Below are 115,088 nucleotides of genomic sequence, written 5' to 3'. Positions count from 1 at the left end.
TATTTCCCGTCGTAGCCGTATTCATCGCGCAGCCGTTCATATATCCGCTGCGCGGTGTGGCGCTCCTTCTTGATCTTCTCCAGATCGTTCTTGGGAATCTGATCTATGAACCCGGTGAACGGCCCCAGTTTGGGCAATCTGACCGGCTTGCTCCGCTGGTAGCCTGGCGGCTCAGGGTTCTCCATCATTTTGCGCACCGTGCGCGGATCCAGCTCAAAAGTCTCCGCCGCCTTGCGCTTGCTCATCCCGCCTCTGGTTACCGCCAAACGCACTTCTCTGTACATGCTCACTGAATACATCCTCCCACCCCCTGACCCGGAAACTCTATGACTGAGTTTTCTGAGTTAGAGAGCTTTTTCTGGTGTGGGATTTTTGGACCGCCATTTTTGGACGATCCAAGCTGTTTCAGTGATGCATTTTTGTTTCGGTTCAGTTGGAAAATGACAAACAAGCCGTTTATAATGTGTAGATAATAAGCGGAGGTTTGTATGGAACGGAAGAAGCGGAGATTTACGGCTGAGCAGAAGGTAGGCTATGTGCGCCGTCACCTGGTCGAGAAGGTGGTTCTCTCGGATCTGTGTGACGAGGCGGGCATTCAGCCCAGCCAGTACTATCGCTGGCAAAAGGCTTTGTTTGAGAACGGCGAAGCGGCCTTGTCTGACAAACGCGGCCAAAAGGCTTGTGACCGACAGATTGCCGAACTAGAAGCGAAGTTGGCAACCAAAAATGAAGTTATGTCCGAGCTTCTTGAGGCGCATGTTGCGCTAAAAAAAAGTCTTGGGGTGAGCTGAACGGCTGCTGGGTGGAGCCGGACATACGGGATTCGGTGGTGGATTTCGTGGCGTTTTGGTCAGACAAGAGCGAAATCGACACGAGCCGAATTATCAACTGGATAGGCGTGCAAAGGGGCAAGTTCTATTCATGGCGCAAGCGCTATGGAATGGTTAACGACCACAATGGCCGTATTCCCCGAGATTTTTGGCTGGACGATTGGGAAAGGGAAGCGATTGTCGCCTTTTTCCATGAACATCCGTCAGAGGGCTATCGGCGCCTGACCTACATGATGCTGGATGCAGGCGTGGTGGCGGTCAGCCCCTCTTCAGTGCTGCGTGTGCTCAGAACTGCCGGGCTGATGCGTCGTTGGAGCCCACCGCCCTCGCAGAAGGGCACAGGGTTCAAACAGCCTTCGGAGCCGCATAAACACTGGCATGTGGACATCTCCTATCTGAATATCCAGGGGACGTTCTACTATCTGTGCAGTGTCCTGGATGGATGTAGCAGGTTTATCCTCCACTGGGAGATTCGTGAGTCGATGAAGGAAGATGAGGTTGAAGTGGTCCTGCTCCGAGCTCAGGAGGCCTATCCGGAAGCTAAGCCGCGGCTGATCTCAGACAATGGGCCGCAGTTCGTTGCCAACGATTTTAAGGCGTTCATCCGGGAATCCGGCATGACGCATGTGAGGACTTCGCCTTACTATCCGCAGAGCAACGGAAAGCTGGAGCGTTTTCACGGTAGTTTGAAGCGTGAGTGCATTCGGCCTCAGACGCCATTATCGCTGGAAGATGCCCAGCGGGTTGTGGGAAAGTACGTCGAGCATTACAACACCCGGCGGCTCCATAGCGCCATCGACTACGTCACCCCACAGGATCGCCTGGAAGGGCGGCATGTGCAGATCCTGGCCGAACGAGATCAAAAGCTTGAGGCGGCCAGAGAACGGCGTCGGACGACGCACCAAAAGCAGTCTTTTCAGCCATCCCAAAAAATGGCTGAAAAGGCGAACAGCTAACTGATATTTTGGTTTAGACGGTTGTCATGTTTCCGCTGAACCAGCACAGGGGAACCCTGCGGTTTACGTGGCGCTTACGAAACAAAAGCTTCCTGCTCAAATAGCAAAACCGACCCTTCCTGAAACTGGCGATCCTGCCCACTTGCGGCTCCGGGAGAGGCGGACGCTCCGCTATCCCTGTGGAAAACGAAAACACGTTTCCCACAGGTCTGCCGCCTCTCCCTCATTCTGAATCTCAAGTGTGTTGAAAAGATGTTTTTGTTCGTTTTTTTAAAGACAAAGGAAAACGGCAAACCCCGTTGTGCGCTACGCGCCCAACCAATGCCCAAGTGATGCATTATTGCGGCGCCATGGTGCTGCATTTTTCGGGCGCCATTGACATCTGGTGTTGCAACAGGGGCAGCTTCAGCTTGATGAGCCGTTTGACCTCATCTTTTGCCGCAACGTGATCATCTATTTCGATCAACAGACGCAGCAGAACGTGATCAACTTCCTGACCTCGGCTTTGCGCCCCCATGGCGCGCTCTATCTTGGCCACTCCGAAACGCTGGGCCGCATGGCCGCGCCGCTGCGATTGGTTGGCAAAACCGCCTACGTCAAAACGTGACCCCGTTGACGCGGACGTCGCGTCGGCCCCTGCGCGACGGCTTGCGCGACCTGGGGGCAAGCGCGTCGCACCGGGTTGATGGCCAGACCAATGAAGACGGCGCCGATAACAAAAGTGACGCTGTGCATAATGTCCGCCTCTTTGCGTAGTGCGATCACCTCTCTAAAGTCGCTCAGTGGCCGGTGCTTTTTTGCAGCGCTGCGGGGTAGCGTGCGCCCACCACAGTGATGGCGTGCGCCGCCTGATCAATGGCTTGCAACTCCATGGCGCTTAAATTGACCTGCGTGGCGGCCAGATTCTCTGCCAATCGATGCAATTTGGTCGTGCCGGGGATGGGAACGATCCACGGCTTCTGCGCCAACAGCCACGCCAACGCAATCTGCGCCGCCGTCGCCTGCTTCTGTTTGGCTAACGCTTCTAACAGGTGGACCAGGGCCAGATTGGCTTTGCGCGCCTGGGGCGTGAAGCGGGGCACGCTGTTGCGGAAGTCGCCCGGGGCGAATGGGGTGTTCTCATCGATCTTGCCGGTGAGAAAACCTCTGCCCAGCGGGCTGAAGGGAACCAGGCCAATGCCCAACTCGTCCAGCGTCGGCAGCAACGTCTCCTCGGGCTCACGCCACCACAGCGAGTATTCGCTCTGGATCGCAGTGACCGGACATTCGGCATGCGCGCGGCGGATGGTCTCAATGCCCGGCTCGGAGAGGCCAAAATATTTCACTTTGCCCTCGTGGATCAGTTCGCCCACGCTTCCGGCAACCTCCTCGATGGGGACATTGGGGTCGACCCGGTGTTGATAGTAGAGGTCGATCGCCTCCACCCCGAGCCGCTTCAATGAGCCCTCCACGCTGCGGCGGATGTTGGCGGGCCTGCTGTCGAGGGTTGGCTGGAAATTGGCGTCCAGTTGAATGCCGAACTTGGTGGCGATGGCCACTTGCCCCTTGAAGGGGGCAAGGGCTTCGCCCACCACAGCTTCGTTGGTCAGTGGGCCATAGACCTCGGCGGTGTCGAACAGGGTGACGCCCTGTTCCACGGCGGCGCGGATCAGCGCAATGGCCTGGCTCTTCTCGGTGGCGGGACCGTAGCCAAAGCTCAGACCCATGCACCCCAGCCCCAAAGCTGAAACCTCCAGTCCGCGACTGCCCAATTGTCGTGTGTTCATGGTTTCCGCTCCGTTCACGGTGTGGCGGCAAACTGCGCATCGGTGACGTGCTCCATCCAACTGGCCGCCTCCTCATCAAGCTCCTCTTGCAGGGCGATATGGGTCATGGCAGTGACGTCAGACGCGCCGTGCCAGTGCTTGCTGTTGGGCGGAATCCGCACCACATCGCCGGGATGGATCTCTTGCACCGGCTCGCCCCACTGCTGCACCCGTCCGCGCCCTGCGGTGACGATCAAGGTCTGCCCCAGCGGGTGGGCGTGCCAAGCGGTGCGCGCGCCGGGTTCGAAGGTGACGTTGGCGGCGGTGAGCCGGGAAGGGGCGTCGGCTTTGAGAAACAGCGGGTCGATGCGCGCATGGCCGGTAAACCACTGCTCAGGTCCTTGTATGGCGGCCTGAGCGCCATTGCGAAGAGTGTGCATGGTTGCCTCCATTTGGTCGGGTTGTGCATTGACGGGTATGGCGGCGCAAGCGAGCAGTCCCGCCATGAGCAGCGCCAGCGGTTGGCGTGGTGATATCATCTCACTCTCCTTATGCTTGAGCGCGTGTTACAGCGCCGCGCGCAAAACAGTGACGATATCCTCATGGGCCATGGGCGGACGGCCCCCCAGCTTGCCTTGGTAGGCGACGATGCCGGTGAGAGTGTCGGCGGCGTAGCGGTCGAGCAGTTCGGCGCCGATGCCCACTTCCGACAGGCGGGTGGGACAGCCAATCTCACGCAGGAACGCCTCAAACCGGTCGATTCCCGCCAACGCGCAATCCAGATCATCCGGGCCGTTTGAACTCAGGCCAAAAATCCGCTCGGCGAACTGCACGAATTTGGGCGTATTGTGACGGGCGGCAAAGCGCATCCAGGCGGGATTGACCACCGCCAACCCGGCGCCATGGGTGATGTTGTGGTGGGCCGACAGGGTGTGTTCGATCATATGCACCGGGAAGCCCGCCGGATTGGCCCCGGCCTGCACCCAGCCGTTGAGCGCCGCCACCGAGGCCCACTGCACCTGGGCGCGGGCCTCGATGTCGTCGCCATTGGCCACCGCTTTGGGGCCATGGGTCATGGCGGTGAGAATCACCCCTTCGGCGAAGCGATCCTGCAGCGGGGTGGCGTCGGCGCCGTTGAAGTAGCCTTCGGTGACGTGGGTGATCAGGTCGCACACGCCGTATGCGGTCTGGTCTGTGGGCACGCTCACGGTCAATTCCGGGTCCACAATGGCGCTGTGAGGGTAGAGACACGCCGCCTGCACGAAGGTTTTGACTTTGGCCTCCGGGTCAGAGATCACCGCGCCGTTGTTCATCTCCGAGCCGGTGGCGGCCAGGGTCGGAACCGTGATGATGGGCAGCGCTTGGGCAGGGGGGCGATAGCCCGCCGGATTGTGCGCCATCATCTCCCAGGGGTCGCGCTGTTCCAACGCAGCGGCGGCCATCACTTTGGCGGCGTCCATGGCGCTGCCGCCGCCCAGGGCGATGACCAGATCGCACTGCGCTTCACGCGCCGTCTGCACGCCGCGACGCACGGTGGCGATGTGGGGGTTGGGCTCCACCCCCGCGCACTCGGTCACCGTCACGCCCGCCGCTTGCAGGCTCGCCACGGCGCGATCAAACACGCCGCTGCGCTTGACGCTGCCGCCGCCGGTGACCAGCAGAGCGCGCTTGCCAACGCCTTGGGCGACGGCGCCGAGGCGGGAGAGGGAGCCTGCGCCAAAGATCAGGTGGGTCGGATTGAAGAATTCAAAGTTCATGATCATCTCCTGATTCGTGAAAGGGAGAGGGAGCGTGTTGTGATAGGAAAAACCGCGCACAACGTCTGCGATGGTTCTGGTATAGCGGGAATCGGTAACTCAGTTGTAGACAGATACTCCGGAATTCTTGCCCAATAATCCGCAGGCGCAAAGAATCTGTGGAATTGGCCGTAAGCTTGATGCACGCTGAAGATGCAGGCTAATGTCACAGGATCAGGAGGAGAGGCTATGAAAACCGATGACAGCGCAGGCAATCCGCCGCAACCGGGAATAGAGGGCGCGTGTGCGGAATTGGCATCAAAGATTGCCCAAAAGAGCGTTGGCGCGGAGGTGGTTGATACGCCGGTTGTAGGCTTGACCCTCTATCGGCGCGAGCAACCGAGCGATCCGGTCAGCGGCTTATATGAACCCAGCGTGTGTCTGGTTGTGCAGGGCGCCAAGCGGGTGGAGCTGGGCAGTGAGACCATCGTGTATGACCCACACCGTTACCTGATCACCTCGGTGCGTCTGCCCACCCGGGTGCAGGTGATTGAAGCGTCGCCGCAGAGGCCCTATTTGGGGCTGCGTCTGTTGTTGGATCAGCAGGAGCTGTCGCGCTTGATGGTGGATAGCCAACTGCCGCCGCCCAAGGAGCAGAAGTCAACCCGCGCCATGGCGGTCGGTGACGCCACCACAGCGCTGATGTCGGCCTTCTCACGGCTGATTGATCTTATGGACGCGCCCCAGGATATCCCGATTTTGGCGCCCACCATCCAGCGCGAAATCATCTATCGTCTGCTGGTGGGGGATCAGGGGGGGCGGCTGCGCCAAATCGCCTCGACGGGAAGCCAAAGCAATCAGATCGCCCGTGTGCTCGATTGGCTGCAGGATCACTTTATGCAGCCGTTGCGCATCGAGGATCTGGCTGGGCGCGCGGGTATGAGCGCCTCCACTTTCCATCAACACTTTCGCGCCATGACCGCCATGAGTCCGCTGCAGTATCAGAAGCAGTTGCGCCTGCGTGAGGCGCAGCGCTTGATGCTCACCGGCCAGCACGACGCCGCCTCGGCTTCATTCGAAGTGGGGTATGAGAGCCCGTCACAATTCAGCCGGGAATACAGCCGCTTGTTCGGCGCGCCGCCGCTGCGCGACATCAATCGGCTGAAACAGCAGATGGCGCTCGAAGCGGGATAATATTCGGCGACGCAGTGGGCGATCTATTAAATAAGTTGCGCGGCAACTATCGGAGCCGCGGCGAGCATGACGCATAGGCGAAAATTGCGCGGCGCTTTCGTCCATGGACAAATCGGCGCCGTGGCGATACAGTCTGCGCGGCGCACCCAATATCTACAGATGCTAATATTCGGGGCGACAACTCTTCGCCAGCATGAGCCTGGGTCCGGATTGATTGGGCTTTGAACACCACTCGTCGGTCGTGCGTTGATCTGTCGCCAGCTCAGGGCGATTTGGATGCGCGGCGCGGGCGCCCACCAGCATGTGTGGGCCCAAGTCTGTGTTTTTGTCAGGGGGGGCGCAGCGGTCAGAAGCGGCGCTTCGCCTGGGTTTTCTGACGTCACAATTTCAGCCGACAAATCGGGGAAAAAACGCGCCTTAGCGCGTGTGGCTGTGAGGGGAATATCGCTCAAGGGCCCTTTTCCACCTGTGTTTGCAGGTGGTTATGAAAAAGTTCTTGTCACGATTAATTTTTCTTTGCAGCTGGATATCGACCCCTTATAATCAGTCGGATCGTAGCCAAATCAACTCCCGGAGGACAGCATCCATGATTGGCAGTAATCCCTTTACCGAACTCACGACGCTCATATCCCCTGAAGTTATGCAGGGTTATGTTGTCGTGATGTTCATCCTGGTCGTTGGCGGCACTATTCTGGACATGATCCACAAGAAGAGCGCCAAATATTTCTTCGCGAACGCTGAAAAAGCTCAGAAACAGCGTGTTCGCGACGTCGGCGCCGGAGAGAAGATCTCCATCGCCGTGCAAACCGTTGCCGTGGATGTGCTCACCTCCGCCGAATTCCAGAATCCCAACCGCCGCATCGCCCACATCTTCAAGATGTACGGCTTTGTCAGCTTCATCATCACCACCGCGCTGCTGATCTTCAAGTACCCCACCGCGGGCGCCAACACCCCGGCCGTCGTCACCGGTCTGTGGCACCTGGGCGCCGCCAGCATCTGCGTGGGCGGCTACTGGTTCTTCTTCAGCCTGCGCGTTGACGTCGGCTCCGAAGGCCGCCGCTGGCACCAGTTCGTCCCGGCTGACATGTTCATCGTCTCCCTGCTGGGCACCGCCACCTTCGCTCTGCTGTGGTCCTTCACCATGGGCTCCGGCGCGTTGAACTGGCTCTTCTTCGTTCTGTTCATCCTCTCCGCCACCGCGCTGTTCGCCGGCGTGCGCTGGTCCAAGTTCGCGCACATGTTCTTCAAGCCCGCCGCCGCTTTCCAGAAGCGCGTGACCAAGGCTGACGGCTCCCGTGAGAACCTGCCCGAGGTGGGTGATCTGTCCGATCCCGAGCTGCAGAAGAAGTTCCCCGACATCCCCGAGTACATGGGCAACAACCCGGGTTACATGGGTCAAGGGATCAAGCGCGAAGCGCCCCGTCACTTCTAAGAATCGAGAGGGAGGAATCAGAATATGCCTACATTTGTTTATATGACGCGCTGTGACGGGTGTGGTCACTGTGTCGATATTTGTCCTTCGGACATCATGCACATCGACACCACCTACCGTCGCGCTTACAACCTCGAGCCCAACATGTGCTGGGAGTGCTACTCCTGCGTGAAGGCTTGCCCCCACCAGGCCATCGACGTGCGCGGCTATGCCGACTTCGCGCCTCTGGGCCACAGCGTGCGGGCCATTCGCGACGAAGAGAAGGGTGTCATCGCCTGGCGCATCAAGTTCCGCAACGGCAAGAAAGACCTGAATCTGCTCGCCCCCATCACCACCAAGCCTTGGGGTAAAGAGATTCCGCAGCTGGCCAGCGTCTCCGGTCCCACCAAAGAGCAGCGCGACAGCCAACTGCTGTACAATGAGCCCAAGTACATCCGCATGGATGAGGGCGGTCTCCATACCCTGGAGTCCAATGGTCTCGTCATTAAAGAAGGGGTGTACTACTAATGGCTTACGATACAATCATTGAAGACGGCATCGATATTCTGGTTGCTGGCGCGGGCCTCGGCGGCACCGGCGCCGCCTGGGAAGCCCGCTTCTGGGGTCAGGACAAGAAGATCGTCATCGCGGAAAAGGCCAACATCGATCGCTCCGGCGCCGTTGCTCAAGGCCTCTACGCCATCAACTGCTACATGGGCACCCGCTGGGGCGAGAACAACCCCGAGGACCACGTCCGCTACGCCCGCATTGACTTGATGGGCATGGTGCGCGAAGACCTGCTGTTCGACATGGCGCGTCACGTGGACTCCGCGGTGCACCAGTTCGAAGATTGGGGTCTGCCTCTGATGCGCGATCCCAAGAAAGGCTCCTTCCTGCGTGAAGGTCGCTGGCAGATCATGATTCACGGCGAATCCTACAAGCCCATCGTGGCCGAGGCCGCCAAGAAGTCCGCCGACAAGGTCTACAACCGCATCTGCGTGACCCATCTGCTGATGGACGAATCCAAGCCCAACCGCGTCGCTGGCGCCGTGGGTTTCAACGTCCGCACTGGCAACTATCACGTGTTCAAGTCCAAGACCGTGATCGTCGGCGCTGGCGGCGCGTCCAACATCTACAAGCCCCGCTCCGTGGGTGAAGGCGCTGGTCGCGTGTGGTACGCTCCCTGGTCCTCCGGCTCCGCTTACGGTCTGATGATCGGCGCGGGCGCCAAAATGACCCAGATGGAGAACAAGATCGTGCTGGCCCGCTTCAAGGACGGCTACGGTCCTGTGGGCGCCTACTTCCTGCACCTCAAAACCTACACCTGCAACGGTTTGGGAGAGGAGTACGAGTCGAAGTGGTTCCCGCAGCTCCAGGAGATGGTGGGCAAGGAGTACCTGGATGTGGAAGCGTCCCATAAGACGCATCGCCCCATTCCCACCTGTCTGCGCAACCATGCTTTCATCAGCGAAGTGAATGCGGGCCGCGGCCCCATCCACATGGTGACCATGGAAGCGTTCCAGGATCCGCACCTGGAAGAGATCGGCTGGCACAACTTCCTGGGCATGACCGTGGGTCAGGCCGTTCTGTGGGCCTCCACCGACGTGGATCCCAAGAACCAGAACCCCGAGCTGACCACCTCCGAGCCTTACGTGATGGGCTCCCACGCCACCGGTTGTGGCGCCTGGTGCTCGGGTCCCGAAGATCTGTCGCCCCCCGAGTACTTCTGGGGCTACAACCGCATGACCTCCGTTGAAGGTCTGTTCGGCGCTGGCGACGCGGTGGGCGGCACGCCCCACGCGTTCTCCTCCGGCTCCTTCACCGAAGGTCGTCTGGCCGCCAAAGCCGCTTGCAAGTACATCGACGACGGCAAAGCGGCTGGCATCGTGGTCTCCGACAAGCAGATCAATGATCGCAAGGAAGAGATCTACAAGCCTCTGGAACACTACACCATCAACCGCAACGAAGTGGTTGCCGGTACGGTGAACCCCAACTACATCAGCCCCCGTCAAGGGCTGGATCGTCTGCAAAAACTGATGGACGAGTACTGCGGCGGCGTGACGGTCAACTACATGACCAACGAAAAGCTGCTGAACATCGGTCTGCAGAAGATGAAATTGTTGGAAGAGGACCTGGAGAAAGTGGCCGCTCAGGACATCCATGAGCTGCTGCGCGCCTGGGAACTGAAGCATCGTCACCTGGCGGCGGAATCGGTGTTCCATCACACCCTGTTCCGGAAAGAGACCCGCTGGCCTGGTTACTACTACCGTGGCGACTACATGAAGGTGAACGACGATGATTGGCACGTGTTGACCGTGTCGCGTCGTGATCCCGAGACCGGTGAGTACACCATGGAAAAAGCGCCTCTCTACCACATCGTGGAGAAGGATGCCTAAGCAGTAGATTGTCCCGAGCGGAGGGCTGTACCGGCCCTCCGCTCGGTCTATACAAAAGGATCAACCCGCAATCGCGTTGGTCTTTTTTTATAGACCGAGCCGCTCCAGCGCTCACTTCAGAACCGAAGAGTTGTGAATGAATATTATTGATCAAACCGACGAAGAGATCTTGGCTGTTGCGCACCCGTTTTGGGCGGATCTGGTCAAGTACTCCAATGAAGGCAACTACGGTAAATTCATCCGCAATTTCTCCTACGATCTGCTGCTGGGCCTCAATGAGGTCGAGGTGGGCAATCAGTTCGCCAAGAGCGAACTGACCCGTAGTCTCTCTGAGGAGTATGACTATCTGGGGATCATCCGCCGCGGCGAGCATGTGACCGTGCTCTATCGTATGCGCAGCACCAAGAAGCCGGGCGAGTGGTTGGGGCGTCTGGTGATTGGCTATGAACGGGGCGAGATTAAAATCTTCGCTGCGTCGATCTTCTGATAGGCAAGGCAGTTCAGGCGATGCAGGATACGATTCAAGACAACAAGTACGTCGAAGTGACCTACACCATCACCGATCAGAAAAGCGGCCAGGAGATCACGGCGGTCGAGTTTCCCATCGGCTATGTGCATGGAGTGGGCGACGCCCTGGTTCCGGCGGTGACGGATCAGCTGGTCGGCAAATCGGTTGGGGATGAGATCGTGATCCCCATCGACTGTAATGAGATCTATGGGCCGCGCGACGAAGGCTTGGTGTTTACCGACTATATCGAGAATGTCCCGCACGACTTTCGCGAACTCGGCGCCACCATCACCATGGAGAACGCCCAAGGTCAGACGCGCGACTTTATCGTCACCCGCATCGATGAGAAGACCCTGACCGTGGATGGCAATAATCCGCTCTGTGGGCGCAAGGTTCTGTTTACGCTAAAGATAGTGACTGTGCGTGACGCCACTGAAGAGGAGCTTGAAGCCGGTGGCCCGGTTCAAGCCGATGCGCCGGACGTGGACAGTATTCTGATGCAGCCGCTGAACTGACAAGCCGCCGCATCGCACTGAATCAATCTCGGATGCTCAATGCATTTTAGATTGTTCCTTTCATCCGAGAGGGTGAAGCCGATTGCCAGGGCATGGCCACTGTTGCGATCGTGAAGAATAAGCAAGCAGTCTTAACCGTTACGATATGGTGTCGTAGCATTCTCTTCTTTTGAGTAAAAGGTGACTTATGAGCGCACCCGCTGGACGTCCCAAAGTGCCCGACGGAACCACCCCCTACTTCACCACGCGTCAACTGCCGCCCACCGATAAGGGCTTTGTCGGCTATGAGACCGAGTGGAAGCCGTGGCAGAAGGAAGTCAAATACGAGACCCCCAAGCGTCCGTAAGACTTCAAGCCAGCCTAGATTTGAAAACAGCGCGATCCTTTGGATCGCGCTGTTTTTTTATGCCCATGAAATATGGTGGGGGGTGGTATTGATATTGTCAGTTATAGTCATCGCAATCCAGAATTGTACAGAGTACAAAATGTTTGCGTGACGCTGATTGATCTTGCACTGACTATTGGCCGCCGACTGGTCGGCGGCGGGGTCTGGGGGCTGTGCCCCCAGCGGGGTTTGGGGCAGCGCCCCAAGGTTTGGTCGTTGGGGAGTTCGAGGGCGGAGCCCTCGACATCTTCTGATTTCAAATGTCTTTTTTTGGTTTGCGGTGACTATAAAATCAGAATCGGACAGTTTGGGTATTGTTAATGAAAGATATCGAGGGCTACGCCCTCGAGCTCCCAAGACCAACAACCACACCGTGGGCTCCGCCCACACCCGCTGGGGGCGCGGCCCCCAGACCCCGCCGCCGACTGGTCGGCGGCCAATAGTCAGCGCAAGCTCTATCTACGTCACGCAAATATTGGCCGTTGTGTGCAGTTTTGGTTTCAACTCACCATAATTGCACACAGCGCCGCACGTATAGACGCTTGGCGTGTCTCATTTTACGTATGCCCATTTTCACTTGGTTGTGTGCTGGTTCAGCGGAAACATGACAACCGTCTAAACCAAAATATCAGTTAGCTGTTCGCCTTTTCAGCCATTTTTTGGGATGGCTGAAAAGACTGCTTTTGGTGCGTCGTCCGACGCCGTTCTCTGGCCGCCTCAAGCTTTTCATCTCGTTCGGCCAGGATCTGCACATGCCGCCCTTCCAGGCGATCCTGTGGGGTGACGTAGTCGATGGCGCTATGGAGCCGCCGGGTGTTGTAATGCTCGACGTACTTTCCCACAACCCGTTGGGCATCTTCCAGCGATAATGGCGTCTGAGGCCGAATGCACTCACGCTTCAAACTACCGTGAAAACGCTCCAGTTTTCCGTTGCTCTGCGGATAGTAAGGCGAAGTCCTCACATGCGTCATGCCGGATTCCCGGATGAACGCCTTAAAATCGTTGGCAACGAACTGCGGCCCATTGTCTGAGATCAGCCGCGGCTTAGCTTCCGGATAGGCCTCCTGAGCTCGGAGCAGGACCACTTCAACCTCATCTTCCTTCATCGACTCACGAATCTCCCAGTGGAGGATATGTGCTGGTTCAGCGGAAACATGACAACCGCCTAAGCCAAAATATCAGTTAGCCGTTCGCCTTTTCAGCCATTTTTTGGGATGGCTGAAAAGACTGCTTTTGGTACGTCGTCCGACGCCGTTCTCTGGCCGCCTCAAGCTTTTGATCTCGTTCGGCCAGGATCTGCACATGCCGCCCTTCCAGGCGATCCTGTGGGGTGACGTAGTCGATGGCGCTATGGAGCCGCCGGGTGTTGTAATGCTCGACGTACTTTCCCACAACCCGCTGGGCATCTTCCAGCGATAATGGCGTCTGAGGCCGAATGCACTCACGCTTCAAACTACCGTGAAAACGCTCCAGCTTTCCGTTGCTCTGCGGATAGTAAGGCGAAGTCCTCACATGCGTCATGCCGGATTCCCGGATGAACGCCTTAAAATCGTTGGCAACGAACTGCGGCCCATTGTCTGAGATCAGCCGCGGCTTAGCTTCCGGATAGGCCTCCTGAGCTCGGAGCAGGACCACTTCAACCTCATCTTCCTTCATCGACTCACGAATCTCCCAGTGGAGGATAAACCTGCTACATCCATCCAGGACACTGCACAGATAGTAGAACGTCCCCTGGATATTCAGATAGGAGATGTCCACATGCCAGTGTTTATGCGGCTCCGAAGGCTGTTTGAACCCTGTGCCCTTCTGCGAGGGCGATGGGCTCCAACGACGCATCAGCCCGGCAGTTCTGAGCACACGCAGCACTGAAGAGGGGCTGACCGCCACCACGCCTGCATCCAGCATCATGTAGGTCAGGCGCCGATAGCCCTCTGACGGATGTTCATAGGAAAAGGCGACAATCGCTTCCCTTCCCAATCGTCCAGACCAAAATCTCGGGGAATACGGCCATTGTGGTCATTAACCATTCCATAGCGCTTGCGCCATGAATAGAACTTGCCCCTTTGCACGCCTATCCAGTTGATAATTCGGCTCGTGTCGATTTCGCTCTTGTCTGACCAAAACGCCACGAAATCCACCACCGAATCCCGTATGTCCGGCTCCACCCAGCAGCCGTTCAGCTCACCCCAAGACTTTTTTTAGCGCAACATGCGCCTCAAGAAGCTCGGACATAACTTCATTTTGGTTGCCAACTTCGCTTCTAGTTCGGCAATCTGTCGATCACAAGCCTTTTGGCCGCGTTTGTCAGACAAGGCCGCTTCGCCGTTCTCAAACAAAGCCTTTTGCCAGCGATAGTACTGGCTGGGCTGAATGCCCGCCTCGTCGCACAGATCCGAGAGAACCACCTTCTCGACCAGGTGACGGCGCACATAGCCTACCTTCTGCTCAGCCGTAAATCTCCGCTTCTTCCGTTCCATACAAACCTCCGCTCAATATCTCTACATTATGAACGATTGGTTTGTCATTTTCCATCTGAACCGAAACAGATAAACCTGCTACATCCATCCAGGACACTGCACAGATAGTAGAACGTCCCCTGGATATTCAGATAGGAGATGTCCACATGCCAGTGTTTATGCGGCTCCGAAGGCTGTTTGAACCCTGTGCCCTTCTGCGAGGGCGATGGGCTCCAACGACGCATCAGCCCGGCAGTTCTGAGCACACGCAGCACTGAAGAGGGGCTGACCGCCACCACGCCTGCATCCAGCATCATGTAGGTCAGGCGCCGATAGCCCTCTGACGGATGTTCATGGAAAAAGGCGACAATCGCTTCCCTTTCCCAATCGTCCAGCCAAAAATCTCGGGGAATACGGCCATTGTGGTCGTTAACCATTCCATAGCGCTTGCGCCATGAATAGAACTTGCCCCTTTGCACGCCTATCCAGTTGATAATTCGGCTCGTGTCGATTTCGCTCTTGTCTGACCAAAACGCCACGAAATCCACCACCGAATCCCGTATGTCCGGCTCCACCCAGCAGCCGTTCAGCTCACCCCAAGACTTTTTTTTAGCGCAACATGCGCCTCAAGAAGCTCAGACATAACTTCATTTTTGGTTGCCAACTTCGCTTCTAGTTCGGCAATCTGTCGGTCACAAGCCTTTTGGCCGCGTTTGTCAGACAAGGCCGCTTCGCCGTTCTCAAACAAAGCCTTTTGCCAGCGATAGTACTGGCTGGGCTGAATGCCCGCCTCGTCGCACAGATCCGAGAGAACCACCTTCTCGACCAGGTGACGGCGCACATAGCCTACCTTCTGCTCAGCCGTAAATCTCCGCTTCTTCCGTTCCATACAAACCTCCGCTTATTATCTACACATTATAAACGGCTTGTTTGTCATTTTCCAACTGAACCGAAACAGTTGATGTTTGTCCATGACACCCAGCGAGGATCCAACCATGTCTTCATTATTCGATTCATTACAGATGGGCGCGCTGAATCTGCCCAATCGCATCCTCATGGCGCCGCTGACCCGCTGTCGCGCCGACGCCGATCACGTCCCCACAGCGCTGATGGCGGAATACTATGCGCAGCGCGCCAGCGCCGGTCTGATCATTGCCGAAGCCACCATGGCGATGCCGGAGTGCTCGGCGTTCTGGCGCGAGCCGGGCATTCATTCGCCTGCGCAAATTGATGGTTGGCGGCGGGTGACCGACGCGGTTCACGCACAGGACGGACGCATTTTCCTGCAGATCTGGCATGGGGGGCGCGCCTGTCATCCAGCGCTGAATGGCGGACGGGAGTGCGTCTCCGCCAGCCCGCTGCCCATCCGCAACGATGAGGTGCATACGCCGGAGGGTAAGCTGCCCTATCCCACGCCCCGGGCGCTGGGAGATGAGGAGTTGCCTGCGATTGTCGACGGTTTTGCCCAAGCCGCCAACAATGCGCGCTTGGCTGGGTTTGATGGGGTGGAAGTGCATAGCGCCAACGGCTATCTGCTGGATCAATTTCTGCGTGATGGGGTGAACCAGCGCACGGGGCCTTACGGCGGCGCAATGGAAAATCGCGCGCGTCTGCTTTTGGAAGTGTTGGATGCTGTGACGCACAGCTGGAGCAGCGATCGGGTGGGGGTGCGCATCTCACCGCTCAACAGCTTTAACGATATGCGCGATAGCGACCCGGTGGCGCTCACGGCCTGGTTGGCCAAGCAACTCAATCGCTTCAACCTCGCCTATCTGCATGTGATGCGCAGCGATATGTTCGACCAGCAGCATGGTGATGTGCTGACAGTGGCGCGGGAGAAGTATCATGGGGTGTTGATTGGCAATATGGGCTATAGCGGAGAGGAGGCCGACGCCGCAATCGTCGCGGGAGAGGTGGATGCGGTGGCGTTTGGCGTGCCGTTTTTGGCCAATCCCGACCTGCCTGCACGCTTGCAGCGTCAGGCGGCGCTCAATGCGGCGGATCCTGCGACTTTTTACACTCAGGACGCTCAAGGCTATACCGATTACCCGCCGTTGCCCGCGTAGGACAGTACAGCTCCTGCTGATGAGGAGCTTCTGGAATTTGTCACAATAGCGCGAGGCGGGGCCTCGCGCTATTGTGGTATTGAGGAGAGACTCACACCGTAAAGCGCGAGAGGATCTCCTTGAGTTTGGCGGCGATCTGCTTCATCTCGCCCGCTTGGCCTTTGACGGTCTCACTGAGGGTGGACATTCCCTCCGCCGAGTTGTTCACAGAGCCCATGGCCTCAGCCACTGCTCGGGACGCGTCACTGGCTTCGGACACCGAGCGTGAGATCTCACCGCTGTCCTTGGACGCCTTGGTCACGTTGCGGGTCATATCGGAGACTCCCGCCGAGGCCTCCACCACGTTGCGGGTCACCTCGGAGATGCCCACCGAGATCTCATGCACGCTGCGGGAGACCTCCTGCATGCCGTTGGAGGCCTCCCCCACGCGACGGGTCACCTCCTCGGTCTCCTCGGAAACGTTGTCCATGGAGTTGGAGACCTGTTTGACCGAGTGATTCTGCTCATCCACGGAGAGGAGAATCTCGTTGTTGGAGCGGCTCAGGTTGCGAATGGTCTCGGTGACGCGATGGATGGCGTGGGCGGCCTCTTGGGTGTTGTCCTGAATCTCCAGAATCTTGCCGTTGACCATGGCGGTGGCTTCACTGGTCTGGTTGGCCAGATTTTTCACTTCATTGGCCACCACCGCAAAGCCTTTGCCCGCCTCGCCGGCTCCAGCGGCTTCAATGGAGGCATTGAGGGCCAGCATGTTGGTCTGCTCGGCGATGGTGTTGATCACATCCACCACTTTGCCAATCTCTTCGGCGGAGTCGGAGAGGCGTCGCATTACCGCCACATTGGCCTCGGAGTCGGTGGCGGCCTTTTTCGACTGCTTGTCGGCGGATTCGCACAAGCTGCGGGAGTCCGACAGCGCCTCATCCATCGCTTCGGCGGCGCGGGCCACTTTCTGTACGTTGCCGCTGGTGCGCTCGGCGGCCTCCTGAACAAAGCTCATGCCGGAGGTGGCGGTTTCCGCCGCGTCGGAAACTGCGCTCAAGTTGGTGTTGGCCTCTTCGGCGGCGCCGGAGATGCTCACCATATTGCTCTCCATGGCGCTGGCGGCGTCGGCGGCGGAGGCCATTCTGCTCTTCATCTCATCGGCTGAACCGGCGATGGTCTTCATCATCTGGCTCATATGTTTGGTGGAGTCGGCCACGCCATGGGCGCTTTCGCGCATCTGCCCGGCGGAGTCCGACATCTGCGCCGAGACCGTAGAGAGTTCACCCGCGCTCTGATCCAGACTGCGCGCATTTTCCGAGATGGTGCGCACCATCTCGCGCAGACTCCCCTTCATCTTGGCGAAGGACTCTGAAACGGTTTGAATCTCTTCAAAGCTGGTGGCCAGAGCCGTGTTGCCCGCCAGATCCAGTTCGCTGATGCGCGACGCCTCCGCCGCCAGGGCGTTAAGCGGTTTGGAGATGCGGCGGCTGATCAAAACGCCCACCAGAATCGCGCCGGCCACGGCGATGGCGGAGATGAGCAGGGTCCACAGGATGTTGGTGGTGACCTGGCCCATGAAGTCGTTGGCGGGGACCACCACGCCAATCACCCAGTTGAGATTGCTGCTGGGTTGGAACGGCTTCAAATAGCCATAGTAGCCTTCGCCATCGGCGTTGAAGTGAAATTTGGCCTGTTCGCCCAAGCGCAGAGGTTGATTTTCACCGCCGCTTTTGCGCTGGGCGGCGCGGAACAGCTCCGCCATGGCGGCGTCGTTGACTTGCGTTATGTGGTTCTGCTCCACGCCGCCTTCGGGCTTCGTGCGCACCACCTGGTCGTAGTCGGGCAGACCGACCACCTTGCCGTCGGCGTCGATGATGAAGGCGCGGCCATTTTTGCTTACCACCAACTCCTTAAGGAAGTTGGAGATCTCTTTGAGCACGATGTCGATTGCCATCACCCCCTGCAACTGACCGTTGCGGATCACCGGCTCGGCGGCGGTGATGCCCACTTGGGTGCTGGGTTTGCCCTGGTAGTTATCCGCCCAGGTGTAAACGTTGGTCCAGGCCAGTCCACCCGCCTTTTGCGCGCCGATGTACCAGGGGCGCTGGCGCGGGTCGTAGGCGAAATCGGGATACTCCTCCTGAAACTCCAGCTTGCCTTGGGCGTTCTGGGTGAACCATTGGGTTTTCAGATAGGGGGCGATCATCTGCGCAACCTTGGCTTTGCCCTGGGGCGTGGCCTTGGAGATTTTACGCGCATCGGTTACCGCCTGTTTGCTGGCGGCGCTATCGTCCAGCCGTTGCAGCACGCGGTTGCGCACCACCCCGTCCAGTTCGCGTTTAGTCAGCCAATGGTTGCCATTTACGTCGCCAAAGTAGATCAGGCCAAAGTGGGGGTGCAGCGCCAGTTGTCGCCGCGCCAGCGCGTTGAAGCGCGGCAGAAAATGCTCCTTATCCTCCGGGTGCATCCCCACCACGTTCATATTCACCACCCGCGCGGCGGAGTCGAGATAGGTGGTGGCGTTCTCCACTGTGCGCTGCCCAGTCTGCTCCATGATGGCGGTGGCCATCTCTTCGATGGAGATGGTGGTGGTCACATAGTTGAGCGCCAGAATCATCAGCGCGGTGCCGCCAATCAAGATGAAAAAAGCGGATGGGAGAAAGGTTTTCAGACGCATGGAGGAAAGCGAAAACAGAGACATAAGAGGTTAGCCTGTCGTTGGAATGAATCGGCGGGTGAAAATTGGTTTGTGCAACATAAATAACGGTGGAGCATTGTTTCTCCAGCGGTAGGTCGATTTTATCGTGTAATGAGCGCTTCCGCCAGCGCACAACGGATGACGCCGTTGCGCCATCAGAGCATGAGAGCCGGAACGAATGGGCCTGCGCATTCGCAAACAATCGTTTCTGTCTCAGTCGCGACGACCTTTGTGGACGGGCTCAGAGTCGAAATTGAGGTGAAAATTACACCGCAAATGGACGCTGTGCTCCTGTCCTATAATCAATCAATACCAAAACGGCACAGAACGACCTATGTTGTGTGACATAGGTCCGGCTTGCGCTGACTATTGGCCGCTGAGTGGTCGGCGGTGGGTCTGGGGGCTGCGCCCCCAGCGCCAATGCTGTGCAATCCAGGGCAGAGCCCACGATTCAGCAGGATTGCCGCATCGAACTCGCGCAGCGAGCCCGAAGGGTGAGGGCCATGGATGGCCCGCATCACGGTGTGGCTGTTGATCTTGGGAGCCCTCGATATCTTCCATTCCCACAATCGCCAATGTCCAATTTTGAAATCGACTGACTATAGCAGGCGGCAAGAGTCACACTGAGATATGAATGGTTGGATGTAAGTTATTTCTGATCGGCGTGGTTGCAAGAAGAGAGCGCAGAAATAACTTGGCGTTAGCTAAGCCAGAGATGCGGATAAGCGCTTATGCAGGACATCAGTTTTGAACTTAGCCCTGGCCAACGGAGTCTAGGCGGTATAGTGTTGATGAATGCATGTCATTACAATTATGTGATGTAAATTATCAGTTCCTGACTATTCCTCATGGGGGGGCAATCAGTTGCGGCGCGAGTCGCCATAACCTCCCGTTTGATTGTTGGCAATGGTCGGCGCCATTCAAGGCGTCTGTCCAACACCCATCCAATTACGCAGTCCTGGTATGGTCCGAGCGATCCGTCCAAGCCAGAGGGAGACCTCCAGCGGAGTGATCGCGGCGCCTAGCGCCTGGACCCTGTTCACAGCGTGCATTGTGTGGGTGGCGACATGCCGAATCGTCCAATCCTGGTCGTCGATGACGAACCGATCAATCTCGCCGCTCTGCGCGGGATTCTCTCCCCCAACTACCCCTTGATCTGCGTAGAGACCGGCGCAGCTGCGCTGCACTGCGCCCGAGAGAGCGCGCCATCGCTGATTCTGTTGGATATCCAGTTGCCGGATCGCGATGGCTACGCGGTGTGCGCGGAACTCAAGCAGGACGCCGACACCGAATCCATCCCAGTGATTTTCGTCTCCAGCCTCAAGGATGTGGGCGATGAGTCCAAGGGCTTCGCCGTGGGCGGAGTCGACTACATCGTCAAGCCGCTGTCGCCGGAGATTGTGCTGGCGCGGGTGGCCACGCATCTCTCCCTGGTGCGCTCTCAGGCGTTGCAGAAGAGCTGTCAGGAGGCGATCACCATGCTGGCCCAGGCTGGCCACTACAACGACACCGATACCGGCGCGCACATCTGGCGCATGGCGGGCTTCTCGGAAGCCCTGGCCAAGGCGGCGGGGTGGAGCGCCGAACAGGCGGAACAGTTGCGCCTGGCCGCGCCGATGCACGACATGGGCAAAATCGGCATTCCCGACGCCATTCTCAAAGCGCCGCGTAAATTGACCGCCGAGGAGTGGGTGGTGATGCGCACCCACTCGCAGATTGGGCATCAGATTCTCAGTGAAAGCAGTTCGGGGGTGTTCAAATTGGCAGCGGAGATTGCGCTCAATCACCATGAGAAGTGGGACGGATCCGGCTACCCTAACGGGCTGGCGGGCGAGGCGATCCCCCAGAGCGCGCGGATTGTGGCCATCGCCGATGTGTTCGATGCGCTGACCATGGCGCGACCCTATAAAAATGCGTGGCCCATCGAGCAGGTGGTGCAGCAGATCCGGTCCGAGGCCGGGACGCACTTTGATCCGGATCTGGCGGCGCGCTTTTTAGAGATTGTTCCACAACTGCTCAGCATCAAGGCGTTTTGGGATGCCCGTGAGCAGCCTGCGCTGCACTGACTGAGCGAACGCCTGAGAGTTTGCGTTGTATCGCCCTGTGAGGAGATTGGCGATGTGCCCGTTTTCCATCAAGCCTGTGAAGCAGGATAAGAGCATCACTCCCAACGATCACGCCAAGTTGAGCCTGCGGGATCGCCGTGTGATCAGCCGCGCCATTCTGCTGTGGCTGCCGTTTGCCGCGGTGGTGTTCCTTTCGGTGGCGGCCTATGAGCAGTTCAACAAGGCGCACTATGTGGATCTGGTCAAGACCAAGGATATGGCCTTTGTGGAGGACAAAGTCAGCGCGTTGCGTTTCCGGCTGGCGTGGATCGAAAAGGATATTCTGTTCCTGGCGCGCCTGTTCGAGGATTACAAACTCTCCCATGACGGCAAACATCTGGCCACCGATGAGCTGGAGACCCAGATCGCCAGTTTTGTCACCTATCGCAAAAACCTCTATGACCAGGTGCGCATTATCAATCGCGAGGGGCAGGAGATCGTGCGCGTCAATGGGCGCGGCGCCGTCTCCATTACGCCCATGCACAAGCTGGCCAGCAAAAAAGATCGCTACTATGTGAAGGAGTCGCTGGCGCTGCGCCCGGGCGAAGTGTTCATGTCCCGCTTCGACCTGAATGTGGAGGGAGGCCAGGTGGAGCGCCCGTTTGTGCCGATGATCCGCTTTGTCACGCCGGTGGCCGATAAGCATGGCGAGTCGGGCGAACTGGTGGTGATCAACTACAAAGGCGATGACCTGATTCGCCGCATCACCAAGCAGAGCGCCAGCGACGGCTCCCAGTTCTGGATGCTCAATAGACAGGGCTACTGGCTCTACAGCCCGGACTCCAATCAGCAGTGGGGCTTTATGTTGCCGGAACGCTCGGATCAGCGGGTGGAGAACCACTATCCGGACATCCTGGATCGGGTCTACTCCAACCGTGAAAGCGGGCAGTTCTTCTATCAAGGCGGGTTGGTGACCTACACCGTGTTCGACCCGTCCAGATACCTCTCCAACAGCGGCATGTCCCTCAAAGCCCATGATGAAGAGAAGTGGTATTTTTTTACCTATTTGAGCAAGGAGGTGTTTGAACAGAACGCCGAGGGCATCGGTTGGTTTGTCATTGTCTCCTCCAGCATCACCAGCCTCGTGCTGCTGGGGCTGGTGTGGTTCAACGCCTTCGCTTCGGTGCGGCGGGGAATGGTGGCCAAAGAGCAGGAGGAGTCGGAGAAGCAGTTCCGCAGTCTGCTGGAGTCCACCCCCGACGCCATTCTGGTGAGCGACGTTGCGGGGCGGATCGTGCTGGCCAACCAGCAGGTGACCCTGCTGCTGGGCTATTTCCCCGATGAGATGGTCGGCCAGTCGGTGGAGATTCTGGTGCCGGAGAACGTGCGCGGCCATCATGTGGCGCTGCGCGAGACCTACGCCAACAATCCGCGCCGCCGCAGCATGGGCGAGGGGCGCGACCTGTATGCCCAGCATAAGAACGGCTCGCTGGTGCCGGTGACCATCGGTTTGAACACCATTGAACTGGGCGATGAAATCCTCATCATCAGCCAGATTCGCGACGTGCGCGAAATGCAGACGGCGCAGCGGCGGATTGAGGACTTGAACAAGGAGCTGGAGCAGCGCAACCAGCAGATTCTCGATCAGATTCACGACTCGGTGATCACCACCGACCTCAATGGCCTGATCAACAACTGGAACCGCGGCGCCGAGCGGCTGTTTGGCTGGAGCCGCGAGGAGATGGTGGGCAAGCACATCGGCGCGCTCTATCCCAACGATCAGCAGATCTTCCTGGCGGAGAAGGTGATTGCGCCGCTCAAGGAGAAAGGCGATCACGAAATCGAAGTGGTGATGCGCAATCGCTCCGGCAAGCTGTTCTATGCCCACCTGTCGCTCTCCATGCTCTATGACGCCCACAAACAGCCGGTGGGGATGATCGGCTACTCCATCGATATCACCCAGCAGATGGAGGCCAAGAAGGCGATCCAAGCCAGTGAGGCGCGCTATCAACGCGCCGAGCGCGGCGCCAACGACGGGCTGTGGGAGTGGAACGTGCCCACCGGCGAGATGTACTACTCGCCCCGCTGGCTGGAGATCTTCGGCTATGTTCCCGGCGAGATTCCCTATCGGGTGAAGATCTTCAGCGACATGGTGCACCCGGAGGATATGCAGCGGGCCAGAGAGGCGGTGGACGCCCACTTCGATGATCATCAAGAGTACAACGTTGAGCTGCGCATGCGGCACAAGGCGGGCCACTACGTGTGGGTGCGCTCGCGCGGCTTTGCGGAACGCGATGAGTTTGGCAAGCCGGTGCTGATGGCGGGCTCCATTACCGATATCACCGAATACAAACAGTTGGTTGAGCAGTTGGAGCAGGAGAAGGGCAAGGCCGAGGAGGCGAACCAGTACAAGAGCCAGTTCCTGGCCAACATGTCCCATGAGATCCGCACCCCCATGAATGCGATTCTGGGGCTGGCCTATCTGCTGGAGAAGGCGGGATTGCCCGACGATGCGCATCAGATGGCGTCGAAAATCTGCCGCGCGGGCCATTCGCTGCAGGTGATCATCAACGATATTCTCGACTTTTCCAAGCTCGAAGCGGGCAAGCTGGAGATCGAGAACGCGCCGTTCCTGCTCACGGAGATTCTCGACAACCTCTCCACCATCATGGCCGCCAGCGACAAGAATCCCGCGGTGGAGTTCGTCATCGTGCCGCCGGTGATGCCTATGGCCAACCTGCTGGGCGACGCCTTGCGCCTGGAGCAGGTGCTGATCAATCTGGCGGGCAACGCCATCAAATTCACCAGCCGCGGCTCGGTGGTGGTGCAGATCGATGTGGTGGCGCAGAGCGCGCAGCAGGTGACCTTGCGCTTTGCGGTCAAGGACACCGGCATCGGCATCTCCGAGGAGGCGCAAAAGCGGCTCTTTTCCGCCTTTACCCAGGCCGACAGCTCCACCACGCGCAAATTTGGCGGCACCGGTCTGGGGCTGGCCATCAGTCGTCAACTGGTTGACTTGATGGGCGGCCAGATGATCTTGACCAGTCAAGAGGGGCACGGCAGCGAGTTCGCCTTTGAACTCACCTTTGCGCATGAGCAGGACTCCCGCAGCGCACAGCCAGAGATGGATGGGCTGCAGGTGCTGGTGGCCGATGACAGTCCCATCGCGCTTAACGCCCTGATGCGCAGTTGCCAGGCCGTGGGCTGGGAGGCGCAGGGGGTGAACAGCGGCGAAGAGTTGCTCACTGCCCTGGAGCAGCGCGACCCGGAGTGTGGCGACGACAAACTGGTGGTGGTGCTGGATTGGCAGATGCCCGGCATGGATGGCCTGACCGTGGTGCAGCGGATTCAGGATATGTGCGGCGACAAGCTGTTGCCGGTGATTATGATGGTCACCGGGCACGACAGCCAAAAACTGGCCAATGAGCCCAATGCCGGCATCGCCAACGCCGTACTCAGTAAGCCGATCACCTCGTCGATGCTGTATGACGCCGTGGCGCGGGCCAAGTGCGCCAACGGCGAGATGAGCGATCAGCGTTCCTGCCAGCCCCCAGGGGGGCGACGTCTGGATGGGCTGCGGCTGCTGGTGGTGGATGACAGTGAGATCAATCGGGATGTGGCGCTGCGCATCTTCAGCATCGAAGGGGCGCAGGTGGCGCTGGCGGAGAATGGCCAGGAAGCCGTGGATATGCTCCTTGAAGACAGGCTCCAGGTGGATATCGTGCTGATGGATATCCAGATGCCGGTGCTCGATGGCTATGACGCCACCGCAAAAATTCGTCAACAGGCAGAATTCGCCAAGCTGCCCATCGTCGCGCTGACGGCGGGGGCGTTCAAGAAGGATCAGGACAAAGCCTGCAACGCCGGCATGGACGGCTTCATACCCAAGCCGTTCAATGTGGATGCGGCGGTGACCACCATTCGTTTGCTGGTGGCGGAGCGCACGACGGGCGCAGAGGCGGCGCAACAGGACGTCGCCACTGATGCGCCTGAAGCGCAGGAGGCGGAGCCAGAGCCAGAGGCGAAGTACCCGGGGTTGGATTTGGATATGGGGCTGATGATCTGGCGTCAGGAGGAGCCCTACAAGGAGTACTTGCAGAAGTTCCGCACCGACTATGCAAATCTGATCACAGATCTCTCTGACGAGTCTCTGGAGGCCTCTGCCCGGCTGGCGCACAAGGTGCGCGGCGCGGCGGGGAATCTGGGGCTGCCCGATCTGGTGGTGGCGCTGGGCGCGTTTGAAGCGCAAGTTGAGGATGGCGCAAACGACGGTAAAGCGTTAGCTTTGCAGATGGAGGGGGTGTTCCAAACCACCATGGCGAGCATTCACGCCTATGTGGTCGGTGACGGGGAGAACCCAAACGCCGCCCCATGATTTTATCCAAACGGGTTGGAGAGAAGCGATATGGGTCAAATTGATAAGCGTGTGGTGTGGATTGACGACGATGAGATCTCCCTGGCGCTGGCGCGGCGCAATCTGGAGGATCTGCAAGTTATGGAGTTCCACCTATTTGACAACGTGCTGGAGGCGTTGGCGTATATCCAAAACGACCCGCAAGGGGTGGCGGTGGTGTTCAGTGATATTCACATGCCGGAGATGGACGCCATCGAGCTGATTCGCGCGCTCTCCAAAACCGGTTTTAAACAGCAGTTGGTGCTGGTCTCCGGGGCCAATGAGGAGATGAAGGGCATCGCTCAGAGCACCGCGCAGGCGTTTGGATTCGGCCCGGTGAAAATGTTGGGCAAGCCGTTCCAGTATGAGCAGATTGGCGCGCTTCTCGCGGGCGACTCCGCCTGAGACGACGTCTGTGCGCGCCGGTTGCTCCCGGTGGGTCGCAGGCGTATCCTGGTCGTGATCATGCCGCTCTGCCCAAACCGGCGCAGGGCCGAGCGTGATGCTGGCGGCAGCGCAGACGTGCGCCGAGGAGTGTGGCGGTGCTGGAGGTCTTTACCAAGTTGGCGGATGGCGTCGTTTTTGACCTGCTGGGCTTGACGCCGGGTCAGAAGCTCACCGAATCGCTGCACTTTTTCATTGAGGACGTAAGCAAGATTTTCGTCCTGCTGACGTTGATTATCTTTCTCATCGGCTTCTTCCGCTCCCTGGTGTCGCCGGAGCGGGCGCGCAAGCTCATCGGCGGTCAATCGCCGTGGATCTCCTACCCCCTGGCCGTGGCGTTGGGCGCGGTCACGCCGTTCTGCTCCTGCTCCTCGGTTCCCCTGTTTATCGGCTTTCTGGAGGCGGGCATCCCCCTGGGGGTGACCATGGCCTTCCTCATCACCTCGCCCATGATCAACGAAGTGGCGGTGCTGGTGCTGGCCTCCACCATGGGCTGGACCATCGCCGGGCTCTACGTGGTCACCGGGCTCACGGTGGGGCTGTTGGGCGGGCTGGCCATGGCCGCGCTCAAGCAGGAGCGCCATGTGGAGGAGTATGTGTGGAAGATCCGCATGGGGCAGGCGGCGCTGCCCGCAGTGGACGCCAGCTTGCGCGGTCGCCTGCAGTTCGCCGGCGCGCAGGTGCGGGAGATCGTCGGACGCATCTGGCCCTATGTGTTGGGCGGCGTGGGCGTGGGCGCGCTGCTGCACGGCTATGCGCCGCAATCCTTCTTTATCGAATACGCCGGTCCCGATAACCCCTTCGCGCCGCCGCTGGCGGTGTTGATCGGCATTCCGCTCTACTCCAACGCCACCGGCGTGATTCCGGTGGCCGAGGCGCTGCTGGCCAAAGGGGTTCCCATCGGCACTGCGCTGGCGCTGATGATGAGTGTGGCGGCCATCTCCCTGCCGGAGATGATCATTCTGCGCAAAGTGATCAAACCGCCGCTGATTGCGCTGTTTATCGCCTGGCTGTTCGTGGCGTTTGTGGCGGTGGGCTATCTATTTAACGGGCTGTTCGCCTGAGACGCGTGAAAGGAGAACGGAGATGAAACAGGTCAAGGTGTTGGGTTCCGGCTGCAAGAACTGCGAAACCACCGCGCGCATCATCACCGAGCAGGCGCAGCAGCTCGGCGTGGAGATCGAGTTGGAGAAGGTCACCGATATGGCGCAGATCATGGGCTATGGGGTGATGTCCACTCCCGGCGTGGTGGTGGATGGCCAGGTGGTCCACGCGGGCGGTCTGCCCAGCGCCGCCGATGTGGTCAAGTGGCTGGCGGCGTGAACTTTACAGGTGGGCGTGTTCCTAATAGACGCTAGCATTCAAAAGTGAACACATGGGTGGGTGAAGATATCGAGGGCTTTGCCCTCTAGCTCCCAAGGTCAACACCAAACCGTGGGCTCTGCCCATGTATGGTCCGCTCCGCCACAGCAAGAGAAAATATCCATTGATGTGTGAGGCTTAGTTGCGCCCATGTATCCGGCCTGTTGATGAGGGGCTTGTCGCCCTCTGGCCCTGATGGAATTTGCGCGTGGCCCTCCTCAACACACCCTCGACCTCTATGGGCCCTTGGGCAGAACAGGTTTTTGGCCACGCAGGGCTATGCCGTTTCACGCCATCAATCTCGACTCTCTCTCGCAACCTGGCTGGTGGGATCTCTTGTTCTTTCCTTATCGGCCTGTTTTTCTTTTAGAGTTGTATTGCACTCTCTCTACACAGTGGCTCTGACCTGATAGGCCTCCTGCTTCACCAGCATCGCCCATGCGCTGCGCGCCATGCGGTTGGCCAGCGCCACCACCGCTTTATTCGCGCCGCGGCGTTCCGACACCGACACCACCCACCGGCTGCGGCGGTCCGGCTTTTTCTCCGCTACACGCAACACCGCCCGCGCGCCATGAATCAACAAGGTGCGAAGATAACCATTGCCACGCTTGCTGATCCCCGTCAGCCACGCCTTGCCCCCTGTGGAGTGCTGATTGGGAACCAACCCTATCCACGCCGACAGCTCTCGGCCATTCTTAAACGCCCGCACATCCCCCACCGACGCCAACAGCGCCGTCGCCGTGATTGGCCCCACTCCCGGGATCGTCATCAGCAATCGACACTGCGGCTCCGCCTTGGCCAGCGCCTCAATCTCACGCTCATATTTGCCGATGCGCTCATCCAAATGCGCCAGCTCATCGCGCTCATCCTCCAGAATTACGCGAAAATTGGCGCTCATTTCCGAGCTCTCATCACTCAAAATCAGCACAATCGCCCGCCGCGCCTGTTTGATGCTCTTGGGAAAGACAATCCCATACTCGGCAAGCAGTCCGCGAATCTGGTTCACCAACGCCGTGCGGTTCTTCACCGCCAGACTGCGCACCCGATGCAACGCCAAAATCTCTTGCTGGGCAACGCTTTTGATCCCCACAAAACGCATATTCGGACGCTGGACCGCTTCGCAAATCGCTTCGGCGTCCACGCTGTCGTTCTTGCCGCTTGACGTAGGGCTTCACATATTGCGGCGCCATCAGACGCGTCTCATGCCCATATCCCTGAAATTTCCGCGCCCAATGGTGGGCGCCGCTACTGGCTTCCATCCCCACCAGGCACGGCGGCAGTTGCGCCATGAACTCCAGTAACTTATCTCGTTTCAAGCGCTGTTTCAGAACGCTCTTGCCGCGCGCATCGACGCCATGCAACTGAAACACGCTCTTGCCCAGATCAATACCCAGTACCCGTACCTGTCCGTTTTCGATATGATTGCTCATGGTCCGCTCCGACTCCGTTGAGATGGAAAAACACACCACCATCTTGGCCCATTGCGAGGCCGTTTGGGTAGCGGAGCGGACCATTCCATTACACCCGCTGGGGGCAAAGCCCCCAGACCCCGCCGCCGACCAGTCGGCGGCCAATAGTCAGCGCATGACGGGCCTATGTCACGCAAACATTTGAGTGTTTGGATGTGAGTCATTCTGAATTCAAGCGACTATATCGCGCGCGTGGCGCTTGGCTATTGATCTGATAACGCAAGGCAATTGACAATACCTGGGCGCCTGCCCATGCTGTGGCGCTGTGGCGGGCGCAGGTTTTGCGCCACGCCCTGGACAACCTCTCGCTAACAAGGTCGCACCGATGTATGAATACATGTTCTTTCATGAAGATATTCAAGCTCAATTTATAATGTTTTTGCGCGAAAAAGGGGTCGTAGCGTCAGCCAAATCCGACGAATTGGGGCATCTGGTGGAGGTGAGCGAAGAGATCGACGACGCCCTGCTTGACGCGGTGGAGGCGCGCTATGACCAACTGATGGATGAGACGGAAAGTTTGGTCACCAGTGAAGACGCCGAGAGCTTTGCGGTGAGCGGCATCTGGGTGACGTTGGGCGATGGACGCCGCAGTTTCGCCCCGGTGGAGGTGGCGTTGATGCAGAAGCTCAACGCCGCATTGGACTTGCCGGAGATTCAGACGCTGGTGGAGGCCATCGTGCAGGCGGTGGAGACCCCGGATGACCGTCCCTTGTGCAAGCGCCACGAGGGGTAAACGCACGATACGCGGCGATGGTTTCGCTTGCCGAGAGTCCGCATCAGGGGGAACCAAAAAAAGGGGAGCGACGCAGGGTTCTGTGTCGTCAGCGAGAGCGCGCCGCAAGGCGTCAACGCAGGGGGGGCGTGAAATGAAGGCGCAAGTGAGAGCGTGGAACGGATTACGGGTGTTGCTGCTGGCGCTTGCGCTGATTGCGCCACTGACGCCGGTGTGGGCTTCCGATGACGCCGACGTGCCGGATGGCGATATTCCGCAATCGGTGGATGAGGCGACCACCATCGACGCCGCTGCCGCTTACGCCCTGTGGCAAAAGGGAGTGGCATTCGTCGATGTGCGCAAAGACGCGCGCTGGGCGACGGGCCATATTCCCAACGCCACGCACCTCTATCTGGACAAAGGGTTCAGCGCTGAGAGTCTGGCGCAGGTGGCGCAGCCGGACCAGGAGGTGGTGATCTACTGCGATCGCGGCGTACTCAGTTCGGTGGCGGTGGAGACCGCGGTGTTCTGGGACTACGCCAAACTCTACTACTTCCGTAACGGCATGCACGCTTGGTCCGCTGCGGGTTATCCTGTTGAGAAATAAACGCTGACAGCTTTGCTCTGCGCCTTGCGCGGAGACTGAGCGCTGGATGCAAACCGTATTCGAAACAAGAATAATTCCCCTTTCTCTGGACCTCTGTGAGGAAATTTGGCAGGATCGCTCCAGGGGCGGAGTTCAATATAAGAACTCCTTTATATTCTTATGTTTAAGGGGATGTTTATGAACAAGTTTCTGACGCTGGCGTGTGCGGGGGTGATGGCTCTGACGGTGTGGGCGAGCCCGGCGCGCGCAGGCGACTTTGATCCTGAACACAAGGTGGTGATCCAAGTCAGCGAGAACGATCCGCAAACATGGAAAATTGCGCTGAATAATGCGGTGAACATGCAAAAAGACTACGGCATGGATAACGTCGCCGTGGAGGTGGTGGCGTACGGTCCCGGTCTGGGGATTCTGACCGCCAAGAGCCCGGAAGCGGCCCGCGTGGTGAGCTTGAGCAAACAGGATATTCACTTTACCGCCTGCGGCAACACCATGAAGAAGGTGGAGCGCAAAACCGGCAAGGCCCCGGTGCTGTCGGAGGGCGTCAGCGTGACCCCGGCAGGGGTGGTGCGCATCATTGAGTTGCAGGAGCAGGGCTACGCCTACATCCGTCCGTAATAGGCGCTCACCTCTGTCCAGTCGAGAAAAAGAGCCCCGGTTTTAGGGGCTCTTTTTCACTTTTCAGGCGTGTGCGGGCACGCATATCAAGGGGCTGCGCAGCACGTTTGTTGGCGTGGGAGGAAACGGGCCAACTGACCGCTTGATATGCTGAACAATTTTTTTTATGGTGATCGCCCGGGCGTGGATTCTCGTCGCTTCCCGGTTGGCTGTTGCGTCCTGTTCATCCCATCCCGCTTCGCGTTGGGCTCATTGACTCAAAAGGTCTCACATCATGTTTGAAACCGCCGAACTCGGTCAGAAGATCTCCAAAAAAGAGTACGACGCTGTCGCGGGCGCCATGCGCATTGAGATGTTGGAGCTGCAGCAGCGGCTGCGCAAATTCAATCTGCCGGTGATTCTGGTGTTTGCCGGGGTGGACGGCGCAGGCAAGAGCGAGACGGTCAACACCATCAACGAGTGGATGGACCCGCGTTGGATGGTCACCCACGCCTATTCCGAGCACTCCGATGTGGAGCGCGAACGGCCCGAGTATTGGCGTTACTGGCGTGATCTGCCCACCAAGGGGCAGTTCGGCATGTTCCTGAGCTCCTGGTATTCGCAACCGGTTTTGGATCGGGTCTACAAGCGCACCGATGAGGATAAGTTTGAAAACCAACTCAACCGCATTCTGGCGTTTGAGAAGATGCTGTGCGATGACGGCGCGCTGGTGATCAAGTTTTGGATGCACCTGGGCAAGGAGGCGCAGCGCAAGCGTCTGAAGGTCCTCGAGAAGGATCCGCTGCAGAGTTGGCGTATTACCAAAACCCACTGGAAGCACTTTGAGATGTACGACCGCTTTATTCAGGTCTCCGAGCGCGCCATTCAGCGCACCAGCACCGGTCCGGCGCCGTGGACCTTGGTGGAGGGGGCGGATTCGCGCTATCGCATCTTGAAGGTGATGACGGTGATTCGCGATCTGGTGACCCAGCACCTGGATGACACCGAGGTTCACCTGAAGGCCATGGCCGCCGCCAAAGCTGCTGAAGCCAAAGCCGCCAAGGCCGAAGCCGAGGCCGAGGCGGAATCCAAGCAGGAGGATGAGGCCGAGACCGTGGACGAGTTGGTGCGCCGCGGGCGGGAGAAAGTGCGCGGCGCCAGCGTGCTGGCCAATATGGATCTGACCAAGGCGCTGGACAAGAAGAGCTACAAGGTGGAGCTGTCGCGGGAGCAGGCGCGGTTGAACGGGCTCTATCGTCGGGCGCAGGCGCGCGGCATCTCCTCGCTGCTGGTGTTTGAAGGCGCCGATGCGGCGGGCAAGGGGGGCGCGATTCGGCGCACCACCGCCGCCATGGACGCCCGCGATGTGCGCGTGATTCCCATTGCCGCGCCCTCCGAGGAGGAGCGCCGTCACCACTACCTGTGGCGCTTCTGGCGGCATCTGTCGCGGGCGGGCAAGGTGACCATTTTCGACCGCTCCTGGTATGGTCGGGTGCTGGTGGAGCGGGTGGAGGGGTTCGCCACCGAGTCCGAGTGGCGCCGCGCCTACGCCGAGATCAACGACTTCGAGGAGCAGTTGGTGCAGCACGGCATCGTGCTGGTCAAATACTGGATTCAGATCTCCGACGAGGAGCAGTTGGCGCGCTTCAAGGCGCGTGAAGAGACGCCCTATAAGCGCTGGAAGCTCACCGACGAGGATTGGCGCAACCGCGACAAGTGGGGCGAGTATGAAAACGCCGTCAACGACATGGTGGAGCGCACCTCCACCCACATCGCGCCGTGGACCCTGGTGGAGGGCAACAGCAAATACTATGCGCGGGTCAAAGTGGTGCGCACCTACTGCGACGCCTTGGAAAAAGCGCTGAAAAACGCCGGATAATTCTCGGCGTACATCCTGATCGAGCAAAAAAGCCAGCGTTGCCGCTGGCTTTTTTGCGTTTGAGCGTTGCACAAGGGCGCCGATAGTCGTTTGAATCCAGAGTGACACTGTTTCGGCTCAGTTGGAAAATGACAAACAAGCCGTTTATAATGTGTAGATAATAAGCGGAGGTTTGTATGGAACGGAAGAAGCGGAGATTTACGGCTGAGCAGAAGGTAGGCTATGTGCGCCGTCACCTGGTCGAGAAGGTGGTTCTCTCGGATCTGTGCGACGAGGCGGGCATTCAGCCCAGCCAGTACTATCGCTGGCAAAAGGCTTTGTTTGAGAACGGCGAAGCGGCCTTGTCTGATAAACGCGGCCAAAAGGCTTGTGACCGACAGATTGCCGAACTAGAAGCGAAGTTGGCAACCAAAAATGAAGTTATGTCCGAGCTTCTTGAGGCGCATGTTGCGCTAAAAAAAAGTCTTGGGGTGAGCTGAACGGCTGCTGGGTGGAGCCGGACATACGGGATTCGGTGGTGGATTTCGTGGCGTTTTGGTCAGACAAGAGCGAAATCGACACGAGCCGAATTATCAACTGGATAGGCGTGCAAAGGGGCAAGTTCTATTCATGGCGCAAGCGCTATGGAATGGTTAACGACCACAATGGCCGTATTCCCCGAGATTTTTGGCTGGACGATTGGGAAAGGGAAGCGATTGTCGCCTTTTTCCATGAACATCCGTCAGAGGGCTATCGGCGCCTGACCTACATGATGCTGGATGCAGGCGTGGTGGCGGTCAGCCCCTCTTCAGTGCTGCGTGTGCTCAGAACTGCCGGGCTGATGCGTCGTTGGAGCCCACCGCCCTCGCAGAAGGGCACAGGGTTCAAACAGCCTTCGGAGCCGCATAAACACTGGCATGTGGACATCTCCTATCTGAATATCCAGGGGACGTTCTACTATCTGTGCAGTGTCCTGGATGGATGTAGCAGGTTTATCCTCCACTGGGAGATTCGTGAGTCGATGAAGGAAGATGAGGTTGAAGTGGTCCTGCTCCGAGCTCAGGAGGCCTATCCGGAAGCTAAGCCGCGGCTGATCTCAGACAATGGGCCGCAGTTCGTTGCCAACGATTTTAAGGCGTTCATCCGGGAATCCGGCATGACGCATGTGAGGACTTCGCCTTACTATCCGCAGAGCAACGGAAAACTGGAGCGTTTTCACGGTAGTTTGAAGCGTGAGTGCATTCGGCCTCAGACGCCATTATCGCTGGAAGATGCCCAACGGGTTGTGGGAAAGTACGTCGAGCATTACAACACCCGGCGGCTCCATAGCGCCATCGACTACGTCACCCCACAGGATCGCCTGGAAGGGCGGCATGTGCAGATCCTGGCCGAACGAGATGAAAAGCTTGAGGCGGCCAGAGAACGGCGTCGGACGACGCACCAAAAGCAGTCTTTTCAGCCATCCCAAAAAATGGCTGAAAAGGCGAACAGCTAACTGATATTTTGGTTTAGACGGTTGTCATGTTTCCGCTGAACCAGCACAGCTCGAGGGCGTAGTCCTCGATATCTTCCAGCGCCCATATGCTCACTTTTGAATGCGAGCGACTCTATCCCCCCAACTGATGCGCCCTGAAAATCTTTGAAATAGCCGGTGTTTGAATTTGCTAAGTCGTACATCTGCTGCAATGATGAATCCCTGATGCCCGCTCGTGAAGGGCGTCAGGAATTCTGGGCTCGACTCCTATCCCTCCTGCGCAAAACCGCCCGCCATGCGAACCCCCTCCGCCCACACTCTGCAGATTGTTGTGTTTGCGCTGGTGGCGTCGGGGTTTACCAATATCTACCTGACCCAGCCGGTGCTGCCGGTTCTGCAGCAGGAGTTCGGCGTCTCCGTGGCCGAGGCGGCGTGGAGCATCTCCGCCGTCATTCTCGGCATCACCCTGGCCAATATCCCGTTTGGCCTGCTGGCCGACGCCCTGCCGGTGCGTCCCATCATTCTGCTGGGCGGATTGATGATTGCCGCCGCCGGGCTGTTCACCTCCACGGCGGATGCGCTCAGTTGGCATGTGGCGGGGCGCTTTACCCAGGGGCTGTTCATCCCGGCGTTGACCACTTGTCTGGCCGCCTATCTGGCGCGGGTGCTGCCGCCGGATCGCCTCAACGTCATCATGGGCAGTTACGTCGCCGCCACGGTGTTGGGCGGATTGGGCGGACGTCTGCTCGGCGGCTGGATTCACCCGCCGCTGCACTGGCGCTATGCCCTGGTCAGCGCCGCTGCGCTCACCATCGTCTCCACCGTGATCGCCTGGTGGCTGTTGCCCCGCGAAGGCAAGCGCGTGCGGCCCGATCACGCCAGCCGGGTGGGCTTCCTCGACCTGATCCGCCAGTGGCGCGTGCTGCGTCTGGTGTTTAGCGGCATGGGCAGCTTCTTCGTCTTCTCCTCCCTATTCAATTACTTGCCGTTTCGGCTGGCGCAACCGCCGTTCGCCCTCTCCACCAACGCCATTACGGCGGTCTATCTCGTCTATATCATGGGCATCTTTATCGGCCCGATGGCGGGCAAGATCGCCAACCGCTGGGGCAGCGGTTCGACGCTGCTGGCGGGGGCGGCGGTGACGTTCGCTTCGGTGCTGCTGTCGGCGTTGCCGTGGTTGAGCGGCGTGGTGGCGGCGCTGCTGCTGCTGTGCGCCGGGTTCTTCACGGTGCACGCCGCCTCCGTTGGCGCGCTCAATCGCGCGCTGGCCCATGGTCATGGTCGCGCCAACGCGCTGTACGTGCTGTTCTACTATTTGGGCGGCTGGCTGGGGGTGAGCGCGTCGGGATTGGCGTTCCAGACCTGGGGCTGGGCGGGGGTGATGGGCGTGTGCGTGGGCATGCTGGCGTTCCCGGCGTTGGCTGGGTGGCAATTGCAAAGAGAGCAAGAGAGTGGAAACTGAGCAACATTTTGCTCTGTTGAAAAAATGGCTATGCTGAGTTGGAATGGTGTCGTGAGAATTATGTGCAGACACACAAGTTTATGTGAGCACAGAGCAAAACTAACGAGAGTGCAAGGGAATCGGGATTTGTCCCATTTGGCCTGCCGGGTCAAGGGCGGCGCCCTGTCCGGGTCTGGGCCGGAGGCCCAGCATCTTTCCGCTTAACGATTGAATCTCAAAAAGACAGGAAGAGACCATGTCCCTGGATGAACAAGCGCGTGATCTGCTGTTTCGCCAAGCGCGCAGCCACAACGGTTGGCGCGACGAACCAGTGAGCGACGAGCAATTGGCGGAACTGTATGAGTTGATGAAATTCGGCCCCACCGCGGCCAACTGCTGTCCGCTGCGGGTGGTGTTCGTGCGCACTCCCGAGGGTAAGGCGCGGCTCAAGCCTACCCTTGATGCAGGCAATATCGACAAGACCATGAGTGCGCCGGTAACGGCGATTCTGGCCTACGACCTGGACTTCCCCGACACCCTGCCCAAACTGTTCCCCCACACCGATGCGCGCTCGTGGTTTGCGGGGCAGGATGAGAAGATCGCCCATACGGCGTTCTTGAACGGCTCATTGCAGGGGGCCTATTTCATGCTGGCGGCGCGGGCGGTGGGGCTCGATTGCGGCCCCATGGCGGGCTTCAACAATGCGCTGGTGGACGAGACCTTCTTCCCGGGCGGGCGGGTCAAATCCAACTTCCTGTGCAATCTGGGCCATGGCGACCCGGATAAGCTCTTCCCGCGTTCGCCGCGACTGGAATTCGATGAGGCGTGCTCTCTTGTGTAAGGCTGCACGGGTATGAGTTCCGCAGACGCGCCCATGCCCGAACCGAGCGTGCATTTTCTGCATGATGGCGCATGGGATGACCTGCGCGCGCATCTTGAAGGCGTCGCCTACGCCGCCCACCATTTCACCTCGGCGCAGGACGCTCTGCCGGGCGACGGGGCGGTGGTGCTGCTCTACCTGGACGATGAGCGGGTGCGCGGGATTCTGCCCACCGCCGTTGAGCGGGGCTGGGAGGTTGCGGTGCTGCCCCACCCCGAGGCCCCGCTGGCTGCCGCGCGGTTCGGCGTGGAGCGCGATCTGGCTGAGGCGGTCGCGCACGCTTTGCAAGCCAGCGCGCAATCGGTGCGACTTCTCACCTGCAACGATGTGGTGGCGTTCTCCTCGGTGACGGTGGGGGAGACGCTGACGCTGGAGGCGCAGCGGCGCAGCGGGTCGCGCTGGTCGGTGTTGGGCGCGCTGGCGCGCAATGTGTTCAAACTGCGCCCGTTTCGTTATGCGCTGAGCACCGCCAAAGAGCAGTCCCTCACCACCGCAGGCATCGGTCTGATCATTCTGGAAGGGCCCACCCACGGCTATCTGGGCAAGGGGCTGGCCTCGCTCACGGTGTGGGACGACCAGCGCCTCACCGCCCTGGCGCTGGCCCCGCGCAGCGTAGTGGGGTATCTGGGATTGCTGTGGCGCATCATCGTATTGCGCGCGGTCTCCCAGCGGGCGCTGCCCCCCGCTATGGGGTTGATTCGCAGCGCCCGGCTGGCGGTGGAGACCGGGCGCGGGGTGGATTACGCCCTGGATGGCCGCACGCTGCACGCCGATCGTCTGGAAATCACTGCGGTGCAGACGCCGCTACAGGTGCGCCTGGGGGCGCGCTATCCACAAGCGGACGGCGCGCCGCCGCCGGATCGGGATCAATTCCGTATGCAGGGATTGCCCAGCGGCGAGAGCGCGCGAATTCTCGATGGGGCGCGTTTGCCGCTGTTCAATCATGCGGCCGAGGATGATTTTAAGGAGCTGTTCCAGGGGCTGAAGGAGTCGGCTTCGTTTAGTCGCAGCTTCTTTGCGCTGATGGTGATGAGCGCCCTGTTGGCGCTGTTCGGTCTCTACGCCAACTCCGCGCCGGTGATCATCGGCGCGATGATTCTGGCGCCGTTGATGGGGCCGATCATCTCGCTCTCCATGGGCCTGGCAAGGGCGCATCCGTTGTTGATTCGCGACAGCGTGAAGACGCTGCTGCTGGGCATTCTCACCGCGTTGTTGTGCGCCATCGTCGTGGCCAAATTGATGCCGCTGCGGGTATTGACCCATGAGATGGCGGCGCGTCTGTCGCCCAATTTACTGGATCTGGGGGTGGCGGTGGTCTCCGGCATGGCCGGGGCCTACGCCAACGCCCGCGAGGAGATCGCCAAAGGGCTGGCTGGGGTGGCCATCGCGGTGGCGTTGGTTCCGCCGCTGTGTGTGTTGGGCATCGGCTTGGGCTGGATGGATTGGTCGGTGGTCTCCGGCGCGTCGCTGCTGTTCGCCACCAACCTGGTGGGCATCGCCGTGGCGGGATCGGTGGCGTTCCTGGCGCTGGGGTTCGCGCCGTTTCATCTGGCGCGCAAGGGGCTGTGGCTGAGTCTGGCGCTGCTGGGGGCGGTGAGCGTTCCGCTCTATCTGGCGTTCGATAAAGCGATCCAGAGCAACCGGATTCTCTCTGCCCTGGGACAGGCCCGATTCGCTGACAATGCGGGATACCGCATTACGCCGCTTTCAGTGCAGCAGGGGCGCGAGACGGTGGCGCGGGTGCGGGTGACCTCCGAACGTCCCATTAGCAGCGCCGACCTGGACGCCATTCAGCAGCGGTTGTCGCAGGCGGCGGGGATGCCGCTGACCATCGAGGCCACGGTGGCGCTGCGGCGCTCAGCGCGCCCAGATTAATAGGTCGAGTCCAAATTGTTCAAAGCCGCAAAGAGGTCGGGGGGCTGGAAGAGACTGAGGCGTTGTCCTGGACCCGCCAGGCCAATGGGGGCAAATCCCGATTTCCACGGACCCTCGTGAGTTCTGCTTCCTCGCTTGCGGGAAGAGTCATTCTTATTTGATTTTTATTATTAATAAACTAAATCAGATATTTAGTATGGTCGCTTGAATCCAGAATGACACAAATCCAAAGATCTCAATGTTTGCGTGACGTTGGTTCAGCTTGCGCTGACTATGAGACAAATTTCCAGAGGAAATTTATCGGGATTGATTCGGGCCATCCATGGCCCTCACCCTGCGGGCTCGCTGCGCGAGTCCGATTTGGCAATCCTGCCAAATCGTCATAGGGTCTGTGACCCTTAAGCGGGTGTAATGGAATGGTCCGCTCCGCTACCCAAACGGCCTCGCAATGGGCCAAGATGGTGGTGTGTTTTTCCATCTAAACGGAGTCGGAGCGGACCATGAGCAATCATATCGAAAACGGACAGGTACGGGTACTGGGTATTGATCTGGGCAAGAGCGTGTTTCAGTTGCATGGCGTGGATGCGCGCGGCAAAAGCGTTCTCAAGAAGCGACTGAAACGAGACGAGCTCCTGGAGTACATGGCGCAACTGCCGCCGCGCCTGGTGGGATGGAAGCCAGTAGCGGCGCCCACCATTGGGCACGGAAATTTCAGGGATATGGGCATGATGTGCGTTTGATGGCGCCGCAATATGTGAAGCCCTACGTGAAGCGGCACAAGAACGACAGCGTGGACGCTGAGGCGATATGTGAAGCGGTACAGCGTCCGAATATGCGTTTTGTGGGGATCAAAAGCGTTGCCCAGCAAGAGATATTGTCGCTGCATCGGATACGCAGTCTGGCGGTGAAGAACCGCACGGCGTTGGTGAACCAGATTCGCGGACTGCTTGCCGAGTATGGGATTGTCTTTCCCAAGAGCATCAAACAGGCGCGGCGGGCGATTGTGCTGATTTTGAGTGATGAGAGTGTGGAATTGAGTCCGCTGTTTTTGCGCCTGCTGGAGGAGGAGTGTGAGGAATTGACGCGTCTGGATGAGCGCATAGCGATGTATGACAATGAGATTGAGGCGCTGGCCAAGGCGGACCCACAGTGTCGGCTATTGATGACGATCCCGGGAGTGGGACCGATCACGGCGACGGCGCTGTTGGCGTCGGTGGGGGATGTGCGGGCGTTTAAGAATGGCCGGGAGCTGTCGGCATGGATAGGGTTGGTTCCGAATCAGCACTCCACAGGGGGCAAGGCGTGGCTGACGGGGATCAGCAAGCGGGGAAACGGTTATCTTCGCACCCTGTTGATTCATGGGGCGCGGGCGGCTTTGCGCGTGTGTGAAAACAAGCCGGATCGCCGCAGCCAGTGGGCAGTGTCGGTGTCGGAACGTCGCGGCGCAAATAGAGCAGTGGTGGCGCTGGCCAACCGCATGGCGCGCAGCGCGTGGGCGATGCTGGTGAAGCAGGAGGCCTATGGGGCCAGCGCCGCTGTGTAGAGAGAGCGCAATACAACTCTAAAAGAAAAACAGGCCGATAAGGAAAGAGAAAGAGATCCCACCAGCCAGGTTGCGAGAGAGAGTCGAGATTGATGGCGTGAAACGGCATAGCCCTGCGTGGTCAAGAACCTGTTTCGCCCAAGGGCCCATAGAGGCCGAGGGTGTGTTGAGGAGGGCCACGCGCAAATTACATCAGGGCCAGAGGGCGACAAGCCCCTCATCAACAGGCCGGATACATGGGCGCGACTAAGCCTCACACATCAGTGGACATTTTCTCTTGCCGTGGCGGAGCGGACCATACATGCCGTGGCGGAGCGGACCATACATGGATATTTTCTCTTGCCGTGGCGGAGCGGACCATACATGGGCAGCGCCCACGATTCGGCAGGATTGCCGAATCGGACTCGCGCAGCGAGCCCGAAGGGTGAGGGCCATGGATGGCCCGAATCACGGTGTGGTTGTTGATCTTGGGGAGCTCGAGGGCGAAGCCCTCGATATCTTCCAGCGCCCATATGTTCACTTTTGAATGCTAGCGACTATATGTAGCAAGTCAAACCGAGAATCGGACATGCTCGGTTTTTGGATAATGAAAGATATCGAGGGCTCCGCCTCGAGCTCCCAAAGTCAAAAGCCAAACCGTGGGGCTCCGCCCCAAACCCCGCTGGAGGCGCAGCCCCCAGACCCCGCCGCCGACCAGTCAGCGGCCAATAGTCAGCGCAAGCTCCACCTGCGTCACGCAAACATTGGACGCTCTGTGCAGTTTTGGTTTTGACTGACTATAGTTTGTCAGTGCTGGGGTTGTTGTGCGTTGCTTCCTCTTCCGCGGTGTCCTCTTCAGCGTCGGGGTGCAGGGCGTAGGCCGCGGCGGTGGTGCGTGGGGTGGGGATGAACGCGCTGAGCTCCTCACTGGGCAGCGGCGCGCGGATGGTGAGGCGATAGGCGGCGTAGAGCCCCACGCATAGCGCCACGACTGCGGTGAGGGAGAAGAGCCCTGTGGGGCCGAGAAAATTCATGCTGGTAGACGCCAGCAGCGGGCCCAGAGTGGCGCCAATGCCATACACCAGCAGCAGCGTGGCCGAGGCGGGCACGAACTCGCCATGCTTGAGCTGATCGTTGACCAGCGCCACCGACACCGCATACACCGGTAGCACCGCGCCCCCCGCCAGAAAAGCCAACGGATAGATCCAGCTGCTGTTTTCCACCCCCGGCCAATGCATGGCCACAGAGATGAGCAGAATCAACGCCGCCTGGATGATCAGCACAAAGCGGCGATCCATACGGTCGGAGAGGCGACCGATGGGCCAGGTGGAGAAGAGACCGCCGACAACCAGACAGAACATAAACACGCCGATGGCTTCCGGGGCCAGACCGATGCGCTTGGCGAACACCGCCCCCAGGGTCCAGAACGACCCGGACATGCAGCCGCTGGCCAGGGCGCCGATGACGCCCACGGGCGATTGCTCCATCAATGCGCCAAAGCGCATGCGCTTGGTGGGCACATGCACCGGCGTGGGGCGGGTGGAGAGCGCCAGCGGCAGCAGCGCCAAAGAGAGCAGCACCGACACCACCACAAACAGGAAGTAGCCGTCGGTGGAGGCCACTGTCAGCAGCAGCTGTCCCATGGCGGTGGAGCCCAGCAGCACCATCATATAGATGGAGAGCACCGCGCCGCGCTCTTCATTACGCGCCTTCTCGTTGAGCCAACTCTCCACCACCAGCGACATGCCCACCAGACAGAAGCCGGTGATTCCGCGAAACAGCGCCCAGCTCCAGGGGGAGATCCACACCGCATGCAGCAGCACCGAGGCGGAGGCCAGCGAGGCCATCACCGAGAAAGTGCGGATGTGGCCCACTTTATCCACCAAACGGGGGATCTTCAGGCTGCCGATGATAAAGCCCACATAGTAGATGGCCATCACAGCGCCTATGGCCTGTACGGAAAAGCTCTCGCTCTCAGCGCGCAGACCCAAAATGGAGGCTTGCAGTCCGAGGCCAAGATTCAGCATCCCCGCGCCTGCAAGCAGGGGCAGAAACGCGCTGGCCAATCGGATGGGGGTGATGTGCATGAACACAGCGGATTCCTATGCGGGCTCGGCTGGCTGAATGAATGTTCCGAGATCCTGACATCATATCGGTCAGGACGCATGATTCCAATGTCTGCGGCAAGCAACCCGGCTGCTGAGGAGCCTTGTGGAGGCAGTGGAACGCCCCTTTTTTTACAGCTTATAGCGGTTGAAATCCGATCATGGAGAGGTCGTCACGGCGTTGATGATCGCCCTGATACGCTTCATAGGCTTGGAGAATTTGTTCGGACTGACGCGCCAGGGGAAGATGGGCGCCGCAGAGCAGCAATTCTGACAGCCGCTTTTTGCCGAATCCGCGCCCCTTGTCGCCACCCACCTGATCGGTGAATCCATCGGTGAACAGGTAGTAACGGGCGCCGGGGATGAGTTTGATGGTGTGGTTGGTGTAAGAGTGATTGAGGGCGAAGCGACGGTAGCCGACCCCCGCCTTATCGCCTTTGATCATCTCCAACGCGCCATCGCGGATGATCCAGAGATCCTGTCGCGAGCCGCAGAAGGTGAGGCGGTTGCGATGGGGCTCCACCAGACACAGTCCCATCTCCAGGCCGTCATCGGACTCTCCTTGGGGCAGATCTTGTTTGAGCGCGGTCTTGATGTGTTGATGCGTTAGGCGCGTTAAGCGGGCCGGATTGTTGGTGCTCTGAAACGCCTGCTCCAGGGCGCCGACTGAGATCATGGTCATCAGCGCCCCGGGCACGCCATGACCGGTGCAGTCAAACAGCGCCAGCATGTAGCCGGTGCGATCGGGCTTGAACCAGTAGAGGTCGCCGCCGACGATATCCTTGGGCTGCCAGATGATAAAGTGGTCGCGCATCATGCCGATCAACTCCCGCTGGTCCGGCTGCAGGGAGCGCTGAATGCGGCTGGCGTAGTGCACGCTCTCGCGAATCAACTGGTGGCTGCGCTCCACTTCCTGCAGCGCCGCGCGCATATCCTCGTGATTCTCTGTTGTGGACACGATCCCGCCTTACCCTATTTGCGAAACAGCACGATGCTGGCGTCGTCCTCTCCGCTGGAGAGAGTGGAGAGGATCTCCTGCGCCGCCAAATTCAGGTCGCGGCCTTTGATCTTTTGGCAGAACTCGGCAAAGGGCAGCGTCTCTGGCAGACCATCCGACCACAGAATTAAAGTGTCTTTGCGCTGAAACGGATATGTGCGCGCTTTCAGTGAGCCGATGCCTTTGCCCACAGCGCCGTTGACGCATGACAGATAGCGTTCGCGCAGGTTCATGATCACCCCGTGAGGGTTGCCTACAGCCAGATACTGCATCTCCTGCCCGGCCAGCTCGACCCGGGCCAGCGCCATGGAGACGCCGCGGGTGTCGGTTAGACCTGTGTCGCAGTGGGCGAAAATCGTCTCCAGTGGGGCATCCTGATGTTGCTCCACCAGCGCCAACGCTTTGAGGGCCGCCTCTTCGGCGGCTTGTCCATGGCCGATGCCGTCGATTTGACACACCAGCGCAACGTCATCGCGCATCCATACGCCACAGCGATCCCCGCAATGAGAGCCGCCTAAATAGGAAGAGATGGCAAATCCGTACAGCACTCTCTCACCTGGACCTTTCCATCATGATCCACACCCGCGTTCCGCTGGGGCTGGATTCGATTCGGAAACCATCAACAAGGTCGCGGGCGCCATTGAGCCCGTGCCCCAGAGTTCCGCTGGTGCTGAAGCCTCTCTCTAGCGCTTGCTTGAGATCTGCAATCCCCGGACCGCGATCCTGCACCCACGCTTCAATGCGCTTTTTGCGATCATCGGCGTAGGTGGCCAACGCGCACTCCCCATCGAAGGCGTATTTGATAATGTTTCGGGTCAGTTCCGAGATGGCGGTGGCGAAGCGCGTCTGCTCGGCGGGCGAAAACGCCACTGCCGCCATCAAGCCAAATGCGGCCCGGCGTGAGCGGGAGATATCCTCCTCTTCACGGATGGCGAGCTTCAGCTTGCGGGTATCGGCCAAAGGCGTTCCAATTCGTTTATTCACGCAGCGGCGTTCGGCTGGGGTCGCGCCTAAACCCCCAACACCTGCCGACCATGCTCCAGATCCACCGCGGTGCGCACATTGCCGAAGTTGATGCCCATGTCGATCAGGGAGATGGCCACCTGGGGCTGCAAGCCGCAAATCACGCTGCGACACCCCATCACCCGGGCCATGGCGGCGGTCTTGACCAGGACGTCGTAGCGGAAGGAGTCGATGGTGCGCAGACCAGAGACATCCAGCAGCACGCCCTGGGCGTCGCGCTTTTTGATCAGCCCCAGCAGGTCATCCTGTAAGTCGCAGATGTCGCGGTCGGTCATGTCATCCTGAAACGCAATTTGCAGCACGTGGCCCTGTTTCAAAATGGGGATTTTCATTCCCTTAGTCGCTCGACAGGGAGACCAGTTTGCGGTTGGTCAGGCGCATCGCTTCGGCCACGCCGGAACGCAGCGAGCCTTTGGTGTTGATATTGGCCAGATTGACCCCCAGTTGCACCAGGGTCTGCGCGCCAGAGGGCTTGATGCCGGTGAGAATCACCGCGGCGCCGAGCATTTTCGCCGCCGCCACGGTTTTCATCAGGTGGTGGGAGACATCGGTGTCGATCACCGGCACGCCGGTCAGGTCGAGAATCGCCACTTCCGCCTGATGTTCGGCGATGCACTCCAGCAGACGTTCGATCAGATTGGCGGCGCGCACGGAATCGATCTCGCCCACCAGGGGCATCAGCACGATGTCGTCCCACAATTGAATGGCGGGGGTGGAGAGTTTTAGCAGGGTTTTGCGCTGCTCTTCAATGATGCGCTCGGCTTCAATTTTGTCGGAGATGTCGCGAATGATGCCGACGAAGTGTTTCTCTTCGCCCAGTTGGATCTCCGAGACGGAAAGGTCGATGGGGAACTCCGCGCCATCTTTTGCGCGGGCCTCCACTTGACGGCCCGAGCCGATGACGTTGGTGACGCCAGTCTTCATATAACGGTCCAGGTGGCCGTCATGGTCCACGGCGTAGCGCGAGGGCATTAGCATGGAGACGTTCTGCCCCAGCATCTCCTCATCGGAGTAGCCGAAGATTTCCCGCACGGACGGGTTGACCATTTTAATGATGCCGCGGCTGTTGATAATGACAAACGCATCGGCCGCCGGGGCAAAGATATCGGTCAGCATGGACAGAGTGTCGGGATTGGCGGGGCTGGTCATCACGCTTCCTTAATGGTGAGGTGAAAATAGACCCGGCGAACGCTGCAAGAATACAGGTTTGCTGGGCGAAGCTGTGCGATGTGGCGTGCAATGCAGACAGTGTAATAGATTTCGAGTCTAGCGGGATAGGGAATAAAATGATGAGGTTAAGCCTTGGTGAAAGCGCGTAGGAAGCGCAAAACTTGATGGGGGGAGAGCAAAATCCAGGCATAAAAAAACCGCCCTGTTTGGGCGGTTCTTGTATCAGAGAAACTCTCTCTGCAGAGTGATTTTGGTGGAGCTAAGCGGGATCGAACCGCTGACCTCCTGAATGCCATTCAGGCGCTCTCCCAGCTGAGCTATAGCCCCGTGTCCGTCTGAGAGCGCCAATATATACATCTGGCCCCGGCGGGTCAAACATTTTTTTCAAGAAAATTTCACCGCCCTGAAACCCCGGCGAAACCGGTGCGCGCGCAGGGAAAAAATGGTAGCGTGAGCCGATTTTCCCATTTGATGACGGATCTCCATCTGCTGGCGCCGGGGAGGCGCGGAACCACAGTGCTCCATCCCACGTTGGATCAATTCCAATCTCTGTGCGAAGAGGGGAATCTGATTCCCGTCTATCGTGAGATCATGGCCGACCTGGATACCCCGGTCACCGCCTTCCTCAAAGTGGCGGCGCAGGATCCCCATGCGTTTCTGCTGGAATCGGTGCAGGGCGGGGAGAAGTGGGGGCGCTACAGTCTGATCGGGCTGGCCCCGCGCATGTTGTATCGCGCCTGGGGGCGTCGGGTGGAGATCGAAACCCTGGAGCCGGAGCTGCGGGTCAAGAGCTTCGACGATGTGGACCCGGTGCGCACACTGCGCGAGTTGATGGCGGAGAACACGCCGGTGGCGTGTGAGAATCTGCCGCGCTTCTGCGGCGGCGCGGTGGGCTATTTGGGCTATGACTCGGTGCGCTGTTTTGAGACCATCCCCAACGACAACCCGGCCACGCTGGAGACCCCCGACGTCTTCTTTATGTTCTGCGACACCGTGTTGGTGTTCGACAATCTCTATGGCCGCTTGAAGATCGTGCGCAACGTGCGCCTGGAGCAGGGGGACGACCCCGCCCAGGCTTATGAGCTGGCGGCGTCGCGCATTGAAGCCATTGTGGCGAAATTGAAGGAGCCGCTGCGCTCGCAGGAGAATACGCACCCGCCGCAGACCGTGAGCGAGTCGGACTTCGTCTCTGAGATGACCCGCGAAGAGTATGAAGCCGCCGTGGTGCGCGCCAAGGAGTACATCCTGGCCGGGGACATCATGCAAGTGGTGCTCTCGCAGCGCCTGTCGATTCCTTTCCCCCATGCCGACAGCCAGCTCTATCGCGCCTTGCGCGCCACCAACCCCTCGCCCTATCTGTTCCTGGTGCGCTGCGGCGACTTCTCCCTGGTGGGCTCCAGCCCGGAGATTCTGGTGCGCCAGGAGGGGACCACGGCCACGGTGCGGCCCATCGCCGGCACCCGTCCGCGCGGGCGCGACGAGACCCATGACAAGGAGCTGGAGGCCGAGCTGCTGGCCGACCCCAAGGAGCGCGCCGAGCATCTGATGCTGGTGGACCTGGGGCGCAACGATCTGGGGCGCATCGCCGAGATCGGCACGGTGCAGGTGACCGAGCAGTATGTGATTGAACGCTACTCCCATGTGATGCACATCGTCTCCAATGTGGAGGCGCGCCTGAAGGATGGTCTGGACGCCTTCGATGTGGTGGCGGCCACCTTCCCGGCGGGCACGGTGAGCGGCGCGCCGAAGATTCGCGCCATGGAGATTATTGATGAACTGGAGGTCTCCCAACGCGGCCCCTATGCGGGCGCGGTGGGTTACTTCTCCTATTCGGGACATATGGATCTGGCCATCGCCATTCGCACGGCGGTGATTCAGGATGGTCGTCTCTATATCCAGGCCGGGGCGGGCATCGTCGCCGACTCCCAGCCCGATAAGGAGTGGGAGGAGACCATGAACAAAGCGCGCGCCATTTTCCGCGCGGTGGATCTGGCCCAGCGCGGCCTGGATGTCTAACAGAGAGGGCGCGCCATGTTGGTCATGATCGATAACTACGACTCCTTCACCTATAACCTGGTGCAGTACTTCGGCGAGCTGGGCGCGGATGTGCGCACTTTCCGCAACAATGAGATCACCTTAGAGGAGATCGACGCCATGGGGCCCTCCCATGTGTGTCTGTCGCCGGGGCCGTGCACCCCCACCGAGGCGGGCATCAGCGTGGCGGCGGTGAGCCACTTCGCCGGGCGCATCCCGCTGCTGGGGGTCTGTCTGGGGCATCAATCCATCGGCCAGGCCTACGGTGGACGCATCATTCGCGCCCCCTCCGGCGTGATGCACGGCAAAACTTCGCCCATCCATCACACCGATAGCGGCGTGTTCGCCAATCTGCCCAATCCGGTGACAGCCACCCGCTACCATTCGTTGGTGATTGAGCGCGAAACCCTGCCCGACTGTCTGGAGATCACCGCCTGGACCGAAGACGGTTTGATCATGGGCGTGCGGCACAAGGAGCTGGCGGTGGAGGGGGTGCAGTTCCACCCCGAATCGATTCTCACCGACGGCGGCCACGCGCTGCTGCAGAACTTCCTGGATATGTGATGATGGCGTTGTTGGTTAGTCTGTGTTGTAAGGGAAGATGAAAGAGACTGGGGCTTCGCCCCAGACCCCGACCAGGGCTTTGCCCTGGACCCATGAGGGCTCCGCCCTCAACCCGCCAGGGCTCTGCCCTGGACCCGGCAGGGGAATGATTCCCCTGCACCCCCGTTAGTTTTCCCTCGTGCGCGCTTTCGAATTGCGTGCATGGCGGGAGAGGTTTCGGGAGCCAAAGTGAGAGACTTCCTGTCGCGCGTTATGGAGAGCTGAACATGCAGATTCAACAGGCCATCGCCCAAATCGTGGAGCGCCGCAGTCTGACCATGGAACAGGCGCGCGCGGCCATGGATCAGATCATGTCCGGCAACGCCACCGACGCCCAGATCGGCGCCTACATCACCGCCTTGCGCATGAAAGGCGAAACCGTGGATGAGATCGCCGGTTCGGCCCTGGCCATGCGCGAAATGGCGCTCAAGGTCAAAGCCCCGGAAGGGGCGGTGATCGTGGATACCTGCGGCACCGGCGGCGACGCCTCGGGCACCTTCAATATCTCCACTACGGTGGCCTTCGTGGTGGCCGCCTCCGGGGTGACGGTGGCCAAACACGGCAACCGCTCCATCTCCTCCAAAAGCGGTTCGGCGGATGTGCTTACCGCGCTGGGAGTCAACATTGACGCCGACATGAGCGTGGTGGAGACCTGCTTGCGCGAAGTGGGCATCGGTTTTCTGTTCGCCCCGCGTCTGCATGGCGCCATGAAGCACGCCATGGGGCCACGCAAGGAGCTGGCCATCCGCACCGTGTTCAATCTGCTCGGCCCGTTGACCAACCCGGCGGGGGCCGAAGCGCAGCTGATCGGCGTGTTCGACTCCGCCTGGACCGAGCCCATGGCACGGGTGCTGGGGCGTTTGGGCTCCAAGCGCGCCATAGTGGCCCACGGCTCCGATGGGCTGGACGAGATCACTGTGACCGGCTTGACCCAGGTGGCGGAACTCAAAGCCGATGGTTCGGTGAGTCGCTATATGATCTCGCCGGGGGATCTGGGGCTGACCAGTTGCACCGCCGAAGAGCTCAAGGGCGGCGACGCTGAGGAGAACGCCGCCATCACCCGGGCGGTGCTGGGCGGCGAGCAGGGCCCCAAACGGGATATCGTGGTGATCAACGCCGCCGCCGCGCTGTATGTGAGCGGCATGGTCTCTAGCATTAAAGAGGGCATGGAGATGGCCGCTCAGGCCATCGACTCCGGGCGCGCATTGCAGCGGTTGGATATGCTGGCGCAGACCTCCAACGTCAGCGTGTAAGAGGCGAGCCCGATGCGTATCGCGCCCACCCGGTTGGAAGGCGTCATGCGGATTCTGCCGCGAGTGTATGGGGATGATCGCGGCTACTTCTTCGAGGCGTGGCGGCAGAAGGAGCTGCGCGAGGCGGGCATCGACGCCGAATTCGTGCAGATGAATCAGAGCGGCTCCCAACGCGGCGTGCTGCGCGGGTTGCACTACCAGATTCAGCAGCCTCAGGGCAAATTGGTGCGGGTGCTGCGCGGCGAGATCTTCGATGTGGCGGTGGATTTGCGCCGCTCCTCCCCCACCTTCGGTCAGTGGGATGGCTGGGTGCTCAATGACGTCACCCGCGAAGGGGTGTGGATCCCCCCAGGATTCGCCCACGGCTTTCTCACCTTGAGCGAGCGCGCCGAGTTTGAGTACCTCTGCACCGACACCTATGCGCCACAGTGGGAGCGGGCGATTCGCTGGGATGACCCCGATCTGGCCATAGTGTGGCCGCAACTGGAGGGCGCGCTGACGCTCTCACAGAAGGATCAGGACGCCACTGCTTGGCGCGATGCGGAACTGTTCCCGTGACGATTCTGGTGCTGGGCGCCGGGGGGCAGTTGGGCTTGGAGTTGGAAATATACGCAGATAAGGGCGGAAAAGTGATTTATCTGCCCCATTCTAATGCAGATATCTGTGATAAATCAGAAATAACTGATGCAATCCTTCATATAAATCCTTCAACTATAATTAACTGCGCAGCCTACACCGCCGTGGACCGCGCTGAAGCGGAGCCGCAGCGCGCCTTCGCCATCAATGCCGATGGGGTGGAGAATGTCGCCCGCGCCGCCGCTCGTGTGGGCGCGCGTCTGATCCACATCTCCACCGATTATGTGTTTGACGGCTGCTCCCGGATTCCCTATACCCCCGCTGACGCCACTGCGCCGCTGAGTGTGTATGGTGAAAGCAAGTTGCAGGGGGAGGAGCGTGCGCTGCGCACATTGGGCGAGCGCGCATTGGTGATTCGCAGCGCGTGGCTGCACAGCGCGCGCGCGGGGAATTTCGTCTCCACCATTTTGCGCCTGCTGCGCGAGCGGGACGCCTTGCGCGTGATCGACGATCAGGTGGGTTCGCCCACTCAGGCTGGCGCTCTGGCCCAGACAATCTGGTGCGTGGTGACGGATGCGCCCGCCGCCCACGGGGTGTGGCATTGGGCGCAATCCGGCGCGGCCAGTTGGCATGGGTTCGCCTGTGAGATTCAGCGCCGCGCGTTGGCGTTGGGGCTGCTCAAACAGGAGATCCCCATCACCGCCATCCCTTCAGCGGAGTATCCCCAGGCGGCGCGTCGCCCGGCCTACAGCGTGTTGGATTGCGCCGCCGCACGCCAAGCGTTGGGCGTTGAGGCGGACTCGTGGCAAGCGGGCGTGGGTCGCACGCTGCAGGAGGGGGTGGCGCGCGGCCTCTTCCTGCGCGCGGATCGGCTGATGTGATGATGCGCTAATATCTGCGCACATCAATATAAATGAACTGCTCCCACTGCTTTTCATGCGCGTCCCTCCGCATGTGTTGTCTTGCAGACGCTATGCTTGCATCGAGATCGAATCCATGGGCAAGAGCGCCGCTGTCTATAAGAATAAGTCCCATTCCCAATGCGTTTGTTGCACGTTTCTCTGAGCGTGTGCGGGCAACGCCTTCACATTGGCAACAGCGAGTCAAAACCGAAACTGCACAGAACGGTCAATGTTTGCGTGACGTAGCTTGAGCTTGCGCTGACTATTGGCCGCCGACTGGTCGGCGGCGGGGTCTGGGGGCGCGCCCCCAGCGGCCACAGGCAAAGCCGTATCTAACAAAAAGGGCGGCGCCCCCACGGTTTGGTTGTTGGGAGCTCGAGGGCAAAGCCCTCGATATCTTCCAGCGCCCATATGTTTACTTTTGGATGCTAGCGACTCTAACAAATGGGCGGCTCCCCACGGTTTGGTTGTTGGGAGCTTGAGGGCAAAGCCCTCGATATCTTCCAGCGCCCATATGTTTACTTTTGGATGCTAGCGACTCTAACAAATGGGCGGCTCCCCACGGTTTGGCTTTTTGGGAGCTCGAGGGCGCAGCCCTCGATATCTTCCATATTCAAAATCGCCAATGTCCCATTGTGAATTCGGCTGACTCAAACTGAGCTGGCCATCTCAATTGGCCACGCCATGCAGCCGCACCAGCAGCGCCTCGGCCACCTCTTGGTGTCCGGCGCTCTGCGCCAGCTCCAGGGCGGTTTGCCCCCACCAGTTCTGCGCGTAGGGACTGGCGCCTTCATCAAGCAGACGCAGCACCATACCTAGATGGCCCTTGCTGGCGGCCCACATCAGGTCGGTGTTGCCTTGCAGATCCCGATGCGTTTGCTGGGCGTCGCTCACCCAGGGGCGTTGCGCCAACTGTTGGCGCTCCACTTCCGGCGCGAACCGCGTTTGCGATGCGCCGTGACGCGGCGCGCGTTCCGAGGGGATCGCCGCCGGGCTATTCTGCAACGGCAAGGCGACAAGCGCCGCCATCAATATCATGGGCGCGGCGCTCCAGTAGCGGGAACGGTTCATGATCTCTCTCCCAACTCGTGGCCAACGAACAGCGTTGGTCTCTTCACGTCTGTCACAAAGCAACCGCCAGGCCATTATGTTAAACAGTTGAGAAACTGGGAGAATCTTGATTGTTCGGCGGATGCGGGGAGGCGAAAAGTCGGGTTGCTGGGAAAATCTTGCCGAGACAATTGCGTCATCGCGGCAGAAGATTCTCCAGCAATTGGGAAAAATGCTCCGGTAGCGGCGCGCCGCTGAACAGGGCGGCAAATGCGGGATCCCACGGAATGGGCGCATCCATAACGGACAAATGGTATGCCACCGCCTGCGCGTGCAGCGGGCCGAGATCTTCGCCGCGATAGTGATTGATGGCGATCATGGCGGGTAGGGGGGCGGCGCGTTTGGCCTGGGCCTGGGCAAGCAGGGCGCTGAGCCCCTCCAACGACCAGATGTCTGGCAAGGTGGGGCGGCAGGGGATGATCAGTCGATCGCAGATGGCCAGCAGATCCACCAGAGCGGTCTCCAGGCGCGGCGGCGCATCGATGATCACGTGTTCAAATTGGGGGGTAAAGCGCGGCAGCGCCTCGGGCAGGGTTTGCAGCAGTTGATGACGGACGAGGAGGGGCAGATTGAGCGCTTCGCCCACGCTCTCATACCAGTGCGAGGCGGTGCCTTGATCGTCGGCGTCCAGCAGCAGAACCGAGGCGCCGCTTTGCGCCAAACGCCAGCTTAATGCGACTGCCAAGGTGCTTTTTCCTGTGCCGCCTTTTTGATGATAGAGCGCGTAAACCGCCATTTGCCCATCGCTTTCACTGTTGTTCCGGGGCGCGGACTCTAGGATTCAAAAAGCCGCGCCAATGGGGTAAGGTGGTCTCCCACCAACAATGCGGCTCGGGAAAGAAGCATGGACGCAGAACGCCTTATCGAACAGATCGCCGAACAGCAAGGCGTGGATTATAAAACCGCTTCAGCGCTGATCGCCAGCCTTCTGGAGTCAATCGCCGAACAGTTGGCTGCTGGCGAACGCATCTGCTTCGAGGGGTTTGGCGAGTTTGCCATCAAGCGCATTCCGCCGTGGTTGGGTCCGCACCCGGATACCCGGGAGATGGTCACGCTGCCGGGGCGCAACGTGCCCTATTTTCAATCCGACCCCGCTTTGCGCAAGCGCATGAACGATGGCGTGGATTGGAAACACACCATGCCGCGCCCGATCAAGAAGAAGTAGTCCCTGTCAGTTCGCATCGCGCACGCAGCGCGCATAGTTCACTATTCTCACCGCATCCTGCTGACCGCCACGACCACTGCTCCAGCGCGTAGGATCGCCCGATTTGGGGTCGCTGCGCTGCGCCCCCGCGCCATGCACGTCGATTCCCTGGGTCGAGACGCACTGCCCAAAGCAGAGGTAAGTCGCCTCTGAGGGGGAGTCCCCGTGGGTGGTGGAGGACCAGAACCAACCGCTGGGGTCTCTCTGGGTGAAAAATTGGGTGTCCAGCGCCAGGTTGGCGCGGGAGTAATCCACCAGGCTTTGCAGCTCGCGCACATTGGGCAGGCGCCAGTCGTTATGACTGGCCAGAGTGAGATTCTCACAATAGGCTAGCGCGTCGCCCCAGTTGCGGGTGTGGCCATCATCCTTCTGCTGCCACATCAGGCCAAAGGCGCGGTCGGTAACCACGCCATCCTTGTGGGCGACAAAATCGTTTTCGCCCCATACCGGACCGCTCACGCAGCGGGAGAAGAGCGCGACCGGGCCGTTGCGCGGCGCGCTCTTGATGCGGCCATCGAGGAAGTTGAAGAAGAAGTTGTGCCCGCCGCGATTCATCACCCGCCCCGGGTAGGCGGTGGCCGACCAGGTCTGTCCCATCATCTCCGGCGAGTGGGTGGCGTAGGGGTCGTTGGCCAACTCACGCCAACTGGGCGGCTTGATCTCAAACGCCGAGCTGTCCAGGAAGGGGCGTCCGCCGGTGTATCCGGCCCAATGGCTGATGGAGAAGAGTTCTCGAATGGTGGGCAGGCGCCAATCGTCGCGTCCGGCCAGACTCAGTTGTGCGCAGCGCTGTTGCGCTTGCGGATAGTGCAGGCGCTGGGCGTGGTGCGCGCTCTCCCAGGTGAGTCCCGTGGCAAGATCGCGCACCGCGCCAGCGCCCGCCGATTCATACGCCATGGCGCGTCCGGCGTAATTGCCATCCTGTCCAAAGAACGGTTCGCCAGGCTTGGGACAGTCGATCACGCGGCGTGCGTCAAAGCAGGTGATCTGCCCGCTATCCGGCAAGCGATTGTGGGTGGCGATGGCGTTGGGGTCCGCTGCGCGCGGCGTGTAACCCTGCGGTCGTCCCCCGGGCGCTCCGCCGCCTTGGGGACGCCGACTCTGACCCCTGGCGAAATTCCCCGGAGGGCGAGAGAAGCCATTGGCCATGTTTGGCGCTGCGCCAGGTTGGCCGCCAGAGTTCATCCCTGGCGGGCCGCCGCGATGGCTGTTGGGCACGCACACCAGCCCGGCCCCGCCAAAACGATCCGGGCGGCACTGGCCATCCAGCTTGCCATGGGGCGTTGTGACTTGGCAGGCGGCGCCCTGTTGTCGGTCGGCGCAGGCGCTGAACGCTTCCGGCGGCGGTCCCCCGCCCGGGGGACCGCCTTGGCTCATCTGACCACTAAATTGGCCAGGCGCTCCCATGGGGCCCAAGGGGCCGTTGTTGGAACCGCTGAATTCAGTGTTCATTTGCGCCATGCCGCTGCTTGCCGTCAGAGCGGTAGCCAGCAGGAGCGCCGCAAGCGTCGTACTCTTCATGCGACTCAGTTGGATTGGTTATAGCCGCCATAGCCGCCGGGAGGCTGGCCATAACCGCGTTGCTGCATACCATTGGACTGACCGCCCTGCATACCGCCCTGCATGCCGCCCGGAGGTCCGCCGCGATGGCCATTGGGCACGCACACCAGCGAGTTGGAGCCGCTATGGCGATCTTGCTGACACGTGCCAGACAGGGTTCCATGGGGCGTGGTGACTGAGCAGCTGGCGCCTTGCGAGCTGTTGGCGCAGGCGGTGAACGCCTCTTGCGGCGGCCCACGGCGGCCCATCTGGTTGCCGGACTGGCCCATCTGTCCATTTTGCCCCATCTGTCCCATTTGTCCGCCAGGAGGACCGTACTGACCATTATTCTGATAAGACTGCGCAAAGCTGGCGCTGGCGACTAACGCGCCGCTTACAAACAGAGCCAAAGCAATCGGGGTCTTCATACAGCGTCTCCTCGGGTGAGAGTCTCACAGGCGAGCCTGTGGAGGTGATTTGATTTTGAAAGCAGAAACCCGTGAACGGAGTTCCGGCGTCGTTGAAGCAGTGGGGCGCAGACGGCTCCAGAATCCGTTCCCAATATTAAAGACGCAACAGAGACGTTGTGGTCACAGAAAAAAATGTTAACAACGCGTTTTTCTAAAATGTCCCAGCCATAGCCCCATTCCGGCGTGTGCAAAGCTTTTGTTTGAAGAAATATAGTGAATCAAAACCAAAGTTGCACAAAACTGCCAATGTTTGCGTGACGTAGATTGAGCTTGCGCTGACTATTGGCCGCCGACTGGTCGGCGGCGGGGTCTGGGGGCCGCGCCCCCAGCGGGTGTGGGCGGAGCCCACGGTTTGGTCTTCGGGAGCTCGAGGGCGTAGCCCTCGATATCTTTCATGACCAATACCCAAACTGTCCGATTCTGATTTCAACTGACAATAAGCAAAAGAAAACCCGCCCCGAATCGCTTCGGGGCAGGTTGATCAATCAGCCTGTGCTGAACGGCTTAGGCGCCGTGGCTGTGGCTGCGAATCGCTTCCAGAACGCTATCCATGCTGGCCTTGGCGTCGCCGAACAGCATGCGGTTGTTCTCTTTGTAGAACAACGGGTTGTCAATGCCCGAGTAGCCGCTGCCCATGGAGCGCTTGAGCACCACGGTGGTTTTGGCTTTCCACACTTCCAGCACCGGCATGCCCCAGATCGGGCTGCCCGGATCTTCCTGAGAAGCGGGGTTGACGATGTCGTTGGCGCCGATCACCAGCACCACGTCGGTCTCGGGGAAGTCCTCATTAAGCTCGTCCATCTCCAGCACGATGTCATAGGGGACTTTGGCTTCGGCCAGCAGCACGTTCATGTGACCGGGCAGACGACCGGCCACCGGGTGGATGCCGAAGCGCACATTGATGCCGCGAGCGCGCAGAGTGGAGGTGATCTCCGCCACCGGGTACTGCGCCTGGGCCACGGCCATGCCGTAACCGGGGACGATGATCACTTCGCTGGCGTTGAGGAGCATCTCGGCGACGTCGTCGTGCTGCACCGGGATCACCTCTTTGGGGCCGTCATCGTCGGACGAGGAGGCGCTGACGCTCTCGCCGCCGAAGCCGCCCAGGATCACGCTGACGAAGGAGCGGTTCATGGCGCGGCACATGATGTAGCTCAGGATGGCGCCCGAGGAGCCCACCAGCGCGCCCACCACGATCAGCAGGTCATTGTTGAGCATGAAGCCGGTGGCCGAGGCGGCCCAACCGGAGTAGCTGTTGAGCATGGAGACCACCACCGGCATGTCGGCGCCGCCGATGCCCATGACCAGATGCCAGCCCAGGAAGAAGGCCAACAGGGTCATGATGATCATGAACGTGCCGCCCTGCATGATGGAGTCGGTTCCCATGAACAGGTAGCACAGGTAGATGGAGACCAGCACCACCAGGGCGTTGAGGCCGTGGCGCATGGGCAGCATCAGGGGCTTGGAGGCGATCTTGCCGTTGAGCTTGCCGAACGCCACCACCGAACCGGTAAAGGTCACCGCGCCGATGAAGATGCCGAGGAAGATCTCCACTTCGTGGATCACTTTCATGGCGTGATCGCCATTGGCCAGCGCGGCGTGGGTGTCGGGGTCAAAGTGGTTGGCGAAGCCCACCAGCACGGCGGCCAGACCCACGAAGCTGTGCAACACGGCCACCAGCTCGGGCATCTGGGTCATTTCCACTTTGGCGGCCAGGAAGGCGCCGACGCCGCCGCCGATCACCATCGCGACGATGATGAAGGGGAGGTTGCCCACGTGACTGGAGAACAGGGTGGCGACGATGGCCACGGCCATGCCCAGCATGCCGTAGTAGTTACCGCGGCGCGCGCTCTCCTGGTGGGACAGGCCCCCCAGGCTGAGGATGAAGAAGATGCTCGCGCCGATGTACGAGGCAGTTAACAAACCTTGAGAAATCATGATTGGTTCCCTTTATCAATCCCGAAGTCGGCGGTTACTTCTGGAACATCTTCAACATGCGCTGGGTGACCAGGAAGCCGCCTGCGATGTTGATGGTTGCAATGAGAATGGCGATGACCGACAGCGCCAACACAATCGTGCTGCTGGTGCCCATCTGCACCAACGCGCCCAGCACGATGATGCCGGAGATGGCGTTGGTCACGGACATCAGCGGCGTGTGCAGGGCCGGGGTCACATTCCACACCACCATGTAGCCGATGAAGATCGACAGCACGAACACGGTGAAGTGGGGCAGGAACTCCGCAGGCGCGTAGTTGCCCATGCCGAACAGCGCCAGGGCGCACAGGGCCATGGTGATGATGGTGCCACGGGTCTTGGCGCGGGCGGCGGCCACGGGATCCTCCACCGGCATCGGCGGCGGCGCGGTCTTGGGCTTGGCGCTGGCTTGGGCCACCACTTTGGGCGGCGGCGGCGGCCAGGTGATTTCGCCATCTTTGACGATGGTGCAGCCGCGGATCACGTCATCTTCCATGTTCACGTTGAGCTGACCATCCTTCTCAGGGGTCAAGTCGGTGAGCAGGTGACGGATATTGGTGGCGTAGAGCTGGCTGGCCTGGGTCGGCAGACGGCTGGGCAGATCGGAGTAACCGATGATGGTCACGCCGTGCTTGATGATCGCTTCGCCATGCACGGTGAGTTCGCAGTTACCGCCGGTCTCCGCCGCCAGGTCAACGATCACGCTGCCTTCGGGCATCGCTTTGACCATCTCTTCGGTGATCAGCTTCGGCGCGGGCTTGCCCGGGATCAACGCGGTGGTGACGATGATGTCCACCTCTTTGGCCTGCTCCAGGAACAGCGCCATTTCGGCTTCGATGAACTCTTTGGACATCACTTTGGCGTAGCCGCCTTCGCCGGTGCCGTCCTCTTCGAAGTCCAGCTCCAGGAACTCGGCGCCCATGGATTTGACCTGGTCCTTCACTTCCGGACGGGTGTCGAAGGCGCGCACAATGGCGCCCATGCTGGCGGCGGCGCCGATGGCGGCCAGACCCGCCACGCCGGCGCCGATCACCATAACTTTGGCGGGGGGCACTTTACCGGCGGCGGTGATCTGACCGGTGAAGAAGCGGCCAAAGTGCTGCGAGGCCTCCACGATGGCGCGGTAACCGGCGATGTTGGCCATGGAGCTCAGGGCGTCCATCTTCTGCGCGCGGGAGATGCGGGGCACCGCATCCATGGCGAACACGGTGACCTTCTGCGCCTTGAGGCTCTCCATCAGCTCGGCGTTCTGCGCCGGCCAGATGAAGCTGATCAGGTGTGCGCCCTCTTTTAGCAGAGGAACTTCGGTCGCCTCGGGAGCGCGGACCTTGAGCACGATCTCCGACTGGCCCCACAGGCTGGCGGCGTCGGCAACGATCTCCGCGCCCGCCTCTGCATAAGCGGAGTCGAGGAATTTCGCTTCCGCCCCGGCGCCCGCCTCAATGGCGACGTCGAAGCCGAGTTTTTTCAGTCGCCCCACCGATTCCGGCGAAGCCGCCACCCGGCGCTCGCCAGGGTAGATCTCCTTGGGTATGCCGATTCTCATGCCGATGATTCCTTAGATTTGGCTTTTAAAACTTACGCTTGGCTTAGCGCTGGTCTTGCGCGCGGCCATCTGAGAATAACGCTGTTGGAGTCGTTTTTGATATTTCTGACTGGGTTGCAGTCATCACAAAAATAGGCGCCATCAACGTCAGATTATGGGGGAGGCTACTGTCCTTTGTGCGGAAACACAAGGCTCTTTTGGTTTTGGAGGGCAAAAAATCATAATATGCTGATATTGAAAAAATGGGTTCAGCATTAACGAGTTAATTCAAATAAAGAAAAGCGCGCGCACGAGCGTGGCGGCGCATGAGTCTGCTGCGTCCTGCGCGCGCATTCTTTATCTAGGCGCTTACTTGAGGCGATCGTGCACGAACCAGACGGTGAACTTCTCCAGTTCGGCGCGCAGCGCCTTGACCTCGGGGGCGGACTCCAGCGCATCCAGGTCCACGTCCAGGTCGTGATCGGTGACCAGCTCCTCCATCAGGGTGCGCATGGTCTCGCGCAACGTGCCATCGGATTCGGCGACGATTTTGTCAATGCCACAAGCCATAACAACTCTCCTGCATCATGTGTAGGGGGCGCGCAAAGGGGCGCGATTGGGTGGATCAGCGCCGCTTTGTGTGCCAGCATAGAGCCATCTTATCGCGGTTTGGCGCAGGGAACAAAGGTGTTGCGCGCGGCGAGGGGGGCAGCGAAGGAGTCTGGGGGGCGTCAGATTTCACATAGACGCCCTGCAAACAGAGCATGGCGTTGATTGCCGGTTCCACCGATGGCGTGACTTGTATCACGGACTCAGGCAAATCGGCGACGCCAATGGCATCCACGTGGGCGCGATTACAGGGGGACAGTGTGATTTGTGCGCAGTCCACATCAATTGCTCGCTGGTTTGTTATCCCATTTATTCGCCATGTACTAGAGAGTCGAGCCCTTCAATAGCTTTCGAGTCGGCGCCCAAGGCAAAGGCGAAGCCGTCGTGAGGCAATGGCGTGCGCGGCGTCAACCTTCCGACAACGTCCAGACGCGGGCGTTGTCGCTCCGCATCCGTTCTCAGCAACGCATCAGCCTAGCCAGAGTCAGCAAGAGCTGGTCGTTGTCGTATAGCAACGTCTTGTCATGGGGGAGCGACCATTCAACATCGGCGCTGTCGCGAGCGAACCCACCGCCAATCTGATTCATTTTACCTGGGGTTCATATCATCAAGCAGAGTTGGCGGTCAGATCTGCAAATTGCGTTTCAGTGGTGCGAAAAGCCATGCGCAAAATAATTCTAAATCGAACATTCAAAATTTTGTCGCGGATCCCACGCCGCCATGCGGCGTCGTAACGTTGCAAAAGCCGTCGTGTGGTCTTGAGGCGGGAATTGTCGGTCGTGCGTAAGAGTGATCAGATTGAGAAGTTATCTGACTTCAATATCTTGGAGAGACTGATGGACTATCCTGTGACGCCTGTGGCGGGCGCTCTAGCAGATGCACCAGCAAGCAGGTTTCTCTTGCGCCTGGCAAGCGCCATAGAAGCATCAGAAAATTGCCTCAAATAAACCGTATTATCAGGTGGTTGACGTAGATATGCTCTGGTGGTGCCGGTGACATCATTATTCTGTGTAAACCCGAGGAAAAAGTAGAGGAGGTCATTGTATGCTTCTGAGCGCTATGATAAAAAAGCATGTTGCAGTTTACAGATGAGAGCCAGATTGCATTGAGCGTCCAATAAGCGATGTTTCTGGTATGAAGTTTGCCTGGAATCATTGACGGATTTGATCCTGGCGACTGAGTCAGGCTCCTCCCAGTGCAATAAGTCCGTTGGCAATCGAATGGTGTCAGCAGGCGGCCTCACCGCCAGTCTGATGCTCAGTGAGGCTGCATCCAAAATGTACCTGAAAAGGACTGCGCAGGCCCGATTGAGATGACGGACGCGCTTGACGAATAAGGTAAAAAAACGTCACGCGCTTAGCGTGAAAATAGCGTCGTACAGCCACGATGGCGGAGAGCCTTTATGAATGCTCTGAGAAATCTGAACTTCGGGACCAAGATCATCCTCGCCACCATCGTGGTGGTGTCGGTTGGCTTCTTCCTCCTGTTCCTGTTTATCAAATCTGCGGTGGAGACGGATGCGATTGACAACATCGTCGCCAAATCCCGCGAGTTGACCTCGCAGGCGGATGCCGCACAGAAATACGTCTCCAAGCTGGCCAAAGACGGCAACTTCAAAACCGAGTTGGCTGCAGATGCGCGCAAATACCTGATGGACCAGGGCTTTAAGCTGGATGGTTCGGACAATCAGCAGGCCATCGTCAAGGCGGTGCGCAACACCGCCTTCTACGGCACCATTCCAGTGGTGGCCGGGTGGACCATCGGCGCCACCAAGACCGAAGGCTTCGATAAATCATGGGTGTTCCGCGTCACCAAAAAACAGGCGCGCAACGAAGCCAACGAAGCCACGCCGCTCGAGCGTGAAATGCTCGAGCAGATGGACAGCGAAGGGCTGCGCGAGATCTATCGCATCGTGCCCAAAGAGAACGGCGACGGTCGCGAACTGCGCTACATGCGCCCGGTGAAGATGTCCAAGGAGTGTCTGTTCTGCCACGGCACCATCAAGGATTACGCTGATGGCGGCGGCGTGGTGGACCCCATCGGCATGAAGATGGAGGGGTGGCACGAAGGCGAACAGCGCGGCGCGTTTGAGATCATCGCTGACCTCAATCCGGTGGATGACGCGGTGGGCTTCCTGGTGCTGGAAGTGTTGGGCCTGGGCGTGCTGGTGATTGCGTTGGTCTCTGTTGTGAGTTTCCTGATGATCAACAATCTGGCCATCAAGCCGGTGCGCAATATCCGTCGTCTGCTCAGCAGCGTGGCCGCCGGCGATCTGACCGTCACCGTGCCCCCCGCCGGGGTGCAGGACGATATTGGTCAGACGGTGAAAGCCACCGGCGATATGGTCAACAGTCTGCGCGAGATGTTCGGCGTCATTAAAGACAACGCCGTACGCCTGAAGGACGCGGCGGGCAATATCGCACAAGTTTCCGACACGCTGCAGGACAAGGCCAGCGACATGTCGTCCAAGGCCAACTCGGTGACCAGTTCGGCGCAGAGCATGAGTGGCGGTATGGAGACGGTGAGCAAGGCCACCACGCTGATGAGCGTGAATATGAACACCATCGCCGCAGCCGCCGACCAGATGAACTCCAACATGACCACCATTTCGGCGGCGGCGGAAGAGGCCAGCATCAACCTCTCCACCGTGGCGGCGGCCTCCGAGGAGGCTTCCACCAGCATGACCTACGTGAATGACGCCGCCGAACGCACCGGCTCTAATGTGGCGGCGGTGGCCAAGGCGCTGACCGAGATGACGCAGTCGTTGGTTGGCGTGCGCAAACAGTGCGAAGCCGCCAGCGATGAGTCGCAAAGCGCGCGCGCCAATGGTCAGGCCAACGCTGAAGTGATGACCAAGCTCACCGACTCCGCGCTGGAGATCGGCAAAGTGGTGGACGTCATCAACAATATCGCCGACCAGACCAACATGCTGGCTCTGAACGCTTCCATTGAAGCGGCTGGCGCCGGTGAGTCGGGCAAGGGCTTTGCGGTTGTGGCCAACGAGGTCAAGGAGTTGGCGCGTCAAACCGGTGAGGCGACCCACACCATCTCCGAGCAGATCGATGAGATTCAGGACCACTCCAAAGACGTGGCTCGTCGCGCCAAGGAGGTCAACACCATCATCGAGCGCATCAACGACGCCAACCAGGAGATTCTGCAAGCGGTGGACGATCAGACCGCCCATGTCAACGAGATCTCCAACTCCATGGGCCAAGTACGCGGCGAAGCCGATGAGGTGAACCGTCGCGTGGGCGAATCCTCCGACGGCATCGCCGAGGTGAACCGTAACGTGCAGGAGATCACCACCGGCATCACCGAGGTGACGCGCAATGTGACCGAGGCCAGTCAGGGCGTGGGCGAGATGACCCGCAACGTCTCTGACGTGACCAAGAGCAGCGCCGAGATCTCCAAGCAGGTGAATGAGGCGTCGGAAGAGGCCAAGTCGGTGCTGGGCAATATGACCGCTGTGAATGATGCCGCCAAAGAGGTGAGCGAGATCGGTCAGACCGCCAAGCAGAGCTCCAACACCATGGGCAGCATCGCCCGTTCGTTGGACGAGGCGCTGATGAAATTCAAGCTCTGATCCGCTTCAGTCTGAGCAGCGTTGAGATGGGCGTCCCGCACTGGGGCGCCCATTTTTTATTCTGGCGACTGGCGCCAAGGGGCTGTATTCCCTATAGTCGCTTCGATCCAAGCTAAACTTTTTACGGCGTATGGCGTCCAAATGGCGCACCCCGTCGTCCGCGACGCGGCTTCATTACGTCTTTTGAGAAAGAGCGCATCATGAGTCAGAACGAACAGCAGTCAGCCTCGCAACAGGGTCAGGAAGAGGCGTTCCCTCTGCCCAAAAAGCAGCAAGTAGATCGCGTCAAACACGTCATTGCGGTCTATAGCGCCAAAGGCGGGGTCGGCAAATCCACACTGTCGGTCAACTTGGCCTTTGCGCTCCAGCAATTGGGCCACAAAGTAGGGTTGCTGGATGCTGACATCTATGGTCCCAGCATTCCGATTATGTTGGGCGCCAACGAGCGTCCCAAGCCAGATGTCATGGGGCGTATCCGCCCGGTGATGGCCCATGGCATGCCGCTGATGTCCATCGGCTTCATGGTGGAGGAGGAGCAGCCGCTGGTGTGGCGCGGTCCGATCCTGTTCCAGGTGCTTCAGCAGTTCTTCCATGAGGTGCGCTGGTGCGGCTATGACGAGATGCTGGACTATCTGGTGATCGACCTGCCGCCCGGCACCGGCGATATCCAACTCTCCATGGCGCAGCAGGTGGAGGTCTCCGGCTCGCTCATCGTCACCACCCCGCAGGATGTGGCGTTAACCGACGTCAAACGCGGTATCTCCTTATTCCATCTTGCCAATGTGCCGATACTGGGGGTGGTGGAGAATATGAGTTACTTCCGCTGCGGCCACTGCGGCGAGCGCACCGATATCTTCTCCACCGGCGGCGCCAAGTCCATCGCCGAAAAGGCGGGGGTGCCGTTGGTGGGCGAGGTGCCATTGGATCCGCGCATTCGTGAATGCGGCGATAGCGGCGCGCCCATCGTGGTGGCGGAACCAGACTCCGAGCACGCCAAACGCTATCTGGAGATCGCGCGTCAGACCGTCGAGGCGGTGGCGCAGGCGGAAGCCAAACAGGAGTAAGGAGACGGATGGGCGTTTTGCGCTGTGGGTCCGTCTCAATGGCCTAGGATGGCTACGGTTGTCCGTCGGGCTAAGAGGGAGTAAGCACTGGCATGACAGCAAAACGCAAAGCGCCCCGTTTTTTCGTCTCCGGCACCCGCAAGAGCGTTGGTAAGACGCTGGTTTCCGTGGGGCTCACCGCCGCCTTTGCGCAACGCGGGGTGGCGGTGCAGCCGTTCAAAAAGGGGCCGGACTATATCGACCCGCGCTGGTTGACCATGGCGGCGGGACGCCCCTGTCGCAATCTGGATGACTACATCATGGGTCGCGATGGGGTGCTGCGCAATTTCCATCGCCACGCCCGTGACGCCGAACTGAGCATCATCGAAGGCAATCTGGGGCTGTTCGACGGGCAGGATCTGGAGGGCTCTGACTGCAGCGCCGCCCTGGCCGACGGTTTGGGCGCGCCGGTGGTGCTGGTGGTGGAGTGCAAGGGGATGGCCCGCGGCGTCGCCCCGCTGGTGTGCGGCCATCTCAACTTCCCTGGCGGCGGGTCTATCCGCGGCATCATCCTCAACAACGTCGCCTCGCCGCGGCAGGAGGCGCGTCTGCGCGCAGCGCTGGACCGCTACTGCCCGGTTCCCATCATCGGCGCGCTGCCGCGCTCGCGCAAGGTCGTCATCGATGAGCGTCATCTGGGGTTGGTGCCCGCCGGTGAACGCGATGGCGTGCGCGAGCAGGTGGAGGCCATGGGCGCATTCCTGGCGGAACATTGCGATCTGGATGCGCTGATGGATCTGGCGCGTCAGGCGCCGAATATTCCCGATGAAGCCGAGCCGGAAGCCGCGCCTGTGACGGGTGAGCGGTTGAAGGTGGCCTACGCCGCTGATCGCGCCTTCAGCTTCTACTATCCAGAGAATTTGGAGGCGTTGGAGCGTGTCGGTGTGGATCTGATCCCTATCAATCTCCTCGATGACGCCGAATTGCCGCCGGTGGACGGGATCTACATTGGCGGCGGCTTCCCCGAGATGTTCATGGAGGAGCTCACCGCCAACCAGGGCATGATGGCGCGCATTCGCGAGGCGGCCCATCACGGCATGCCCATTTACGCGGAGTGCGGCGGCTTGATGTATCTCTCCGAGCGCATCCATTGGGGCGATCGCAGTGTCCCCATGAGCGGCGCATTGCCCATTGAAGTGTCCATGAACGTCAAGCCCCAGGGCTATGGCTACATGGCCATCAAGGGCACCGGCGAGCTGCCGTGGCCGCCCACCGATTGCGCCATTCCCTGCCACGAATTCCACTACTCCAAAGTGACGCGCATGGGCGAGGGCGCGCGCTACGCCTATCGGGTGGCGCGCGGCGCGGGCATCGATGGCGTGCATGACGGCGTCATCTTCCGCAATGTTCTGGCTGGCTACGCCCACATCCATGTGGATGGCGCGCCAGGCTGGGCCGAGTTCCTGGCCGACTTTTGGCGCGGGCACGCCTGACGCCTCGCCTCTTCAACGCGCTGTGCCGGGCGACGTCGCCACGCCATTCCCAACAGGCGTTTGTAATAGCGGCGTGAAACGGGGGGCATTTTCTTCCTACGCGAATATCACTGTTCTGTGATATGCTAATATTTGAATGTGAACACGCGATGGCGCGTGACACCTCGTCACGTCAGTCGTACCATGCGCATTTACGCCAAATTACAGGGTTTTCCAGTTTGTTGGGAGAGTCCTGGCGGCGTCCCATTACCCCCTTCGGCAAGTCACTTAGGAGGAAGGTCGAGCGATGAAACTCGCGGTATTGATTCACGAAGGACCCTATAACCACGAGGCGTCCGACAGCGCCTACAACTTCATCAATGCGGCCATCGAGAAGGGGCACGAAATTCGTGGCATCTTCTTCTATCACGATGGCGTGTACAACGTGACCAAGTTGATGGAGCCGCCCCAGGATGATCGTCACATCGCCAACCGCTGGTCGGAGTTGGGCGCCAAAGGCATTGACATCGTGGTGTGCATTGCCGCCGCCAAACGCCGCGGCATCGTCGACGACGTGCTGGTGGACAACGTCCGCATCTCCGGATTGGGGCAGTTGACCATGATGGCCATCGAAGCTGACCGCATGGTCACCTTCGGCGACTAATCGAGATCAGGGAGAGCGACATGTCCGACGACATCAAAAAAATCATGTTCACCGTGCGCAACGCGCCGCACGGCAGCATCTACGTTTATGAAGGCCTGGAAGTGAAACTGATCATGGCCGCCTATGACGCCGACATCTCCGTGGTGTTCATGGACGACGGCGTGTATGCGCTGCAACAGGGTCAGAACACTACCGAGCTGGGCATCAAAGGCTTTGAAGCCACCTATGGCGTGCTGGTCGATTATGAAATCGATAAGGTCTACGTGGACAAAAAGTCCATGGAAGATCGCGGCATGACCGTCGAAGATCTGGTGGTGATCGGTGAAGATGAAGACACCGAAGAGCCCATCAAGCCCACGGTCATCGACGCCGACGAAATCGGCAAGATGATGGCTGAACAGCACAACATCCTGCCTTTCTGATCGAAGGAGAGAGACATCATGTTGCATACGGTGAATAAATCCCCCTTTCAGAATGGCTCGCTGGAGAGTTGCCTGCGTTTCTCCAACGAAGGCGATACGATCCTGCTGCTTGAAGACGGCGTGTTCGCCGCCAAGCCCAACACCAGCAAGTCCGATATGGTGAGTGAGGCGCTCAAGAGCCGTAAGATCTATGCTCTGTCTGCGGACCTGAAAGCCCGCGGCGTGGCCAGCGTCATCGATGGCGTTGAGATCACCGATTACGCCGGTTTCGTGGATCTGGTGGCGGAGAACGCCACCCACGCCTGGCTGTAATAAGCAAGCGCTTTGCGGCAAGCGTGCGCTGTGCTGCAAGTTTGTGTTTCCCCGGCCCATCCGGGCCGGGGAAATTTGCTGTGTTGAGGAGATTGGCCGTGGTCAGGTTACCAGCCCTGATGTTGATTCTGGCTCTGTGCGTCGGTCTGTTTGGCGTGCAAGCCTTCGCTGACGTGCACAGCGACAGTGTGAAGCTCGAGACGCCCAAAGGCGATGCCTGCATCCGCGACACCGCGTGGATGAAGCGCAATCATATGAACTTGCTGATGCACAAGCGCGTGGAGACCGTGCGCGAAGGCGTGCGCATGCCCAGCGAAAGCCTGCTGCAGTGCCAGCAGTGCCATGAGCATCGCGCGCAGTTCTGTGATAAGTGTCACGCCTATGTGGCGGTGAAGCCCAACTGCTTCTCCTGTCACGTCTACCCTGAATAACCGCCTTCTCGGGCTCCATTCCATCTTCCCAAGGGGACGCGTTTCATGACCATGGACAGAAGAACGGCTTTGGGCGTCGGCGGCGCTGTGGCCGCCGGAACCCTGCTGGCGCCGGGCATCCATCTGATTGCCGCGCCCCAGCGCACGGAGGCCAAGGCCGGACGACGCTGGGCGATGCTGATCGATGTCACCAAGTGCACCGAAGAGTGCACCGGTTGCTCCGACGCTTGCGCCAAAGAGAACAATATCCCGCAAATTGAGGATAAGGATCGTCAGATCCAATATATCCGCAAGCTCAAGATCGAGGACAAAGCGGGTAAGAAACCGCCTATCAGTCTGCCGGTCCTGTGCAACCATTGCGAACACCCGCCCTGCGAGCATGTTTGCCCCACCAGCGCCACTTTTATCCGTAAGGATGGGTTGGTGCTGGTCGATAAGCACCGCTGCATCGGCTGCCGCTACTGCATGATCGCCTGCCCCTACAAGGCGCGTTCGCTGGTGTATCAAGAGAACGAGACCCCGGTGGCTGAGCTCAATGGCGAGACCCCCATCCGCGCCGCCGGCGTGGTGGAGAAGTGCAGCTTCTGCGTGCACCTCATCGATAAAGGCGAGTTGCCTGCCTGTGTGCAGAGCTGTAATCAGTCCCACGGCGGGGCCATGATGTTTGGCGATCTCAACGATCCCAATTCCGAAATCGCCAAGAAGGTGGCTGAAGTCAAGAGCCTGACCTTGCGCGCGGACTTGGGGCTGAAGCCTCACGTCCACTATCAGGGCCTGTAAGGGGAGGGCGACGATGATCAGTAAGTTTACCGCTATCCAAGGCGAATCCTTCGATTACTGGAAGATCGTCGGCCTGTTCGGCGCCCTGTTTGTTCTGGGGTTGCTGGCGTTTGGCTACATTGAGATTCAGGGTCACCACGTCACCGGCATGAACCAGAAGGTGGTGTGGGGTCTGCCGCATGTATTCGCCATCTCCTTGCTGGTGATGGCCTCCGGCGCGCTCAACCTGGCCTCCATGGCCACCGTGTTCGGCGCCGAGCCCTACAAACAGTTCCGTCGCTTCTCCGCCTTCCTGGCCATCGCGCTGCTGGTGGGTGGGCTGCTGGTGTTGATCGCCGACTTGGGGCGCCCGGATCGTGGTCTGCTGACCATGATTCACATGAACTTTCGCTCCATGTTCACCTGGAACGTGTTCCTCTACTCCGGCTTCGTGGTGCTCTGCTTCCTCTACCTGTGGTCCATGATGGAGCATGAGAAGTATGTGAAGATCACCGGTTCGGCGGCGTTCCCCGGGCGCGTGATCCTCACCACCGGCACCGGCTCCATCTTCGGCGTGATCCACGCTCGTGAGGTGTTCCACTCGGCCATCACCGGTCCCACGTTTATCGCGGTGTCGCTGTCGTCGGGCACGGCCATCTGCTTCCTGCTGCTGGCCTCCACCTTCAAGGCCACCGGTCGCGAGTTCCATCCCAAGCTCATCAGCGGCATGCGCAACATGCTGATCTTCTTCACCCTGGCGGTGTTCTATCTGATCGTGGTGGAGAAGTTCACCAAGAGCTATAGTCCCGCCTTTTACGATGTGGAGAAGTGGGTCCTGACGGGTCAATGGGCGTGGCTGTTCTGGGGCGGCATTGTGCTGGCCGGTATCGTTGCGCCGCTGGCGATCCTGACGCACAAAACCTGGGGCAACAGCCTCAATGGCGTGATGTTGGCGTCGGGTCTGGCCATCATTGGCGAGGTCTCCTTCATCGCCCATGTGTTGCTGGCCGGTCAGACCTATCCGTTCAATCCGTTCCCTGGCTATGTGGTCTCCAGCAGCTTCCAGGATGGCGCTTTCGGTCACTATGTCCCCAGTCTCTCTGAATTCATGTTGGGCATGGGCGGTGTTGGCGTGGCGGGCCTGATCTACCTGCTGGGCATCAAATTCTTCCGTCTGCTGCCGAAAAAGGCCGAGGCTCCCGAGCACTGGGCGCCGTGGAACCCGTGATCCGCTGGCGGAAATCGCTGTGATGATCTTGCGTTGAGAAAAGCCCCCGTTTGGGGGCTTTTCTGTTTTGGCGCATACAAAGTTGCGGATTTTGCGGCCTGCGTCGACTGGCAATCGCTGGGTAAGTGTGCAATAGTGACGGGCTGGATAAGTGAATGGCGCGCACTGGGCGCGAAGGCATTGTATTGGGAGCTGGCATGGCCGCCACGATCGCCGACATCCTGAGTCGATGGCCCCAAGAGCGGTTAACCCGCGTTGTGGCTGCGATCAATATTGTGCTGATCCTGCTGTTGGCGCGACAGCTTGCGCATGTGACGTGGCGCGTGATTCCCGACCCGGATCTGCAAAGCGTGCAGGGGACGGCGCCAACGCCCGGGGCTGCGCGGGTGTTCAATAGCGCGTCGTTGGATCTGGGGCGCCGCATCGCCGCACTGCATCTGTTTGGGCAAGATATGACTGCAATGGCGCAGCAAGCGCCTGTCAATGCGCCGGAAACGCGTCTGAATCTGAAGCTGCTGGGGGTGGTGTTCTCGCCGGTGGGCAACAACAGTCTGGCCCTGATTGCCTCACCCTCACAAGGCGAGCGCAACTATCGGCTGGATGATAATCTGCCTGGCGGCGCACGGATTCACGCCATCCATGAAGATCGCGTCATTCTGGCGCGCAACAACGCCTTTGAAACGCTCAAGCTGCCGGAAAAAGATCTCACCATGGGCGGCGGCGTGGCGCGTTCGGATGTGGGCCGCGCGGGCCCCGGCATTGTCACCGAAGAGGACAGGCTGCGCGCCGAAGAGCTCAAGGCGCTGCGCGCGCAACTGCTCTCGCGGCCCGAGAAATTCCTTGAATTGATGAGCATTGACCCGGCCTACGATGACAACGGCTTTGCCGGTTTCCGTATCGGTCCGGGCAAGGATCCGGCGCTGCTTAAGCGGTTTGGGTTGAATCAAGGCGACGTTGTGACCAACCTCAACGGCGTCGATCTGAGCGATCCGCTCAAAGGCATGCAGGCGCTCTCAGCCATGGCCAAGGCGGATGCGCTGACAATCAAGATCCAACGGGACGGCAATTTGCTGGACTACCAATTTCCCATTGCAAAATGAGTTGAATGACGCATGGCGCGCCTGAACTTTTCCCTTTCTGTCGTCACGGTCCTGCTGATCGCGATTCTCTTTGCGCCGCTTTCGGATGCGCGCGCGCAAGGGTTTACCCTCAACTTGAAGGGCGCCGATCTCAAAACGCTGGTTGAGACGGTCTCCATCGCCACCGGGCGCAACTTTATCCTGGACCCCAAGGTGCAGGGCAAAGTCACCGTAGTCTCCGCCAAGTCCATGACTCCGGAAGAGCTGTACCAGGTCTTCCTGTCGATCCTCGAGGTGCATGGCTACATCGCCATCCCCAGCGGCGGCGCCACCAAGATCGTCCCCGATGACAAGCTCAAACTGGCGGGCGACGCCTCCGGCAAAATCCACGGCTCTGATGAGATCGTGGTGCAAATCTTTGAACTGCAACACGTGGAAGCGGGCAAGATGATGGGCGTGCTGCGCCCCATGGTGTCGCCCAAGGGCCACTTGGCCATCTATCAGCCCACCAACATGCTGGTGGTGGCCGACTACGGCGCCAATGTGAGCCGTCTGGCGCGCATTCTGGGCCGCGTGGATCAACCGGCCTCGGGCGAAGTGGAGGTGATTGCGCTGCAACACGCCTCCGCCATCGACCTGGTGCGGGTGATCAACGAGATGGAGAAGAGCGCAGGCAATTCGCCCCAGGCGGGCAATCTGGTGGCCGATGAGCGCACCAACAGCGTGCTGATCTCCGGCAGTCAGGGCTCGCGGGTGCGACTGCGCGCATTGATTACTCACCTGGATACGCCGGTGGATTTGATCGGCAATACCCAGGTGGTCTATCTGCGCTACGCCAAAGCCAAAAACATGGTCACGGTGCTCAGCAGCATCGGCGAGAACTATGTGGCCAAGGCCAAAGCAGCCAAGGAGAATGCGGCCCAAACCTCCTCCAGCACCGTCAATGTGCAGGCTTATGACGAGGCCAATGCGCTGGTGATCACCGCGCCGCCCGATCTGCTGCGCACCATGGAGACGGTGATTCGCAAGCTCGACGTGCGCCGCGCCCAGGTGCTGGTGGAGGCGATCATCGCCGAGATGTCCGCCGACAAGGCCGCTGAGTTTGGCGTGCAGTGGCGCACCATTCCCTCCGATGGCGGCTTGGTGGCTGGCACCAACTTTGACCGCACCAGTCAGGGCATCAACACGCTCTCATCCTCGACTTCCGGCATACCCAATCTGCTCTCGTTGGGCAGCGGTTTGAGTCTGGGCTTCATGAGCGGCACACAGACGCTGCTGGGCAACGAGTTTGTCTCTCTGGGCTCGCTGTTGCGGGTGCTCAAGGGCGATGTGGCCACCAATATTCTGCAAACCCCGACCCTGGTGACCCTGGACAATCAGGAAGCCGAGATCGTGGTGGCGGAGACGGTGCCGTTTGTCACCGGCAGCTTTACTCAGGCCACCAACAGCGCCACCAACCCGTTCCAGACCATCCAACGGGAGGATGTGGGTCTGACCTTGAAGGTGACGCCGCAGATTAACGAAGGCGACACCATCCGTTTGGACATCTACCAGGAGCTCTCCGAGGTCAAGGAGACCCCCACCGTGGGCGCCGATGGCGTGGTCACCAACACCCGCTCCATCAAGACTTCGGTGATGGTGGACAACGGCAAGGTGCTGGTGCTGGGCGGCCTGATCCGCGACCGCACCGAGAAGACCAACGATCAGGTGCCGGTGCTCTCGGAGATCCCGGTGCTGGGCAGTCTGTTCAAGTATGAGCAGAGCACCGATAACAAGATCAATCTGATGGTGTTTCTGCGTCCGGCGATCCTGCGCAATGCGGCCGATAATATGACCCTGACGCGCAACAAGTACCAATATATGCGCCATCAGCAGTTGCAGCAGAAGCCCGCCAAGGGCGCGCTCTATCTGGGTCGGGGGCCGGTGACCCTGCCGCGCATGGAGTATGTGCTGAATCAATATCGCACTGGCTTCAATCAGGACCCGGCGCACACGCCCATGGCGACTCAGCCGCCAGCAGGCGGCGGCTTGGCCGCGCCTCCCGCCGCCGAGCTGCAGATGCCTGATGAGCGTGACTACGACAACTGAGCTGTGATTCCGCCATGACCGCCACCACCCCGCACACTCCCGCCGCCGCCGCGCCCGATACCTGGTTGACGCGCGGCGATATGCGCCTGCCGTTCTCCTTTGCGCAACGTCATGGCGTACTCATCGGCGGTCGTGACGAAGGCGCGGTGCGCGTGCTGTGTCGCGCCAACGCCGGGCTGGAAGCCATCGCCGAAATGCGCCGCTATGTGGCCGCGCCCATCGCCCTGGAGTGGTTGACCAGCGACGCCTTCGACGCCGCGCTGCGCCGTCTGTATGAAGAGGGGGCCGGGCAGGCGATGCAGGACATGCAGGATATCGAGAGCGACCTCGATCTCTCCACCGTGGCGCAGGAGTTGGCCGAACCCAAGGACCTGGTGGAGAGCGCCGACGACGCCCCCATCATCCGTCTGCTCAACGCCCTGGTGACCGAGGCGGTGAAGAAGAACGCCTCGGATATTCACATGGAGCCGTATGAGGATCGGCTGGTGGTGCGCTATCGTGTGGATGGCGTGCTGCGGGTGGTGCTGGAGCCGAAGAAGGCGCTGGCGCCGCTCATCGTCTCCCGCGTGAAGGTGATGGCGCGTCTGGATATTGCCGAAAAGCGTCTGCCCCAGGATGGTCGGATCTCCCTACGCATCGCCGGGCGCCCGGTGGATGTGCGCGTCTCCACCATCCCCACCGGTCACGGCGAACGGGTGGTGATGCGTCTGCTCGACAAGCAGGCTGGCCGTCTGGACCTGGAGCAGCTGGGCATGGCGGGGGATATCCAGGAGGCGATGGATGGGGCGATTCACAAACCCAACGGCATCATCCTGGTGTGCGGTCCCACCGGTTCCGGTAAAACCACCACCCTGTATGCGGTGCTCAAACGTCTGAACGACCACAGCCGCAACATCATGACGGTGGAAGATCCCATCGAATACAATCTCGAAGGGGTCAGTCAAACCCACGTCAACACCAAGGTGGATATGACCTTCGCCCGCGGCCTGCGCGCGATTCTGCGTCAGGACCCCGACGTGGTGATGGTCGGTGAGATGCGTGACCTGGAGACTGCGCGCACCGCCGTGCAGGCCTCGCTCACCGGTCACATGGTGCTCTCCACCCTGCACACCAACAGCGCCATCGGCGCGGTGACCCGTTTGCGTGATATGGGCGTTGAGGGGTATCTGCTCTCCTCCAGTTTGGTGGCGGTGTTGGCGCAACGGCTGGTGCGGGTGTTGTGTGAGTCGTGCAAGCGCCCCCGCGAAATCACCCCGTTCGATCGCGTCACCTTCGGCGTTGGCGACAACGACCCGCTGACTCTGTATGAGCATGTGGGGTGTGATGATTGTGGCGGAACCGGTTTCCAGGGGCGGCGCGGGGTCTACGAACTGGTGGTGGTGGACGAAACGCTGCGGGACATGATCCATCGTGGCGCGGGCGAACAGGAGTTGGGCGCGCAGTCCAAGGATCAGTTCCGCACTTTGCGCGCCGATGGCTTGCGTCTGGCCTTGGAGGGGGTGACCACCCTCGAAGAGGTGTTGCGCGTTTCCCGCGAGGATTGAGTGTATGACGCGCAAACCCAGCGAGTATAAAGGCGGGCGTCGTGGGCGCGTTTGAGTACAGCGCCATCGACGGCGGCGGACGCACCCGCAAAGGGGTGTTGCAGGGCGATGGCCCCGGCGCCGTGCGCGCGGCGCTGCGCGAACAGGGCTTGATGCCGCTGACGGTGGAGCCGGTGCGCGAGAAGGGCGTGCGCGCGGCGGCGCCAGGCGACGAAGGCGCGGCGCGTCCGGCGCGCAGCCTCGGCGGCGGCGGCGTGAAAATCGCCGAACTGTCTCTGGCCACGCGGCAGTTGGCGACCTTGATGCGCGCCGGTCAGCCGGTGGCGGACGCCCTCAAAACCGTCACCCAGCAGACCGAAAACAAGCGCTTGAAGCGCCTTCTTCCCGCCGTGCGCGCGCGGGTGGAGGAGGGCCGCTCCCTGGCCGACGCGCTGGCGGAGTTCCCGCAGACCTTCAACGATCTGTATCGCGAAACCGTGGCTGCCGGTGAGGCCACCGGTCAGTTGGATACGGTGTTCGAACGCTTGGCCGACTATCTGGAGAAGGGCGCCAAGCTCAAACAGACCATGATCATGGCGATGATCTATCCGTCGCTGGTGCTGGTGTTCGCCATTGCCGTCTCCACCGCTTTGCTGGCTTATGTGGTGCCTGAGGTGGTGTCGGTGTTTGCCGATTTTGATCAGGAGTTGCCCGCCATCACCCAGGTGGTGATCGCGCTCAGCGACTTCCTGCGGGAGAATGGCGCGGTGTTGGCCGCCGCGGTGGCGGGCGCAGTGATTGTGCTGCGACTGATGATGCGGCGTCCGGCGTTTCGACGGCGTTGGCATGCGCTGTTGTTGCGCCTGCCGGTGGCGGGACGTCTGGCGCGCAGCATGAATACGGCGCAGTTCGCGCGCACGTTTGGCATTCTGGTGGCCAGCGGCGTGCCAGCCCTGGAGGGATTGCGGGTGGCGGCGCGGGTGATCGCCAATCTGCCCATGCGCAGCGCGGTGCAGGAGGCGGCGCGCAAAGTGCGCGAGGGCGGCAGTCTCTATCAGAGTTTGGATGAGAGCCGCATGTTTACGCCGTTGGTGATCCATCTGATCGCCAGCGGCGAGGCCAGTGGTCGCCTCGATGAGATGCTGGATCGCGCCGCCAGCGCCCAGGAGAACGAAGTGGAGACCCTGGCGCAGACGCTCACCTCGCTGCTCGAGCCGCTGATGATCCTGTTCATGGGCGGCTTGGTGCTCTCCATCGTAGTGGCGATTCTGTTGCCGATTTTCGATCTCAACCAACTGGTGCAGTAGCCAAGTCCCGTTGTGGACTTGCGTGGATGATGAGAAAGCGAGACGTTATGCCGAATACGATCCAGACCGCCGACGCCAAGCGCGCCCAGGCGGGTTTTACCCTGATTGAGATTATGGTGGTGGTGGTGATTCTGGCGGTGTTGGCCACATTGGTGGTGCCGCGCATCATGGACCGCCCCGATGAGGCGCGCATCGCCAAGGCCAAACAGGATATGCGCGCCATTGAGGCATCGCTCAATCTCTACAAGCTGGACAATTTCGTCTATCCCACCACCGATCAAGGTCTGGAGGCGTTGATCGCCAAGCCCGCCACTGATCCGATTCCGCCCAACTGGAAAGAGGGCGGCTATCTGGCGCGTATGCCCAAGGATCCGTGGGGGCGCGCCTATCTCTATCTGAGCCCCGGCGAGCACGGCGTGTTTGATCTGCTTACCCTGGGTTCCGATGGCCGCAAGGATGGCGAAGGCGCGGCGGCGGATATCGGTAACTGGCAACTGGAGTGATGACGGGTCAACGGCACCCAGCGTCGTTTGGCGGTTGCGCCCGGCATGCGCGCGAGGCTGGGTTTACCCTGGTCGAAGTGCTGGTGGTGGTGTTCATCATGGCGCTGATGGTGAGCATGGCGGCGCTGTCGGTGAACACGGCGGGCGACGATCGCGTGATGGAGGAGGAGGCCAAGCGCTTTACCGCGCTGATGCGGCTGGCCACGCAGGAGGCGATCACCCGCTCGGAGGACTACGGCGTACGCTTTGTGACCACGGGTTTTGATTTTGTGCGCTTTGATGAGGAGAAGCGCGTGTGGACGCCGGTGACCGATGGCGAGACCTTTCGTCCGCGGCAGTTGCCGCCGGGGATTCAACAGGAGCTGAGCGTCGAGGGGCTCACGGTGGAGCTGGCGCTGGACTATGAGACCCAGGAGCGCAAAATCCGCCCTCACGTGCTGCTCTTTTCCAGCGGCGAGATCACCCCGTTCGAGTTGGCGCTCAAGGGGCCCAATGCGGTGCGCTACGAAATGACAGGCAGTCTGATTGGCGAGATCAAATGGGATCGGCGCCGGTTATGAGGCCGCGAGGCGGGCGCGCACAGGGGGGCTTTACCCTGATTGAGGTGCTGGTGGCGCTGGCGGTGCTGGCCATCGCCATGGGCGCGACCATGAAGGCTGCCTCGGTGTTTGCGCAGAACGCCGCGCACATGCGTGAGCGCACTCTTGCCCATTGGGTGGCGATGAATCAGGCGGCGGAGCATCAGGCGCGACGCGAGTGGCTGGCGCCAGGTCGCTACAACGGCAAAGAGGAGATGGGCGGGCGCGTGTGGTACTGGACCATTGAGGTGAGCGGCACGCCCATTAACGCCATTCGGCGCATGGATATCGCCGTGCGCCGGGTGGAGGATCGCAAAGCTACGCCGGTGGCGACGTTGGAGGCCTATCTTGCGCGCCGCACCAGTTAAACGCTGCGCCCGAGGGCGCGTTGTGGCCGCGCGGCAGGGCGGTTTTACCCTCATCGAACTGTTGGTGGCGCTGGCGGTGTTTGCCGTAATGTCCACCATGGCCTATAGCGGCTTGGCGCAGCTACTCAATGTGCGCTCGGTGATGGAGTCCCAAGCCGAGGAGATGGCGCGTCTGCAGATGGCGATGTCGGTGATTGAGCGCGACCTGGAGCAGGCGGCGCCCTATCCCTCCCGGGGTGTGGTGGGAGAACCGGCGCGTCCGGCGCTGATGGGCGAGGATGGGGTCGAGAACTTCCTGGAGTTGACGCGCAATGGGCGACGCAACCCACTTGGCGCCCGGCGCAGTTCGCTGCAACGCATCGCCTACGCCTTCATCGATGGCAAGCTGCAGCGGGCGGTGTGGCCGGGGCCGGACCAGCCGCCGGAGATCGCGCCCTATTTGAGCGAGCTACTCACAGGCGTGGAGGAGGTGGAGGTGCGCTTTCTCGATCAGCGGCGTCAGTGGCGCGCCAACTGGCCGCAGGGTGGTGTGGCGATGACCAATGCGCCCATGCCCGAAGCGGTGGAGATCGTGGTGCAGATGCCCGGGTGGGGGCGCATACGCCGCGTGTTTGCGTTGAATCTGGGGTAGCGGCGTGGGGCGATCTGGCGCATATGTTGGGCGCAGCCCGGTTCAGCGGCGTTGCGCTCAGTCGGGGGTGGCGCTGCTGACTGCGCTGCTGATTGTGGCGCTGGCGGGCGTGGCGGCCACCGCCATGGCCAGCGCGCTGCGACTGCGCGGCCACGCCATGGCCAATATGATCCACCGCGAGCAGGCCTATCAGATTGTGCTGGGCGGCGAAGCGTGGGCGCGGGATATCCTGTTGCAGAGCCAGCAGGAGAACGGCTACGACGCCCTCACCGAAGAGTGGGCGGGACGGGTGCCGCCGATGCCGGTGCGCGGCGGCTCGGTGGGCGGTTTTCTGGAGGATATGCAGGGGCGCTTCAATCTGAATAATCTGGTGCACGAAGAGGCCCAGAGTCCGGTGAGCGTGGGGCGCTTTCAGCGTCTGTTGGATATCCTGGGGTTGGACCCGAATCTGGCCAACGCCATCGCCGATTGGATCGACCCCGATGACATCTATGGCGGCCCAGGCGGGGCGGAGAATGATCTCTACGCCGGCGTGTCCCCAGGGGTGCGCACAGCGGGCAAACCGCTGGTCAGCGTCACCGAATTGATGCAGGTTCACGGCGTGACGCAGGAGGTGTATCAGACGCTGGCGCCCTTTGTGGCGGCTCTGCCGGTGCGCACAGGCATCAATGTGAACACCGCCAAGCCGGAGGTTTTGATGAGTCTGGCCGATGGCGTGACTCGCGCCGACGCCCAGGTCATCATCGATCAGCGCAAATTGGAGCCGTTTGAGAAGCCGGAGGATTTTCTCTATCTACCGGTGCTCAATCAGTACGATATCGATACGTCGGGCATTGAAGTGTTCAGCAATTTTTATCTGCTCAACGCCGACGCCCAGGTCGGGCGCGGTCGCGTGCGACTGTTCAGTCTGATTGAACGCACCGGCAAGGGTGTGATTGTGCGCATGCGCGGCCAAGGGGTGATCTAGGCGCCGAAGGCGCTGGCGTGAGACGGTGAGTCGGCCTTTTTGGCTGTTGACGCAGTGAGTTGGGATAGACGGGATAAAGAGACGCACCATGGCGGAAACATTTGTCATTCGCTTCGACGACGCGGACCCGGATCTGCTGCACTGGCGCAGCGGCGCCCAAGGGGCCAGCGGCTCCTGCGCCGAGGCGGCGCAGGCGTTGGGCGGCGCGCGTCCGGTGTGGGCGTTGTCGGCGTTTGATGCGACGCTGCTGTGGGGACGGTTTCCCAAAACCAGCCGTCGCAATCTCGAAAAGGCGGTCCCGTTCCACTTTGAAGATCGTCTGGCTGCGCCGGTGGAGCAGCTCCATTTCGCCTTGGCCGCCGCGCCCGACGCCGAACAGGCGTGGGCGGTGGGGGTGATCCTGGCGGAGAGTCTGAGCGCGGGCCTCGGCAAATTGCGCAGCGCCGGGGTGAGTCCGCGCGCGGCGGTGAGTGAACTGCAACTGCTGGCGCCGCAAGAGGGGGCGTGGCGCGTTGTGCTGGATGAGACGCGGGCGCTGGCGCGCTTCTCCGATCGCCAGGCGGTGGCGGTGGACCCAGCCAATCTGCCTGCGTTGTTGATGCTGGGGGAAAAAGGCGTCGATGCGCAGCCACAGAGCGTAGAGATTCTCGATTGCCGCCACCTGAGCGGTCACGGCGAGAGCGATGCGCTGCGTAGTGAGGTTGAAGCGGCGTTGACCAGTTGGAGCGCCCCGCCAACGCTGCATTGGCGCAGCAGCGACGAGTCATTGCTGGCCAATCTGACGCAGTCGTGTCCACTGAGCTTTGATCTGAATTTTCTGCAAGGGCCGTTCTCTACGCGCAAATCGGTATCGTTTGCGGCGTGGCGTCCGCTCAAGTTGACGGCGGCGTTGGCGGCGGGTTGGTTGGCGCTGTTGGCGGCGCAGGCGTTGTGGGATGGCTGGAAGCTGCAGGGCGAGGCGGAGCGGCTGGCGCAGCAGAGCGAGCGGATTTTCCAGCAGACCTTCCCCAATTCTCGACTGGTGGACGCCAAGGTGCAGATGTCCCAGGGGCTCAATGCGTTGCGCGCCGGGGGCAAGCAGAGCGATGACGATCTGTTGGGGATTTTGGGACAGGTGGGCGCGGTGACCGCCGAAGCGCGGGGCGTGCGGCTGTCTCGCGTGCGCCTGGAGGGCAAGAGTCTGAATCTCTACTTGACTGCGCGCGCAGTGGCGGATGTGGACGCCTTGCGTGGTCGTTTGGCGGCCAGCACCGGGCGTGAGACCAAGGTGGTGACCGCATCGCAGAGTCAAGGGCAGGTGGTCGCGCAATTGAGGGTGGCGCCGTGATGAATCGTTTCATGGAACTGCTGATGGCGGCGCTGGACCGTCTCAACGATCGCGAGCGCAAACTGGTGCTGGGCGGCGGCGGCGCGTTGATCGTGCTGCTTCTGGTGTTTGGCGTTTGGCTGCCCATCAGCGATCACGTGAGCGCGCAGCAGCGGGAAGTGTCGTTGCAGCGACAGGACCTGGCGTGGATGCGCCAAGCCGCCGAAGAGGTGGGACGTCTGCGCGCCCAGGGCGCCACTGCCAAAGGCGCCCAGGCGGCGCCGGGCGAGTCGTTGATGAGCTTGGCCGACCGCAGCGCGCGGGAGCAGGGATTGGGCGGCGCCATTCGTCGTATTGAGCCCGCCGAGAAGGGCGTGTCGGTGCGCTTGGAAGGGGTCGGCTTTGACCGCATGATGCAGTGGTTGGGGCATGTGCGCGAGCAGTTCGGGGTGATGGTGACCCGCGCCGATGTGGAGCGCGCCAATGATCAAGGCGGGGTCAACGCCCGGCTGGTGCTGGAGTGGCGCTCATGAGTCGGTTTGGCGGTTTGCATCGCGGCTACCTGATTCTGGGGCTGGCGGCGTATCTGGCGTTTGTGCTGATCAACGCCCCGGCGGCGCATCTGTACGCCTGGAGCAAGGACGCCCTGCAGGGGATGGTGCAGCTTGAAGGGGTGAGCGGAACCATTTGGGACGGCCATGTGGACCGGCTGGCGGCCCAAGGCGTGAGCGTTGATAACCTCAATTGGCGGCTGCTGCCGGGCGCGCTTCTCAGCGGCGAAGCAGCGGCGCGCGTGCGCATGGATGGCGGCGACGCCGGTTTGCAAGTCAGCGCCCATGTGAGCTGGAGCGGCGGTGAGTCGGTGCAGCTCAAAGAGGTGTCGGTGCGGGGGCCGCTGGAGCAACTGCAACGTTATGCCCCGGCCATGCCGCCGGGCTATCGCGGCAATGTGACGTTGGACCTGGATTGGCTCACCCTGGACAATGGGCGCATCGCCAGCATGCAGGGGCGTGGACGCATCGCCAATTTGTACGCAGGCGTGCCCCTCAACGCGCCGCTGGGTGACTTCAGCGCCAATCTGGAGGCCATATCCGGCGGCTTGCGCGTCAAGTTGGCGAGTCTGCCCGGCGCGGCGGTGGAACTGGAAGCGACGCTGAACCTTTCCACCGGCGGCGGCTATCGTCTGCGCGGCGTGATTCAGGCGGCGCAAAAAGCCGCGCCGCAACTTAAGCGCAACATTGGTTATTTGGGCAAAAGCGGTCCAGGTGGGCGCACCCCAATGAACTTCTCCGGAGTTGTTCCCGGCGCGCCCTGGTAACGCGTAACGTCAGGCGTTGGCCCAAGCGGCGTAAAGAGTTCCAGACGGAATCAACTTGGCGCCCTGCGCCGCCCCATGTATAGTGCACCAGATGTTTTGCAGCGTCTGAGCGCCCGCCAAAATCGTCACAGTTGTCCCGCTAACTTCTGGAGCCAAATGTTGTGAAACTGGGGTTGATCTCCGATACCCACGATCATGTTGAACATGTGCGCCAAGCGGTCGATCTGTTCCAGCAACGCGGGGTGGACCTGACAATCCACTGCGGCGATATCTCCAGCCCTTTCATCATTCGGGCCCTGCGTGGTTTGCCGGTGGCGGGGGTGTTGGGCAACAACGATGGCGAAAAGTATGGTCTGGCGCGCGCGTATGCCGATATCGGTGGGCGTTTTGGGGGCGATTTCATGACTTTGGATCTAACCGAGCCAGATAAGCGCGCCGCCGTTTACCACGGCACCGTCCCCGCTATTACCCGCGCGTTGGGACTGAGCGGCGAGTATGATCTGGTGATCACCGGACACACCCATCACCCCGTCAATGAGCTGATCGGAACCACCCGTATGCTCAATCCCGGCAGTTGCCACGGTTATGGCAAACGCGCCACGGTGATGATCTTCGATACCTGCCAGGATCACGCAGACGTGATCGAGTTGACCTGATCCATGAGCGCATCCGAAACCCAAGCAAGCGTGAATCTGGCGCGCCTGAGTCGCGCGCCGCTGATCATGGTGGCCGACGATGATCCGGTCACTCAGGTGATGTTGTCGCGCTTTTTGGAGAAGCAGGGCTGGCGCGCCATGACCGTCAATGATGGTGAATCAGCGGTCTCGGCGTTCGATGATGAGATCCCCGATATGGTGCTGATGGACGCCAAAATGCCGCAAATGGACGGCTTTGAGGCGTGTCGTCGCATCAAGCAGCGGCCCGATGCGCGGCAGACGCCGGTGTTGATGATCACCGGCCTCAACGACGACCAGTCGGTGGATCGCGCCTATGAGGCCGGGGCGGTTGACTTCATCACCAAGCCGATTCGCTGGGCGATTCTGCGCAACCGCATGAACTACCTCCTCAAGATGATTGAGGCCGAGCGGCAGCTGCACCTGACCGCCAGCGTGTTCGACAACACCAGCGAAGGCATCGTGGTGACCGACGCCAAAGGCGTGGTGGAATTGGTCAATCCCGCCTTTGAGCGCATCACCGGTTATCGACTGGAGGAGGCGGTGGGCCACAACATCAGCCTACTGCAATCGGGACGACACGATGAGAACTTCTATGCGCGCATGTGGGGCGCGCTGCTGGAAGAGGGCAAGTGGGCCGGTGAGATCTGGAACCGTCGCAAAAATGGCGAGATCTACCCCGAGTGGGCCAATATCACCGCCATCAAGTCGCCCAATGAGAAGATCAACCAATATGTGGCGGTGTTCTCCGATCTGACCACCATCAAGGAGTCGGAGGAGAACCTGCTTTACATCGCCGGGCACGACGCCCTGACCGATCTGCCTAACCGTTTGTTGTTCCAGGAGCGACTGGCCCAGGGCATGCGCGACGCCAGCGAGCATAAGCGCCTGCTGGCGGTGCTGGTGATCGACCTGGACCGCTTCAAAGTGATCAACGAGACCTTGGGGCATGATGTCGGCGACAATCTGCTGGCGGCGGTCTCCGAGCGCCTGCGCGACATCATGCCGCCGTTGGCGACCCTGGCGCGTCTGGGCGGCGACGAGTTTGGCGTCATCGCCCCGCAGATGCGCGATAGCGGCGAGGCGGCCAAACTCTCCCACGATATCCTCAATGTGCTGTCGCGCGCGGTGATTGTGGGCGAGATGGAGCTCTATATCGGCGGCAGCATCGGCATCACCGTGGCGCCCATCGACGGCGATGATCCGCAGCAGTTGATGAAGAACGCCGAAGCGGCCATGTATCACGCCAAACAGAGCGGTCGCAACAACTTCCAGTTCTATCGCCAGGAGCTCAACACCGCATCGGTCAGCCGCATGGTGCTGGAGGCGGGGCTGCGCAATGCGGTGGATCGGCAGGAGTTTCTGCTGCACTATCAGCCGCAGATGTGTTTGAAGCGCGATAAGCTCATCGGCGTGGAGGCGCTGGTGCGCTGGATGCACCCGGAGCGCGGCATGGTCTCGCCGGGCGAGTTCATTCCTTTGGCCGAAGAGACCGGCCTGGTGGTGCCCATGGGCCAGTGGGCGCTGGTGACTGCGTGCAATCAGGCGGTGGCGTGGCGCAATGCGGGTTTTCCGCCCATTCGCGTGGCGGTGAACCTGTCAGGGATTCAGTTCAAGCTGCCGGACTTCGTTGACATGGTCACCCGGGTGGTGCGCATGACCGGCATCGAACCGGCCTGTCTGGAGCTGGAGTTGACCGAATCCATCGCCATGGGCGACGTGGAGGAGACCTTGGCAAAGCTCAAAACCCTGGCGGATCTGGGCGTGAAACTGGCCATCGACGATTTCGGCACCGGTTTCTCTTCCCTGAGTTACCTGAAGCGTTTCCCCATTCACACGCTGAAGATCGACCAATCCTTCGTGCGCCCCTGCACTGAGAACAGCGAAGAGGCGGCCATTGTACGCTCCTTCGTGGGTTTGGCCCACAGCCTCAACCTGTCGGTGATCGCCGAAGGGGTGGAGACCGAGGCCCAGCGTGAGTTCCTGCGCGGCGAAGCGTGTGACGAAATTCAGGGCTATTTCTACAGCCGTCCGCTCTCATCGGACGCCCTCACCGACTTCCTGCGCGCCGAGCGTGACGCCGACAAGAACTGAGCACCCTATATACTCAGTCAAATTCAGAATTGAACTTGAGCGATTTTGGCGATGAAAGATATCGAGGGCTTTGCCCTCGAGCTCCCAACGACCAAACCGTGATTCGGGCCATCCATGACCCTCACCCTGCGGGCTCGCTGCGCGAGTCCGATTTGACAATCCTGCCAAATCGTGGGGCGCCGCCCTAGATTACACACCTTTGGCCGCTGGGGTCGCGGACCCCAGACCCCGCCGCCGACCAGTCGGCGGCCAATAGACAGCGCAAGATTACCCTACGTCACGCAAACATTGATCGTTCTGTGCCGTTTTCATTTTCAAAATGGCAGAGCTGCTCCTGATTGCCTTTCGGCCCGGTGATGGGCGAGGGGCTGACGCCCAGCACCCGCAGTCTCGCCTGCGTCGTCATCCACTCGGTGACGTCCTGCACGCAGCGGTCTATCTCCGCCGTATCCCGCACCACGCCGCCGCCCGCATCCACAATCGCTTTGGACGCCTCGAACTGGGGTTTGATCAGCACCACGCCGTGGCCGCCGGGTTTGAGCAGCGCCAGGGCCGCAGGTAGGATCACCCGCAATGGGATGAAACTGGCGTCGCACACCAGGAGATCAATGGGGTCAGGGATTTGGCGGGCGTCCAACTCCCGGGCGTTGCAGCGCTCCAGATTGACCACGCGGGGATCCTGAACCAGCTTCCACGCCAACTGCCCATAGCCCACGTCCACGGCATAGACGCGCCGCGCGCCGCGTTGCAGCAGCACGTCGGTAAAGCCGCCGGTGGAGGCGCCCAGATCGATGGCGGTCAGGTTGGCGGGGTCGATGGCGAAGTGGTCCAGGGCATGGGCCAGTTTGACCCCGCCGCGTGAAACCCAGGGGTGGGAGGCGACGCCTTTGACGCGCAGCGCGGCGTCGGCGCGGATCAGTTGGCCGGGTTTGACCACAGGTCGGTCATCTACCAGCGCCTTGCCGGTCATGATGAAGCTCTGCGCCTGCTTGAGATCTTCGGCCAGACCGGCGGCCAGCAGGAGTTCGTCAAAACGGCGTTTGGGTGGTTTGGCGAGCGGCATAGCGTAACTGCAAATCAGAATAGAACGCGCAGAGCGGCGGCTGCGCGAAAAGCCAATGAACGATGAGCAAAGGCGGCGGCGTCAGTCGCTGGGATTGTCACAGGCCTTGATAAGCGCGCCACTCTACGAAAAAGGGAGCGCGAGAGCTGCTTAAGCGCGCAAGGCGCGCATGGCTGCGGCGATGCCCTCGGCGTCCAATCCCAGTTCGGCGCGCAGCTCCTTCTGACTGCCCTGGGGAATGAAGCGATCGGGGATGCCCAAGCTGCGGAAACGCACGCCGCCCGCCAGCAGGCCCTCTTCGCTCAGCTTCTCCAGCACCGCCGAGCCAAAGCCGCCCATCACCGCGTTCTCTTCGACGGTGAGAATGGTCCCGGTTTTGGCGGCGGCGCGCACCATGGCAGCGTCCAACGGTTTGATGAAGCGGGCGTCATACACCGCACAGTTAATCCCCTCATCAGCCAACGTATTGGCCGCCGCCAGCGCCGCATGGGCGTGCTCGCCCACCGCCAGAATGGCGGCGTCAGCGCCGTCGCGCAACTGCCGCGCAGAGCCTACGGGGATCGGCGTCATGGGCTCCAGTTCCAGCCCCAGGGCATTGCCGCGCGGATAGCGGATTACCGCTGGTTTGCCCAGTTTGGCCGCCGTGGCCAGCATGCGCCGCAGTTCATTTTCGTCCGAAGGCGCCATAATGGTGGTGTTAGGGATGGCGCGCAGGAACGATAGATCATAAGCGCCCGCGTGGGTGGGGCCGTCGGCGCCCACCAGCCCGGCGCGGTCCAGAGCGAAGATCACTGGCAGGTTCTGCAACGCCACATCATGCACAAACTGGTCATAGGCGCGCTGGAAGAAGGTGGAGTAGATGGCGCACACGGGAATCTCGCCTTCGGCGGCCATACCGCCAGCGAAGGTCACCGCATGCTGCTCGGCGATGCCGACGTCGTGGAACCGCTCCGGGAAGCGCTTCTGGAACGCCGAGAGGCCGGTGCCCTCCATCATGGCGGCGGTGATGGCGACGATCTTGGGATTGCTGGCGGCCAGTTCGATGAGGCCGTCGGAGAAGACTTTGGTGTAGGAGGGCGGGCCGCCCGCGCTCTTCTGCATCACCCCGGTGTCGGGGTCAAACGGCGACACCCCGTGATAGGTGCAGGGGTTGTCTTCGGCCGGGGCAAAACCTTTGCCCTTGTGGGTGACCACATGCAGCAGGATCGGTCGCGTCAGGCGTTTGATGTTGCGCAGGGTGGGCAGCAACTGCTGATAGTCGTGACCGTCGATGGGGCCGAAGTAGGTGAAGCCCAGCTCTTCAAACAGAGTGCCGGGGATCAGCATCCCCTTCATGTGCTCTTCGGCGCGGCGGGCGGCGTCCAGCAAGGTGGGCGAGAGCCGCTCCAGCACGGTGCCCGCGCCGGTTTTGATCTGATTATAGGCGTCGCCGGAGAGGATTTTGGACAGATAGGAGGAGAGCGCGCCAACGTTGGGCGAGATCGACATCTCGTTGTCGTTGAGCACCACCACCAGATCGTTGCGGCGATCGTGTCCGGCGTTGTTGAGGGCTTCGAAGGCCATGCCAGCGGTCATGGCGCCGTCGCCGATGACAGCGATGGCCTTGTTGCCGCTCTTCTGCTTGCGCGCCGCCGCCGCCATGCCCAGCGCCGCTGAGATGGAGGTGGAGGAGTGTCCGGCGCCGAACGGATCGTAAATGCTCTCGGAGCGTTTGGTGAAGCCGGAGACGCCATCCTTCTGGCGCAGGGTGTGGAGCTGATCGCGCCGCCCGGTGAGGGCTTTGTGCGGATAGCACTGATGGCCCACGTCCCACACCAATCGGTCATCGGGGGTGTTGAAGATGTAGTGCAGGGCGATGGTCAGATCCACCACGCCCAGGCCCGCGCCCAGGTGGCCGCCGGTTTTGGAGACGGTCTGAATGATGAACTGGCGCAACTCGTCGGCCAGTTTGGGCAGATCCGATTCCGGCAATTTGCGCAGATCGGTGGGTGAGTCGATGCTCTGTAGCAGCGAGGTGGGCATAATGGGTCTCAATGGGTCCGGCTGATGATGTAGCGCGCCAACTCGCGCAGCGGCTCGGCGTCACCCGGCAGGTCGTGCAGACATTTGATCGCTTCGTCGATATGGCGTTGGGCCTCCTGGCGCGCCTGCGCCAGCCCCATGAGTTTGGGGTAGGTGGCCTTGTTGTGTTCGCGGTCGGCGCCGACGTTCTTGCCCATCTCCAGACTGTCGCCCACCTCATCGAGGATGTCGTCGGTGATCTGGAAGGCCAAGCCTATGCGCTCGCCGTAGCGTTTCAGTTGTTGCGCCTGCTCTGGAGTGCCTCCGCCCAGCAGGGCGCCGCCCAAACAGGCGATGTAGATCAGCGCGCCGGTCTTGTGGATATGGATGTTCTGCAGACCAGGGAGATCCAGCTCCTGACCCTCGGCTTCCATATCCAACATTTGACCGCCCACCATGCCATGGACCCCGGCGGCGGCGGAGAGTTTCTCGATAATCGCCAATTGTTGCTCAGCGCGCACCTCTTCCACTGGGCGGGCCGCCAGCTCGAAGGCCAGGGTGAGCAGGGCGTCGCCAGCCAAAATGGCGGTGGCTTCGTCATACTGTTTGTGGCAGGTGGGGTGTCCGCGACGCAGATCATCGTCATCCATGGCGGGCAGGTCGTCGTGAATGAGCGAATAGGTGTGGATGCACTCCAGCGCAGCGGCGAAGTTCATGGCGCGCTCCAAGGGCGCGCCCACCGCTTCACACGCGGCCAGAGCGAGGATCGGACGCAGACGCTTGCCGCCGATGAGCAGGCTGTAGCGCATGGCGCCGTTCAGACGCGCAGGCAGACGGTCGGCGGCGGGGACCAGGCGGTCCAGCGCCTCTTCCACCAACGCTTTGCGGGATTTGAGATAGGCGTGGAAATCAAATGTCACGAGGCGCTCTCCTCAGCGGAGTCGCCCAACAGCTTGTCGATGCGTTTCTCCGCCGAATCCAGGCGCTTTTGACACTGTTTGGCCAGCCGCACGCCCTCCTCAAACGCGGCCAACCCCTCTTCCAGGGGCAGCTCGCCGCGCTCAAGCTCAAGCACGAGCTCTTCCAAACGTTCCAGGGACTCTTCAAATGCCGGGGCGCTCTTCATACTCTGTTTCCCAACGGGTTTTGCGAACCCTTATGGATAACAGACCCGCGCGACCGGATCAATGTCACGCGGGCGCGTTGCGGCAAGAAAGCGGGTGATCAGGGGGTGACGCTGTCGCGAATTCCCGGCAGCAGCAGGGGGTCGACGCGGGCGTGGCGGACCATGACGCCCCAATGCAGATGGGGGCCGGTGGCGCGTCCGGTCATGCCGATCTCGCCAATTTGCTCCCCAGCGCCGACCCACTGGCCCGGTTTGACCAGAATCTTGTTCATATGCGAGTAGAGCGAGGTGACGCCGTGGCCGTGGTGCACCACCACGGTGTTGCCGGTAAAGAAGTAGTCATCGCCCGCCAGTTTGACCTCGCCGGGGGCGATGGAGACGATGGGCGTACCCTGGGGCGCGGCGATGTCGACGCCGTTATGGGGGCGGCGCGGCTTGCCGTTGAGCACCCGGCGCGAGCCGAAAATGCCGGAGAAACGGCCGGTGACCGGCATCTGGAAGCCCAGCAGAAAGCCCGGGCGTCCGCCGCGACTATTGTAGGTCTGCTTGATGGCGCGGGTTTCGATGGTGGCGCGTTTGAGGTCGGCGGGGTTGAGCTCCACCTTCTTCTTGGGCAGGCCGTCGATGCGCTCGGTCTTGTAGTCGCGCTTGGGCACGCTCAGGCGTTCACGCAGGGTCTCCACCTGGCCGTCGGGGCGCTGAATGTTAACTTTGAGAGTCACCGGGCCGGGTTTGGTCTCCATATCCAGGGCGAGGATGGCGGCGCCTTCGGCGGTGAAGGGGAAGCTTTTGCCCGCCAGGGTTCCACTGAGCTTGGAGCCATCGGGGTAGCCTTCGACTTGTAATAGCACCGCCGAGCCGGGGATGAGTTCGCCGGAGAGGATCATCTCAGCGGCGCGGGCGGAGAAGGGAGTGAGAAGCAGATTCAGCGCCGCAATACACAGCAGCGCGGGCAACAGACGGATAGGGCGCAACACGGTCAACCTACTTTCGCTTGATGCGCGTCACCGTGGCCTCAACGGAGCCTTGGGCGAGGGTGACGGCGATGGTCTCGTCACGGTTCAGATGTTCGGTGGAGCGTAGGATTTCGCCTTGGGCGTTGCGCGCAATGGCGTAGCCGCGCTCCAGAACCGCCAGTGGCGAGAGGGCATGCAAACGCGCTTCCAAAGCCGCCAGTTTGGCGCGTTTGTTTTGCAGGTCGCGCACAACCGCTTGTCCCAGTTGACGTTGAGACTGGTTCAGTTGGCGGGAGGCGCGCGCCAAAGTGGGGCCGCCCGCCCAGGCGTTTAATCGTTTGACGCTCTGCTCGACGCGGGTTTGACGCTGGGCGCGCAGTCGGTTGAAGGCGTCGGCCAGGCGTTCATTCATCTCGTCGGCGCGCATGCGGGCCAGGTCGATGCGGCGTTTTGGGTGTTGCAGCCGCTGCGCCAGGGCGGCGGTGAGCTGGCGTTGGCGGCGAATCCGATCGCTGGCGGCCTTCTGCAGCAGGGCGAGCAGACCATCGATGCGCGCCCGCAGTTCGCGCTTCTCCGGCATCACTCGTTCCGCCGCCGCCGAGGGGGTGGCGGCGCGCAGGTCGGCGGCCATGTCGGCCAGGGTGACGTCCACCTCATGGCCCACCGCGCTCACGATCGGGGTGCGGCAGGCGGCGATGGCGCGCACCACCCGTTCGCTGTTGAAGCAGGCCAGATCCTCCGCCGAGCCGCCGCCGCGTCCGCAGATGATCACATCGCACAGACCGCTGGCGTCCAGGCGCGTCAGAGCGGCGGCGATGGACTCCGGCGCGCCGACGCCCTGCACCAGCGCCGGGGCGAGGATCAGGTGAAAACCCGCGAAGCGCGTCTCCAGCACCTGGATGATGTCATGAATCGCCGCGCCGCTCTGAGAGGTGACCACGCCGATGGTCTCGGGGAGATAGGGCAGCGGCTGCTTGCGGGATTCGTCGAACAGCCCTTCGGCTTCCAATTTGGCGTGCAGCGCCAGCAGGCGTTCGCGTTCGCCGCCCGCGCCTTCGGGCTGGATCGCCTCAACGATGAACTGATACTCGCCGCGGGGCGGATAGGCGTCGATGCGGCCGGTGGCCACTACGGCGTCGCCCTGGCGCGGTTGGAAGGTCATGCGCGCCTTGGTGGAGCGCCATACCACCGCGCGGATGGTGGAGAATTCGTCGATGAGGGAGAAGTAGAGGTGGCCCGACGACGGCGCGCTGAGTTTGGAGATCTCGCCGCGCAGCTTGACATAGGGGTAGCGTTCGGCCAACAGATCGCGAATCTGCTCGTTGAGTTGGGAAACCGAGAGTATGCGGTTCCAGCCGCTGTCATCTTGTTCTATCATCATGGGTTGGATGATGCCGCCATAGGCTGGGATTGGCAAGCTGTGGCGCAAGACGGCGAGGGTGAAAAGGGGCGTTATGGCCGAGGCGACTGCAAAAGCGTTGTTTGACGCCGCCGAGGCGGCGCGCGCGGCGGTGGATGCCGATGCAAAGATGGCCCTCACCGAACAGGCGGCGGCGCTGTGGCGCGCGGCTTCGGAACTGGAGGATGGCCCGCTGCGCGCTGAGGCGCTGGCGGATCCCGGCGCCCCCGCCAAGCCCGAACTGGTGGATCCGCGGCGGGTGGCCAAGCGCAACCCCGGCTCGGGCAGTGGCCGCGCCGCGCACCTGCATGCGCTCACGCATATTGAGTTTGTCGCCACCAATCTTGCCTGGGATGCGGTGGTCCGCTTTCGCGGCATGCCGCTGGCCTATTATCAGCAGTGGGCGCAGGTGGCGTTGGAGGAGGCCGAACACTTCACGGCGCTGCGGGCGCGATTGCGCGACGCCGGGGCCGACTACGGCGACTTCGCCGCCCATAATGGATTGTGGGATATGGCGGCGCGCACGGCGGACGACCCCTTGGCGCGCATGATGATGGTGCCGCGTTATCTGGAAGCGCGCGCCCTGGAGGCGGCGCCCATCATGCAGGCGAAGTTCCGTCAGGCGGGAGACGAGGCCAGCGCCGCTCTTATCGCCCGCATCGCCAAAGAGGAGATCGGCCATGTGGCGGCGGGTTCGCGCTGGTTTGGCCATCTGTGTCAGAGCCGCGGGCAGGATCGCCGCGAGGCGTTCGTAACGCTATTGGATGGATTTGCGCGCGGTCGCCCCAAGGGACCGTTTGAACTGGATATCCGGCGTCAGGCGGGGTTTACCGAGTGGGAGCTGGCGTGGTTGGAGCAGGGAGGGTGAACGATGCGCCCGCGCTGCGACCCGGCGCGCTGCGACCCTACCCATGTCCTGGCGGTTGTGAGCGCTGGGCGCTGATCGACCCATTGAGCAACAGCGCGCGCATCGTGGATGGCGCGGGCGTGGTGTTGGGCGAATATGGGCCAGGCCTGTTTCAGTCGCCAACCGGTCTGTGCGTGACGCGGGATTTTCTCTATGTGACCGATCCCGCCGCCGCCGTGGTGTGGCGGGTTGATCTCATCGACGAGGCGATTGCTCCGCTGATTGATGCGCAAGCGGGATTGCGCGCGCCGTTGGATGTGGCGCTGGCGGCGCCGGATCAGTTGCTCATCAGCGATCCTGCCGCCCAGACGCTGTGGCGGTGGTCACGGTGTGAGCAGAAGTTGATTGCGGTGGCCACTGGGGCGTTTGGCGGTTTGGCGGGCGCAGCGGGAGAGGCCAGCGTATTGGCGGCGGTGGAGGCGGGCGTGTCGCGCGTTGGTGCAGAGGGCGGCGTGGAAACGCTCTACCCCATCTCCAGCGTAACCGGGCTGGCGGTTGCATCCTTTGGCGCGTTGGCGGCGTGTGCGGAGAGTGACGCTGTGTGGTTGTGTGCGTCTTATGGCGCTGCCCAGCAACGCCCCGGGCCCTGGCGCGCGCCCATGGCGGTTGCGGTCAATGAGCGCAACGTGGCGCTGATCATGCAAAAGGATGGGCGCATCTGGCGCGGCGGGCTGGGCGGCGGCGACTGGCGCGCGTGGCCTAAGCCTGTTAGGTAGTGAAGAATTAAGATGAGACGAATGGATTCGCATATGAGCAGGAAGTGTCCCCATATGAAACGCACCACTCACAGCGCGCTGCGCTTGGCGATGGCTCTCGGCTTGGGTTTCGGCGTTGCGTCGACCTGGCTCACGGTAGAGGCGGCGTCATTGACGCAGGCGGCCAATCGCATGGCCCAGGGCAATCTTATGGGCGCGGAGTCGGAGTTGGCCGCCTTGCTGAAACAGGCCGCGCCTGCGCAGAAGGCGGAAGGCTATCTGTGGCGCTATCTGGCGCGCGCCAAAACCCAGCCGTTTCTGGCCAAGGCGCGTCTGTTCAGCCTTTCGTCTGAAATTCGCGTGGGCTCGCCGTGGATGGCGGCGCTGGCGCAGTGGCATCTGAATCAGCTCACCGGCGCGGCGCTGTTGGCGCAAGCGGGCGAAGATAAGACCCAGCGCGCGCAGGCGCTGTTTCACATCGGTGAGCGGCTGCTGCTGGATCGGGCCGATCCGGCGCAGGCGGCGGGGTGGTTGACGCAGGCGGTGGAGCTGGGCGCCGCCGACGCGCCGGAGACGATTCTGGCCAAACAGCAGCTCAAATCGCTGCCTGCGCCTGCGGCGGTCTCTGTGGCGATGTTGCCGCAATTGGCCATCACCATCGCTGCGCCTGCGCAGCCGATGAAAGCGTCTACGCCAGTTGAACCAGCCGTGGCGGCGGAGAAGAGTGAGTCAGTTACGACGACTGAAGAAACGGAAGCGCCAGCGGAAGCCGCCGCCAAAGCCGAGGCTGCCGCCAAGGCGGAAGCCGCCGCCCAAGCGGAGGCCGCCGCCCAAGCGGAGGCCGCCGCCCAAGCGGAAGCCGCCGCCCAAGCCGAGGCTGCCGCCAAGGCGGAAGCCGCCGCTCAAGCCGAGGCCGCCGCTAAGGCGGAAGCCGCCGCCCAAGCCGAGGCCGCCGCCAAGGCGAAAGCCGCCGCCCAAGCCGAGGCCGCCGCCCAAGCCGAGGCCGCCGCTAAGGCGAAAGCCGCCGCCAAAGCGGAAGCCGCCGCCAAAGCGGAACAGTCACGGGTCGCCTCGAGCAAGGGGTCTGTGAGCGCCGAGGTTGAGCCTGTTGCCGAAGCGGCGGCTGTCGCGCAGGAGAGCGTGGCGCATCCGCTCAAGCAGGCCAGCGCCGCGGCTAAGTTGCCCAGTGTCAAAGCACACATGAGCGCGCACTCTTCCTCCCAAGCTCAGGTTGGGGCGATTCACAAGCCTACGGCCACACACAATGCCGAGCCCGCTACAGCGGCGCAGGCGGTGGCCAAGGAGGCGAAATCGTCTGTTGCGGCTGCTGTGGCGACGGCCAAAAAGTCAGCGCCTCAAGCCACCAGCGCGCCTGCGGTTGCAAAAAATACCATCATCGCCCAACCCGTGCTTGGTAGCGCCATGGGGGAGGACGACATCGCGCAAGCCGCCGCCGCTGTCGCCGAACAGGAGGCGCGCAGCGCGTCACTGGCTGTGACGCCGATGAAGCCCGCAAGCAATCAAGGGTCAACTGCGTCCCCACAGAGCCAGCCGCAACCGAGTGCGAAACCCGCGCCGCAGGCTCCTGCAATCGCACTCGCCGCCCAGACGTCCACACAGGCGGTCAAGCCCGTCGCCAAAGCGACACAGGAAACATTGGCGGCTTCCGCCAATACGTCGACTGCGCAGACGCCGGCGGAACCTGTGGCCGCTGCGGTTCGGAACCCTGATGAAGCGCCGCCGATCCAGCAGGTCACCGGCAGTCGTGAACGCAGCTACTATGTATTGGATTTGGGCTCTTACCAAAATGTGGAGGAGCTTACAGAGGTGCGCGCCAACGTCAATAAGCTGGGCGCGCCTCTGTACGCCCGTCGCGTGCTGGTGGATGGCCACGCCATGTTCCGACTGCGCGCCGGTCCCATTGCGCAGAAAGAGCAGGCGCTGGATTGGTGGGCGCGCATCCATCAGGCGCTGCCCAGCCTCAAAATCGAACGCATCCTGTTTGTTACCCCCGCTGTAGGAGGGTGATGGTCGCGGCGTCGATTGGGCCGCTTCACGCCACCGCGCAGGCCACCCCTTCGGCGGGAATCTGCTGATCAAACACCTGATCGATTTTGGCCGCGCAGATGAAGTCGTTGTCGGACAAGCCGCCTATGGCGTGGGTCCAGAAACTGACCTCACAGTAGTTGTAGTTGTGGGTCATCATCGGGTGGTGATCCTCGCAGTGCGCCACCCACGCCGCCGCATTGACGAACGCCATGGTGCGGTGATAGTCGGCGAATTCAAACCGTCGTGTAATCTGCGTGGCGCTTTCATTGAGCCGCCAATTGGGGTTGAGCGACCCCATCAGCATCAGCGCCTTTTCTGCGCTGTGTTTCTCCACGCCGCCCTCGCAGGGCTGACACCGTTTTTTCAAGAGATCCGTCACACTCGCCTCCTGACTCCCGTGGGCGCCCTGTTCGCGCCGCTAAAGTTTATCGGTTATTCGCTTCTGACCCGCTGGAAGTGGCTTCGTTCATCCGTTTCATTCAGCTGTATAGAAATATGTTTATTGCGAGAATAATGCGAACAAATATACAGTAAGAGAATATATATATAGATTTATCCAGATGCTTTTCATGAAAATGGCGCCAACTCGTGACCTGCTATTGCGCGAATGCGGCCCACTGCGCCTTGCCATCGCCCCCCGGGGGGCATACCCTCAGGCGCCGTTTGCCAATCGGGATCGCGTTCTGCGCGCCAAGGAGTCTCCATGCTTGTTATCGCTCACGTAATCACCGGTCTGGAGATGGGCGGGGCTGAAATGATGCTGGCCCGCATGGTGGAGAACCTGGATCCGACCCGCTATCGCAATGTGGTGATCTCCTTGCGCGGCGAGGGGACGTTGGGTCCGCGCATACGCGCCAGCGGCGCTGCGCTGTATGATCTGGGCATGAGCGGCATGGGCCAGGCGGTGAGCGCGGTGCGGCGGTTGAAGGCGATTCTGCGTGATGAGCAGGTGGACGTGGTGCAGGGGTGGATGTATCACGGCAACGTCATCGCAGGCATAGCCGGTAAGCGCATGAGCGGACTGCCGGTGGCGTGGGGGCTGCACGCCAGCTTTCTCGATCCCAAGCAGGTTCCTTTTGTCACCACGCTGCTGGCGCGGCGCATCGGTCCACTGGTTCCGTTTCTGGCCGATCACGTGATCAGCTGCTCTGAGGCTGCGCGTCAGTTGCATGCGGGCTGGGGATATCCCAAAGACCGCATGAGCGTGATTCCCAATGGCTTCGATTTGACCGCGTTTCAACCGGACCCGGCGGCGCGGCGCGCCTTGCGCCTGGAGCTTGAACTCCCCGAAGACGCCGTTGTGGTCGGCCATGTGGGGCGCTATCATCCGCAAAAGGACTACGAAACGCTCATGCGCGCGGTGGCGCGGGTGCGCGCCAGTCGGCCCGATACCCACTTTGTCTTCATTGGTAAAGGGGTGGAGTGGGAGAATAGCGAGCTGGCCAATAGGGTGACTGCGTGCGGCGAGCGCGATAATGTGCATCTGTTGGGCCCGCGCAGCGATATCCAGATGTTGCATCCGGCGTGGGACTTCTTCTGGCTGGGCTCGGCGTTTGGCGAGGCGTTCCCGTTGGTGGTGGGGGAGGCGATGGCGTGTGAAGTCCCCTGTGTGGCCACCGATGTGGGCGACAGCGCCGAATTGATCGGCGATACCGGCAAAATCGCGCCGCCGCAAGATCCTGGCGCACTGGCGGAAGCGCTGTTGGCGCTGCTGGGCGAGAGCGCCAGCGAACGCGCCCAACGCGGGCGGGCGGCGCGGGCGCGCATTGCGGAGAACTACGCCATGTCGGCGATTCTGGAGCGCTATTTGGACGTCTATCAACGCATTATGGCGGCCTGATCCATGTGTGGATTGACCGGCTTTTGGGATCAGCGCGACGTCCCGCGCGACGCCGACGCCATGGGCGCTGTCATCGCCCGCATGCGCGACGCTTTGATTGAGCGCGGCCCTGATGATGCGGGCGCCTGGGTCGACGCCGAGGCGGGCGTGGCGCTGGGGCATCGGCGTCTCTCTATCCTCGATCTCTCTCCCCTGGGCCATCAGCCCATGCGCTCTGCGTGCGGCGACTGGGTGCTGGCCTACAATGGCGAAATCTATAACCATCTGGAGCTGCGCGCCGAGTTGGAGAGCCAGCATGGCGCGCGCTTTGTGGGGCGCTCCGATACCGAGACCCTGCTCGCGGCGTTTGTCGCCTGGGGAGTCGAAGCGACGCTGCCGCGCCTGAACGGCATGTTCGCCATCGCTGCGTGGAACCGCCGCCAGCGCACGTTGACCCTGGCGCGTGATCGCATGGGCAAAAAGCCGCTCTACTACGGTTGGGCGGGTGGCCGCGTGGGCGGAACGCTGCTGTTTGGCTCGCAAACCAAGAGCTTTGCCCCGCACTCGGACTGGTCGGCGCAGATCGATCCCGACGCCGCCGCGCATCTGCTGCGGCGCGCCTTCATCCCAGCGAACCGCTCCATCTACCGCCATGTGGCGCAGCTCCCCCCCGGCCATTGGGCCACGGTGGGCGCCGATGGGCGCATCCAAGCTCAAACGTGGTGGCGTCCGTTGGAGGCGGCGTTGGCCGGTCTGGCCGACCCCATCGACGATGCAGCCCAAGCCAGCGCGCTGCTGGAGGAGACCCTGGCCGATGCGGTGTCGGCGCGTCTGCTCTCCGATGCGCCGTTGGGGGCGTTTCTCTCCGGCGGGGTGGACTCCAGCGCTGTGGCCGCGCTGATGCGCGCCCACGGGGCGGCGACGCCGCGCACCTTCTCCATCGGCTTCTCCGATCCGCGCTATGATGAGTCGGTCCACGCCCGCGCCGTGGCCAACCATCTGGGGACCGATCACACCGAATTGATCGTCGAACCCGACCATGCGCTGGAGCTGATTCCACAGATCCCCGAGTTCTTTGACGAGCCGTTTGCCGACGCCTCGCAACTCCCCACCTGGCTGCTGGCCAAAATGACCCGTGAACAGGTCACCGTAGCGCTGTCGGGGGATGGCGGCGACGAGCTGTTTGCCGGCTACAATCGGCATGTCAGCGCCGCCCGTTTGCAACGCCTGCATGGGCGCTTGCCCGCTCCCCTGCGCGCGCTGGCGGCCTGGGGCATCGAACGCTTGAGCCCGGCGCAGTGGGATCGCCTGATCTCCATTCTGCCCGCCGCGCGGCGTCCGCGTCTGTTTGGCGAGAAGCTGTATAAGGTTGCTGATCTGTTCCACGCCGCCGATGCGGTGGATATCCATCGTCGGCTCACCGCCCAGTGGAGCGGGCCGCTGCCCCTTGTGGGCGCTTTCGACGAACTCGCCCCCACTCCTGCGCCGCTGCTGCCAGGCGTGTCGCTGACCCGTGAGATGCAGTTGCGCGATGTGATGGACTATCTGGCCGGGGATATCCTGGTCAAAGTGGATCGCGCCACCATGGCGACCAGCCTGGAGGCGCGCGCGCCGCTGCTGGATCATCGCGTGGTGGCGCTCAGTTGGCGCTTCAGCGACGCCGTTAACGCTGGTCCCCAGGGCAAAGGCAAGCACCCGCTGCGTCAGCTGCTCTATCGCCATGTGCCCCAAGAGTTGATCGAACGCCCCAAAATGGGCTTCGCCATCCCCATCGGCGATTGGCTGCGCGGTCCGCTCAAAGGGTGGGCCGACTCCCTGCTGGATCCGCAGCGCCTCCAGCGCGAGGGGCTGCTGGATCCTGCGCCCATCCAACGCCTGTGGCGCGAACATCAGAGCGGGCGCTACAACCGCCAATATCCGCTGTGGAACGTGCTGATGTTGCAGGCGTGGAAGGCGCGTTGGGCGCCCTGAACCCGTGCGGCTGTCGACGCATTATGCTACCCTGAACCACTCTGCGAGCCTTGATGGCGAAGGCGTGCGCAGGCCTTTTCATGGTCTCATGAGCTCTTCCGTGTTCGGCGTTGGCCCATGCATGCTCTAGACATCATTAACATTGTGGTGATTGCGATCTATTTGGTGATCATCGCCAAACGTTCGCATATGGCCGTCTTGACCAAGTGGTTGATGCTGGGCCATCTGATGGCGGCTTTTGCGCTCTACTTTGGCGGCTCCATGTCCATCTTTGGAGACCAGATCAAATACTTCAAAGCAGCAAACCATTTTCGTGAAACATTGGACCTGATCTCCATGACGGAAGGGTTTGCCGGCATGATGCTGGCGGTGTTTCCCATCCCCGCTTACCCCTCGCATCTGTCGGTCGCCCTGGTCAATACCGTGCTGTTTGCGCTGACGTTCTGGTTTTTGCGTCGCGCCGGAGTGATGTACGGTTTGCCCAAGTGGATCTATCTGTTCTATCCCAGTGTTGCGCTCTACATGGCCTTGGGGCTGCGTGAGGGGCTGATCTTTGTCAGCATGTTTCTGAGCGTCTATTATCTGATCAATATGCGCCTGGTGTTCGCTTTTGCCGCAGCGGCGCCGTTGGTGTTTATCAAACCGCAGAACTTCCTGATGTTGGGTATGGCCGGATTTCTGTGGACTATGATCGTCCCCAGCGTCAAGCTCTATGTGCGTGTGCTTATGGGCGCTGTGGCTGCGGTTGCGCTGCTATATATGGGGCAGTGGTTCAGCGTAGACAAAGTGGAATACTACCGTTGGGCGATGTATGTGGAGGACCATGGCGACCCGGAGGCCTATCAGAAGCTCGACGGCTATGCCGACCTGCTGCGCGTAGGCATCCCGGATGGACTCTATTTCATGCTCAAGCCGCTGCCTTGGGAAGCGGAAAAACCCATTCAAATTGTACAATCTATCGAAAATATGGTCATTGGCGTGATGGCGCTCATCGCCTTTCTGCGCAACTGGACTCTTAAACTCCCCAATCGACCAGGCGTGCTACTGAATTTTATGCTCGGCGTAAGCATGGTCATTTACGGGCTGGTGGTTTATAACTACGGCACGGCGGCGCGCTACAGATTTCATTTTATTGCCGTTTTCCTGGTTTATAGTTACCACCTCCACTATCTGGCCACGTGGGGGCGGCCTTCACTCCACTTCCTGGCGCATAGCGGGCAACTCCCGTTGTTGGGTCAACATGTGCTTGCGTCAGCGGCGTTTTCCAACGCTCAATCACAGGCCAACACTTCATCCGCGAGCGCAGGCCCCACTGGGCAGACGGCGCCATCAGCATCGTAAAGGGGCATTCTCATGAAAGTTCTGATCACCGGCGCCGCCGGGTTCATCGGTTCGGCTCTCTCCCTGAAGCTTCTGGCGCGCGGCGATACCGTCATCGGTGTGGATAATCTGAACGATTATTACGATGTGGAGCTGAAAAAAGCGCGTTTGGCGCGCACCCAGGACCATCCCAACTTCGTCGATCTGCGTCTGGATCTGGCCGACCGCGAGGGGATGGAGCGCGCGTTTGCCGAACACAAACCCAACCGTGTGGTCAATCTTGCCGCCCAGGCCGGGGTGCGCTATTCGTTGATCAATCCCCACGCCTATGTGGAGTCCAACCTCATGGGCTTCATGAATATCCTGGAGGGATGCCGTCATAACGACGTCGAGCATCTGGTCTACGCCTCCTCCAGCTCGGTGTATGGCGCCAACACCACCATGCCGTTCTCGGTGCATGACAACGTCGACCATCCGCTCTCCATGTATGCGGCCACCAAGAAGTCCAACGAATTGATGGCCCACACATACAGCCATCTCTATCGTCTGCCCACCACCGGTTTGCGCTTCTTCACCGTGTATGGCCCGTGGGGGCGCCCGGATATGGCGCTGTTCCTGTTCACCAAGAATATTCTCGCCGGCAAGCCCATCGACGTGTTCAACTACGGCAAGCACCGTCGCGACTTCACCTATGTGGACGATATCGTCGATGGCGTGATCAAAGTGCTGGACAACCCGTCTGCGCCCAATCCTGAATGGAGCGGCGCCAAGCCCGATTCGGCCACCAGCAACGCGCCGTTCCAGATCTACAACATCGGCAACAACGAACCGGTGGAGCTGATGCGTTACATCGAAGTCCTGCAGGATTGCCTGGGCAAGAAGGCGGAGCTGAACCTGCTGCCGCTGCAGCCTGGCGACGTGCCCGACACCTACGCCGATGTGACCGACCTGGTGAAGAATCTGGACTACAAGCCCAATACCCGGGTGGAGGACGGCATCGCCAACTTTGTGGCGTGGTACAAGGAGTATCATGGCCTCTGAGGCGGGTGAGCGACGCCCGTGAAGATCCTCTACTTCGTCACCGAGGATTGGTACTTCTGCTCCCACCGGCTGCCCATGGCCCGCGCCGCCCGCGATGCCGGGTTTGAGGTGCTGGTGCTGACCCGGGTGAAGGACCACGCCGCGCAGATCGAGGCCGAAGGGTTCCGCCTGATTCCCATCGCCATTGAGCGCGGCGAGGTGAGTCTGGCCGGGGAGTGGCGTCTGCTGCGCGCGGTGATGGCGGTCTATCGGCGCGAACGGCCCGATATCGTGCACCATGTGGCCATGAAGCCGGTGGCGTACGGGACCACGGCGGCGCTGCTCACCGGTGTGGGCGCGGTGGTCAACGCCCTGGCGGGCTTGGGCTATCTGTTTACCTCCCGGCATCTGAAAGCGCGCGTGCTTAAGCAGGTGGTGCGGCTGGCGTTCAAGCTGCTGCTCAACCGCAAGCGGGTGCGCACCATCATGCAGAATCGCGACGACCGCGCCGCCCTGTGCCAGGCCGCCGGGGTGGATGAGTCGCAGACCGTGATCATTGCCGGTTCGGGGGTGGATATCGCGCGGTTGCATCCCACGCCGGAGCCGCCCAGTCCGCCGATTCGCGCGCTCACACTGTCGCGGGTGTTATGGGATAAGGGCATCGGCGAGTTGGCCGAGGCGGGACGCATCCTCAAGGAGCGCGGAGAGTCCATTGAGCTGATGCTGGCGGGGGGGCGCGATCCGCTCAACCCCGCTTGCATCGATGAGGCGCAGGTGCGTCAGTGGCATGAGGCGGGCTGGATCAACTGGTTGGGTCCACGCAGCGATGTGGCCGAACTGCTGGCGCAGTGCCATATGGCGATTCTGCCCTCCCATCGCGAAGGACTGCCCAAGGCGCTGCTGGAGGCGGCGGCGGCGGGGTTGCCCATGGTGGCCAATGATGTGCCCGGTTGCCGTGAAGTCACTGTGCATGAGCAGACCGGTCTGCTGGTCCCCAAAGGCGATGCGCGCGCCTTGGCCGACGCCATTGCGCGTTTGGCGCACGATCCCTCACTGCGGGCGCAGTATGGGGCGGCGGCGCGGGCGCGGGCGGAAACGCAATTCGCCGAGACGGTGGTGACCGAACAGGTGTTGGCGCTCTATGTGGACATGCTGGGCGGGCGACGTCCCCAGGGAGGGGAGTCCAATGGTTGAACTGGCGGGCAAACGGGTGCTGGTGAGCGGCGCCAATGGCTTTATTGGCCGCACGCTGTGCGCGCAACTGCAGGCGCGGGGCGTCACCGTGCGCGCGCTGTTGCGACAACCTGCCGAAGGTCCGTGGGATGAGGACGCGTTGGCGGACTTTGACCAGCCCGAAGCCACATTAATCCCGCAATTACAGATTGCCTGCGCCGATGTGGCGGCGATCTTCCATCTGGCGGGTAAGGCCCATGCGTTGGATGAGCGCAGCCAGGACCCCGAGATCTATGACCGTCTCAATGCCCACTCCACCCGTTTGCTGATGGCGGCGGGGGCCGACTGCGGGGTGCAGCGACTGGCGCTCTTCTCCAGCATCAAGGCCATGGGCGAGGGCGGCCCGGCGGCGCTGAACGAGTCCGCGCCGTGCGATCCGCAAACCGCCTATGGCCGCTCCAAACTGCTGGCCGAATCGTTTGCTCTGGACCCTGCCGAGAAAGTGGATGGGGTCGCGTTGCGTCTGTCCATGGTCTATGGGGGGGAGTCCAAAGGCAATATGGCGCGCATGGCCGATGCGGTGCGGCGCAATCGTTTTCCTCCCTTACCCAAAGTGGACAATGCGCGCGCCATGATCCACGTCGCCGATGTGTGCGCCGCCGCCATCCTGGCCGTGGAGCAGGCCCCGCCGCGCAGCCTCTACATCCTCACCGATGGTCAGCAGTACGCCACCTGGCGCATTCAGGACGCTATGGTCGCGGCGCTGGGGCGTCCCGCTCTTGGCTGGCGTGTCCCCTATGGATTGCTGCGCGCCATCGCGCTGGCGGGGGACTTGTTGGGCGCGCTGTTGCGACGCCGCGCGCCATTGGACTCCGATGCGCTGGATAAACTGCTCGGCTCCGCCAACTACGATAGCGGCAAGATCCGTCGGGAGTTGGGCTTTGTCCCGCAACACACGCTCTATTCGGCGCTGCCGGAGCTGTTTGGCGAGGAGGCGGGCGTATGATCCTCGCTGTGATATTGGCGCTGCTGTCGCTGTATGCCGCCTACTCATTGGCTGACCGGCTGACCGATCCCAACTCCAAATGGCATGTGCTGGATCACCCCAACGATCGCTCCCTGCATCAAAATCCCACTCCGCGCAGCGGCGGGTTGGGGATTCTGGCGGCGCTGCTCATCGCCTGGCCGTTGTGGTTCTGGCTGCAGACGCCCCCCGAGGGGGCCTGGGCTGTGGCCATCGGGTTGGCGCTGGCGGCGGGCATCTCCTGGTTGGATGATCTGCATACCTTGAGTTCGGCGGTGCGCTTTCCGGTGCATCTGGCGGCTTCCGGGCTGGTGGTGTTCGCGGGCGGGTTTTACTTTCCGGTGCTGCAGATCCCCGGCGTGGGTGATGTGGCGTTGGGCGCGTTTGCGCCGATCTTCGCTCTGCTCACCATTGGTTGGATGCTCAATCTGTATAATTTCATGGATGGCATGGATGGCTTTGCCGGCGGCATGGGGGCGTGGGGCTTTGGCTTTCTGGCGCTGTTTGGCTGGCATCAGGGACACCTGTTTTTTGCCGGTAGCGCGTTGATTATCGCTGCCGCCAATCTCGGGTTTCTGCGGGTGAACTTTCCCCCAGCCAAGATCTTTATGGGCGATGTGGGCTCCGTGCCCATGGGCTTTCTAGCCGGATGCTTCATGCTGTGGGGCGCCCGTGACGGCGTATTCCCATTCTGGATTGGTATTGTGATCTTCTCGCCGTTCATCCTCGACGCCACCATTACCCTGGCGCGTCGCTTGTTGGATGGGCAGAAGGTGTGGCAAGCGCACCGCGCGCACTTCTATCAACAGTTGGTGCGCATGGGCTGGAGCCACAAACGCACGGTGTTGGCGGAGTATCTGCTCATGGCCGGTGTGGGAGGGGTGGCGTTTTTATTGCATTTGTCGGACAATGAAGGGCTACGCGCCGCCGGTTGGATGGCGCTGTGTGGGCTCTATATCGTCCTGATGATCGCTATACATGTCGCCGGCCGTCGTCGCGGCGTCAGTTGGCGGGGGTAATCGTTCCGCTCATGTCCAGAAAGTTCTATCTGACATCCCAGCGACTGTCGCGTCGCACCAAACAGGTCATGCTGTTCCTCATGGACCTGTTGTTCATTCCGCTGTCGCTGTGGTTCAGCTTCTCCCTGGCGTTTGCCGGTTGGGGACCGGGGATGCTGTGGGAGGCGCGCTGGATTATCGTCATCAGCCTGCTGTTCTCGGTGCCCATCTTCGTGCACTTCGGCCTCTACCGCTCAGTGACGCGCTATCTGGGCTATCAGGCGGTCTATGCGGTGCTCAAGTCGGTCTCCGCCGCCTCCCTGGTGACCATCTGCGTCTCCTGGAGCGTCAACGAACTGATTCAGCCGCGGGTGTGGATCGTCTATTGGTTGATGCTGCTGGTGCTCATCGGCGGCAGCCGCATGGGCGCGCGCTATCTGCTGCGCGCCAGCGAAGGCAGCGGCAAGCGTATTCCCGTGGCCATCTATGGGGCAGGCACAGCTGGCGCGCAGCTGGCCACCGCGCTGCAGCACTCCACCCAATACATTCCCCTTGTCTTCATCGATGACAAACCCGAGCTGCAAGATCACGAGATGCTCGGCGTGCGCATCCATCCGTTCCGCGATCTGGATGATCTGATCGAGCGGCTCGGCATTCAGCGCATCTTCCTGGCCACCCCCTCGGCCAGCCGCGCGCAGCGCCAGGAGATTCTCTCGCGTCTGGAACACAAGCACGTGGAAGTGCAGGTGATGCCGGACCTGATGGCGCTGGCCAGCGGACGCAAACGGGTGGACGAACTCACCCACGTGCCCATTGAGGATCTGCTTGGGCGCGACCCGGTGCCGCCCAAACAGGCGCTGCTGGATCGCTGCATCAAAGGCAAATCGGTACTGGTGACCGGCGCCGGGGGCTCCATCGGTTCGGAGCTGTGTCGTCAGATTCTCACCCTGGGCCCCACCCGGTTGGTGCTGTTTGAACGCTCCGAATACGCCCTCTACGCCATTGAGCGCGAGCTGCGCGCGCAGCTGGAAAAACTGGAGGGCGAAAAGCCTGAATTGATGCCGATTCTGGGCTCGGTGGATCACCGTACCCGTATGCAGTCGGTGATCAGCACCTTCGGCGTGCAGACCATCTACCACGCCGCCGCCTACAAGCATGTGCCCATTGTGGAAGCCAACCCCATCGAAGGGGTGATGAACAATATTTTCGGCACCCTCTACGCCGCCGAAGCCGCTCTGGCCGAAGGGGTGGAGACCTTTGTGCTGGTCTCCACCGACAAAGCGGTGCGCCCCACCAATGTGATGGGCGCCACCAAGCGTTTTGCCGAGTTGATTCTGCAGGCGCTGGCGCTCTCCAATCCGCCCACGCGTTTTACCATGGTGCGCTTTGGCAATGTGCTGGCATCCAGCGGTTCGGTGGTGCCGGTATTCCAGGAACAGATTCGCCGCGGCGGGCCGGTGACGGTGACCGATCCCGACGTGGTGCGCTACTTCATGACCATCCCCGAGGCCGCGCAGTTGGTGATTCAGGCGGGCTCGCTGGGCAACGGCGGCGATGTGTTTGTGTTGGATATGGGTAAGCCGGTGAAGATTCTCGACCTGGCGCGGCGCATGATCCACTTCTCCGGTTTGACTGTGCGCGATGACGCGCACCCCATGGGGGATATCGAAATCGCCATTACCGGTTTGCGCGATGGCGAAAAGCTTTATGAAGAGCTGCTCATTGGCGATAACATCCAGCGGACGGAGCACAAGCGCATTTTTCGCGCTCAGGAACAGGCCTTGGAGTGGCCGCGCATGCGCGAATTGATTCACCGTTTTGGAGAGGCGTCGCACGAATTCAACTATATGGAAATCAGACAGATTCTTCTCGAATCCGTAGAAGGATACCAACCCACTGGCGGGATTCGGGATTGGGTTTGGATTCGCCGCTCGGATAAACATGCGGATTTGAGTCAAACCGAACTGGATCAGCGTGAACAGAGCGCCGCCACGCCAACGACAACGTCCGCTACGTAATGGGATCGGTCCGCGATGAGTTTCCTGAAGAAGATGATCACCCCCCCCAAACCATTGCATCAGCAGGCCATGAGTGACCGGATGAATACGCTCGCCCCGCAAACTCCGCCGCCGCCCCAACAAGCGAACGCGCCGATGTCAGCCATGCCGTCGGCTCAACAGGGGCCGATGTTGCCCTTGGTGGTCAATCTCCCGCCGGAAGAGGATGTCGATGTCCTGGGCATTGTTTTTGGCATTCTCAGATTCTGGCCGTTTATGGTGATTTGTGCGGTGGTTGGCGGCTACAACGCCTACCAGAAAGAGAATAAACTGCCGCGGGTATACCAAGCCCAGGTGAGTTATTACCTGCAAGCGGGCGGGGCCACAGGCAATACTGGCGGCGGTTTGCTCGGCGCCGTGTTGGGCGGCGGCGGCGGCGGGGATGATCCCATGATGTCCGGCTCGGCCGGTAAAGCGCAGGTCCTGCTGAATTCGCGCACCTATCTGCAGGATTTGGTCAAACGGCGCAATTTGCTGCCGGACCTTTTTCCTGAGCGCTGGGACCCTGTGAATGAAACCTGGAAAGGCGGTCCTGAGAATGCGCCGACAGTGGAGGAGGGCGCAGCCAAGTTCCGCGGTCGCGTGCGGTTGAGCGCCGGGTTGCCGGGGGTGGGGTTGCTGTCGGTGACATGGTATGACCGGGAAGTGGCCGCTCGCTGGGCCAACATGATGGTGGAAGAGCTCAACTACTCTTTGCGCACAAAGAAAATCAATGATAGTGAGCGGCGCGTCAAGTACCTGCTGAAACTGATTGAGACCATTCCGTACGTCGAACTGCAGCAGTCGATGATGAAGATGTACGAGACAGAGATCAAAGATACGATCATGCTGCGCACCAAGCCGGATTTCGCCTTTGAAGTGATTGACCCCGCCTTGGTGCCGCCGGAAGGGTCACATATCAGTCCGCGCCCCGACGCCAAGATGAAAACCGGCGCTGTGGGCGGCTTGTCTGTGGGTGTGATACTTGCAGTGGCGAGTCACTTTTTGCTGGTTGGGGTCTCTGGTTGGTGGCGTCGTCGCAAGGAGCTGCAAGCGGCGGCCAAAGGCGGCGCAGATGCAACAAAGTCTGGCAAGCAAGCAGAGGGGGAAACTGGATCAGAGACGCCTGCAAGCGCCCAAGGACAAACCAGTGGAGGCGATCATTCAACTGGGGCTCCGACCAAAGATTGAAGCGAGTATCGTCGCGAGCATTCAAAAGTGGGGAGTGGCTCAGTTTAGACGATTCCCATATTTCCAAACCGAACTCGTAGCGATTGATGAACGAGCCTAGGACCGTGTCATACATCTCCGCAGACTTGGAGACGCAGATGGTTTTTCTGGCCAGTCGTTGATGCGGTGCGCCAGGGAAGATGTTTACGCTTAATGCGTTGCGTGTTTCGCTTGCCGACGTAATGGTTTTGGCTCAGTGGCGGACGGCAATAAGCGTCCCAGTCATCTGTAGACAGGTTGACGATGCCAAAAGGAGCCAGCAATTCACGGAACTCCTTGAGCCCCCACTCTTTGCGAGAGCCGAAAGCATAGGTCAACACCCGGCCGGATTCGCGTTCGATGGCATGCCAGGTCCACCGAGGATTGGCTTTGCCGCCAACACGACCACATTTCATCGGCGCCCTCTTGACCTGCCCAGACAATTTCAATTGGCGTCTGCGACGTTAGCTCATCCGGGAACTGATGATTGATCCGCCTATTGTGAGTCAAAACCAAAACTGCACAGAACGTCCAATGTTTGCGTGACGCAGGTAAAATTCGCGCTGACTATTGGCCGCCGACTGGTCGGCGGCGGGGTCTGGGGGCCGCGCCCCCAGCGGCCACAGGCGAAGCCGTATCTCACAAAATGGGCGGAGCCCCACGGTGTGGAAGTTGGGAGCTCGAGGGCGTAGCCCTCGATATAGCCGCTTGAATCCAGAATGACACAAATCCAAAGCGCTCAATGTTTGCGTGACGTTGATTCAGCCTGTGCTGACTAGGGCCAAATTTCCAACGGAAATTTGTCGGGATTCTTAAGGGTCTGTGACCCTTAAGCGGGTGTGGGCAGCGCCCACGGTTTGGATTTTGATCTTGGGAGCTCGAGGGCGCAGCCCTCGATATCTTTCAGCACCCATATGTGCACTTTTGAATGCTAACGACTATATCTTTCATCGCCAAGATCGTTCATGTTCAATTCTGAATTTGACTGAGTATAGAATAGAAAAAGGGCGGGATCAGATGATCCCGCCCTTTTTTGCTTGTGGCTAGGACTGTGTGGGCGCTTTGGTTCAGATCTCGCCGCTGCGCATCTTTTCATCGAAGTAGGCGATGGTCTTTTTCAGACCCTCGGACAGCGGCTCCTTGGGTTCCCAACCCAACTGCTCCTTGGCGCGGGTGATGTCGGGGCGACGCTGTTTGGGGTCGTCCTGAGGAAGCGGCTTGAACGCCAGCTTGGAGCCCGATCCGGTCATCTCAATCACCTGTTCAGCCAGTTGGCGGATGGTGAATTCGCCGGGGTTGCCCAGGTTGATGGGACCGGTGACCTCATCCGGGGAGTCCATCAGGCGCACAAAGCCTTCAATCAGATCATCCACGTAGCAGAACGAGCGGGTTTGCTGGCCTTCGCCGTAGATGGTGATGTCGTCGCCACGCAGGGCTTGCACGATGAAATTGGAAACCACACGGCCATCGTTGGGATGCATGCGCGGGCCGTAGGTGTTGAAGATGCGCGCCACTTTGATCTGCACATTGTGCTGGCGATTATAGTCAAAGAACAGCGTCTCGGCGCAGCGCTTGCCCTCGTCGTAGCAGGAGCGCGGTCCGATGGGGTTCACATTGCCCCAGTAGCTCTCCTCCTGCGGATGCATGGCTGGGTCGCCATAGACTTCGCTGGTGGAGGCTTGGAAGATCTTCGCGCCCAGGCGTTTGGCCATGCCCAGCATATTGATGGCGCCGTGCACGCTGGTCTTGGTGGTCTGCACCGGATCGTGCTGGTAATGAATGGGCGATGCGGGGCAGGCGAGGTTGTAGACCTCATCCACCTCCATATACAGCGGCCAGGTGATGTCGTGGCGCACCAACTCAAAGCGCGGATTGTCGCGCAGGTGTGCAATATTGTCGCGGGCGCCGGTGAAAAAGTTATCCACGCAGATCACTTCGTGGCCATCGGCCAGCAGCCGATCACACAGGTGTGAGCCGAGAAATCCGGCGCCGCCGGTGATCAGGATCTGTTTGCGCAAGTGCAGCTTTCTCACAGTAGCCTCGTCGAGTCTGTGCGGGGAGAGTCAGGGGGCCCCTGACGCATCGTGTGGGTGAAGTCCGAAATTGAGCAAGCTATGGACCAGAAATTATGCGAATTCATGCGCCCACAGTATCCGGTTTCGAGGTGAGGTGGGTCAAGGGGCCGGGGCGCAAAGGGGGTGTCGAAATTCCATGACAGGCGGAAACCTTATTTGTCGGTTACGCGTCAAATAAGCATGAGTGACGCTTGATGATTTCTGAATTATGGCGCAAATTATCATGAAATCAATAAGGTGGGGGTCTTCATGATGAGTGAAACCGGTGGCGTGAAAGGGCGTTTGGAATCATTGCGCACCCAGTTGGGCGCGGTGCAGAAAGCGTGGACGGAGCGCGACCATGAATCCTTGATGCGATACTATGTGCGCATACTCCCTATATTATTGCGCGCAGAGCGCTGCAGTATCTTTTTCGCCGCGCAAGAGCCTGACCGCATTTGGCTCAAGTACGGTACTGGCGTCAAAGACAAACGCATAGAGCCGCCGCTTGAAGGCAGTGTTGTCGGCGAATGCATTGCAACGGGCAATATATTAATACGCACAGGCATGGAGACACAGGCCGGTTACCATCAGGTTGCCGACCAGCAAACGCAGTTTACCACCCGCGACACGCTGTGCGCGCCCATTGTCAGTCTATTGGGACGCGGCGTCATCGGCGCGGTGCAGATGCTTAACAGCACCACGGACGGCGGTTTTTCGCAAGAGGATGTGGCGTTTCTTCAGGAGACGGCGCGCTACCTGGCGTTTGCGGTGGAGTCGTCGCAGTTGGGTGATGAGATGTTGGCGCTCTCCAGTCAGGTGAGCGATGACATGGAGCTGTTCCGCATGACCCGCTTTGAGGGCTCGCAGTTGGTGAGCCAGAGTCAGGCGATGCGGGATGTGATCAATCTGGCGCATAAGGTGAGCGCAACGCCGGTGAATGTGACGTTGAGCGGCGAGTCCGGCACCGGCAAGGAGGTGATCGCACAGTTGATCCATCGCAACAGCGTTCAACGCAGCGGACCGTTTGTGCCGGTGAACTGCTCGGCGATCCCGGAAAATTTGATGGAGAGCGAGTTCTTCGGCCATGAGCGCGGCGCCTTTACCGGCGCCATCTCCAGCCGGATGGGTCGGTTTGAGGAGGCCGAGGGGGGCACGCTGTTTCTGGATGAAGTGGCGGACATGCCGCTGTTGATTCAGCCCAAGTTCTTGCGCGCGCTACAGGAGAGCGAAGGACGGCGGGTGGGCGGTAATCGCACCTTTGCCTATGATTTTCGCCTCATCAGCGCTTCGTGCCGGTCGTTGACCGAGGCGGTGGGCGAGGGGCGGTTTCGCGAAGATCTCTACTATCGACTCTTTTCGGTGGAGATCGCGATTCCGCCGTTGCGCCAACGTCGCGACGACATCGCACCGTTGGCGCAGCTGTTCCTGGAGCGCACCTGCGCTCGCTTTGGCAAAGCGATTCCCGGCTATTCTGCGCCCACCCTCGACCGCATGGAGAACTACGATTGGCCCGGCAACGTGCGCCAATTGATGCACGAAGTGGAGCGCATGGTGGCGCTGACTGACGAAGGAACGCGCATTGAGCTCAGCAGTGCTTCCCCGGCTCTGCGCCAGGATCTGCCGATGGAGTTTGGCGCGGCGCCCAGCAATGCGGGCACTGCGATTTCTCTTGAGGGTGAGACGCTGGCCGATGCGCGGGAGCGCGCTGAGCGGGAGGCGATTGTGCGCGCATTGGAGCGCACCGACGGCAACAAGGCGCAGGCGGCGCGGGATTTGGGCGTGACGCGGCAGTCGTTGCATAACAAACTGCGTCAATATGGCATGAACGGTTAATTCCATTTGAATAGAGAACAGACGAGCGGCCAGGAGATCGGGAGAGCGCATCGTGCCCCTGCATGGTTTGAATCGTTTTGTGCGTCAATTTCTACAAGCGGAGAGCGCCGGCGGCGTTCTGCTGATGATCGCCGGCGCGCTGGCGATGCTCTGCGCCAACACCTCCTTGCTGGCCGATGAGTATCACTGGTTTCTCAATCTGCCCATGGTGTGGAGCGTCGGCGCGCTGACCATCGCCAAACCCATGGTGTTGTGGATCAACGACGGCTTCATGTCGATCTTCTTCCTGCTGGTGGGGTTGGAGCTGAAGCGGGAGATCCTGGAGGGGCGTCTCTCCAACCGCCCCCAAGTGCTGCTGCCCGGGGTGGCGGCGTTGGGCGGCATGTTGGTTCCCGCTGTGATTTACACCATCCTCAACTGGAACGACGCCGCCTCCTTGCGCGCCTGGGCCACCCCCACCGCCACCGATATCGCCTTTGCTCTGGGCGTGCTGGCGCTGCTGGGGCCGCGCGTGCCCACCTCGCTCAAAGTGTTCCTGCTGGCGTTGGCGATTATGGACGATCTGGGCGCCATTCTCATCATTGCGATCTACTACACCGATGATCTGACCGTCACCGCTCTGTATGGCGCGTTGGGATGTCTGTCGCTGCTGGTGCTGCTCAACCGCATGAGCGTTACGCGCATTGCCCCCTATGCGATTCTGGGCGGCGTATTGTGGATCTTCGTACTCAAATCCGGCGTGCACGCCACCTTGGCCGGGGTGGCGGTGGCGCTGACCATTCCCCTGCATCCGCGCAATGACGAAGGCAAATCACCGCTGAAAGCGCTGGAGCATGATCTGCATCCATTGGTGGCGTTCGGCATCCTGCCGCTGTTCGCCTTCGCCAACGCGGGGGTCAATCTCCAATCGATGGATTTGGCCATGTTGTGGGATCCGGCGCCGCTGGGGGTGATTGTGGGGCTGTTCATCGGCAAGCAGTTGGGGGTGTTTGGTTTCAGTTGGCTCGCCATTCGGTTGGGGTGGGCGCAACTGCCGCGCGGGGCGACCTGGATGACCCTCTATGGCGTGGCGTTGATCACCGGAGTGGGCTTTACCATGAGTCTGTTTATCAGCGGCTTGGCGTTTGAACAGATCGGCGCGGGGGATTTGAATTCCATGCGCTTGGCGATTTTGATCGGCTCGCTACTCTCGGCGTTAAGCGGATACGCGATGTTGCGTTGGGCGCTGCGGCGCGGCGGTCCGGCGGATGTGGAGATGGAGGCGTTACAGCGGGCGATTATGCAGCGCCCGTCGGCGTATGACCCCAACTGGAGATGGAAAATTGAGCGCGAAGATTGAGGTGCGACGATTGAGTGGCGGCGAGGGCGGCGCGTTGCGCTTTGGCGTAGAGGTGAGCGATGGCGGCGGGGCGAAATCCTATGAGGTGACCATGGGGTTGCAGACGCACAAAGGCGCGCCGTTCAATGCGGCGGATCCGGTGCGCTGCATAGAGGCGTGCTTTCGGTTTTTGCTGGATCGGGAGCCCAAGGAGTCGATTATGTCGCGGTTTGACGTGACGGTGATCCGGCGCTATTTCCCGGAGTTTGACGCCAAGCTGGAAGGCTACATGTAAGCACAGGGCAAAACTTGGCCGCCGACTGGTCGGCGGCGGGGTCTGGGGGCCGCTGCCCCCAGCGGGGTGTGGGGCGGCGCCCCACGGTTTGTCTTTGGCCGTGTCTGTGGCGGTGTCTTTGGCCGTTTCCCCATTGACCAACGGCGGCCTCAGTAAGAGGTCGCTTGAGAAGCTCGGTTCACGGAGCCAGCACGAAAGGGAAAAGGGGAAACGGCAGTGAGCGATCTGTCGGCGAAGCCGACAGGAGCGAATGCCGTAAGACTTTCTGCTGGGGAAAGTTAAAAAGTGTTTGCGTTAAAGAAGTTAACTTCGTTTTTTGTTTAAAGCAAAAGGTCGATTTTATCAATAAGCCAGTTGCAGATTCCGCATGTGCTGGTTCAGCGGAAACATGACAACCGTCTAAACCAAAATATCAGTTAGCTGTTCGCCTTTTCAGCCATTTTTTGGGATGGCTGAAAAGACTGCTTTTGGTGCGTCGTCCGACGCCGTTCTCTGGCCGCCTCAAGCTTTTCATCTCGTTCGGCCAGGATCTGCACATGCCGCCCTTCCAGGCGATCCTGTGGGGTGACGTAGTCGATGGCGCTATGGAGCCGCCGGGTGTTGTAATGCTCGACGTACTTTCCCACAACCCGTTGGGCATCTTCCAGCGATAATGGCGTCTGAGGCCGAATGCACTCACGCTTCAAACTACCGTGAAAACGCTCCAGTTTTCCGTTGCTCTGCGGATAGTAAGGCGAAGTCCTCACATGCGTCATGCCGGATTCCCGGATGAACGCCTTAAAATCGTTGGCAACGAACTGCGGCCCATTGTCTGAGATCAGCCGCGGCTTAGCTTCCGGATAGGCCTCCTGAGCTCGGAGCAGGACCACTTCAACCTCATCTTCCTTCATCGACTCACGAATCTCCCAGTGGAGGATAAACCTGCTACATCCATCCAGGACACTGCACAGATAGTAGAACGTCCCCTGGATATTCAGATAGGAGATGTCCACATGCCAGTGTTTATGCGGCTCCGAAGGCTGTTTGAACCCTGTGCCCTTCTGCGAGGGCGATGGGCTCCAACGACGCATCAGCCCGGCAGTTCTGAGCACACGCAGCACTGAAGAGGGGCTGACCGCCACCACGCCTGCATCCAGCATCATGTAGGTCAGGCGCCGATAGCCCTCTGACGGATGTTCATGGAAAAAGGCGACAATCGCTCCCTTTCCCAATCGTCCAGCCAAAAATCTCGGGGAATACGGCCATTGTGGTCATTAACCATTCCATAGCGCTTGCGCCATGAATAGAACTTGCCCCTTTGCACGCCTATCCAGTTGATAATTCGGCTCGTGTCGATTTCGCTCTTGTCTGACCAAAACGCCACGAAATTCACCACCGAATCCCGTATGTCCGGCTCCACCCAGCAGCCGTTCAGCTCACCCCAAGACTTTTTTTAGCGCAACATGCGCCTCAAGAAGCTCGGACATAACTTCATTTTTGGTTGCCAACTTCGCTTCTAGTTCGGCAATCTGTCGGTCACAAGCCTTTTGGCCGCGTTTGTCAGACAAGGCCGCTTCGCCGTTCTCAAACAAAGCCTTTTGCCAGCGATAGTACTGGCTGGGCTGAATGCCCGCCTCGTCGCACAGATCCGAGAGAACCACCTTCTCGACCAGGTGACGGCGCACATAGCCTACCTTCTGCTCAGCCGTAAATCTCCGCTTCTTCCGTTCCATACAAACCTCCGCTCAATATCTACACATTATAAACGATTGTTTGTCATTTTCCAACTGAACCGAAACAGATAAACCTGCTACATCCATCCAGGACACTGCACAGATAGTAGAACGTCCCCTGGATATTCAGATAGGAGATGTCCACATGCCAGTGTTTATGCGGCTCCGAAGGCTGTTTGAACCCTGTGCCCTTCTGCGAGGGCGATGGGCTCCAACGACGCATCAGCCCGGCAGTTCTGAGCACACGCAGCACTGAAGAGGGGCTGACCGCCACCACGCCTGCATCCAGCATCATGTAGGTCAGGCGCCGATAGCCCTCTGACGGATGTTCATGGAAAAAGGCGACAATCGCTTCCCTTTCCCAATCGTCCAGCCAAAAATCTCGGGGAATACGGCCATTGTGGTCATTAACCATTCCATAGCGCTTGCGCCATGAATAGAACTTGCCCCTTTGCACGCCTATCCAGTTGATAATTCGGCTCGTGTCGATTTCGCTCTTGTCTGACCAAAACGCCACGAAATTCACCACCGAATCCCGTATGTCCGGCTCCACCCAGCAGCCGTTCAGCTCACCCCAAGACTTTTTTTTAGCGCAACATGCGCCTCAAGAAGCTCAGACATAACTTCATTTTTGGTTGCCAACTTCGCTTCTAGTTCGGCAATCTGTCGGTCACAAGCCTTTTGGCCGCGTTTGTCAGACAAGGCCGCTTCGCCGTTCTCAAACAAAGCCTTTTGCCAGCGATAGTACTGGCTGGGCTGAATGCCCGCCTCGTCGCACAGATCCGAGAGAACCACCTTCTCGACCAGGTGACGGCGCACATAGCCTACCTTCTGCTCAGCCGTAAATCTCCGCTTCTTCCGTTCCATACAAACCTCCGCTTATTATCTACACATTATAAACGGCTTGTTTGTCATTTTCCAACTGAACCGAAACACGCAAAGGGAAAGTGTTGACGTGACCACAGAGAGTGATCACTATGCTGGCATGGATACCAAACGCGCACAACTGACCGCCCGAATTATCGCCATCGCTCAATAGGGAGAGATGGGCGTTCGCTGTGTTTGTCATTTGAAAACCCGCCCGTGAGGCGGGTTTTCTCATTTCGCCTCCCGGGATTGGTCAAACCTGATGGAGGCAAAGGTGAAGAGGGTTGCTGTTTTTGGTAAACCGGGAAGTGGAAAATCAACGCTGAGTCGAGCGTTATCCGTGGCGACGGGACTGCCACTGCATGCCGTGGATTCGTTGTTCTACCAGGCTGATGGCGATGTGGTCGACAGGCCCATTTTCGACGCCGCCCATGACAAGATTGTCGCTTCTGATCACTGGATCCTGGATGGCTTTGGACCTATGGATGCATTCCATAAGCGATTGGAGGCGGCCGATACGCTGATCTATATCGACCTGCCTTATGCAATGAGCTATTGGTTCGTCACCAAGCGCTTGCTCAAGGGCGTGATGATCAAGCCGCAAGGGTGGCCCGATGGCGCCTCTGTGCTGAAGGGGAGTTTGCAGAGTTATCGAGTGTTAAAGATGTGTCCCAAATTCTGGAATCAGGATTTTATGGCGCGACTCAAGACGCTCGCGGACTATAAGACGTTGTATGTTATCCGTTGCGGCGCAGAGCTGAATGGATTCGTCGATTCGTATTGCAGGCCAGATGACGGCTAGATGATGGAGCGAAGATGGTGATCCACAAAACAGACGCTTCAACTGCTCGAGAGAGGATTGTTCAACAGATCTTCAAACGTCAGTTTCAGGACGCCGAGAAAAGGGATGCGCAGGGGATCTACCCGTCCGAGGTGATTCGCGCAATTCGCATGGCGACGGTTGCAGCGCAGGAGGCGGTGGGCGCAGTGGACCCGTCACTGTCTGACCAGGCGTTCAGCGCCCAAGCGGTTGCAGCGGCGCAGCGGGCCAAGGACCATTTTACCGAGAATTGGAGCGATGAGGATCGCTACGGCAGCGCCACTTTTCAGGAGATAATCCGCGACTTCGAGCAGCTTGGCAAAGGGGCGTATGTTGTTGCTCACAACACATCCGTTGAGCCAGTTGATGCATTGCGCGCGTTGCTGACCAGTTGGCGCGTGCTGATTGTGCTCATGGGGCTTTGG

The 115,088-nt window shown here is 60.6% G+C and carries 106 protein-coding genes, 1 tRNA gene and 5 pseudogenes (1 of these 112 running past the window's edge); 72 read left to right on the top strand and 40 right to left on the bottom strand.

Features of this window, described 5'->3' with window-relative positions:
• Positions 1–245, bottom strand: a pseudogene (locus MAIT1_RS09450) (IS21 family transposase); the annotation flags it as partial.
• 243 nt (positions 246–488) lie between these two features.
• On the opposite strand from MAIT1_RS09450, the gene MAIT1_RS09445 reads away from it, so the two are divergent.
• From MAIT1_RS09445 to MAIT1_RS09430, 3 genes are all read left to right on the top strand, one after another.
• The gene (locus tag MAIT1_RS09445; protein ID WP_085440078.1) at positions 489–791 is read left to right on the top strand and encodes a transposase; all 303 of its coding nucleotides are present in this window, start codon (positions 489–491) and stop codon (positions 789–791) included.
• Positions 792–802: 11 nt separating this feature from the next.
• Positions 803–1,786 (top strand): IS3 family transposase, encoded by a 984-nt coding sequence (locus tag MAIT1_RS09440; RefSeq protein ID WP_085441294.1) that lies wholly within the window; start codon positions 803–805, stop codon positions 1,784–1,786.
• 385 nt (positions 1,787–2,171) lie between these two features.
• A complete protein-coding gene (locus MAIT1_RS09430) occupies positions 2,172–2,393 on the top strand; it encodes a CheR family methyltransferase (protein WP_198947846.1) in 222 nt (73 codons plus the stop codon).
• A gap of 172 nt (positions 2,394–2,565) precedes the next feature.
• Here the strand turns inward: MAIT1_RS09430 and MAIT1_RS09425 are convergent, their stop codons facing one another.
• The 3 genes from MAIT1_RS09425 to MAIT1_RS09415 form a co-directional block, all read right to left on the bottom strand.
• On the bottom strand, positions 2,566–3,552 hold the full coding sequence (locus MAIT1_RS09425) for an aldo/keto reductase (RefSeq protein ID WP_085442005.1): 987 nt from the start codon (positions 3,550–3,552) through the stop codon (positions 2,566–2,568).
• 14 nt (positions 3,553–3,566) lie between these two features.
• The gene (locus tag MAIT1_RS09420) at positions 3,567–3,971 is read right to left on the bottom strand and encodes a (R)-mandelonitrile lyase (RefSeq protein ID WP_085442044.1); all 405 of its coding nucleotides are present in this window, start codon (positions 3,969–3,971) and stop codon (positions 3,567–3,569) included.
• Between the two features lie 126 nt (positions 3,972–4,097).
• Positions 4,098–5,288: an iron-containing alcohol dehydrogenase gene (locus MAIT1_RS09415; protein WP_085442004.1), complete on the bottom strand. Its 1,191-nt coding sequence runs from the start codon at positions 5,286–5,288 to the stop codon at positions 4,098–4,100.
• Between the two features lie 228 nt (positions 5,289–5,516).
• On the opposite strand from MAIT1_RS09415, the gene MAIT1_RS09410 reads away from it, so the two are divergent.
• From MAIT1_RS09410 to MAIT1_RS22040, 7 genes are all read left to right on the top strand, one after another.
• Positions 5,517–6,461 carry an AraC family transcriptional regulator gene (locus MAIT1_RS09410; protein WP_085442003.1) on the top strand — a complete coding sequence of 315 codons (945 nt, stop codon included), beginning with the start codon at positions 5,517–5,519 and terminating at the stop codon, positions 6,459–6,461.
• Positions 6,462–7,047: 586 nt separating this feature from the next.
• Entirely contained in the window at positions 7,048–7,893 is an 846-nt protein-coding gene (locus tag MAIT1_RS09405) for an adenylyl-sulfate reductase (protein ID WP_085442002.1), read from the top strand.
• Positions 7,894–7,917: 24 nt separating this feature from the next.
• Positions 7,918–8,400, top strand: a complete 483-nt coding sequence (aprB, locus tag MAIT1_RS09400; protein ID WP_085442001.1) for an adenylyl-sulfate reductase subunit beta — start codon at positions 7,918–7,920, stop codon at positions 8,398–8,400.
• Positions 8,400–10,268, top strand: a complete 1,869-nt coding sequence (gene aprA, locus MAIT1_RS09395) for an adenylyl-sulfate reductase subunit alpha (RefSeq protein WP_085442000.1) — start codon at positions 8,400–8,402, stop codon at positions 10,266–10,268. Before aprB ends, aprA begins: the two co-directional genes overlap by 1 nt.
• A gap of 136 nt (positions 10,269–10,404) precedes the next feature.
• A complete protein-coding gene (locus tag MAIT1_RS09390; RefSeq protein WP_085441999.1) occupies positions 10,405–10,755 on the top strand; it encodes a hypothetical protein in 351 nt (116 codons plus the stop codon).
• 20 nt (positions 10,756–10,775) lie between these two features.
• Positions 10,776–11,291 (top strand): FKBP-type peptidyl-prolyl cis-trans isomerase, encoded by a 516-nt coding sequence (locus MAIT1_RS09385; RefSeq protein ID WP_085441998.1) that lies wholly within the window; start codon positions 10,776–10,778, stop codon positions 11,289–11,291.
• A 187-nt stretch (positions 11,292–11,478) separates the two neighbouring features.
• Complete coding sequence (locus MAIT1_RS22040) at positions 11,479–11,637, top strand: hypothetical protein (protein ID WP_198947844.1); 159 nt, start codon at positions 11,479–11,481, stop codon at positions 11,635–11,637.
• A gap of 671 nt (positions 11,638–12,308) precedes the next feature.
• On the opposite strand, the gene MAIT1_RS09380 is transcribed toward MAIT1_RS22040, so the two are convergent.
• The 6 genes from MAIT1_RS09380 to MAIT1_RS09360 form a co-directional block, all read right to left on the bottom strand.
• Complete coding sequence (locus MAIT1_RS09380; RefSeq protein ID WP_143814641.1) at positions 12,309–12,782, bottom strand: integrase core domain-containing protein; 474 nt, start codon at positions 12,780–12,782, stop codon at positions 12,309–12,311.
• A gap of 76 nt (positions 12,783–12,858) precedes the next feature.
• Positions 12,859–13,584: a DDE-type integrase/transposase/recombinase gene (locus MAIT1_RS09375; RefSeq protein ID WP_241893440.1), complete on the bottom strand. Its 726-nt coding sequence runs from the start codon at positions 13,582–13,584 to the stop codon at positions 12,859–12,861.
• A 5-nt stretch (positions 13,585–13,589) separates the two neighbouring features.
• Positions 13,590–13,841: a hypothetical protein gene (locus MAIT1_RS22035; RefSeq protein WP_198947842.1), complete on the bottom strand. Its 252-nt coding sequence runs from the start codon at positions 13,839–13,841 to the stop codon at positions 13,590–13,592.
• Positions 13,842–13,874: 33 nt separating this feature from the next.
• Positions 13,875–14,153, bottom strand: coding sequence for a transposase (locus MAIT1_RS09370; protein WP_198947841.1), 279 nt, complete (start codon positions 14,151–14,153; stop codon positions 13,875–13,877).
• A gap of 44 nt (positions 14,154–14,197) precedes the next feature.
• Positions 14,198–14,707, bottom strand: a complete 510-nt coding sequence (locus MAIT1_RS09365; RefSeq protein WP_143814750.1) for an IS3 family transposase — start codon at positions 14,705–14,707, stop codon at positions 14,198–14,200.
• Positions 14,708–14,718: 11 nt separating this feature from the next.
• Entirely contained in the window at positions 14,719–15,021 is a 303-nt protein-coding gene (locus MAIT1_RS09360) for a transposase (RefSeq protein WP_085440078.1), read from the bottom strand.
• Between the two features lie 106 nt (positions 15,022–15,127).
• Between MAIT1_RS09360 and MAIT1_RS09355 the strand changes: the two genes are divergently transcribed.
• Positions 15,128–16,198 (top strand): alkene reductase, encoded by a 1,071-nt coding sequence (locus MAIT1_RS09355; protein WP_085441996.1) that lies wholly within the window; start codon positions 15,128–15,130, stop codon positions 16,196–16,198.
• Positions 16,199–16,289: 91 nt separating this feature from the next.
• Here MAIT1_RS09355 and MAIT1_RS09350 read toward each other — a convergent pair whose 3' ends face one another.
• A complete protein-coding gene (locus tag MAIT1_RS09350; protein ID WP_085441995.1) occupies positions 16,290–18,878 on the bottom strand; it encodes a methyl-accepting chemotaxis protein in 2,589 nt (862 codons plus the stop codon).
• 1,064 nt (positions 18,879–19,942) lie between these two features.
• Here MAIT1_RS09350 and MAIT1_RS09345 point away from each other — a divergent pair.
• From MAIT1_RS09345 to MAIT1_RS09325, 5 genes are all read left to right on the top strand, one after another.
• Complete coding sequence (locus MAIT1_RS09345) at positions 19,943–20,941, top strand: HD domain-containing phosphohydrolase (RefSeq protein ID WP_085441994.1); 999 nt, start codon at positions 19,943–19,945, stop codon at positions 20,939–20,941.
• A 52-nt stretch (positions 20,942–20,993) separates the two neighbouring features.
• The gene (locus MAIT1_RS22450; protein WP_085441993.1) at positions 20,994–25,295 is read left to right on the top strand and encodes a PAS domain S-box protein; all 4,302 of its coding nucleotides are present in this window, start codon (positions 20,994–20,996) and stop codon (positions 25,293–25,295) included.
• A 30-nt stretch (positions 25,296–25,325) separates the two neighbouring features.
• Positions 25,326–25,718 carry a response regulator gene (locus MAIT1_RS09335; protein ID WP_085441992.1) on the top strand — a complete coding sequence of 131 codons (393 nt, stop codon included), beginning with the start codon at positions 25,326–25,328 and terminating at the stop codon, positions 25,716–25,718.
• A gap of 137 nt (positions 25,719–25,855) precedes the next feature.
• The gene (locus MAIT1_RS09330) at positions 25,856–26,821 is read left to right on the top strand and encodes a permease (protein ID WP_143814749.1); all 966 of its coding nucleotides are present in this window, start codon (positions 25,856–25,858) and stop codon (positions 26,819–26,821) included.
• Positions 26,822–26,843: 22 nt separating this feature from the next.
• Positions 26,844–27,080, top strand: coding sequence for a thioredoxin family protein (locus tag MAIT1_RS09325; RefSeq protein ID WP_085441991.1), 237 nt, complete (start codon positions 26,844–26,846; stop codon positions 27,078–27,080).
• 427 nt (positions 27,081–27,507) lie between these two features.
• Here MAIT1_RS09325 and MAIT1_RS09320 read toward each other — a convergent pair.
• Positions 27,508–28,549, bottom strand: a pseudogene (locus tag MAIT1_RS09320) (IS110 family RNA-guided transposase).
• 412 nt (positions 28,550–28,961) lie between these two features.
• On the opposite strand from MAIT1_RS09320, the gene MAIT1_RS09310 reads away from it, so the two are divergent.
• From MAIT1_RS09310 to MAIT1_RS09265, 10 genes and pseudogenes are all read left to right on the top strand, one after another.
• Entirely contained in the window at positions 28,962–29,321 is a 360-nt protein-coding gene (locus MAIT1_RS09310) for a hypothetical protein (protein ID WP_143814748.1), read from the top strand.
• Between the two features lie 133 nt (positions 29,322–29,454).
• Complete coding sequence (locus MAIT1_RS09305) at positions 29,455–29,907, top strand: rhodanese-like domain-containing protein (protein ID WP_158089408.1); 453 nt, start codon at positions 29,455–29,457, stop codon at positions 29,905–29,907.
• Between the two features lie 177 nt (positions 29,908–30,084).
• On the top strand, positions 30,085–30,522 hold the full coding sequence (locus MAIT1_RS09300; RefSeq protein WP_085442042.1) for a DsrE family protein: 438 nt from the start codon (positions 30,085–30,087) through the stop codon (positions 30,520–30,522).
• A 274-nt stretch (positions 30,523–30,796) separates the two neighbouring features.
• Positions 30,797–32,380, top strand: a complete 1,584-nt coding sequence (locus MAIT1_RS09295; protein WP_085441987.1) for a polyphosphate kinase — start codon at positions 30,797–30,799, stop codon at positions 32,378–32,380.
• A gap of 176 nt (positions 32,381–32,556) precedes the next feature.
• Positions 32,557–32,859 carry a transposase gene (locus MAIT1_RS09290; protein WP_085440078.1) on the top strand — a complete coding sequence of 101 codons (303 nt, stop codon included), beginning with the start codon at positions 32,557–32,559 and terminating at the stop codon, positions 32,857–32,859.
• A gap of 11 nt (positions 32,860–32,870) precedes the next feature.
• Complete coding sequence (locus MAIT1_RS09285) at positions 32,871–33,854, top strand: IS3 family transposase (protein WP_198947840.1); 984 nt, start codon at positions 32,871–32,873, stop codon at positions 33,852–33,854.
• 274 nt (positions 33,855–34,128) lie between these two features.
• Complete coding sequence (locus tag MAIT1_RS09280; RefSeq protein WP_085441986.1) at positions 34,129–35,295, top strand: MFS transporter; 1,167 nt, start codon at positions 34,129–34,131, stop codon at positions 35,293–35,295.
• Positions 35,296–35,530: 235 nt separating this feature from the next.
• Positions 35,531–36,115, top strand: coding sequence for a malonic semialdehyde reductase (locus MAIT1_RS09275; RefSeq protein WP_085441985.1), 585 nt, complete (start codon positions 35,531–35,533; stop codon positions 36,113–36,115).
• Positions 36,116–36,127: 12 nt separating this feature from the next.
• Positions 36,128–38,029: a TIGR00341 family protein gene (locus MAIT1_RS09270; RefSeq protein ID WP_085441984.1), complete on the top strand. Its 1,902-nt coding sequence runs from the start codon at positions 36,128–36,130 to the stop codon at positions 38,027–38,029.
• Positions 38,030–38,529: 500 nt separating this feature from the next.
• Positions 38,530–39,572 (top strand): annotated as a pseudogene (locus MAIT1_RS09265) (IS110 family RNA-guided transposase).
• A gap of 776 nt (positions 39,573–40,348) precedes the next feature.
• Here MAIT1_RS09265 and MAIT1_RS09250 read toward each other — a convergent pair.
• The 7 genes from MAIT1_RS09250 to MAIT1_RS09220 form a co-directional block, all read right to left on the bottom strand.
• Entirely contained in the window at positions 40,349–41,638 is a 1,290-nt protein-coding gene (locus MAIT1_RS09250) for an MFS transporter (protein WP_241893445.1), read from the bottom strand.
• Between the two features lie 157 nt (positions 41,639–41,795).
• A complete protein-coding gene (locus MAIT1_RS09245) occupies positions 41,796–42,614 on the bottom strand; it encodes a SpoIIE family protein phosphatase (RefSeq protein WP_143814747.1) in 819 nt (272 codons plus the stop codon).
• 14 nt (positions 42,615–42,628) lie between these two features.
• A complete protein-coding gene (locus MAIT1_RS09240; protein ID WP_085441979.1) occupies positions 42,629–43,132 on the bottom strand; it encodes a SpoIIE family protein phosphatase in 504 nt (167 codons plus the stop codon).
• A gap of 73 nt (positions 43,133–43,205) precedes the next feature.
• Positions 43,206–43,613 (bottom strand): ATP-binding protein, encoded by a 408-nt coding sequence (locus MAIT1_RS09235; RefSeq protein WP_085441978.1) that lies wholly within the window; start codon positions 43,611–43,613, stop codon positions 43,206–43,208.
• Between the two features lie 50 nt (positions 43,614–43,663).
• Positions 43,664–44,008, bottom strand: coding sequence for an STAS domain-containing protein (locus MAIT1_RS09230; protein WP_085441977.1), 345 nt, complete (start codon positions 44,006–44,008; stop codon positions 43,664–43,666).
• Between the two features lie 4 nt (positions 44,009–44,012).
• Positions 44,013–44,825 (bottom strand): PAS domain S-box protein, encoded by an 813-nt coding sequence (locus MAIT1_RS09225; protein ID WP_085441976.1) that lies wholly within the window; start codon positions 44,823–44,825, stop codon positions 44,013–44,015.
• 272 nt (positions 44,826–45,097) lie between these two features.
• Positions 45,098–45,173, bottom strand: a tRNA-Ala gene (locus MAIT1_RS09220).
• Between the two features lie 189 nt (positions 45,174–45,362).
• On the opposite strand from MAIT1_RS09220, the gene trpE reads away from it, so the two are divergent.
• The 5 genes from trpE (at position 45,363) to rfbD (ending at position 50,193) form a co-directional block, all read left to right on the top strand.
• Positions 45,363–46,862, top strand: a complete 1,500-nt coding sequence (trpE, locus tag MAIT1_RS09215) for an anthranilate synthase component I (protein WP_198947856.1) — start codon at positions 45,363–45,365, stop codon at positions 46,860–46,862.
• A 15-nt stretch (positions 46,863–46,877) separates the two neighbouring features.
• Entirely contained in the window at positions 46,878–47,444 is a 567-nt protein-coding gene (locus MAIT1_RS09210; protein ID WP_085441974.1) for an anthranilate synthase component II, read from the top strand.
• A 266-nt stretch (positions 47,445–47,710) separates the two neighbouring features.
• Positions 47,711–48,736 carry an anthranilate phosphoribosyltransferase gene (gene trpD / locus MAIT1_RS09205; protein ID WP_085441973.1) on the top strand — a complete coding sequence of 342 codons (1,026 nt, stop codon included), beginning with the start codon at positions 47,711–47,713 and terminating at the stop codon, positions 48,734–48,736.
• 12 nt (positions 48,737–48,748) lie between these two features.
• The gene (rfbC, locus tag MAIT1_RS09200) at positions 48,749–49,294 is read left to right on the top strand and encodes a dTDP-4-dehydrorhamnose 3,5-epimerase (protein WP_085441972.1); all 546 of its coding nucleotides are present in this window, start codon (positions 48,749–48,751) and stop codon (positions 49,292–49,294) included.
• Entirely contained in the window at positions 49,210–50,193 is a 984-nt protein-coding gene (rfbD, locus tag MAIT1_RS09195; RefSeq protein WP_085441971.1) for a dTDP-4-dehydrorhamnose reductase, read from the top strand. The genes rfbC and rfbD overlap by 85 nt, the downstream gene beginning before the upstream one ends.
• A gap of 690 nt (positions 50,194–50,883) precedes the next feature.
• Here rfbD and MAIT1_RS21825 read toward each other — a convergent pair.
• Both MAIT1_RS21825 and MAIT1_RS09185 read right to left on the bottom strand, forming a co-directional pair.
• The gene (locus tag MAIT1_RS21825) at positions 50,884–51,285 is read right to left on the bottom strand and encodes an ankyrin repeat domain-containing protein (protein WP_158089406.1); all 402 of its coding nucleotides are present in this window, start codon (positions 51,283–51,285) and stop codon (positions 50,884–50,886) included.
• Between the two features lie 175 nt (positions 51,286–51,460).
• Positions 51,461–52,060 (bottom strand): ParA family protein, encoded by a 600-nt coding sequence (locus MAIT1_RS09185; protein WP_085441969.1) that lies wholly within the window; start codon positions 52,058–52,060, stop codon positions 51,461–51,463.
• Between the two features lie 102 nt (positions 52,061–52,162).
• Here MAIT1_RS09185 and MAIT1_RS09180 point away from each other — a divergent pair.
• A pseudogene (locus MAIT1_RS09180) lies at positions 52,163–52,489 on the top strand (HU family DNA-binding protein); the annotation flags it as partial.
• 6 nt (positions 52,490–52,495) lie between these two features.
• On the opposite strand, the gene MAIT1_RS09175 reads toward MAIT1_RS09180, so the two are convergent.
• From MAIT1_RS09175 to MAIT1_RS09155, 5 genes are all read right to left on the bottom strand, one after another.
• A complete protein-coding gene (locus MAIT1_RS09175) occupies positions 52,496–54,049 on the bottom strand; it encodes an Lcl C-terminal domain-containing protein (RefSeq protein ID WP_085441967.1) in 1,554 nt (517 codons plus the stop codon).
• Positions 54,050–54,054: 5 nt separating this feature from the next.
• On the bottom strand, positions 54,055–54,495 hold the full coding sequence (locus MAIT1_RS09170; RefSeq protein WP_085441966.1) for a hypothetical protein: 441 nt from the start codon (positions 54,493–54,495) through the stop codon (positions 54,055–54,057).
• Between the two features lie 546 nt (positions 54,496–55,041).
• Positions 55,042–56,472, bottom strand: a complete 1,431-nt coding sequence (gene pntB, locus MAIT1_RS09165; RefSeq protein WP_085442040.1) for a Re/Si-specific NAD(P)(+) transhydrogenase subunit beta — start codon at positions 56,470–56,472, stop codon at positions 55,042–55,044.
• Between the two features lie 37 nt (positions 56,473–56,509).
• On the bottom strand, positions 56,510–58,057 hold the full coding sequence (locus MAIT1_RS09160; protein WP_085441965.1) for a Re/Si-specific NAD(P)(+) transhydrogenase subunit alpha: 1,548 nt from the start codon (positions 58,055–58,057) through the stop codon (positions 56,510–56,512).
• 348 nt (positions 58,058–58,405) lie between these two features.
• Positions 58,406–58,606, bottom strand: a complete 201-nt coding sequence (locus MAIT1_RS09155; protein ID WP_085441964.1) for a hypothetical protein — start codon at positions 58,604–58,606, stop codon at positions 58,406–58,408.
• A gap of 1,441 nt (positions 58,607–60,047) precedes the next feature.
• Between MAIT1_RS09155 and MAIT1_RS09150 the strand changes: the two genes are divergently transcribed.
• From MAIT1_RS09150 to MAIT1_RS09040, 23 genes are all read left to right on the top strand, one after another.
• On the top strand, positions 60,048–62,228 hold the full coding sequence (locus tag MAIT1_RS09150) for a methyl-accepting chemotaxis protein (protein WP_085441963.1): 2,181 nt from the start codon (positions 60,048–60,050) through the stop codon (positions 62,226–62,228).
• Between the two features lie 200 nt (positions 62,229–62,428).
• Positions 62,429–63,292 (top strand): Mrp/NBP35 family ATP-binding protein, encoded by an 864-nt coding sequence (locus MAIT1_RS09145; RefSeq protein WP_085441962.1) that lies wholly within the window; start codon positions 62,429–62,431, stop codon positions 63,290–63,292.
• Positions 63,293–63,384: 92 nt separating this feature from the next.
• Complete coding sequence (locus MAIT1_RS09140) at positions 63,385–64,764, top strand: cobyrinic acid a,c-diamide synthase CobB (protein WP_085441961.1); 1,380 nt, start codon at positions 63,385–63,387, stop codon at positions 64,762–64,764.
• A gap of 286 nt (positions 64,765–65,050) precedes the next feature.
• Positions 65,051–65,407, top strand: a complete 357-nt coding sequence (gene tusD / locus MAIT1_RS09135) for a sulfurtransferase complex subunit TusD (RefSeq protein ID WP_085441960.1) — start codon at positions 65,051–65,053, stop codon at positions 65,405–65,407.
• A 20-nt stretch (positions 65,408–65,427) separates the two neighbouring features.
• Positions 65,428–65,829, top strand: a complete 402-nt coding sequence (locus MAIT1_RS09130; protein WP_085441959.1) for a DsrE family protein — start codon at positions 65,428–65,430, stop codon at positions 65,827–65,829.
• 18 nt (positions 65,830–65,847) lie between these two features.
• A complete protein-coding gene (tusB, locus tag MAIT1_RS09125) occupies positions 65,848–66,141 on the top strand; it encodes a sulfurtransferase complex subunit TusB (protein WP_085441958.1) in 294 nt (97 codons plus the stop codon).
• Between the two features lie 98 nt (positions 66,142–66,239).
• A complete protein-coding gene (locus tag MAIT1_RS21500) occupies positions 66,240–66,572 on the top strand; it encodes a hypothetical protein (protein WP_143814746.1) in 333 nt (110 codons plus the stop codon).
• Between the two features lie 45 nt (positions 66,573–66,617).
• Entirely contained in the window at positions 66,618–67,352 is a 735-nt protein-coding gene (gene dsrO, locus MAIT1_RS09115; RefSeq protein ID WP_085441957.1) for a sulfate reduction electron transfer complex DsrMKJOP subunit DsrO, read from the top strand.
• Between the two features lie 13 nt (positions 67,353–67,365).
• Positions 67,366–68,559 (top strand): NrfD/PsrC family molybdoenzyme membrane anchor subunit, encoded by a 1,194-nt coding sequence (gene nrfD / locus MAIT1_RS09110; RefSeq protein ID WP_085441956.1) that lies wholly within the window; start codon positions 67,366–67,368, stop codon positions 68,557–68,559.
• Positions 68,560–68,756: 197 nt separating this feature from the next.
• Positions 68,757–69,659, top strand: coding sequence for a type II secretion system protein GspC (gspC, locus tag MAIT1_RS09105; RefSeq protein WP_158089405.1), 903 nt, complete (start codon positions 68,757–68,759; stop codon positions 69,657–69,659).
• Between the two features lie 12 nt (positions 69,660–69,671).
• The gene (gene gspD, locus MAIT1_RS09100; RefSeq protein WP_085441954.1) at positions 69,672–71,726 is read left to right on the top strand and encodes a type II secretion system secretin GspD; all 2,055 of its coding nucleotides are present in this window, start codon (positions 69,672–69,674) and stop codon (positions 71,724–71,726) included.
• Positions 71,727–71,740: 14 nt separating this feature from the next.
• Positions 71,741–73,270 carry a type II secretion system ATPase GspE gene (gene gspE / locus MAIT1_RS09095; protein ID WP_085441953.1) on the top strand — a complete coding sequence of 510 codons (1,530 nt, stop codon included), beginning with the start codon at positions 71,741–71,743 and terminating at the stop codon, positions 73,268–73,270.
• A 41-nt stretch (positions 73,271–73,311) separates the two neighbouring features.
• The gene (gene gspF, locus MAIT1_RS09090) at positions 73,312–74,556 is read left to right on the top strand and encodes a type II secretion system inner membrane protein GspF (RefSeq protein ID WP_085441952.1); all 1,245 of its coding nucleotides are present in this window, start codon (positions 73,312–73,314) and stop codon (positions 74,554–74,556) included.
• A 47-nt stretch (positions 74,557–74,603) separates the two neighbouring features.
• Positions 74,604–75,059, top strand: coding sequence for a type II secretion system major pseudopilin GspG (gene gspG, locus MAIT1_RS09085; RefSeq protein ID WP_085441951.1), 456 nt, complete (start codon positions 74,604–74,606; stop codon positions 75,057–75,059).
• Positions 75,059–75,619: a type II secretion system minor pseudopilin GspH gene (gene gspH, locus MAIT1_RS09080; protein ID WP_085441950.1), complete on the top strand. Its 561-nt coding sequence runs from the start codon at positions 75,059–75,061 to the stop codon at positions 75,617–75,619. The genes gspG and gspH overlap by 1 nt, the downstream gene beginning before the upstream one ends.
• The gene (gene gspI / locus MAIT1_RS09075; RefSeq protein ID WP_143814745.1) at positions 75,616–76,005 is read left to right on the top strand and encodes a type II secretion system minor pseudopilin GspI; all 390 of its coding nucleotides are present in this window, start codon (positions 75,616–75,618) and stop codon (positions 76,003–76,005) included. Before gspH ends, gspI begins: the two co-directional genes overlap by 4 nt.
• Before the next feature lie 22 nt (positions 76,006–76,027).
• Entirely contained in the window at positions 76,028–76,636 is a 609-nt protein-coding gene (gspJ, locus tag MAIT1_RS09070) for a type II secretion system minor pseudopilin GspJ (RefSeq protein ID WP_158089404.1), read from the top strand.
• A 67-nt stretch (positions 76,637–76,703) separates the two neighbouring features.
• Positions 76,704–77,603 carry a type II secretion system minor pseudopilin GspK gene (gene gspK / locus MAIT1_RS09065; RefSeq protein WP_085441947.1) on the top strand — a complete coding sequence of 300 codons (900 nt, stop codon included), beginning with the start codon at positions 76,704–76,706 and terminating at the stop codon, positions 77,601–77,603.
• An 88-nt stretch (positions 77,604–77,691) separates the two neighbouring features.
• Positions 77,692–78,930, top strand: a complete 1,239-nt coding sequence (gspL, locus tag MAIT1_RS09060; RefSeq protein ID WP_085441946.1) for a type II secretion system protein GspL — start codon at positions 77,692–77,694, stop codon at positions 78,928–78,930.
• Complete coding sequence (gene gspM / locus MAIT1_RS09055; RefSeq protein ID WP_085441945.1) at positions 78,930–79,442, top strand: type II secretion system protein GspM; 513 nt, start codon at positions 78,930–78,932, stop codon at positions 79,440–79,442. The genes gspL and gspM overlap by 1 nt, the downstream gene beginning before the upstream one ends.
• Positions 79,439–80,227 (top strand): type II secretion system protein N, encoded by a 789-nt coding sequence (locus tag MAIT1_RS09050; RefSeq protein WP_085441944.1) that lies wholly within the window; start codon positions 79,439–79,441, stop codon positions 80,225–80,227. Before gspM ends, MAIT1_RS09050 begins: the two co-directional genes overlap by 4 nt.
• Positions 80,228–80,388: 161 nt before the next feature.
• Complete coding sequence (locus MAIT1_RS09045) at positions 80,389–80,883, top strand: metallophosphoesterase (protein ID WP_158089403.1); 495 nt, start codon at positions 80,389–80,391, stop codon at positions 80,881–80,883.
• Between the two features lie 3 nt (positions 80,884–80,886).
• Positions 80,887–82,995, top strand: coding sequence for a two-component system response regulator (locus MAIT1_RS09040; RefSeq protein WP_085441942.1), 2,109 nt, complete (start codon positions 80,887–80,889; stop codon positions 82,993–82,995).
• A gap of 277 nt (positions 82,996–83,272) precedes the next feature.
• Here the strand turns inward: MAIT1_RS09040 and MAIT1_RS09035 are convergent, their stop codons facing one another.
• From MAIT1_RS09035 to xseA, 6 genes are all read right to left on the bottom strand, one after another.
• Positions 83,273–84,058 (bottom strand): TlyA family RNA methyltransferase, encoded by a 786-nt coding sequence (locus MAIT1_RS09035; RefSeq protein ID WP_085441941.1) that lies wholly within the window; start codon positions 84,056–84,058, stop codon positions 83,273–83,275.
• A gap of 150 nt (positions 84,059–84,208) precedes the next feature.
• The gene (dxs, locus tag MAIT1_RS09030; protein ID WP_085441940.1) at positions 84,209–86,080 is read right to left on the bottom strand and encodes a 1-deoxy-D-xylulose-5-phosphate synthase; all 1,872 of its coding nucleotides are present in this window, start codon (positions 86,078–86,080) and stop codon (positions 84,209–84,211) included.
• 8 nt (positions 86,081–86,088) lie between these two features.
• Entirely contained in the window at positions 86,089–86,979 is an 891-nt protein-coding gene (locus MAIT1_RS09025; protein ID WP_241893438.1) for a polyprenyl synthetase family protein, read from the bottom strand.
• On the bottom strand, positions 86,976–87,185 hold the full coding sequence (gene xseB, locus MAIT1_RS09020; RefSeq protein WP_085441939.1) for an exodeoxyribonuclease VII small subunit: 210 nt from the start codon (positions 87,183–87,185) through the stop codon (positions 86,976–86,978). Before xseB ends, MAIT1_RS09025 begins: the two co-directional genes overlap by 4 nt.
• A 98-nt stretch (positions 87,186–87,283) precedes the next feature.
• Positions 87,284–88,162, bottom strand: a complete 879-nt coding sequence (locus MAIT1_RS09015) for a M23 family metallopeptidase (protein WP_143814744.1) — start codon at positions 88,160–88,162, stop codon at positions 87,284–87,286.
• 7 nt (positions 88,163–88,169) lie between these two features.
• On the bottom strand, positions 88,170–89,522 hold the full coding sequence (xseA, locus tag MAIT1_RS09010) for an exodeoxyribonuclease VII large subunit (RefSeq protein ID WP_143814743.1): 1,353 nt from the start codon (positions 89,520–89,522) through the stop codon (positions 88,170–88,172).
• A gap of 73 nt (positions 89,523–89,595) precedes the next feature.
• Between xseA and MAIT1_RS09005 the strand changes: the two genes are divergently transcribed.
• Genes MAIT1_RS09005 through MAIT1_RS08995 form a run of 3 tightly spaced genes read left to right on the top strand, consistent with a single transcriptional unit; the run spans position 89,596 to position 93,170 of the window.
• Complete coding sequence (locus tag MAIT1_RS09005; protein WP_085441936.1) at positions 89,596–90,408, top strand: ferritin-like domain-containing protein; 813 nt, start codon at positions 89,596–89,598, stop codon at positions 90,406–90,408.
• On the top strand, positions 90,405–91,163 hold the full coding sequence (locus MAIT1_RS09000) for an NHL repeat-containing protein (RefSeq protein WP_085441935.1): 759 nt from the start codon (positions 90,405–90,407) through the stop codon (positions 91,161–91,163). Before MAIT1_RS09005 ends, MAIT1_RS09000 begins: the two co-directional genes overlap by 4 nt.
• A 54-nt stretch (positions 91,164–91,217) precedes the next feature.
• Positions 91,218–93,170 (top strand): SPOR domain-containing protein, encoded by a 1,953-nt coding sequence (locus tag MAIT1_RS08995; protein ID WP_085441934.1) that lies wholly within the window; start codon positions 91,218–91,220, stop codon positions 93,168–93,170.
• Positions 93,171–93,195: 25 nt separating this feature from the next.
• Here the strand turns inward: MAIT1_RS08995 and MAIT1_RS08990 are convergent, their stop codons facing one another.
• A complete protein-coding gene (locus MAIT1_RS08990; protein WP_085441933.1) occupies positions 93,196–93,570 on the bottom strand; it encodes a 4a-hydroxytetrahydrobiopterin dehydratase in 375 nt (124 codons plus the stop codon).
• Positions 93,571–93,894: 324 nt separating this feature from the next.
• Between MAIT1_RS08990 and MAIT1_RS08985 the strand changes: the two genes are divergently transcribed.
• The 9 genes from MAIT1_RS08985 to MAIT1_RS22245 all read left to right on the top strand — a co-directional run bounded on the left by MAIT1_RS08985 (position 93,895) and on the right by MAIT1_RS22245 (position 105,743).
• Positions 93,895–95,031, top strand: a complete 1,137-nt coding sequence (locus tag MAIT1_RS08985) for a glycosyltransferase (RefSeq protein ID WP_158089402.1) — start codon at positions 93,895–93,897, stop codon at positions 95,029–95,031.
• A gap of 3 nt (positions 95,032–95,034) precedes the next feature.
• Positions 95,035–96,981, top strand: coding sequence for an asparagine synthase (glutamine-hydrolyzing) (gene asnB / locus MAIT1_RS08980; RefSeq protein WP_085441931.1), 1,947 nt, complete (start codon positions 95,035–95,037; stop codon positions 96,979–96,981).
• A 162-nt stretch (positions 96,982–97,143) separates the two neighbouring features.
• The gene (locus MAIT1_RS08975) at positions 97,144–98,322 is read left to right on the top strand and encodes a hypothetical protein (RefSeq protein ID WP_143814742.1); all 1,179 of its coding nucleotides are present in this window, start codon (positions 97,144–97,146) and stop codon (positions 98,320–98,322) included.
• A 12-nt stretch (positions 98,323–98,334) separates the two neighbouring features.
• Positions 98,335–99,342 carry an NAD-dependent epimerase gene (locus MAIT1_RS08970; protein WP_085441929.1) on the top strand — a complete coding sequence of 336 codons (1,008 nt, stop codon included), beginning with the start codon at positions 98,335–98,337 and terminating at the stop codon, positions 99,340–99,342.
• 18 nt (positions 99,343–99,360) lie between these two features.
• Complete coding sequence (locus tag MAIT1_RS08965) at positions 99,361–100,515, top strand: glycosyltransferase family 4 protein (RefSeq protein ID WP_198947838.1); 1,155 nt, start codon at positions 99,361–99,363, stop codon at positions 100,513–100,515.
• Positions 100,508–101,500 carry an NAD-dependent epimerase/dehydratase family protein gene (locus MAIT1_RS08960; protein ID WP_085441928.1) on the top strand — a complete coding sequence of 331 codons (993 nt, stop codon included), beginning with the start codon at positions 100,508–100,510 and terminating at the stop codon, positions 101,498–101,500. The genes MAIT1_RS08965 and MAIT1_RS08960 overlap by 8 nt, the downstream gene beginning before the upstream one ends.
• Positions 101,497–102,537 (top strand): MraY family glycosyltransferase, encoded by a 1,041-nt coding sequence (locus MAIT1_RS08955; RefSeq protein ID WP_085441927.1) that lies wholly within the window; start codon positions 101,497–101,499, stop codon positions 102,535–102,537. Before MAIT1_RS08960 ends, MAIT1_RS08955 begins: the two co-directional genes overlap by 4 nt.
• 11 nt (positions 102,538–102,548) lie before the next feature.
• Complete coding sequence (locus MAIT1_RS08950; RefSeq protein WP_085441926.1) at positions 102,549–104,534, top strand: polysaccharide biosynthesis protein; 1,986 nt, start codon at positions 102,549–102,551, stop codon at positions 104,532–104,534.
• Between the two features lie 15 nt (positions 104,535–104,549).
• A complete protein-coding gene (locus tag MAIT1_RS22245; RefSeq protein ID WP_158089401.1) occupies positions 104,550–105,743 on the top strand; it encodes a GumC domain-containing protein in 1,194 nt (397 codons plus the stop codon).
• 58 nt (positions 105,744–105,801) lie between these two features.
• Here the strand turns inward: MAIT1_RS22245 and MAIT1_RS08940 are convergent.
• Both MAIT1_RS08940 and MAIT1_RS08935 read right to left on the bottom strand, forming a co-directional pair.
• Positions 105,802–106,178, bottom strand: a pseudogene (locus MAIT1_RS08940) (IS1 family transposase); the annotation flags it as partial.
• 650 nt (positions 106,179–106,828) lie between these two features.
• Positions 106,829–107,785 (bottom strand): UDP-glucuronic acid decarboxylase family protein, encoded by a 957-nt coding sequence (locus MAIT1_RS08935; RefSeq protein WP_085442036.1) that lies wholly within the window; start codon positions 107,783–107,785, stop codon positions 106,829–106,831.
• A 300-nt stretch (positions 107,786–108,085) separates the two neighbouring features.
• Here MAIT1_RS08935 and MAIT1_RS08930 point away from each other — a divergent pair, with 300 nt between their 5' ends.
• From MAIT1_RS08930 to MAIT1_RS08920, 3 genes are read left to right on the top strand one after another with little or no spacing between them, the layout of a single operon-like run.
• Positions 108,086–109,651: a sigma-54-dependent Fis family transcriptional regulator gene (locus tag MAIT1_RS08930; RefSeq protein ID WP_143814741.1), complete on the top strand. Its 1,566-nt coding sequence runs from the start codon at positions 108,086–108,088 to the stop codon at positions 109,649–109,651.
• A 52-nt stretch (positions 109,652–109,703) separates the two neighbouring features.
• Positions 109,704–110,990: a Na+/H+ antiporter NhaA gene (gene nhaA / locus MAIT1_RS08925; RefSeq protein WP_085441923.1), complete on the top strand. Its 1,287-nt coding sequence runs from the start codon at positions 109,704–109,706 to the stop codon at positions 110,988–110,990.
• Positions 110,974–111,264 carry a hypothetical protein gene (locus tag MAIT1_RS08920; protein WP_198947836.1) on the top strand — a complete coding sequence of 97 codons (291 nt, stop codon included), beginning with the start codon at positions 110,974–110,976 and terminating at the stop codon, positions 111,262–111,264. Before nhaA ends, MAIT1_RS08920 begins: the two co-directional genes overlap by 17 nt.
• A 416-nt stretch (positions 111,265–111,680) precedes the next feature.
• Here MAIT1_RS08920 and MAIT1_RS08915 read toward each other — a convergent pair whose 3' ends face one another.
• From MAIT1_RS08915 to MAIT1_RS08900, 5 genes are read right to left on the bottom strand one after another with little or no spacing between them, the layout of a single operon-like run.
• Positions 111,681–112,406 carry a DDE-type integrase/transposase/recombinase gene (locus MAIT1_RS08915; RefSeq protein WP_241893437.1) on the bottom strand — a complete coding sequence of 242 codons (726 nt, stop codon included), beginning with the start codon at positions 112,404–112,406 and terminating at the stop codon, positions 111,681–111,683.
• 5 nt (positions 112,407–112,411) lie between these two features.
• Positions 112,412–112,663: a hypothetical protein gene (locus MAIT1_RS22025; protein WP_198947834.1), complete on the bottom strand. Its 252-nt coding sequence runs from the start codon at positions 112,661–112,663 to the stop codon at positions 112,412–112,414.
• Between the two features lie 16 nt (positions 112,664–112,679).
• Positions 112,680–112,976: a transposase gene (locus MAIT1_RS08910; RefSeq protein WP_085440023.1), complete on the bottom strand. Its 297-nt coding sequence runs from the start codon at positions 112,974–112,976 to the stop codon at positions 112,680–112,682.
• 43 nt (positions 112,977–113,019) lie between these two features.
• A complete protein-coding gene (locus MAIT1_RS08905) occupies positions 113,020–113,529 on the bottom strand; it encodes an IS3 family transposase (protein WP_143814556.1) in 510 nt (169 codons plus the stop codon).
• Between the two features lie 11 nt (positions 113,530–113,540).
• Positions 113,541–113,843: a transposase gene (locus MAIT1_RS08900; protein ID WP_085440078.1), complete on the bottom strand. Its 303-nt coding sequence runs from the start codon at positions 113,841–113,843 to the stop codon at positions 113,541–113,543.
• A 274-nt stretch (positions 113,844–114,117) separates the two neighbouring features.
• On the opposite strand from MAIT1_RS08900, the gene MAIT1_RS08895 reads away from it, so the two are divergent.
• Both MAIT1_RS08895 and MAIT1_RS08890 read left to right on the top strand, forming a co-directional pair.
• The gene (locus MAIT1_RS08895; RefSeq protein ID WP_085442035.1) at positions 114,118–114,645 is read left to right on the top strand and encodes a P-loop NTPase family protein; all 528 of its coding nucleotides are present in this window, start codon (positions 114,118–114,120) and stop codon (positions 114,643–114,645) included.
• 14 nt (positions 114,646–114,659) lie between these two features.
• On the top strand, positions 114,660–115,088 hold the 5' portion of the coding sequence (locus tag MAIT1_RS08890; RefSeq protein WP_085441920.1) for a hypothetical protein. Its footprint extends 30 nt past the window's final position; only the first 429 of its 459 coding nucleotides appear in the window; it begins with the start codon at positions 114,660–114,662; the stop codon falls past the right edge of the window.

Origin of the sequence: Magnetofaba australis IT-1 (assembly GCF_002109495.1) — a bacterium.
In the GTDB taxonomy this organism is placed as follows: domain Bacteria; phylum Pseudomonadota; class Magnetococcia; order Magnetococcales; family Magnetococcaceae; genus Magnetofaba; species Magnetofaba australis.
Note: the sequence above shows the minus strand (reverse complement) of the source record. Positions and strands in the feature narration are given on the sequence as shown.

What these genes read in the sequence shown, in the direction of transcription:
- MAIT1_RS09170 (WP_085441966.1), bottom strand. Translation starts at nt 54,495, where the DNA reads ATGAAGACCCCGATTGCTTTGGCTCTGTTTGTAAGCGGCGCGTTAGTC.
- MAIT1_RS09415 (WP_085442004.1), bottom strand. Translation starts at nt 5,288, where the DNA reads ATGAACTTTGAATTCTTCAATCCGACCCACCTGATCTTTGGCGCAGGC.
- MAIT1_RS09270 (WP_085441984.1), top strand. Translation starts at nt 36,128, where the DNA reads ATGAGTTCCGCAGACGCGCCCATGCCCGAACCGAGCGTGCATTTTCTG.
- MAIT1_RS09360 (WP_085440078.1), bottom strand. Translation starts at nt 15,021, where the DNA reads ATGGAACGGAAGAAGCGGAGATTTACGGCTGAGCAGAAGGTAGGCTAT.
- MAIT1_RS09335 (WP_085441992.1), top strand. Translation starts at nt 25,326, where the DNA reads ATGGGTCAAATTGATAAGCGTGTGGTGTGGATTGACGACGATGAGATC.
- gspL (WP_085441946.1), top strand. Translation starts at nt 77,692, where the DNA reads ATGGCGGAAACATTTGTCATTCGCTTCGACGACGCGGACCCGGATCTG.
- aprB (WP_085442001.1), top strand. Translation starts at nt 7,918, where the DNA reads ATGCCTACATTTGTTTATATGACGCGCTGTGACGGGTGTGGTCACTGT.
- MAIT1_RS09230 (WP_085441977.1), bottom strand. Translation starts at nt 44,008, where the DNA reads ATGAAAATCCCCATTTTGAAACAGGGCCACGTGCTGCAAATTGCGTTT.
- dxs (WP_085441940.1), bottom strand. Translation starts at nt 86,080, where the DNA reads ATGCCCACCTCGCTGCTACAGAGCATCGACTCACCCACCGATCTGCGC.
- MAIT1_RS09145 (WP_085441962.1), top strand. Translation starts at nt 62,429, where the DNA reads ATGAGTCAGAACGAACAGCAGTCAGCCTCGCAACAGGGTCAGGAAGAG.
- MAIT1_RS09445 (WP_085440078.1), top strand. Translation starts at nt 489, where the DNA reads ATGGAACGGAAGAAGCGGAGATTTACGGCTGAGCAGAAGGTAGGCTAT.
- MAIT1_RS09140 (WP_085441961.1), top strand. Translation starts at nt 63,385, where the DNA reads ATGACAGCAAAACGCAAAGCGCCCCGTTTTTTCGTCTCCGGCACCCGC.
- gspE (WP_085441953.1), top strand. Translation starts at nt 71,741, where the DNA reads ATGACCGCCACCACCCCGCACACTCCCGCCGCCGCCGCGCCCGATACC.
- MAIT1_RS09345 (WP_085441994.1), top strand. Translation starts at nt 19,943, where the DNA reads ATGCCGAATCGTCCAATCCTGGTCGTCGATGACGAACCGATCAATCTC.
- MAIT1_RS08900 (WP_085440078.1), bottom strand. Translation starts at nt 113,843, where the DNA reads ATGGAACGGAAGAAGCGGAGATTTACGGCTGAGCAGAAGGTAGGCTAT.
- xseB (WP_085441939.1), bottom strand. Translation starts at nt 87,185, where the DNA reads ATGAAGAGCGCCCCGGCATTTGAAGAGTCCCTGGAACGTTTGGAAGAG.
- MAIT1_RS09375 (WP_241893440.1), bottom strand. Translation starts at nt 13,584, where the DNA reads ATGATGCTGGATGCAGGCGTGGTGGCGGTCAGCCCCTCTTCAGTGCTG.
- gspM (WP_085441945.1), top strand. Translation starts at nt 78,930, where the DNA reads ATGAATCGTTTCATGGAACTGCTGATGGCGGCGCTGGACCGTCTCAAC.
- MAIT1_RS08910 (WP_085440023.1), bottom strand. Translation starts at nt 112,976, where the DNA reads ATGGAACGGAAGAAGCGGAGATTTACGGCTGAGCAGAAGGTAGGCTAT.
- MAIT1_RS09405 (WP_085442002.1), top strand. Translation starts at nt 7,048, where the DNA reads ATGATTGGCAGTAATCCCTTTACCGAACTCACGACGCTCATATCCCCT.
- MAIT1_RS09355 (WP_085441996.1), top strand. Translation starts at nt 15,128, where the DNA reads ATGTCTTCATTATTCGATTCATTACAGATGGGCGCGCTGAATCTGCCC.
- MAIT1_RS09410 (WP_085442003.1), top strand. Translation starts at nt 5,517, where the DNA reads ATGAAAACCGATGACAGCGCAGGCAATCCGCCGCAACCGGGAATAGAG.
- MAIT1_RS09250 (WP_241893445.1), bottom strand. Translation starts at nt 41,638, where the DNA reads ATGCACATCACCCCCATCCGATTGGCCAGCGCGTTTCTGCCCCTGCTT.
- MAIT1_RS09160 (WP_085441965.1), bottom strand. Translation starts at nt 58,057, where the DNA reads ATGAGAATCGGCATACCCAAGGAGATCTACCCTGGCGAGCGCCGGGTG.
- aprA (WP_085442000.1), top strand. Translation starts at nt 8,400, where the DNA reads ATGGCTTACGATACAATCATTGAAGACGGCATCGATATTCTGGTTGCT.
- MAIT1_RS09275 (WP_085441985.1), top strand. Translation starts at nt 35,531, where the DNA reads ATGTCCCTGGATGAACAAGCGCGTGATCTGCTGTTTCGCCAAGCGCGC.
- MAIT1_RS08995 (WP_085441934.1), top strand. Translation starts at nt 91,218, where the DNA reads ATGAAACGCACCACTCACAGCGCGCTGCGCTTGGCGATGGCTCTCGGC.
- gspD (WP_085441954.1), top strand. Translation starts at nt 69,672, where the DNA reads ATGGCGCGCCTGAACTTTTCCCTTTCTGTCGTCACGGTCCTGCTGATC.
- xseA (WP_143814743.1), bottom strand. Translation starts at nt 89,522, where the DNA reads ATGATGATAGAACAAGATGACAGCGGCTGGAACCGCATACTCTCGGTT.
- nrfD (WP_085441956.1), top strand. Translation starts at nt 67,366, where the DNA reads ATGATCAGTAAGTTTACCGCTATCCAAGGCGAATCCTTCGATTACTGG.
- tusB (WP_085441958.1), top strand. Translation starts at nt 65,848, where the DNA reads ATGTTGCATACGGTGAATAAATCCCCCTTTCAGAATGGCTCGCTGGAG.
- MAIT1_RS09040 (WP_085441942.1), top strand. Translation starts at nt 80,887, where the DNA reads ATGAGCGCATCCGAAACCCAAGCAAGCGTGAATCTGGCGCGCCTGAGT.
- trpD (WP_085441973.1), top strand. Translation starts at nt 47,711, where the DNA reads ATGCAGATTCAACAGGCCATCGCCCAAATCGTGGAGCGCCGCAGTCTG.
- dsrO (WP_085441957.1), top strand. Translation starts at nt 66,618, where the DNA reads ATGACCATGGACAGAAGAACGGCTTTGGGCGTCGGCGGCGCTGTGGCC.
- MAIT1_RS09425 (WP_085442005.1), bottom strand. Translation starts at nt 3,552, where the DNA reads ATGAACACACGACAATTGGGCAGTCGCGGACTGGAGGTTTCAGCTTTG.
- MAIT1_RS09035 (WP_085441941.1), bottom strand. Translation starts at nt 84,058, where the DNA reads ATGCCGCTCGCCAAACCACCCAAACGCCGTTTTGACGAACTCCTGCTG.
- MAIT1_RS09420 (WP_085442044.1), bottom strand. Translation starts at nt 3,971, where the DNA reads ATGCACACTCTTCGCAATGGCGCTCAGGCCGCCATACAAGGACCTGAG.
- MAIT1_RS09310 (WP_143814748.1), top strand. Translation starts at nt 28,962, where the DNA reads ATGTTTTTGCGCGAAAAAGGGGTCGTAGCGTCAGCCAAATCCGACGAA.
- MAIT1_RS08955 (WP_085441927.1), top strand. Translation starts at nt 101,497, where the DNA reads ATGATCCTCGCTGTGATATTGGCGCTGCTGTCGCTGTATGCCGCCTAC.
- MAIT1_RS09370 (WP_198947841.1), bottom strand. Translation starts at nt 14,153, where the DNA reads ATGGAACGGAAGAAGCGGAGATTTACGGCTGAGCAGAAGGTAGGCTAT.
- gspG (WP_085441951.1), top strand. Translation starts at nt 74,604, where the DNA reads ATGCCGAATACGATCCAGACCGCCGACGCCAAGCGCGCCCAGGCGGGT.
- MAIT1_RS22040 (WP_198947844.1), top strand. Translation starts at nt 11,479, where the DNA reads ATGAGCGCACCCGCTGGACGTCCCAAAGTGCCCGACGGAACCACCCCC.
- MAIT1_RS08930 (WP_143814741.1), top strand. Translation starts at nt 108,086, where the DNA reads ATGATGAGTGAAACCGGTGGCGTGAAAGGGCGTTTGGAATCATTGCGC.
- MAIT1_RS09155 (WP_085441964.1), bottom strand. Translation starts at nt 58,606, where the DNA reads ATGGCTTGTGGCATTGACAAAATCGTCGCCGAATCCGATGGCACGTTG.
- gspH (WP_085441950.1), top strand. Translation starts at nt 75,059, where the DNA reads ATGACGGGTCAACGGCACCCAGCGTCGTTTGGCGGTTGCGCCCGGCAT.
- MAIT1_RS09240 (WP_085441979.1), bottom strand. Translation starts at nt 43,132, where the DNA reads ATGCGCGATGACGTTGCGCTGGTGTGTCAAATCGACGGCATCGGCCAT.
- MAIT1_RS09210 (WP_085441974.1), top strand. Translation starts at nt 46,878, where the DNA reads ATGTTGGTCATGATCGATAACTACGACTCCTTCACCTATAACCTGGTG.
- MAIT1_RS09280 (WP_085441986.1), top strand. Translation starts at nt 34,129, where the DNA reads ATGCGAACCCCCTCCGCCCACACTCTGCAGATTGTTGTGTTTGCGCTG.
- gspI (WP_143814745.1), top strand. Translation starts at nt 75,616, where the DNA reads ATGAGGCCGCGAGGCGGGCGCGCACAGGGGGGCTTTACCCTGATTGAG.
- gspC (WP_158089405.1), top strand. Translation starts at nt 68,757, where the DNA reads ATGGCCGCCACGATCGCCGACATCCTGAGTCGATGGCCCCAAGAGCGG.
- MAIT1_RS09350 (WP_085441995.1), bottom strand. Translation starts at nt 18,878, where the DNA reads ATGTCTCTGTTTTCGCTTTCCTCCATGCGTCTGAAAACCTTTCTCCCA.
- MAIT1_RS08960 (WP_085441928.1), top strand. Translation starts at nt 100,508, where the DNA reads ATGGTTGAACTGGCGGGCAAACGGGTGCTGGTGAGCGGCGCCAATGGC.
- MAIT1_RS09390 (WP_085441999.1), top strand. Translation starts at nt 10,405, where the DNA reads ATGAATATTATTGATCAAACCGACGAAGAGATCTTGGCTGTTGCGCAC.
- MAIT1_RS09325 (WP_085441991.1), top strand. Translation starts at nt 26,844, where the DNA reads ATGAAACAGGTCAAGGTGTTGGGTTCCGGCTGCAAGAACTGCGAAACC.
- MAIT1_RS09305 (WP_158089408.1), top strand. Translation starts at nt 29,455, where the DNA reads ATGAAGGCGCAAGTGAGAGCGTGGAACGGATTACGGGTGTTGCTGCTG.
- rfbC (WP_085441972.1), top strand. Translation starts at nt 48,749, where the DNA reads ATGCGTATCGCGCCCACCCGGTTGGAAGGCGTCATGCGGATTCTGCCG.
- tusD (WP_085441960.1), top strand. Translation starts at nt 65,051, where the DNA reads ATGAAACTCGCGGTATTGATTCACGAAGGACCCTATAACCACGAGGCG.
- MAIT1_RS21825 (WP_158089406.1), bottom strand. Translation starts at nt 51,285, where the DNA reads ATGAACCGTTCCCGCTACTGGAGCGCCGCGCCCATGATATTGATGGCG.
- MAIT1_RS22450 (WP_085441993.1), top strand. Translation starts at nt 20,994, where the DNA reads ATGTGCCCGTTTTCCATCAAGCCTGTGAAGCAGGATAAGAGCATCACT.
- MAIT1_RS09295 (WP_085441987.1), top strand. Translation starts at nt 30,797, where the DNA reads ATGTTTGAAACCGCCGAACTCGGTCAGAAGATCTCCAAAAAAGAGTAC.
- MAIT1_RS09380 (WP_143814641.1), bottom strand. Translation starts at nt 12,782, where the DNA reads ATGAAGGAAGATGAGGTTGAAGTGGTCCTGCTCCGAGCTCAGGAGGCC.
- MAIT1_RS09005 (WP_085441936.1), top strand. Translation starts at nt 89,596, where the DNA reads ATGGCCGAGGCGACTGCAAAAGCGTTGTTTGACGCCGCCGAGGCGGCG.
- MAIT1_RS09130 (WP_085441959.1), top strand. Translation starts at nt 65,428, where the DNA reads ATGTCCGACGACATCAAAAAAATCATGTTCACCGTGCGCAACGCGCCG.
- MAIT1_RS22245 (WP_158089401.1), top strand. Translation starts at nt 104,550, where the DNA reads ATGAGTTTCCTGAAGAAGATGATCACCCCCCCCAAACCATTGCATCAG.
- MAIT1_RS09175 (WP_085441967.1), bottom strand. Translation starts at nt 54,049, where the DNA reads ATGAAGAGTACGACGCTTGCGGCGCTCCTGCTGGCTACCGCTCTGACG.
- MAIT1_RS08985 (WP_158089402.1), top strand. Translation starts at nt 93,895, where the DNA reads ATGCTTGTTATCGCTCACGTAATCACCGGTCTGGAGATGGGCGGGGCT.
- MAIT1_RS09385 (WP_085441998.1), top strand. Translation starts at nt 10,776, where the DNA reads ATGCAGGATACGATTCAAGACAACAAGTACGTCGAAGTGACCTACACC.
- MAIT1_RS08950 (WP_085441926.1), top strand. Translation starts at nt 102,549, where the DNA reads ATGTCCAGAAAGTTCTATCTGACATCCCAGCGACTGTCGCGTCGCACC.
- MAIT1_RS08915 (WP_241893437.1), bottom strand. Translation starts at nt 112,406, where the DNA reads ATGATGCTGGATGCAGGCGTGGTGGCGGTCAGCCCCTCTTCAGTGCTG.
- MAIT1_RS09050 (WP_085441944.1), top strand. Translation starts at nt 79,439, where the DNA reads ATGAGTCGGTTTGGCGGTTTGCATCGCGGCTACCTGATTCTGGGGCTG.
- MAIT1_RS09225 (WP_085441976.1), bottom strand. Translation starts at nt 44,825, where the DNA reads ATGACCAGCCCCGCCAATCCCGACACTCTGTCCATGCTGACCGATATC.
- MAIT1_RS09185 (WP_085441969.1), bottom strand. Translation starts at nt 52,060, where the DNA reads ATGGCGGTTTACGCGCTCTATCATCAAAAAGGCGGCACAGGAAAAAGC.
- MAIT1_RS09150 (WP_085441963.1), top strand. Translation starts at nt 60,048, where the DNA reads ATGAATGCTCTGAGAAATCTGAACTTCGGGACCAAGATCATCCTCGCC.
- MAIT1_RS09300 (WP_085442042.1), top strand. Translation starts at nt 30,085, where the DNA reads ATGAACAAGTTTCTGACGCTGGCGTGTGCGGGGGTGATGGCTCTGACG.
- MAIT1_RS08970 (WP_085441929.1), top strand. Translation starts at nt 98,335, where the DNA reads ATGAAAGTTCTGATCACCGGCGCCGCCGGGTTCATCGGTTCGGCTCTC.
- asnB (WP_085441931.1), top strand. Translation starts at nt 95,035, where the DNA reads ATGTGTGGATTGACCGGCTTTTGGGATCAGCGCGACGTCCCGCGCGAC.
- MAIT1_RS09290 (WP_085440078.1), top strand. Translation starts at nt 32,557, where the DNA reads ATGGAACGGAAGAAGCGGAGATTTACGGCTGAGCAGAAGGTAGGCTAT.